Origin of the sequence: Marinobacter sp. LQ44 (assembly GCF_001447155.2) — a bacterium.
GTDB lineage: Bacteria > Pseudomonadota > Gammaproteobacteria > Pseudomonadales > Oleiphilaceae > Marinobacter.
In genome coordinates, this window is sequence record NZ_CP014754.1 from 1,886,328 (window position 1) to 2,001,670 (window position 115,343).

Below are 115,343 nucleotides of genomic sequence, written 5' to 3' on the forward strand. Positions count from 1 at the left end.
AGCGGAGCCTTACTCCGCTGCACGCTCTCGGCTGCGGCAATAAGCGCTCGTCGCCCAGACTCCGGGTCTTCGGCCATCCAGTCAGACAGCCATTTGAAGAACTGCATACACTCCTGAAACGCGGATTTCGATTGGGGAGGGCTGATATAGGTCGGTAATTCCGGTGCCCGAAAAATCAGCGTAAAGGCCTTATACAATTCGGTGTTAGCTAGCTCTGATTTCGGTCTCAACGAAAAACTCAACCGAATGCCAAGCTTTCGAGTCGGTGAGGGTGTTCCGGTCATGCCAGTAGAGCTGTTCATCAGCAACGCCGAGCGCTCATACCACTGCTGCACGATCGGCAAATCCAGATCCAACTGGGCCGCCGTTTTCTCCAATGCCACAGGCAGGGGCTCATGAAGCTGCGCCTGCGTCCGAATGAAAACCTGGCACGAAACCCGATACGGCAGCAGCGGATTGATGTCTTCGGCCACCCGGTTAACAACGGGTGGCAATTCCTTCTTTTTATCGCTGATTTTCGGAAGCGCCATCAGGCCTTTCGCAGGTATTCGAGCCACAGCTGCCAATATTATTCCGGGTGTCACTCGGTCCTTTAGCTGTGAACGGTGCCGGAATCGTTCAAGTGCACCTGACGTTTTGTCTAGAAGCGCTTGCTGCTGTGCAATCGTGTAAGACCGATCATCGCTAAGCAAGTACTGGCGAAGTGCGAGATCCAGCAGGTGGGTGTAGCTTTTTAGGGTCACCCTTTCACTCGAATGGCCCATCCACTGAGCCAGCTGAGAAAGCGGCCGCCAGGCGTTAGCGACTCCAGCATTCACCGTGTTGCCTGAGCCGTGCACGGCTGGCATGAGTTCTACGTCATTCGACCGAACCCAAGTTTCCGGCAAGAGGTCAAAAGGTTTGCGCTCCAGCAATCGCAGCAAGGTCAGCGTTGCAAAACTGTGTCTCAGATGGTGAAAACGTATATTTTCATCACCCGACACGGATCTGAGTAGGGCCGTCAGCCCATCAAACGCCCATTTTTCCTGGATTCGAAAGGTTCCGCTGACTGGATCTTCGAACAAGGCGTCACGCGCCTCATCGTTGGCGCGCCGCAACTTGCGCCCATTCACAAACCCGGTCAACCACTCCAGTTCATCTCCGGTTAAAAGCAAGCGTAAAGGAAGTCGGCGGATTGCCGCGTCCGACTTTACGCCGGCAATTTTGGTGGGGCGTACGAGCAGCTCGGGATCGTTAACGGTAGGATCCCCGAGGCCATGGAAATCTCCGTATTGCCGGGCCCAACACTCGGTTCGCCGAAGCCCACAACGGAACCCCATAATCAACAGGGCCAGCTGTATTCCCGCCAGCTCATCGTCGGCACGAGCCAACAAAAAGCTCTTTGCCCGGTGATACTCCAGAGGCGTCAGTATTGCCGCGTCGACGCCATAGCCTGAGCCCTCCTCCATTGGGATACGAGGCATTCCGTAATATCGGTGAAGAAATTCGTGCCACTCGGATAATGTCTGTCTGAGTGCTCCACCGTTACCGGGAAAGCCGCTCACCACCGTCTCATAGATCGATTGCCACTCATCCGAGTCCAGGCTTTCAGGGTTCGGAATGTCAGTTGCATAGGGCAGCAAAAGTTCCAGGTGTTGAAGATTGCGAATCTTTTGCTGCAAGGCCAGTGACACACTCTCGTCGGTTCTCAGAAGCGCTCGAACGTAGTGACACATCAACTGCACCAGAATGGAGCACCCCTTCTCTTCTGCAATTTTGTCGAGCGTTTTGAACACCTCCGCTTTCGTTGCCAATACATCCCTCCGTTGCCTTTCCGTCCTGGCCCCCTGGGCGGTCAACGCTTCAGATGCCAGGAACCGCACCCGCTTCATCAGACGTTTGAAAAATGGTTTTTGGTCGGTCAACGGGAATTCAGGAATGATGAGAGCCGGAGAGCCGACCATCTCGTTCTCACGTTCGGCCTGAGATGCTTGCAGTGCAGGTTGGACCACCGTCCCACCGGTCAACAATCGCATCCAGTTAGACAATGGCAAAGAAGCGCCCAGGTCAGGTGTTCGGGCGTAGTGAACCAGGAAACCTGGCGCGACCATGACCAGGTTTGCCTCGGCAACCGCAAAAACATGCAACGGCCGGTTCAAGGTAATCCGGTTTGCCTCAATGAGCCCACCGACAAAGCGCGTCAGCAGTTCCTCATCCGGAGACGCCTTACCTTTTACCTCATTTACCTCTGGCCAATTGCTGCCCCAGCGCAGGTACCAGCGTCGAAGCAGCAGTTCGGTGATAGGCGCCAGAATGACCCTACGGCAGGTGTCGGTTGAGGGACGGGTACGCCCGCCAAGCGAGGTCGATTCCAATTCCAGCCATGTGTAATCACCGGCGCTACCGGCACCCTGCCGGATCGCCTCACTCAGCCGGTTGAACCATCGACGCGCGGTAACGCCACTATGAAAAACCAGGCTGTACAGTAACTCACCAGCATCCCTCGCCATGGCCTCTTCGGCTGGCAGCTCAGGAGCGGCACTCTCCAGGCTGGCCAGGAACGCATCATTTATACGGTCGTAGTCGGCCAATCGGGCTCCCATGTCAGGGGTGGTGAACGAGGAAAACATCTGGACGCTCTGCACAGGCATCGGGACAGGCAGCTGCCAATTCCGGGTTTTCACCCCTTCATCCAGCAGCTTCACGAGATAATGCTGCCTGTCTTTGACCGCACGACCTTCAACGGTTTGACAGGTCTTGTCGACCAGCTGGGCAACCTCTTCGGCTGTCATCGTCAATCCTCGCTGGCCGCTTGCCAGCTCCGGGTGGTGCTCTCGCAAATAATCCCGGACCGCCTCCAGGTGGCCGAGTTTCTCGGCGTTTCGATTATTGGCCCGGTACTCGGAGCCCACTGAGGGTCCTTGGTTTGCCGCTGAAAGCCTCTTCTTCAACGCATCAATTGGTTTATTTAATGGCTCAAACACTGCTTTATCATCACGCATCGAGACCTGCCTCCACCCCGAACCCCAACTCATCCAACAACGCCGCTGTTGCCGGCACAATCCGATTCTTCATCTCGAAAAGATCGAGCGATGAGAACTTGGCGAGAGGCTCAGTCCCCACGCCCCAGTGCCCCATGAAGACGTCGACCAGATAACCTGGAACCCCCTGGTCACGCAGGAAGCCTCTCAGGGTGTGCCGGTTGACGTTCAGGGGCCACGGAAACGTCCATTGAATTTCATCCGCCAATCGTTTTGGGGTCGCGAACTCTGACTGGAGTTTCGCATCAAGAAAAACGAAGAAGGTTTCAATGGGAGCTTCGACGCCTACCTCATTCAGGCGCAGCTTCATGTGCTGCCGGTGCGTCTCATAGCGGCGAAGCTGATCGATAACGACCTCCGGCAGGTAAACCAGGCGAGAGTGGCCGAGATTGTCATCCACTTTGTCAGCAATAATTACGAATCCCCGGCGCTCGTTGAACTCGTATGGATGGGCGATCGGATCGCGAACGGCCCGAAAACCGGTCGACCACATAACCTGCAGGATGGCGTACGCTGTAAACAGATTATGAAATCTTCGGATGTTGGCCCTGGAGTAGGCCGTTTTACGGTATTCGGCAATCTGCGCTCGCAGTCGGCTAACCACGTCTCGCATGACCTCCAGACGCACGCAAAATGGAGAACCCACTCTCGGCAAACCGAAATCGAGGTTGGCGGGAGCCATCGACGGCGACGAGAGCCCCAGGTTCACCAGCCAGGTATTCACGACATCGACATAATCCGCCGCCAACGTCTCAACCGCCCGGGTGTGGTAGTAGAGGTTTGCCGATTGCCCGGTGGGTAGCGTGCGCCCGGTCACCAGGCTCGCATCCACCGTATCCGTGGTTTGATGAATCAACCCCTCAAACACGCAGGTCTGAATTCGTTTCAGGGTAATCCTCGAACCAGTGCTCTTATTGAGTTTTTTGATCTCAATCGCAATCTCCTCAGCCACAGACTCAGTTGAAAGATTTTTCGCGAAAAGAATCCCGTCCTTCTTTCGAGCCCGCCTTGCAACCGGTTCTACCCGCGGCCTGAGTATTTGCCAAAAAACATCCGGAATCGGACCGATAAACAGCTTATTTGTGACCTCCATATGAGGCGCCCATTTTTTCGCTAATTTTCGACGCTCCGGAGGCTCCGCAACAAAGCCTGCCCAAGCTTGATCGTCTCTGACGAGGTAGATACATCCCGGTTTATTTGTTGTCACATTATCCGGTACTTGAGAGCGGTTCTGGACGACCACAGTTTCCGATATAGATTCCAGAGAGCGCCCGGTGAGGAGGATCAACAGGACATGTAGGCGCGTATTTTCAGAGCCCATCTTGTTCTCAAACAGGGCTTTCAAAACCAGCCCTCGCTCATAGTCGTTGAGGCTTTCCCAACGACCTGGTAGAAAACTGTTTGCACGCCGGTATGCTGCGCGCTTCGGTTGCTGTTTTCTGAGTCCGATGGAGGGGGTTTCACCACGCTCGGTATTCAGGGCGGCTCCGCGCTGTGAGATCAGAACGCTCTCATTCATCAATTCCTCTGGCGCATTGCCAGCGCGCCGGTACTGCGTATGCACACGCTCCGACTGCTTCGGCAGCGTAATGTGGACCGTACGCCCCTGAACACCTTCCACCTCAGAATCAACATCGTTGTCCAAAGGGGTCCATTTACCGGTTTTCTGTATTTCCCGGCGTTGTGACTTTTGTTTGTCGGATTGGTAAGTAACGAATTTCCCTTCACCAAGATAAGATTTGAAAAATCCATGAAGTTCTTTGAGGTAACGTGTGTCCTGCCCTTCAAATTGCCGTTGATCCAGGTGCTCATTGACTCGGGCAAAGTGTCGCTCAAATTTTTCTATATCGTTTAGAGGCTTTGGCACTTTCACCAAAGCTGAGTCCGATAGGAACCTTAACGCCCGCCAAGCATCAGCAAGCCGCCGGTCAAACCCCTCCTTTTCGGAAGGAACTAATTCTTTTCGCCAAACGGCGGCAGTGTTAATGACATACGCTGAAACCTGCAGTCTAATTTCAGAGCACTCCGGTTTCCTCGCGAGTTTGTACAGCCCCGCATGCTGCGGAGATTCACCGACAATTCCCCGGGGTCCCCGGCGGTTGGGGGCAAGTTCCTCATACTTCGTTTCTACTGAACCGCAACCCAACCATTCCAGAAATGCGTCCGCACCGTCGATCGGCTGCGAAATTTCTTCAAATGCCTTCACCAAGCGTGGTAGCAGACTTACGATGCTATCCATCCCGAGCCAGTCTGATCGAGGCTGCACAAGTTCGATCAGGAGAGCCTCGGGGTTATTGGGGTCAAATTTCAATGCCATCACGCGACCTCCGCGTCGTTGAGGGGAAGACGCATCTGAGCCTTCGCCGTTAGATAACCCGTGAGATATTTCTCCAGGTTCTTGAGGTGCCGCCGCTCGGCTTTGCTGTCAGGGTTACCGTCGTCACACTGTTGAGATGTGTCCTGAACTTTGTGGAGCAGACTTTCAGCGTTGGGTGAGAACGGCGCTAACTGTCCGATGGTGTCGAGTGACAACGCCGAAATAGCGGCCCAGGCATTCTTCGGATTGGAAAACTGTTTGAGGAGACTGTCGCTATGGAGATCATTCAGCCACTCGATACAAGAAGCGGTGAGCGTCGCGCAGAGCTGTAGACGTAACCCCGACTCTCTTTCTTCAGCAGCCTGTTGCCACATAACCGTGAAATGAGCTTTGACCGCGTCGAGGATTTTCGATGCTGGGGCATCGTCAGCTACATCATCGGGTTGCACAGTTCCATCGTTATCCTGTCCCAACAGTTCTACCTGGCGTAGGGCATCGCTCAGGTAGTCAGGGACAGCTGGCGACGAGCTCTGGAGGCCTGGCTGTTCAGAGCCGGAGGCTAGTAGGTGTTCAAAAATTGAGCGGGTGCGGGGGTCCAGAAATACAGGCTTGATATCGGCACTTGAGGTTCTAGCCCCCGCCTCAGCAACACCCGCTTCCAAGTCGGGGTGATCAACCTCACTCAGCGCGTCATGATGGTCAACTTCAGGCTCCTCGCTCTCGTCCGGCCGAAGTAAGTGCCGTGCCAGTCCGGGAACGAGAACCGGTTCCTCATCCTGGATTTTGAGCTTGCGGCTGATGCCGGCGAACTCCTCCAGCCCCACTCGAGTGTTGAGAGAAGGTGAGATCCAACGGCGCTCCTCATCCGAAAGACTGGCCCAGAGTCGAAGGAAAGCATTTTGCGAGCCCAGCCCGAAAAGCAACGCTGCCAGTAATCGCGAAACCTGCTGACTTTCAGCTTCTCGGTGCTTCCACACGAGAACCTGAACCTTGTTATCCGGAGCGAATACTTTCAGGAGTGCAGCTACGTGCGCGTTTCCGACGACACGGTAATCGCCATTCCTGGTCTTGCAAACCGAAACAGGATAGTGACTGGCCACAGCTAGAAGCGCGTCTTCAGTGAGGAGTTCTGGCCTACGTAGTCCAGAGTAGGAGCCGAGGATCACGTCCTCAACCTCGGTATCTAACCGTTCAAGTCTTAGTTGCGCAACGCGTAAAAATTTTAGGGTTCGCTTAGTTCCGGTCACGTTCTGCTCCTAACTGAATTCAATCGACATCAGGGGCGTTCGACCTTTGCCCCTCAAAAATCCTTTTTTAGGAGTATCACTGCCCCAGAAAGTGCGCAAGCACGCAGGCCGTCAAAAAACCGAGCCTTTTCAGCAAGTTAGGTAGGCTTAACGCCTACCATGTAACCATAAATGACCACCGAATCATAAAATATTATATGTAAGTAACTGATTTTTATGATTATGTTTTACCCAAGAAAAAACCGTTTATTTCACCAAGCTGGGAAGGAACTGGAACAGGCATTGGCGTCGTACTGGAAAATGCGTACGAAAAAGCCCGCTTTTAATCTCGACTTTGGAGCAAAACAAAGGCGAAGTGACCGCAAAGGCAGCTCTCCCGTCCAGCAAAATCGAGCAAGAAATCAGAAAAATCATCGTTTGTGAGGAGTCGCCCTCAAGCGCCAATAACTCCGGTAAACTAGATCTACGAATCAAGAAAAGTGAAACTCTAGGTGAGCTGAATATCCGCTTTTAAGATGCCAAGCCGAGTGCCCGGGCGAGAAAAATGCGTGACGACACAATCCTGGTTGTCGACCTTGAGGCGACCTGTTGGGAAGACCAGACGACACCCGCAGGTGATGCTCAGAGTGTCCACAACATGGAGATCATTGAAGTCGGTGGTGCCCTCGCCACTCGGAAAGGAAACCTGGTGGATGTCCGCTCGTTTCTGGTCAGACCAACCCGGAATCCTGTGCTGAGCGACTTCTGCATGGAGCTTACCGGGATCACCCAGTCGATGGTTGATGCCGCGCCCACGCTCCCCGAGACGATTGAGGCCATGAATGCCTGGCTGGGTGATCTGCCGGACGATTTCATCTGGTGCAGCTGGGGCAACTACGACAGATTGCATCTGGAAGCCCAAAGCCTGCTGGACGGGGCGCAGCCAGCTATCCTGGCCCGCCCTCATCTGAACCTGAAACGTATCTGGCGCCGCACCACCGGCCAGAAGAGGAAGAATGGTTTTGCCAACGCGCTAGCCTTTCACGGATTGGACTTTGAGGGCCATCACCATCGTGGTGTGGACGATGCGCGAAATATGGCCCGAGTCCTCCCGTATATGGATTGGTCTTTGGAACCCGAGTTGCTGACGCCACCGGAGGTGCCAGTATGAAACTGGTCTGTATTTCCGACACTCACAGTCTGCACCATCGCATACCGGATATTCCAGATGGCGATGTCTTGATCCATGCCGGTGACTGCCTGGGCCAGGGCACGCTGGAAAACATAGAAGAGCTCAATGAATGGCTCGGAACGCTGCCGCATCGGTATAAGATTGTGATTGCCGGTAATCACGACTGGGCCTTCCAGGAAACGCCGGAATTGGCACGGCAGGCACTAACGAATGCCATTTACCTGGAAGACAGCGGCGTGGAGATTGAGGGTATTCGGTTCTGGGGTTCACCCTGGACGCCCACCTTTATGGATTGGGCATTTATGCTGGAGCGTGGCCAGCAGTTGCACAAAAAATGGCAGCTTATACCGGGCGATACCGATGTGCTCATTACCCACGGCCCACCCAAAGGTATCGGCGATGAGGCAATCCTTGGATTCAAATGCCAGAATGTTGGCTGCATTGACTTGCTTGACCGAATCCAGCAACTCTCACTCAAAGCGCACATTTTTGGCCATATCCACGAAGGCTATGGGGAGTACCAGAAGGGGCAAACGACGTTGATCAATGCCAGCACCTGCACCGCTCGGTATGAGCCACGGAACGCGCCGATTGTGATAGAAGTTTGAAGCGGTCAAATTTGACCGGGGAGTCGAAATGACCGCAGAAGAGCTGATAACGCAACTACAAAAGTCCCCGCCGGAGACGCCAGTGCTGGTCGAGGGCTACGAAACCGGATTTGATGAAATTGTCGAGCTCACCCCCGAAGAAGTTGTTCGCTACCGGCATGCTCAGGAGTGGGATGGCGAATACCAGGCGCTAGACAGATTCTCCAATCCAGAATCCGGAGTGCTGCAAGCCGCGGTGATCCGGGGACGTAGAGGCCATCGAAGGTAAGGCCATGAAGGATAAGAAATCGTACAGCTTGAGTGACCTGGTGGCACAGTGTGACCCCGACGCGCCCATGCCAGAGACGCTCCGAGAGTGGGATCAGGCTGCGCCGGTTGGCTTGGAACAGGTCGTTATGGGTGACCAAGTGGATATTCGGGAGGCGGTGCTGGTTTTTGGCGAAAAACTGGCTGGCCGGTTCGATGCAGTTCAGCTGATCCTGTTTGGTAGCCGGGCCCGTGGTGATTATCACGACGAAAGCGATGCCGATGTAGCCGTTGTTTTGGCCGGACAGCCTGGGGATTTTGTGGACACCAAGCTGGAGATGGCGGGCCTGGCGTTTGAAGTGCTTTTGGATACCGGCGTGTTGATTCAGGCCTTGCCGGTCTGGGAGCGTGAATGGGCCAACCCGCAGGGCTACTCCAACCCAGAACTACTCGAAAACATTGTCAGGGACGGCATTGTGCTTTGGCGTGCCGGATAACTGCGCCGCAAACCTCGCATACTGATACTGTCGTAAAAATTAACCACCTCGCTGTACTTGCGCCACTCTTTCCAGCACACGATGAGCCGGCATCAACGGCACCTGACCGGTTCTCGCCAGAACATCAATCCAGATCTGGTTCCCGCGCTGAATGATCTCAGCAGTCCCGATGTGGCCTGACACCACGGCCGTGATACCCGAAATGGTTTGATTTTTTCCTTGGGCCCGGTTCCAGGGCCAGGTGCATTCAATGGCAAAACGCTCGGAGAAGGGTGTGTCCTGAACGGTTCGCCAATCATCGAAGGGGCTTTGAGCATGTACCAGCCCGAGCTGTCCGCTCTCGCACTCCAGCGTCATGGTGAGCGGCAACTGGTAGCGACACTGGGTTGCCAAATTTTTGTAAGAGGTTTCATCCAGAGTCGCAGCCCAGCCACCGCCCATCCCCCGGTGCTTGTATCGGTTGCGGTTATCCTCAGCGCCGGCGATAAACATCAGCTCATGGTTACCTATCACGCTGTATACCCAGTCGGTGTCCAGAACCCACTCCAGGAGAGCCCGGGATTCTGGGCCACGATCAATGGTGTCTCCCGGCAGAAACAGACGATCAGCCGCTTTGTTGAATCCAGCACCCGACAACGCGGTTTGCAGAGCCTCGAACTCGCCATGCAGGTCACCACAAACCCAGTCCACCCCGACAGGATTGGTCGCAAAAAAGCGGTGTGGAGTCAGTCGCATGCTCATCGAATCGTCACTCCTACGCCTAATCGTTCACCCACCGTCAACCTCCGGCAGAACCACCACGACCCGCCCATCGACATTCAAAGCCTGACCCTCACCCAGAGAAATCAGCCAGGGCCAGCCCCACCGAGTATGGCCGAACACGGTGAGCCCTTGAAATCCGGTTTCGAGCGACAGCGCTACCCCAGGATCACCCCGACGATCCGCCCGTTCCGGGTCGGTTGGGCCTTGATGGAGTAGCAGGATATCCGGGACTTGATCGGTCACCGACTCTAGTGCGGTCAGGAAATCGTCCTCGGTTCGCCGTTGGTTGCGATTCGGATTGCCCGCGATACCGCTGACGCCACCGATGTTCAGGTTGCCCAACACCCCAACCACCTCGCCATCCAGGAGGGTGGTGTTGTCTGGAAGCGCCTCGGGGTACTCCATCTGGTCGTGGTTCCCCAGGACGCCGACAACTTCGGGCGTGACCTCAGAAAACGCCTGGAACACCTCATCTACCGTTCCAGTACCGCCCCTTTTGTGGCAGTCGGGATAGTCGTACAGGTCGCCGCAAAGAAACACCGCGTCGGGAGCCGGAATGACACCTTCCCGAGACAATGCCGAAAGTGCCTCAGCCACAGGTACGCCGAGCAGCCGATTCTGACTGCCGGCTTCTCGCCCCTGGAGATCAGAGGTCAGCACAAGACTCTTCACATGACTCGGAAGGCCGGTGGCATAGGCTCGATAAAACGGCAGGCGATTATGCAGAGGCACACCGGCAGAGCCGCTGGTGCGGTGCGGCAAGGTGAAAAAGGGGTTCAGGTCGATCCGGGTGATCCTTAGCATGGAAAGCCTCTCGAACTGGCTCCGTATTTCCTACCACTCAAACAAAAAAGGTGACCAAACTGACCGCCCAAAATCTTGGTCGACGGGGGCTGGTTACCCCGCCCGCTTTGCATCAAAGTAGCGTCGAGTTTCCATGAGGTGCTTCATGGAGCCTTGCGCCATAAAGTCTAGGGCTGACGCTCCAAGGAAGGGAGGCTCACTGGTTTCCAGTCGAACCCGACGATTGGCGCGTTCGGCCGTTGGATACATGATCCTCAGGGATTCGTAGATGCCCAGGATGTAGCTGATGCGCTCCAGGGTATCCTGCGAGAGCGTTACGTGTGGCAACGTCTCATACTTGGCCAGCGTGCTCCGGGACACACCGCCGAGCAACTGCATCATCTCTATCTGGGTGCAGTCCCATTCGCGACAGATACCAAAAAAGCCTTTGAGAGCCACATGCCCTCTAGTTTTTTCGTCATCGAGGGCCATTATGTTCGTCCATCCTTGGGCTGCTCTCGATCTTCCACAAAGTCGTCACTGACGCCTTCAGAGTCGAACCACTCGTCCCAAACCGGATCGGTTGGTCGCTCGTAGCCTTTGACTGTCCCCTTTAGGCGTTCCAGAGGTGTAAGCTCCTGAGGGAGCGGCTCGGCCAGCTCGTCAGCATGGGCGGTGTGGGCATCTAGGCCGTCCAGGAGTTCTTTTTCGGTTGGGCGTTTGGTCTTCATGGCACACTCTCCGCAATCACAAGCAGGCCAACTCCGGGGCAGTGGGCTGCAGATAGTATGACTTTACCACCCGAACGAAGCGAGCTACATAGCCGCACTCGCCCAGTGGGGGCAGCCATTCGTCGGGGCCTTTGGCTCCCTTGCTCAGGCTCGCCTTGACCGGCAAAAGATTAACCGGATCATTGGCTATGGACCGGCGCTTCTGGCCAAGCCATTCTCTGGCTCCGCGATCCCAAACCCAGGCCAGCGGCACAACATGTTTTGTGCCCTCAAGGAACAAGCTTTTGGTACACGGTATGGTCGCAAAGCGAACATTCAGGCGGATAGACCAGCACTCACCTTTGGAGAAATTCAGCCTCTTTTTTGGCATGTCCGCAGTAATGGGGTAGAACCCATGATCTAACCTGAAAGTATCAGTTTTGCCGTTGCCAACTACAGTGCTGTTTTCGTCGTTATTCCGGCGCCCGGTATACGAGCGGGCTGAACAGACACGGCAACAGCTTTTGTGTAAGGTAACCGACGATTGGACACAGAACGAGCCGTGATTAAGCCCCCAGTAATATAAGTGGTCGATCAAATTGCTAGCCAACCTTGTGTATATCGCGTTCGCACTTGTCCTCCTTTTCGTTGGGGCAGAGGGCCTTGTCAGGGGCAGTTCATCACTGGCACTGCGGGCGGGTCTCAATCGCCTGATGGTGGGCTTGACCATCGTTGCATTTGGAACCAGCTCACCGGAACTGGTGGTAAGCGTGGAAGCTGCGCTTTCCAACCAGGGAGATATCTCGGTGGGCAATGTGGTGGGCTCAAATATTTTCAATATTGCTGTGATTCTTGGAATAACAGCATTGGTGTGCCCTATTCCGGTTCACCGCCAGGTTATCAAGATAGACGCTCCTGTCGCCCTGGGAGTCGCCCTCCTGTTGGTTTTGCTACTACTGAACCAAACTCTCAGCCGCCTTGAGGGCGTGCTTCTGTTTTCAGGAATTGTCGCCTACACATGGATGAGCGTCATTTTGGCCCGCAGAGAACCTCCCCCCGCCAGTGCGGATGAGGAAAACATTCTGGCAGTCAATACATCACGTCATTGGTGTGTCGATATTGCTCTGATCCTGGTTGGGCTGGCGATTCTTGTGGCTGGCTCCCGCCTACTGGTTGAGAATTCTGTGGCATTGGCGGTCAGTTTCGGAATCAGTGAAGCGGTGATCGGTCTGACGATTGTCGCGGCGGGGACCAGCATGCCGGAATTGGCAACCTCGCTGGTTGCAGCTTTCCGAAAGCAGCCTGACATCGCAATAGGCAATATCGTTGGCTCCAATATATTCAACGTCCTTGGAATACTGGGGGTGGCGTCGATTGTTTCGCCTATAGAAGCACCCGGGATTTCGACTCTGGATTACGGAGTGATGATTCTCTTTACGGTTTTGCTGATCCCGCTTCTGTATACAGGGCGCATGCTGCACCGGGTAGAGGGTGCTGTGCTGCTGGCGCTGTATTTCGGTTATCTTTTTCTCCTCTGGCCCGACTGATGGCCGAACAGGTGACTACGGATCGACGGCATGCCTAAAACAAGTTGAATCGCGTCACGGTGGACTTTCATTGGAGCTGAGCGTGTAAATCAGTTTTATCCACAGCAGGATAAGCCAGCCCCGGTGACCATCTACCTCTTAGAGTACGATCTTGCTGAAAAATCGTTCAATCCACTTTAACCGGGTCGTCGGCAAGGGAAAGTCGGCCCCGACTGAGCAATGGGAATATTGAGTTATTAAAAGGTGCGAGCCCTCGGCCTACATTTAAGGAGATAGAGAAGACCGGCGGTCGCAAAGCGGACATTCAATCATATTGGAGCAGATTCACTTTTTGGCTTTCTTTCTAGTAGTCAGCGTGCTGCTGCTGTTATGACACTGATCCAGCCAGCAAAGCTGAACGGGCATGATCCCTATGCCTACCTGAAGGGTGTGCTGACTCGACTGCCGACGCAGAAGAACACTGCCATCGTCGAGCTATTGCCCCACAACTGGAAGCCGACTATTTCCGACAAGGTATGGTGGCTTGACGCTGACGCTACTCCATCCTCCAACCCTGCCAGGCAACTTCTTCAACCGGCCACATAAACTCGTTGACTTCGGTTAGTCCGCGTTTCAAGATTCATTCGACATTTTGAGATAGCAGCATGACCAACGACAATCACCCTCTCCCTCGCGGACGGTTCCAAGTGCCTCTTGTAGTGCTTTCACTACTGGCATTGCTGCTTGTCTTTATCTCCTCAATTACCCACCAGCAAGCCTCAGCTACTAAGGCCAACCATGGTTTTATCGGAACCGTGGATCATCTGGTTGTTGCGAGTCATAACGAGTCCATCAGGGTACTAGGTGGCAATTCTGAGAACGATGCCGCAGTGGGTGGTGATCCGGACCTTTCCGACTGGTGGCCTGCCAGTCCGATGGTGCTAGGCGTCGGTCTTTGCCGCAGTAACTGCATCATCACCGCAGGAGCGGGACATCCCCCTGCATCTCCTCGTTTTTTAATCCCGCTTCTTCGCGCACCCCCTCTGGCGTAGTCCTCCGCTTTATCATGGCTGTGCATCTGGGCAGTCATACCGGTTAGTGAAGTTTTCTTCGAGGATTACCCATGAAATCGTTGCATACACGGGCCGTCGTTTACGGCCTGGTGATTGTGCTCGGGTTGTTGAGTGCGTTGCCGAACCTTCTTTCCCCTACAATGTCCGGGAAGCTCCCGGATTGGTACCAGCAGAATACGGTCTCCCTGGGGCTTGACCTTCAAGGTGGCTCACACCTGCTTCTGGAAGCGGATATCCAGGAACTGTTTGCCAGCGAGCACGAAGCGATGGCCGGCGAGTTGACCAACTCCCTGCGTGAAGCGGACATTCGATACGGGCGCATCCAGATGACTGATAGAGGCATCGAGCTACCGGTGCGCCAGCCCGAACGGGTGTCTGAAGCAGCCAGCCTTGCTCGAAAACTGGCAACGGATACTCCGGATGGCACGCGTCGGTTCGACGTTGATATCAACGGCGGACGGCTGGTGCTGACGCTGACCGAGTCCTGGCGTGCAGGTATTTCCCGAGATGCGGTGGAGCGAAGCCTGGAGGTAGTCAGACGGCGACTGGATGAAACCGGACTGGTGGAGCCCAGCATCACTCGCCAGGGTAGTGACGGCATTCTGGTACAAATGCCGGGCGTCGCCGACCCGAGCGAGATTCGTGAATTGCTCGGTACCACCGCGAAAATGACGTTTCACTGGGCAGCCCGGGCAACGGCGGAGGAAGATATCGCAACCATTATTCTGCCGGGTGCCTACGAAGACAGAGACTACAAACTGGAAGAACGGGTTGCCATAGCAGGCGAGCACATCCGTGACGCACGCATGGCTTTCAATCCGGATACCAACGAGCCGGTGGTCAATTTCAAACTGGATGACAAGGGTGCCCGGCTGTTTGGGGATATGACCCGGAACAACATTGGCCGGCCCCTAGCCATTGTACTGGATGGTGAAGTGATTACAGCGCCGGTAATCCGCAGCGCCATTGGCGCTAGTGGAGAGATCAGCGGTGGATTTACCACAACAGAAGCCAGTAACCTGGCTCTGCTACTGCGAGCTGGTGCCTTGCCCGTGCCCCTGTATGTGGTCGAGGAACGTACCGTGGGCCCTGACTTGGGCAGTGACGCCATCGCCATGGGGCTGACCACCGGTTTGCTGGGCGCAGCCATGGTGATTGCCTTCATGATCGGGCTTTATGGACGTTGGGGACTAATTGCCTGTGTCGGGTTGACGGTGAATATTGGGCTGGTGTTCGGGATATTGAGCTTGCTGGGGGCTACCCTGACTCTGCCAGGTATTGCTGGAATTATCCTCACCATTGGCATGGCGGTGGATGCCAATATTCTGATTAACGAGCGTATCCGTGAAGAATCCCGCCAGGGCAAGCCTGCCTGGATGGCCCTCCGAGAGGGGTTCGGCAAGGCCTACAGAACGATTCTGGATTCCAACTTCACGACACTGATCGCGGTCAGCCTGTTGTTCCTGTTTGGCAGCGGGCCGGTCCGGGGCTTTGCCGTCACAATCGGCATAGGCCTGGTAACGTCGTTGTTTACGGCAATAGCGGTCACCCGCCTGATCATGGAGTGGCGCATCCGGGGCCGTGCACGGGAACCGTTAGTGATTTCTGGCATAGCCCTGCTTGACCGCCTGAGTGAGCGGGGCGTGAACTTCATGCGCGGTCGCGTGATCGGTCTCATGGTATCGGCGGTGTTCTCCATTGCGGCAATCGCTCTGTTTGTGCAGCCGGGACTGAAATACGGCGTCGATTTTACCGGCGGTACGGTAGTGGAGGTACAGGCCCAGGGAGTCACTGTTGATAAGTTGAGAACCACGCTTCAGGCGAAAGACCTAGAGGACGCCGCCATTCAGGAAGCAGGCGCGGATGGGCGCTTCCTTATTCGCCTGCCAGCAGAGCAAGGAGTACCGGGGGCGACCGCGGAGCAAGTGGCATTGCTCAAAACCGCTGTTACCTCTGTCGAGCCAACGGCGGAATTCCCGAAAGTGGATATGGTAGGGCCTAAAGTCAGCGGTGGCTTTAGTGATGCCACCATTCTGGCTATTCTGTTGGCCGGTGTTGGTATGTTGGCGTACCTATGGTTCCGATTCGAGTCCCATTTCGCCTGGGCCGCCACACTGACCATTGCGCTGGATCTCACCAAAACCATCGGTTTCTTCGCCCTCGCCGGCGTGGAGTTCAACCTGACGGCAGTTGCGGCACTGCTCGCGCTTATGGGATATTCGGTCAACGATAAGGTGGTAGTGTTTGACCGCATCCGGGAAAACATCCGCAAGACGCCGGACCGCCCCATGCTGGAACTGCTGAACGATAGTATTTCATCGACGCTTACCCGCACTGTGTTTACCTCGGTAACGACCTTTCTGGCGCTGCTACCCATGGGCATTGCGGGTGGAGCCGCCGTTGCGAGTTTTGCCTTGCCCATGCTGTTCGGAATTGTAATTGGCACCAGCTCCTCGGTCTTTATCGCGTCGCCAATCCTTTATTATCTGGGGCAGCGACGGTCGAGGAAAGGGCTTGCTCAGTTGCGGCCGACTGCCGAGGAAATTCGCAAGGAACTGGAACTCATACCCTAGGGAGGTTACTGATGCCAGGGCAGACGCGTTTACAAAGGGGGATGATGAATGTTCGCCATTGTTTAGGTGCCCCTGGTCGCAAAGCGAACGTTCAGATGGTGCGATAACGCCGGCGCACACTAAGCGTTCGGTGATCCCAAATTGATTCGATGACCACCATCGGGCCAATTAAACCCAGTCAGTAACTTGTAGGTACTCCTCGCACCTTTTGACTGAGAGCGGCTTAGCATATAGATAGCCTTGTCCCGCATCACAGCCAAGGATTCGGAGATGGTTTTCTTGCTCTTTGGTCTCAATTCCCTCGGCCAGTACATCGAGTCCTAGGCTATGTCCCATCTGAATAATCGCTTTGGCAATTGCTCCACTTTCCTGGTCGTTAGGTAAGCCCCGGGTGAATGACTGGTCACTGTGGCCATCACAGCTGGGCTGGGCGATTCTGTATCTCCTGCTCTACAGCAGAGCTTGTGGGAGGGCCAGAATCCCCCTGCAGCTGGATATGCTCAGTCACGAGGCTCGACACATAGAAATCTCAGAGATGAGAATGAGTTGCATCCCATCTCGCTTACACTTACCCGGAGAGAGCTTTAGATAGCTTGGCTTGCCGGGTGGGAAGATTGACCGTTTCAGCTGCGATCATCCGGTCTCCGGAAAAGAGCCAGAATTCACAGGCATTGTCACTCTCTGTGGGACGCCGCTGAATTCGGTCGTATCCAGTGGCGATTCCAATACACTGGACTTTCATGCCGTTGAGATCTGACCAAAAACGAGGAGGAGAGGCAGGCGGAGACGGTTTACCACAAATATGAGCCGCCGCAATTTGTGCTTGAAGCATGGCATTGTGAATAGTTTCTATTCGGATGGGTGTATTGGTGGAAACGTTGACGGCTTTAGCGCAATCTCCGATCGCAAATATGTCAGGGTCAGAGCTACGCATGCCGCTGTCTACTATAATACCACCGTCGCAATCCAGGTTTGCGTCTTGCGCAAGTTCAGCATTGGGGATGGCTCCTATACCGATAACAACGACGTCTGCGGGTTTCGTAGTGCCGTCGGACAAACGGATACCGGAAACTCGGTCTCCCTCAGTGAGAATCTGGTTGACGCTAGCATTGAAGTAGAACATTACGCCGGCGGAGGCCATGCGGTTTCTGACAAAATTACTTGTTAATGGTGACGCTACTCGACACATCGCTCGGCTGTTGGCCTCAAACACAGAGACTTGTTTTCCCTGTAGATTGGCAGCGGAGGCGACTTCAAGCCCGATAACACCCGCGCCGAGAATGGCCACCTTCTCGCATTCCGGGGCTAACAGGGCATTACGTAATGCGGCGGAGTGGTCAAGATTCCTGAGATAGAAAACATTTTTTGCGCTCTCACCAGGTAAATCAATAGGACGTGGCCTCGCTCCTGTTGCCAAAATCAGCGTGTCGTATTTAATTTTCCTGCCGCCTTGAATCACTACTTGCTTTGCCGATCGTTCAAGCGCTATTACTTTACCGCCTTGTTCAAATTCAACTTTGTTGTCCCGAAAGAAATTAGGAGAACGGATCGGAGTTGGCGAGGGCAACTCATCTGAGGTCAAATAGGCTTTGGACAACGGGGGACGCTGGTAAGGCAGCGTGTTTTCCTCGCCCAAAATGGTAATCGTTCCGTCGAATCCATTCTGGCGGAGAGCCTCTGCGGCGGTCAGGCTGGCTATTCCAGCGCCAATGATAACTATTTTTTGCATATTCGCTCGATTCCTCTTTTGTTTTTGTAGCACTATAAAAGTCCGCGCAGTCGAGCTTCAGTGACTGCCTGAACCCGGTTGGTTACTTTAAGTTCGCTGAAAATCTTCTTCATATGCCATTTGACGGTATCCTCCGTCACGAGAAGCCGTTCAGCGATCTCTCTGTTGGTCATTCCGTTGCTTACGCATTTCAACAGAGAAATCTGCTTTATCGTGATAGTTGAGTGGGCATTGCCGGGCACAGGTGGCACGCTGGAGTCTTCTATTCTGACATCGGGATCCTTCGTAGCTTTAGCTTCAGAGTCGTCTGGCAGATCGTTAAAAAGATCCTGAGCAAGGGGGCTAAGAGAAAGTAGCGCTTCTTTGATCCAGAGCCGTGTGAAGTGACAGTTCAAATGTTCCGAAAGTAGGTTTGCATCAAGAATCATGCGCTTCGCCGATTTTGATGAGCCGAGGGCAAACGCTGCCAGGGCCTGACAATAGTGGGCGGCGATCCTGGTTCTAGCGTCTGAAATTGCGCTGGCGCTTTGTAGTGCTTGTTTGGCATATTTTTCGGCGACACCAAACTGTTTCCCAAGCCGTAGTCTATACATTGAGGTTACCAGGGCCATACGTGCTTGAATGGCCTGGTTTTGATTTGGCAGGAACGTCAGCTCACATTCATCGGGGAGTATGGGTGGACCCAATTCCTCGTTGTTCAGGAGAGTAAACTCAGCTAACTGAACTTTAGTCAGGATATTTAGACGAGAGAGCTCTCGCTCGCAGGAGGCTAAGCGGGATTGTTCCAACAAGGCCATGGCTCTATCTCGGAACCCTTGGTGGTACAGAAAACGGCTGTAGGCCTGTGTACACCCCCACAGAATATCTGTAACGCCATAGTTCAAAGCGAAATCGAACGAAGCCTGTGCAGATTCCTGGGTAACCAGGTGATGGTTCTGTTCGTGCAGGATTTGTAACTCAAGGGTGCCAAACATTTTATTTAAAAAAGTTTTTGGCACCTGAATCTTTTCTGCTGTTTTATTCGCCTGGATCAACACACTCATTGCTCGGGCGATGTCACCCTTGAACAGTTCAGCCTGAATTTCTGCAGTTTTAAGCCAGATAAAAGCGTAATGTTGATTGGATGACTGGATGGCCACAGCCGCTCGATGGGACAATCGCTCCAACTCTTCAAAATGGCGTCCACTGGAGGCAATGAATGCCTGGCAAGTAAGTGCTGCGCCTTTGCCAACCATGTTACGGTCGCCAAAGGCGTCTATCCATTTTTGACAGAGAACCTGACTCTCCAGTAATTCATCCTGTGTAGCTTTGCCTATCGCATTAACCAATTCCCGCCATCCTTCCTCATCAAGATTGCTCGCCCCCCTGGAGCTCGGATGAAGCGAACTAGCCAGTATTTCGTCTGCTTGACGAGCTTGTTGGCTGAAATACAAAATCCACGCGTAACCTATGCTCAAGGCGGCAATTTTTTTTATCGTGCGAGCCGGTACTTTTCCAAACCAGGTGCGAAGTACTTCGATTTCACCCTGTCTGAGTGCCACGTCCAGGATAATGCTGTCACTTACGACGCGAGCCCATCGATGGTCACTGGCTTCCAGAGCTGCATTGATTGAATGGAGGTACTCTCCCCTACGCCAATGCCAGAACGCGACCCGTTTCAGTACATACGAGCGACGTTCTCGTTGGGTGGTGTTAAATAAACTACGCAAATACTCTCGCAGCACAGGGTGCATATCCATACGATCAGCAGAAGTCCCGGTGGGAGCTAAAAGAGCATAATGTTCGTTAAGAAACGTAATTTCCCGGTCGGCCTCTTCTGTCTTATAGACATAGCCATAGCATTCAGCGCTGATTACTTCGAGCATCGCTGCATTGCAAAGAAAGGTCCTCGTACTATTGGGTAACGCAGTTAAGAGGTTGTCCCTGAAATACGAGCGAGTTTCCGGCCAAGTCGCTGCGGGGAGATTTGGGTTTGGGGTTCGGCACATAAGCCTGACAAGTGCTGGCCATCCACCGGTCGCTTTTATGATGTTGCTGGCTTCGGGGCCACCCATACCAGATAATTCACTAACCTCCTCTTCTGTAAATACAAGTTCATCAGCACCATACGTTACAACACCCGCCATCATAGACAAACGTGGCAACGCCCCGACGCGACTCGGTGCAATGAAAAATTTCACATTGCTCGGTGTTTCACAGATTAAATCCTCAATCAAATCCGCGGTATGTTTAGCCTCGCCAACCCCATCAAGGCAAATTCTTATCGTCTTTTTTGCATTACACAGTGCGTTTCGAAGAACTTCGATGGTGTCGATGTCACTTTTTATCATGCGCCAGGATTCAACTCCTTCGAGTTGATATAAAACTAACGCTGCAAACAAACTGCCATTAACGTCACATGAGTCAGGGCACGACCGGGTATTGATATAAACGGCGCTCTCACGTTCCAGTTCGCGAGTGTTTGCTGCCAAGGCCACTTGTACAGATTTTCCATAGCCTGGCGGGGCCCGATACAGAACTACCTTTGATTCAGGCGTAGCAGAAGGCCTCAGGCAATAGCGGTCTAAACACCCTTGAGTAATGAAATACTGACGAGCCCACATCCTTTCAGACATCCTCCGACACCAGTCTTCCAAGCTATGGCGGGTCATGACAATCCGATCTCCTGCTTCGTCTCCCCGAAACGCGAGGGCGCTATGGGGTGAAAGCATATTGATAGATGTCTAGTGCGAAAACTACCCCTTAGAGTAGTTGTTTGATCTCCGGTTCTGGCCAAACCTGTTCATGCCTACAACTTGTCCGTTCACCTGAGGGACTCGGTGTTCGCACAATGTAGAAAAATGATCAAGCTGAAAAACAATAAGGTGATCCTAATGTCAATGTCAGAAAATGTCTTAACAACAGAGTCTCTTCAGAGAGACCCTGATGCCGAAGGTTATGTGGACAGAAAACGCCACCTGTGGGTCCTTTCTGTGCTGTGGCCAGCGACGCCTCTTATTGGCCTTTATTTGGTATCCCAGACTGGATGGAGCATTTGGTACGGATTGGTGTTGATCCTTTGGTATGGCGCAGTTCCCTTGATTGATGCCATGTTTGGAGAGGATTTTTCAAACCCCCCTGAGTCGGCTGTGCCTCGGCTTGAACAGGATCGTTACTATCGGGTACTGACCTACTTGACGGTTCCTATTCACTATGCCGCCTTGATTGTCAGTGCCTGGTGGGTATCCACGCAACCAATGAGTGTTTTCGAGTTTCTGGCATTGGCCCTTTCCCTGGGAATCGTGAATGGCCTGGCTCTGAACACAGGCCACGAACTTGGCCATAAAAAAGAAACGTTTGACCGTTGGATGGCGAAGCTTGTCCTCGCCGTGGTCGGATATGGTCATTTCTTCATTGAGCACAATAAGGGGCATCACCGTGATGTGGCTACGCCGATGGACCCGGCGACATCCCGCATGGGTGAGTCCATTTACTCATTCTCACTGCGTGAAATTCCCGGTGCTTTCAAGCGGGCATGGGATTTAGAGGAACAGCGCCTCAGTCGTTGTGGAAAAAGTGTCTGGAGCCTGGAGAACGAAGTTCTTCAGCCTATGATTTTGACCGCTGTGCTTTATGCGGGATTGCTGGCGTTTTTTGGCCCGTTAATGCTGATCTTTTTGCCCATTCAAATGGCCTTTGGCTGGTGGCAGCTGACCAGCGCCAACTACATTGAGCATTACGGATTGCTGCGCGAGAAGATGTCGGATGGACGTTATGAGCGTCAACAACCGCACCACTCATGGAACTCAAACCATATTATGTCGAACCTGATTCTGTTTCATTTGCAACGACATTCCGACCATCACGCCCATCCTACAAGGTCCTATCAATCGCTTCGCGACTTCAAAGACCTGCCTTCCTTACCATCGGGATATCCCGGGATGTTCCTGGCCGCAATGTTTCCCTCATGGTTTCGTTCGATAATGGACCACCGGGTGCTGGATTGGGCTAAAGGAGATCTCGATAAGATTCAGATTCAACCCGGCAAGCGTGAATTCTATGAGCGTAAATTTGGTGGGACTGATTCTGAATCAGTCGATACCGCCGCGGCTAAATGATCGGCTAATCGGAACTTATATACCTCGTTTACTTTATTTACGTTGCAGAAAAAGAGCCTCTGACGTGCACCTGAAAGAGGGTGCGCGTCGGGCGCTACCAAAACAAAGACAATAATATCGTTTGAAAGGTGCTCTAGATGGCTAAATATCAATGCCCTGATTGTGGTTATGTATACGACGAAGTGGTTGGTGATCCGCACGAAGGCTTTCCTGCAGGAACGACATGGGAAAAAATTCCTGAAGACTGGTCCTGTCCAGACTGTGCCGTCAGGGATAAGGTTGACTTCGTTGCGCTTCAAGAAGCGAACCCGGAACTTTCGGTGTCCGCAACCAATACAGCGGTCCGCCCTGCCAGCCAAGCTAAGACCGAGGGAGCATCGCAGAAAGCAACGGGCGCATCTACTCCTTCAGCTAAAAATAAAACAAAGCCCAAAGCGAAACCCAAGCCTAACTCTTCAAAATCGCCGAAAGACTCGACTCAAAAAGATACCTATCGGAAGTGGGTCTGCATCACTTGCGGCCATATCTACGATGAAGCTCTCGGAGATGAAGCCGAAGGCTTCCCTGCCGGCACTCGTTTTGAAGATATTCCAGACGATTGGTGCTGTCCGGACTGTGGTGCCACAAAAGAGGACTATGTCCTCTATGAAGACTAGTAATCCGATTGAAAATAACAACAGTCTCGTTCGGCAAGAGGTGATTTTATAATGCAGATTGCTAGTCTGGCGGAGGTTGGGGTGACCAATGTGTCAACCAGCGATACGATTGATTCAACGTTCGCGGCCCTACAGCGGGCACAACTTGCGCGTCGCGGAAGCTTTACCTTGGAGGCTCGAATAGCGCAGCTCGACCAGCTGCGGGATTCAATTAAACGCCACGAATCAAACATCATTGCGGCTTGCGCGGCGGACTTTCGAAAACCCGCTCCAGAAGTCAAATTAACTGAACTCCTGCCGGTGCTTCAGGAAATTCGACACACTAAAAAACACTTGCGTAAATGGATGCGTCCGAAGCGAGTGGCTGCATCCGTTGGTGTTCTGGGCACGAAATCTTATGTTCGGCCAGAACCAAAGGGAGTGTGCCTGATTATTGCACCGTGGAATTATCCGCTCAATCTTGCGCTCGGGCCTCTCGTCTCAGCGTTGGCTGCAGGGAACGGAGCCATCATTAAACCCTCGGAAATGACACCACATACCTCAAAGGTGATTGCCAACATTGTCGCCGAAACCTTCCCTCCCGATCTGGTTTCCGTGATTGAGGGTGATGCCGCGGTAGCGCAGAAACTGTTGGCCTTACCCTTCGACCACATATTCTTCACGGGCAGTCCTGCGGTAGGCAAGGTGGTCATGGAGGCTGCCGCCACGAACCTTTCCTCAGTGACGCTGGAATTGGGGGGTAAGTCCCCGACCATTGTTGGCCCAGATGCCAACATAAAGAGGGCTGCAAGAAACATTGTCTGGGGTAAGTTTGCCAATAATGGACAGACCTGTATCGCCCCAGATCATGTTTTTGTGCACGTTAATATCGCAGATCAATTCAATGAAGCACTTAAAACGGAAATTGGGCGAGTCTATGGAAAAACACCAGAAGCCCAGAAATCGACCGCCGACTATTGCCGGATTGTAAATCGACGTCATTTCCAGCGAGTTTCAAACCTGATAGATGATGCCAAAAACAAAGGTGCAAGAGTCTTTGAGGGCGGTGTTACAGATGCTGAAGAGAATTTTATTGCTCCGACGTTGATTTCAAATGTATCCAGCGACATGGATATTTCACGTGAGGAGTTATTCGGCCCGATCTTACCCGTTATTGAATTCGACGATATTGATCTGGTTATCAAGAAAATCAACGATAACCCTAAACCGCTTGCGCTTTACATATTCGACAAAAACGAGTCTTTTGCCACGGATATTATCGAGCGAACGAGCTCCGGCGCTGTAGGAGTCAACCTTACAGTTGTGCATTTTCTACATCCGGGTCTGCCGTTTGGTGGAGTTAATAATTCCGGGATAGGGGCGGCACACGGTGAATACGGTTTCCGCGCTTTTTCGCATGAAAAGGCGTTGATGGAGGATAAACATTCTCTTATGCATCTTCTTTTTCCACCCTATACAGCCTGGGTCCGGCGTCTTATAGAGGCTGCTGTTCGTATTCTGGGCTGAGCATAATCAAATAATAAGAGAGTTATTATGTACGATTACATTATTGTCGGTGCGGGATCGGCGGGCTGTGTATTGGCCAATCGGCTTACGGCGGACTCTTCAAAGCGAGTAGCGTTGCTAGAAGCGGGCCCAAAGGATAAAAATCCACTCATACATATGCCTATAGGTATAGCACTCCTTTCCAATAGTAAAAAGCTGAATTGGGCTCTTGAAACCGAACCTCAAGAACATCTAAAGGAGCGCCGCCTGTTTTGGCCTCGTGGGAAAACACTTGGCGGGTCCTCTTCTATCAACGCCATGGTCTATATCAGAGGTCACAAAGCCGATTATGACCACTGGGGTCAAGTTGCCGGGACAGACCTCTGGGGATGGGATCGCGCTTTAAAATTGTTTCGTCGACTGGAAGATAATAAACGTTTTGGCGCAGATTCTTACCATGGGGAGGGCGGTGAGCTCACCGTAAGTGAACTCAAATCAGTCAATCCGTTGAGTCGAGATTTTGTTCGAGCGGCACCTCATGTAGAGCTCCCGATAAACACGGACTTTAATGGAGAGACGCAAGAGGGATTGGGACTCTACCAGGTGACACAAAAAAATGGTCGCCGTTGGAGTTCAGCGCAGGCATTTCTGCGTGTCGCGGAGAACCGGCCTAATCTTGATGTGCTAACGGACGCGCGGGTAACCCGGGTGGTAATGGACGGTAAGCGGGCAGTCGGCGTGACACTGAACCAGGGGGGCGAATATCGCCAGCTTAGACTCAATAACGGCGGTGAAGTCATATTGTCTGGTGGTGCGGTTAATTCACCACAACTACTTATGCTTTCGGGAATCGGTGATAGCGAAGAGCTTGGAAAACACGGGATCCCCCTTGTGCATCATCTCCCTGAGGTCGGCCAGAATCTGGTTGATCATTTGGATATTACGATCATGCACGCGGCGAACTCACGTTTGCCCATTGGCGTTGCTCCCAGTTTCCTGTTTCGGGGCGTGAGCGCATTATTCTCATATATCTTTGCGCGACGTGGATTTCTTACCAGTAATGTTGCCGAGTCCGGAGGCTTTGTTAAATCCGAGCGCTCGTGCGAACGGCCAAATGTGCAATTCCACTTTTTGCCAACTTACCTGAAGGATCATGGACGAAAAGTGATGGCCGGGTATGGGTACACCTTGCATATTTGCGATCTAATGCCCAGAAGCCGCGGTTTTATAGGTCTCAAAAGCCCTGACCCATTGGCCGACCCGTTGATTCAACCCAATTATCTCAGTAACCCCGAAGACATCAAAACAATGATCTCGGCCGTTAAATTTGGACGACGGATACTCGGGGCACCAACAATGGCTTTACATAGTAAACGAGAAATTAAGCCCGGAAACTCGGTGTCTTCGGACGGTCAGATTGCGGACTTTATCCGGGAAAATGCAGAGACTATTTACCACCCCGTTGGCACTTGTCGTATGGGCGCGGATCCGGATTCAGTCGTTGATCCGGAATTAAAAGTCAGAGGGATTGAAGGGCTAAGAGTTGTCGATGCCTCGATAATGCCCAGTTTGGTTGCCGGTAACACCAACGCACCCACCATGATGATTGCCGAAAATGCAGCCGACATCCTCTTGGGAAATGTTTAGGTTCAAACCCGGATTATGCCTTCTACATTGGACCTTAATGACGCCAGATACTCGCGTCAACCAACTACAAAAACGACAGGAGATAAACGTGCTTGGCCAAATGATGAACATGGAGCTCACCGTGAATTCCTTGATCGACCATGCTGCTCGCTACCATGGAGACGCTGAGATTGTGTCGATAGGAACGGATGGAAATCCCAGTCGATCTGACTGGGCAACTGTTTCGGAGCGGTCGCGACAACTTGCGTCAGCGCTTCGAACGGCAGGCTATGTCCAGGGGGATCGGTGCGCGACCATTTGTTGGAATAACGTGGGGCACCTGGAATGTTACCTTGGCATCTCTGGTGGCGGGATGGTGTGTCACACCATTAACCCGCGACTGTTTCCAGAACAACTCGTTTACGTTATCAACAATGCTCAAGACAAAGTCATATTCTTTGACAAAACGTTCCTTACCATTGTTTCAAATATCCGAGACCGACTGGAGACGGTTGAGAAATTTGTATTGATGTCCGAACCGGACGAAGAAATTGCAGCGCAATTTCCAGGCTTGTTGTTTTATGAAGAGTTTCTCCAGCGAGGAACGCCTAACGCGAATTGGCCTGAAATCGCCGAAAACCAGGCCTCAAGCCTCTGCTATACATCGGGCACCACCGGAAATCCCAAAGGGGTGCTCTATTCACACCGCTCCACCGTTCTGCACGCGCTGGTAGCTGCTCAACCCGACGCACTGAATTTATCGGCACGGGACGTGGTGATGCCGGTTGTTCCTATGTTTCACGTAAATGCGTGGGGGGTACCCTACATTACGGCGATGGTTGGAGCCAAACTGGTGTTGCCTGGTCCTGGCCTGGATGGGCAAAGTTTGGTCAAGCTGATCGATTCAGAAAGCGTAACGATTGCGCTGGGTGTGCCTACGATTTGGCAGGGACTTCTCTCGGCTTTGGACGAGCTTGGCTCCTCGGCACAGTCGCTTAAACGGACGGTGATAGGGGGTAGCGCTTGTCCGCCCTCAATGATGTCGGAGTTTCGTGGTAAGTATGGCGTAGAAGTTGTCCATGCATGGGGAATGACAGAAACATCACCGATCGGGACCGTCAACGCACTGCTGTCGAAACACAATACTCTTTCGGAGGAAGGAAGAAACAAAATCCGTGAAAGCCAGGGACGGCCTCCCTACGGGGTGCAGCTCAAAATTGTAGGAGAAGACGGTCATCAACTGCCCGAAGATGGCATTGCTCAGGGAAATCTCCGCATCCGTGGTCATTGGGTGGTAGCCGATTACTTCGGTGTTGAACCAAATCAGACTCTTGAGGAAGACGGTTGGTTCGAGACAGGTGATGTTGCTTCGATCAATGATGATGGATTTATGACAATACGTGACCGCTCAAAAGATATTATTAAATCTGGTGGTGAATGGATATCTACAGTCGAATTGGAGGGAATCGCAATGGGCCATTCTGCCATCAATGAAGCTGCCGTAGTGGCGGCCTCCCATGATAAATGGGACGAACGACCGATCCTGTTGGCAGTAAAAATACCCGACGCAAATATTACTGAGGAGGAACTTCTTGCTCATTATCAAGGGAAAGTCGCCAAGTGGCAGATCCCGGATCGCGCGATCTTTGTGGAAGGATTGCCACGCAATGCCACTGGGAAAGTATTAAAAAACAAGCTGCGTTCTGAGTATGGGGAAGTATTAGTCAATAAACCGGCAAGCTAGCTTCAATGAGTGGCATTTGTGTTACGAAAAATTGCAGTTTTACCTAAAGCCAATTTGTTTTAATACCAAAAAGGATAATAAAAAATGAAACCTAAAATAATTAGTAAAGTCTCGTTAGTGGCGTTCCTTTTACTTTCACTTGCTGCGAGCCTGGCCAACGCTCAATCTGAGCCGGTTTACAGTAGAGGCGACTGGGTGGTTGGGCTGAATGCCACTAGAGTTCTAACCGATGAAGATTTGCGATCAGCCTCTGTGGGGAGTGCCCCCGTTCCAAATTCCAACCTGTCTATTAACAACGATACGACCGTATCATTCGACGTGTCGTATTTTCTGAGTAATCAGCTGGCATTTAACATTTTTGGCGGCATTCCCGCTAGTGCGGACCTCCAGGGCGAAGAGTCTCTCTCCGGTCTTTTTCTTGGTCAAACAGATTATGGTCCGGTAATTCTTTCGCTTCAGTATCATGTTTTGACGGGTAGCAACTTCTCTCCGTACTTTGGAGCGGGTGTAGGACGGATTCTCTTTTTAGATGAGAAGGATCGCGCACTAACCGACTTCGACGTCGAAGATACATGGGCCCCTGCGGTTCAGGCTGGTTTTCGCTGGAGGATACACAATAACTGGTCGGCAAATTTTGACGTTAGATATGCACCCTTCGAGGCGGATATCACCGGTAACCTGGGCCCGGCCCCTGTTCAGGCAAAAGTGGAAGTGGACCCCACTATCGTGAGCATCGGTGTTGCATATCGCTTTTAAATGCCAAGTATACCAACCGTCTGCATTTGCTGGTCGCTTTCAGCAACCTGCTGATTGATAAAAAACCTGCAGCGTAAGACCAATGCGCCCCTTTTCCGCCAAGATTGCGGAAAAGGGGCAAAAACCAGCGGTTATTCAGATCTTCCTTAGGTATATAGCCCCAGCCTTATGCATCATTTAAAGGTCTCGTATCGTTTAGTCGAGTAGTATATAGCCATCAGGACCGGCACGTCCTTACTATAGAAAACCTTTTCAGTAGTCCCGCAAGTTTCATTTAATCGAGCAAGTGTCTTAACATTAATACCGCTCGTAACTATCGGTTCTTGATGTCCACCATCAATAAGCCGGAATCTTACTGTGTTTGATTTACACACCGCTTGAAGCTTGCAGTCTGAAAAGCCCTGTCTTGGCTGCCACCACCCATCCGCATGAAAAAGCATATGCTCAGATGAACCAAAACAAGAGGTCGACACCGAATGGGCGATGTTGCTTATGAAGGATTGAGTGATCGGAACCTCTACCCATAATGGCCGATAGAGACTTCGCTTTTTCTTTGTGGGTAAAATCAAGTTCATATTTTCGTCGGTAATTGCAAGGTGAGGTTATTAGTGGGACATATAGAGAATTATTTCACCTACATGGACTCCCCCTGCGGTCAAGCAACGCCATTTGAATCCGAAGCGGTTTGAGACTGCGGCTCTACATTCGGCCTCTTTGTGGGCGTTTTTGCCCGGGCCAGGATGATGATGCGTGTGAGCGGGGACCTTATTCGTTAGTCGGCTTCGCTGAGCCGCAGAAATAAACAGGTTCTCCCACTCTCGGTCTGACCGTTCCGTCATCGCTTGCCGTTGCAAGACTCTTCTGGCAGGCTTGTTCTGCCTGTCGTTGGTGCTCGGTTTTAGCCCTCCACAGGCTGTGTCTTAAACTCGGTTTGATTCATGAGTAGTGCCCATATAATCCGGGCGTTCTTGGCCGCCATCGCAACGGCGGCCCGCTTGTATCCACGTCGTTCCACCAGGTCTTTGGCCCAGTCACTGAGTCGATCATTCTTATCCGGTAATTTTGCAATCACTGCCCGGGTGCCATGGATCAGCAGCGTTCGCAGGTATTTGTCCCCGCGCTTGGTGATTCGGCCAAGTCGCACCTTGCCACCGGTCGAGTATTGTCGGGGCACCAGACCCAACCATGCGGCAAAGTGTCGCCCACTTTTGAACTGTCTGGGGTCAGGCGCACTGGCCAGCAGGGCTGTTGCGGTCTGTGGTCCGATACCCGGTATGGCCATAAGGCGCTTGGCCTGCTCATCGCTCCGGGCCATCGCTTCGACCTCCCGATCGTAAGCCAGGATTTCTTCATCGAGCTGTCGAATGCGTTGGTTGATGTTGTTGATTAAGCGGCGAGCGAGCATGGGTAAGTCGTTTTCGGCATCCTCCAGGATTTCGGGAACCCGGCGCCGTGCGGCGTAACGGCCCTGGGGAATGATCAGTCCGAACTCGGCCAGCAGCCCACGAATCTGATTGATCTGCGCGGTGCGTTCTTTGGTCAGTCCACGGCGAATACGATGCAGGCACAGTACGGCTTGCTGGTCTTCGGTCTTGATTGGAACAAACCGCATATTCGGCCGACCTACTGCCTCACAGATGGCCTCGGCATCGTTGTCGTCGTTCTTGCTGCTCTTGCGATAGGGCGCGACAAACCGGGGTGCAATGATTCGGACATCGTGGCCGAGTTTGGTCATTTCCCGAGCCCAATGGTGGGCACCCGAGCAGGCTTCCATGCCAATCAGGCAGGGTGGGAGCTGAGCGATATAAGGCAACAGCTTGGGCCGGTTCAGTCGTTTGCGAACCACGACCTTGCCGTGTTGATCGGTGCCATGAATACTGAACACAGTTTTCGCCAGATCGATGCCAATGGTTGTAACATTCATGATGACTCCTCCTGCTTTTGATTGAAGATGTCAGACACCTTCAATGTGGCACATCGATGCCGTGGGAGCAGGGGGAGTCCATATCATTCGCTATGGTGCTCTCGGTTTACCAGAGCAACAGTAATGTGTCTGGCTACGGGAAATTCCGCCGGTTGTGGCTCACGCATCCTTTGCGCTCACTGAAAGCTGTCGGTCGTAGGATATGATATCCATAGGCCGTATGAGTTGTGCATTGCTTTCGCAATTTTGGGCAAACTAAGGGCACAGCTCTACTCGGTCGTCAATTTCAATTTATGGACTGACCGCTCACCAAGGACTTCAGTTCAATATCCGGATCCTTCAACATTTCAGGATTGACCTGCCTGCGTTGTTGAACGAGGGTCTTGCCGACCATAAAAGCGATGGGCAGGTTGACCGCATCAACAGCAATGACACAGCCATCGCGGAGATAGAACACCGCAAATCCCTTGTCTTCCGGGCTTCCGCGCAGCACACGCTGATCATGATATTGCGACAACCCCACCATCTGCAGACGCACGTCATACTGGTTCGACCAGAACCATGGAGCGCTATTATAGGGTTTCTTCTCGCCCATCAGGGTTGCCGCCACTGTCCGGGCCTGATCAACCGCGTTGGCGACAGATTCAAGGCGCTGCATCTTCTCGAAGAAAAGATTCCGGTGGCGGGTACAGTCGCCGATCGCCAGGATGGCTGGATCTTCTGTGCGGGTAAACTCGTCAACAATAATGCCGTCATCACAGGGCAGGCCGGCGGCCTCAGCCAGCGCGGTTTCCGGCACAACACCCACTGAAACGAGCACGATGTCGGCCGGTACAGTGCCGCCGCTCGCCAATGTCACGCCAGCCACATGCCCCTGATCGCTAGCTTCGAAACCGGTTACCGCCGTGTTCAGGCGTAGATCCACGCCAGCGTTACTGTGTTTGGTGTAAAAAAACTCCGACATTTCCGGGCCTGTTACACGCTGCATAAGACGCTCGGCCGCTTCCAGTACCGTGACATCAACGCTTTTTTTGGTAGCGCTGGCTGCCACTTCAAGGCCAATGTAACCACCACCCACGATGACCAAGCGTTTCCCCGGAACCAGTTGTTCACGCAGGGCATCCGAGTCAGCTATGTCATGTAGGTAATGAATGCCCTTCAAGTCAGCCCCGGGTGCGTTCAGGCGTCGAACGTGGGACCCCGTGGCCAGGACCAGTCGATCGTATTTCAATGTGCTCTGGTCCGACAAACTGATGGTCTTGTTGTCCCGATCAATTTGTTCGGCACGTACACCGAGCCGCAACTGATGGCCGGCGTTCTCGTACACCGAGCGCGGCTTGAGGTACAGCGACTCCTGATCCACCTCGCCTGCCAGGTAGTTCTTGGACAGGGGCGGCCGCTGATAGGGTGGATGTGGCTCTTCGCCCACCAGGACCACCTCATGTTGATATTTCTTTTGCAGCAAGGTTGTCAGGAGCGCACCTGCTGCGTGCCCGCCGCCAACGATGACTGTCGTCTCTTTCTGTTGGTTTGCCATAGCCTGTCTCTTTCTACTGTTCTTTGGAATCAGATTGATCAGAAGTCCAGATGCCAACTGAGCCCTGTGACGCCCGCGCGCGCGGAGCTCAGCCGACCATCTCCCCGGCATCCTCAAGTATCATCGCGGCACCTTTCTCGCCGATTATGGTCGCCGGCTGATTGGTGTTTCCGCCGACCAGCGTCGGCATGATGGAGACATCGATCACCCGCAGGCACTGCAGGCCATGCACGCGCAGGCGCGGGTCGACCACTGCCATCGGATCGACACCCATCTTGCAGGTGCCAACCGGGTGATAAGCCGATTCACCGCTGCGCCTCACCCATTCGGCGAGGTCGTCGTCATTCTGCAGCGCCGGCCCGGGCGAGACCTCAGCCTCGTGGTGCGGTGCAAAGGCAGGCTGCGCCAGGATTTTGCGCACCAGATATACCCCGCGCACCAGTCGCTCGACATCGGCGGAATCCGCCATGTAGTTGGGGTCGATCAGCGGCGCTGCAAACGGGTCGGCACTGTGCAGGCCAACGCGCCCGCGCGACGACGGCCTGAGCCCGTAGATCATCACCGCGTAGCCATAACCGCTCATTGCGGTCTTCAGGTCCCGCCCGTGATCGTCGTACAGCATTGGCGCGAAGTGCAGTTGCAGGTCGGGTATCGGCTCTTCGGGCCGGGAGCGGATGAATCCGCCGGCCTCGGCGCCGTTACTCGACAGCACGCCCCGTCGACCACTCAGGTATTGCAGCAGGGCCCACAGGCCCTTGAGCCAGTAGCTCGGATGCATCGAGATGCCCTGGCGGCTGCGCGCGCTGACGCGCACGAACACGTCGATATGGTCCTGCAGATTCTGCCCGATGCCTTCCAGCGCATGGCGCACGTCAATGCCATGTCTGGACAGTTCCTCCCGTGGACCGATCCCGGATAGCATCAGCAGTTGCGGCGAGTTGAACGCGCCGCCGCAGAGCACAACTTCGCGCCCGGCACGAACCTGCGTCAGCCCTGCTGCAACGCGGTATTCGACACCGGTGGCGCGTGTGCCTTCGAGTAGCACCCGGGTGACTTGCGCGTTGCTGCGGACAGTCAGGTTGGAACGCGCCGTGGCGGGTTCGAGATAGGCCCGCGCGTTGCTACAGCGTGTGCCGTCTTTCTGGTAGGCGTAGTAGAAGCCTGCGCCCTCCTGCTCACTGCCGTTGAAATCTGTATTGAGCCGGTACTTTGCCTGGGTTGCCGCCTCGACAAACGCCGTGCTCAGCGGATTAGTATAGCGGCGCGCGGCCACATTGAGGGGACCACCCTGGCCATGAAAATCTGCCTCACCCGGCGTACATTTCGGCTCGAAATGTTCAGATCGGCGGAAGTAGGGCAGTACCTCGGCGTATGACCACCCGTTGCACCCCAGCCTTGCCCACTCGTCGTAGTCCCGGGCATGCCCGCGGATGTAGACCTGCGCGTTCATGGCGCTGGAACCACCGAGCATCTTGCCCCGCGGCTGGAACAGTGCCCGGTCGTACATATGCCGTTGCGGTTCGGTATTGAACTGCCAGTTGTAACGGCGGCTGAACATCAGCTGCAGGAAACCCAGCGGCATGTTCACGAAAGGGTTGCGCCGGCTCTCCGGGCCGGCTTCGAGCAGCAGCACTGAATAGCGACCGCTCTGCGACAGGCGGTTGGCGACGGCACATCCGGCCGAGCCCGCGCCAACCACCACATAATCAAATTGCTCGGTCGTCATCCTGATCAGCCGGCTTTTTTGCCTTTCGGCGTCAGTTTGACCATCACCTCCGAATAGCCCCGCACGAAGTTGGACTGCACCCGCTTGGGCTCTTCGACGACTTCGATGTTGTCGAAGCGTTTGAGAATTTCTTCCCAGAGGATGCGCAGTTGCAGTTCCGCCAGACGGTTGCCCATGCAACGGTGCACACCGTAGCCAAACGACATATGGTTTCGCGCGTCCTTGCGATCGATAATGAACTGATCGGGGTTCTCGAACTTGCGCTCGTCCCGGTTGCCCGAGGCGTACCACATCACAACGCGATCACCCTTTTTGATGGTCTGGCCACCCAGCTCAACATCCTGCTTGGCGATTCGGCGCATATAGGCCAGCGGCGTTTGCCAGCGGATGATTTCCGAGACCATGTTCGGAATCAATTCCGGCTTTGCCTTCAGTTTTTTGAATTCTTTCGGGAACTCATTCATGGCCACCAGGCCACCACTCATCGAGTTGCGAGTGGTGTCATTGCCGCCAACGATGAGCAGCGTCAAATTACCGATAAACTCCATCGGGCGATTGATAAGGTCTTTCGTTTCATCGTTGCTCTGCAAAAGGCTGATCAAATCGAAACCGGGCTCCTCGCCTGCCGCGCGGCGCGCCTCCTTGTCCCGCCAAAGCCTGGAGAAGGACCAGGCCATGTCTGCCGCATCGTCAAACATGATCTCTTCATCAGCGTACTCGCCGCCGGTGGCCGATGCTGCACCGGCCATTCGATCCGACCACTCAACCAGCTTGTGACGTTCCTCGTAAGGAAAATCCAGAAGGGTCGCCAGCATGCGGCCGGTGAGTTCCTTGGATACAACAGGCACCCAGTTAAAGGGCTTGTCCAGAGGCAGGCTGTCAAGCACATCGCCGGTGCGTGATCGGATCAGCCCCTCCATCTCCTTCAGGTTCTTCGGCGCCACCACGCCCTGCACCGAGCTGCGCTGCACATCGTGTTTTGGCGGATCCATTGCAATGAACATTTCTACCGACAGCCCCTCGGGAGGGTCACCCAGAATGATTTGCGGCTCGGCGGAAAACAGGTCGTGACTCTTATCCACGAACAGGATGTCTTCAAAGCGAGTTACCGACCAGAAGGGGCCGAAGGGACTATTCTTCTGGTAATGGACCGGAGCCTCATCACGCAACCGTTTGAAATAGGCGCGCCACTGATCCTGCCGATATAAAAACGGATTGCTGACATCGATGTCCTCAAGGGCCAGCGTGTTAACGTCCGGGATGGCTGATTCAACAAATTCGGGCACGGGCCGGCGTGGGCCGAAGGCCTTCTTCTTGGCGCCCATTAACAGTTTCAGCCCCTGGATCTGCCTGTGCATCGGCACCACCCTGGAGGTAGCATTAATCACTCGGGACTGAATGTCGTCAAATGTTTTGGACAGTGTTGGCATGCGTCCTCCTATGTTCACATCTGGAACTCGGGTAAATGCACGGTCATGCCGTCCATTTCATCAGTAATGACCACCTGGCAGCCCAGGCGCGAAGTGCTTGCCCGCTCCGGGGTCATTGACAGCATTTGCTCTTCCTCACCACCAGGCGTACCTGTCTTTCTGAACCAATCGTCCGAGACGATCACGTGGCAGGTACCACAGGCACACTCTCCCCCACAATCCCCGTCAATACCGGGAATCAGATTGTCAACGGCGATTTGCATTACCGAGGAACCAGCTTTGAATTCAGCAACATGTTCAGTTTGATCATGTTCTATAAAAGTAATCTTGCCCATTATTGTTCTCCTGCCAGTAGTGTTCAGTAATAGATATTGTCTGTCTGACGACACTCCTGTCAGGTCATTTCTTGACAAGCTGAGGTCATTTAAAGACAAAATGACGATCATTTAGGACGGGGAAGATCGATGATGACGACGCAGAAGACGGGTGATTTGCAAAAATCCGGTCCCGGTATTCCATCGAATTACTCACGGCTCATTGCACGTGAGCTCGATTTAACAGCCAAACAACTGCCACGTCTGCTGCTCGGCACCGGGCTTGGTGTGACGCAATTCCTGAGCGAGGAAAGCCTGCTTACCGCAGCGCAGCAGGTGCGGATTCTGCGCAACGCACTGGATTTGTCCGGCCAGCCGGAATTAGGGTTATGGCTAGGCAAGCGACTGACCCCGGCAACCCATGGTGCGATGGGATTCGTGGCCTACAGCAGCCCCGACTTTCTCACTGCGCTGCAAGCGATTCATACTTTTCTGCCCACGCGCGCGAGCTTCATCCAACTGCATTTGCGGCAAGTCAACGAGCGCCTGGAATGTATTCTGGACTACCAGGAGTCGCTGGACGATGACATACAGCGGTGCCTGTCGGATGCGATGGTTAAGGCCCTTTTTGAATTTGGCGAGTTTATAATTGGTCGCCCTTTGCATGAGGCTGAAATATGCTTCGCTCATCCTGAACCCCCGTATCAGGCAATGTATGCCGATTTTTTGCCCGGGCAGATTCGCTTTGATTGCGACCAGTTAAAACTTACGTTGCCGATGTCGTTGTGTCAGGAACCGAATGCCTCCGCCAATCACGAAAACTATCGTCTGGCCTTGCAACAGTGTGAATCGATGCTTGCGCAACTTCAGTCGGATAAACCGAGCTATCAGACCCAGCTGAAGATGATGATGTTGTCCCGACCGCCCGGAACGCTCAGTGAAGACGAAGCAGCAGCCTCGTTGTTCATGAGCAAACGCACCCTGGCACGCAAACTCAAACAGGAACGCAGCGGTTTTCGGAAAGTTCGCGACGAGATTCTGTCCCAGCAGACAGCGACCTACTTGCGTGACAGCCAGCTGTCAATCGAGGCCATTGCCGCGTTGATGAACTATCACGACAGTGCCAATTTCAGACGCGCCTTCAAGCGCTGGTTTGACCAGTCGCCTGAGCAGTTCAGGCAAAATGTCAGATCACAAACCGTGCATCCGCATGATTAGCGATCATAAACAGAGGCTACTTGCTTGCGTTTGTGAAGCCAGAACCTATGCCTGCCCCCCTTTATTGATCACACCGTCCATAGCGATCTGCCAGATCAAGTCGCCAATGGTGTCGAGTGAATGAGCCCCGTTCGGGTCGAACCAGGTTGCAACCCAGTTGAGCGCCCCAAGGCCGATCAGGCGAAGCAGGCGGCCATCAATATTCTTGCGGACCACGCCCTGCGCAATCATTGTTTCGAGGATACCGGCCCACAGGGACTCGTACTGGTCACGCAGTTCGATGATTTCCTCGCGAGCCTCCGGGCCCAGCGCCCGCCATTCAAACAGCAGCACGTAAACCGCGTCCGAATCGACCAACAGGGCTCGCAGATGCGCGTTGATACAAAGACGTAAACGCTCAACCGGGTCATCCGAACTGGCGTAAGCCGACTCGACCTCTGCGGTAACCAGGTCCACCCCCCGGCGCATCAGCTCGACAAGCAGCGCTTCCTTGCTGTTGTAACGATAATACAGACTTCCGGGCAGCATATTGCAGGCCTCGGCAATCTCCTTGAGCGACGTCCTTTCAAAGCCTTTCTCACGAAAAAGCCTGGCTGCGTTAGACAAAACGTCGCCCTGGTCGCCCAGTTTGCTTGGAGGAGCCATCTGTCTGTTAACCATCGCTTAAGTATCTCCTCAGCAAGCCAGTTCGTTATTCATCAGAGCGGCCACCACCTGACTTGTTACACTGATCGTACGCCATTGCACGGGTGGCGTGCCATTTGCCTCAACAGATTCTTGACTTTTGGTTGGTTAACCAACCAAAATCCAGCAACAATGTTATTCGGAAGAAACTGACATGGCAATGACATATGACAATCAGCTGTTTCCCGCCACTTCCGCCCCTGTGCGAAATGCAAACCGGGGTGGGCAGATCTGATGACGGAGTCGAACAGAGCTCAGCACAGTGACGCTGTGACGACGGCGTGGCAGTTCACCGAACAGGTTCCCCACGGCAGGGATCTGGGTATGCAGGTTGTCTCTGTGAACGGAAACCAGGTCTGCATGCGCCTGACCCCACAGCCGTGGATGTTCGCCGAAGAGGATACAAAAGAAATCTGCACCAGCGTGCTCTACTCGCTGGCCGACTCCGCCGGAGGCTTGGCGGTATTCGCGGGGGCCCTGGAGTTGATGCCCATTGCCACGCTGGATCTGCGCATGGATTATCTGCGGCCCGCCATCGGCGACCGTGCCCTCTTGGCGGTGGCCACCTGTCGTCATTTAACGGACGAGGTCGCGTTCATCCATTGCGACATCCTCAGCGAGAGCGATAGTGCACTGTTAGCGACGGCAAACGCCACCTTCATGCGCAACACCCAGGGCCAGCGATTCCAGGCCGGTGGACGAAAAAAGGAGGGCGCATGAGCACGACTGGCGATTCGGCACAACCCATCTCAGGCCCTACCGAAAGCGGGAAAGAATGTTCCGACTGGCAGGCTCTGCTGGAGCGCATTCCCTACGCACGGCACCTTGGGCTTGAGGTTCAACGCGACGATGTAGGTCTAGTGGTTCATATGCCGTGTCGTGAAGCGCTCATTGGCAACTTTATGCTACCCGCCCTCCATGGCGGCGTGCTTGGCGCCCTGATCGAACTCACCGCGCGGGTCGCTGCGCAAAGCCAGGATACCGACAAACGTTGCCCACGCATTCTCGACAGCCACATTAACTACCTCCGTTCCGCGCAGGCCCGATCGACGTTCGCCAGCGCCGAAATTGTTCGACAAGGCAGGCGGAGCAGCCTGGTCCGGGTGACCTGCTGGCAGGGCGATAAGCGCAAACCGATCGCCAGCGGTCAGGTTCAGTTGTTGCTCCCGACAGTGGCGGCCAAAGAAGCAGATCTTCATGAACAATAAGCACAACAACCCTGAACGCGACCAATTCCAGGCGCCGGATGGCGCGGAGATCGCACTGTGGCGCTGGCCGCAATCCAAAGCGCGCCCCACGGTGCACTGGGCGCATGCAACGGGTTTCCATGGCCGCCTGTACCGCCCCCTCCTTGATGGGCTTGCCACGGACGTCAATGTCCTGGCCTGGGACATGCGGGGGCACGGGGCCAGCGCCGGTGCGGCGAACTTTTCGACATTCCGGGGCTGGGAAACCTACTATCGCGACATGACCGCTCTGCTGGGTAGCCTGGACGAGCCGGTCTGGCTCGCCGGCCATTCTATCGGTGCCACCACCAGCATCATGGCCGCTGCCCGACGGCCAGACAAAGTGCTGGGCCTGATTCTGGCGGAACCGGTGATCATGGATCCGGGGCAGGGCCTGAAGTTGTGGCTGGCCAAGCTGCTACGCCAGTCACATCGGTTGTCACTGGCCGCCGGAGCCGCACGTCGGCGCCGGGTATTCGACTCGCACGCTGCTGCGCTGGACAACTATCGGGGCCGCGGTGGCTTCAAGACCTGGCCCGATGCATGGCTGGAGGCCTACATCCAACACGCTTTTCTGCCGCAGGACGATCAAGTTCGCCTGGCGTGTGCGCCGGAGTGGGAGAGCACCACCTTTGCCCATACCGAACACAACCCCTGGCCCGGTATTCGTCAGTTGCGGTGCCCGGTTATCGCGCTGGCGGCGGAACGCGGGTCAACCTTCTCGCCGGCGGCGCAAAAACGTCTGCAGACCTTGTTGCCCTCGGCTGACGTGAGGGTTCTTGAGGGTACGACTCATTTTCTGCCCATGGAACAGAAGGAAGCCGTTCGCGATGCCATCCTGCAACTTGCTTTGTCCAGACACCGCGAGAACTGATACCCACACCTTGATTTTGCCAATCGGGACACCTGCCATGCGCTGTATGCTGACACTGTTTATCTCGCTGCTCATTCTGTCTGGTTGTCAGCAGTCTTCGGAACCGCCCCCAGAGGCCCGCGCCCCTATCCCCTGGGTAAAAACAGTTGAACTAAAGGACGCCGGCCCAACAACGCACAGATTTTCAGGAACCCTGCGAGGCCGCCACGAAGTTCCTCAGGCCTTTCAGATCGCCGGTCGGATTCAACATCGTTACATTGATGCCGGTCAACGCGTGGAAAAAGGCGACTTACTGTTCAAACTCGATACACGAGACCTTGTAGCAACGGCGGAGGGAGCCGCCGCGGATCTGAAGCGTGCAGAAGCGGCCCTGGCAATTACCACCAATGAGCTCCAGCGCCAACAGCAACTTGTGGGGCGTCAGTTTGTCAGCGAACAAACCCTGCAACGCCTTGAATTGGCAGAGCGTGAGGCGCGCAGCCAGGTGCAAACGGCTTCTGCACGCAATCAGCAGGCTCAGAATGCCCTGGGGTATGCGGAACTGAAAGCCGCCCATGCAGGCGTGGTCACTGAGGTCATCGTTGAACCCGGCCAGGTTGTGGGTGTCGGTCAAACCCTTGCCGTTCTGGCCGAAGATCAATCGCTGGAAGTCGAGGTTTTTTTGCCAGAGGGCAGTAGCCCGCCCAGGCGCGGTTATGTTCCTTTACCCAATGGCGAACAGCTTGCTGTGAGCCTGAGAGAGATTGCCGGGGCTGCCGACCCGGCAAGCCGGAGCTGGCGTGCCCGATACAGCCTGGAGGGGCCCTACCCCTCATCTTTAACCCTGGGTTCGGTGGTGAGTGTCCAGTTAGCACAGAAGCAAACCGCGCCCAGCCATCGCGTACCGCTGGGTGCCCTCGATGAGAGAGGGCAAACGCCGCAGGTCTGGTTGGTCTCCGATGGCACGGTGAAGCCCCTTGCGGTCGAGGTGATCGATCTGGGTGAAGAGTATGCGCAGATCAAGGCCGATATCAACGCGGGAACGCCCATCGTCGCGTTGGGGACACACCTGCTCACGCCTGGCATGGCGGTGCGGGAGCTGGCTCAATGAGCTTACCGAATCTTTCCGCGCTGGCAGTGCGCGAGCGTTCGGTCACCCTCTTTTTTCTTTTGCTGTCCGTTGTTGCCGGTTTCTACGCGTTCTCCTCCCTTGGTAGGGCGGAAGACCCTGCGTTCACCGTCCGGGCGATGGTGGTTTCTGTCGTCTGGCCAGGAGCAACCCCTGAGGTGCTGCAGAATCAGGTCGTGGATCGTCTGGAAAAGCGAGTTCAGGAGGTGGCGTATACCGATACCATTGAAACAACCATCCGGCCCGGGCAGGCCGCCATGGTTATCCGATTCCAGGATTCTACGCCCAGCGAAAAAGTGCCGGACCTCTTCTATCAAGTCCGCAAACGCATGCTCGATGAGAGGCCCAATCTGCCCCGGGGTGTGATCGGCCCCATCGTCAACGATGATTTCGCGGATGTGTATTTCTCCCTGCTGGCGCTGACGGCACCCGGGATGCCAATGCGTGAACTGACCCGAGAGGCAGAATCGATACGGGATCGCTTGCAACGGCTGCCCGGCTTGCAAAAAGCACAGCTCCTGGCGGAGCGTCCTGAGCGGGTGTATCTCGAATTTGATCAGGACCGGCTCAACAACCTCGGTTTGTCGGCAGAAGAGGTGTTGCAGGCGATAGAGGCCAACAACCGTCTTCAGCCTCTTGGCTTTGTTGATCTTGCCGGCCCGCGGGTTTATGTCCGCAGCAACATCGACCTGTCTGACCTTGAGCGCCTCACCTCAGTACCTCTGCGTATCGGAGACCAGCTTATCACCGTGTCTGATCTGGCCGAGGTGCGTTTAGGTTATGAAGATCCTTTGAGCTACATCGTCCGCTCCAACGGTGAGGATGCGATCCTGTTAGGTGTCGTCATGCGCGCGGGTGAAAATGGCCTGGAGTTTGGTGAGCGGCTGCGCGAGTTTGTCAGTGCCGAACAGGGCAGGCTGCCGCTGGGAATGTCAATACAGACCCTGACCGATCAGGCGGAAGCCATCACTCAGGCGGTTGATCTTTTTCAGGTCAAGTTTCTGGTTGCGTTGGTCGTGGTGATGGGGGTTAGCATACTGGCGATCGGTCTGCGCGCGGGTTTGGTGGTGGGCATTGCGATTCCTGTGACCCTCGGCCTGACTTTCTTGTTGATGAAAATGGCGGGCATAAACCTGGACCGCATCACCCTGGGTGCGTTGATTATCGCACTGGGTCTGTTAGTGGACGATGCGATCATCGCCATTGAAATGATGATTGTGAAGATGGAGAGCGGCTGGGACCGGGTACGGGCAGCCAGTCATGCCTGGAGCGTAACAGCCGCGCCCATGCTGTTTGGAACGCTGGTGACGGTGGCCGGATTTGTTCCCATCGGATTTGCCCAGTCCGGAGTGGGAGAATACACCGGCAACATCTTCTGGGTGCTCGCTTTTTCGTTGTTGATTTCCTGGGTGGTGGCGGTAACTTTTACGCCTTATCTGGGCGTCAAGCTCTTGCCCGATTACACCGGGCATACGGGCCAGGACCTCTACCAAAGCGCGTTTTATCAGCGGTTGCGTAGAGTGATCACAGCGTGTGTACAGTACCGGAAAACCGTCGTTTTTATCACAGTGGGTTTGCTGGCGATCAGTGCTTTCGGGATGGCAACCCAGGTGCAGAAGCAATTTTTCCCCAGTTCTGATCGCCCCGAAGTTCTGATCAGTGTCTACGCTCCGCAGGGGAGCGCTATTGCCACCACGGATCAAAGTGTCAGACGCCTGGAAGCGATTCTGATGGACATGCCGGAGGTGAAAAGCCTTTCCGCTTACATCGGTGCCGGTGCACCCCGATTCTTCGTATCGGCCAACCCCGAGCAGCCGGACCCGGCATTTGCCAAGTTGATTGCCATTGGGCAGGACGTTGAAGGGCGCGATCGCATCATCTCGGCGCTGGAAACCAGAATCGCGGCGGGTGAATTTCCGGAGGCACGAGTGCGGGTGACGCGTTTGCTGTACGGTCCCCCGGTGGTCTGGCCGGTCAGTTTTCGTGTGCTGGGTCCGGAATCCGATCAACTCAGAGAGATCGCGCACCAGATCCGCACTCTCATGACCGGGCATCCGAATATCGTCATGCCGCATCTCGAATGGGATGAGCGTGTGCCCACTCTCTATCTTGATATGGACCCGGAAAACCTGGGTTGGATGGGCCTGACCCCGGCGGAAGTTGCCCGGCAACTGCAGTTCCAACTCCGCGGAGTGGCCGTCACCGAACTGCGCCAGGGCATAAGGAGCGTTCAACTGGTGGCGCGTAATGCCCGTGGCGAAGTGATCATGCCGGAAGATCTTGAGATCAAAACCCGCGACGGCCGCAAACTTTCCGTACAGCAACTGGGCAAGTGGCAGGTTCGTTACGAGGACCCCGTCATAAAGCGTTACAACCGTGACCCCTTCCTGGCCGTTCAGGCCGATGTAGAAGGTGCCCAGCCACCGGATGTTACCAAGGAGATATGGAGTGCGATGACGGGCCTGCGCGAACAGTTGCCGGAGGGTTACCGTATTGAAATCGGCGGTACGGTGGAACAATCAGCCAAAGCCAATGCTTCAATCCAGACATTACAACCGGTGATGTTGGCGTTGATGCTGATCTTTATCATGCTTCAGATGCGTTCCTTTATCGGCACATTGACTGTTCTTGCCACCGCGCCACTGGGTCTGATCGGGGCTGTGCTGGCTTTGCTGCTGTTTAATCAACCCTTTGGCTTTACCGCGCTGCTGGGGCTGATTGGCCTGGGCGGCATCCTGATGCGAAATACCATGATTCTGACGCAGCAGGTGCAGGACAACTTCAAAGCAAGGATGGCTGCCCGGGAAGCCGTTGTCGAGGCGGCAGTCCAGCGTGCCCGACCCGTGGTACTCACCGCCCTGGCGGCCGTTCTGGCGTTTGTTCCTCTGACCTTTGACCTGTTCTGGGGGCCGCTGGCTTATGTCCTTATCGGTGGCGTGGCGGTCGGCACTCTGATCACGCTATTGTTTGTGCCGGCGCTTTATGCTCTTTGGTTTCGCTTACAGATGGAAGATTGAGGTAGGTTTGAATGAGCGCCAATTTTGTTAGCAATTACATTTCACTTAAGTCTTCCAGGAAGGTGATTGAGTTCTGAAATAACCCTTAGACACGACCTGTTTTGCCGCCAACACCAGAACCGGTAAAGTCAGGTGTTGAAGCAGCCAGGAGAGTCGTCGAAGTGGCCAGTAGGCACGGACGTCTAAGTTTTGACAGCATTAACGGTTTTTCCAGCATAGCGGCTGCGCCGTCGGGGCGCAGCACGATGTGAAGGTTGGGTTGGGTTGGGTCGGTTTTGGAATCAGGACTCGGTAGAGTTTCGGTACCCGGCCATCATTGCCATCATCCAGCCCGGGTACTCCTCGGGCAGGCGGCTGACTTCATCCAGGGCTATCAGTTCATCGTCGGACAAGCGGATTTGGGCCGCGCGGATATTGTCCCTGAGCTGCTCGGGCCGCTTGGCGCCAACGATGATGCTGGTCACAGGCTTCTGGTGTAGCAGCCATGACAGGGCAATCTGTGCCACATTGACCGGTTCGCCGTCGATCTGTTTGCCATCGGCAATCTCCCGCATAACCTTGATGACTTCGCTGCCCCGCTCGCGGTTGACGGGTGGAAAGTCAAACTTGGCGCGCCGGTTTTCTTCGGAAACGTCCGGCCCCTCGTATTTACCGGACAGGTAACCCCCGGCCAGTGGGCTCCACACCATCAGACCAACGTTCTCAGATTTCAGCATCGGAATAATATCCCGCTCCAGATCGCGACCTACGAGGGTGTAGTAGGCTTGCATGGATATGATCGGGCACAGGTTGCGGGCCCGGGTGATGCCGATGGCTTTCATCACTTGCCAGGCGGCCCAGTTGGACAGGCCCACGTAACGCACATGGCCTTGCTGCACCAGGGTGTTCAGTGCCTCCAGAGTTTCCTCGATCGGCGTGGCCGGGTCAAAACCGTGGATCTGGTACAGGTCAATATAATCCGTTTGCAGGCGCGCCAGGCTCGCCTTGCATTCGCTCATTATATGGCCGCGGGAAGCACCACGGGCATTGGGGCTTGCGCCCATGGGGCCGAGCACCTTGGTCGCCAGCACCACATCTTCGCGGCGAACGCCGAGATTCTTCAGGGACTGGCCGACGATGCGCTCACTGGCGCCGAAACCATAGATGTTGGCGGTATCGATAAAGTTGACCCCCGCCTCCAGGGCGATCTTCACGAGTTCGTCGGCCTGTTCCTGCTGCAACTGGCCGATCAGGCCCCAGATGTCCTCATCGCCGCCGAAGGTCATGGTGCCCAGGCACAGTTCGGATACGAACAGCCCCGAGTTGCCCAGCGACTTGTAGCCTGGACGATTGTCTCCATCGAACAGTGGTAAACTCTCAGTTGCCATGTTGCACCTCATCATGCTTTTCGGTTGGTGTTCCAGAATTCACTGTAAATACTGCCGGTTTCGGTTTGTTTGCACTCGCTTGTGTTACTGGGTGAAGATGGCCTTGTAGAAACGCATGGTGCCATCCCAGGAACGGCTGGCAGCCTCTTCATCATAACCAACCGGCATGCCGAACTCCTCGGCGATCTTGTCGGCGCCTGGGTTGGTGAATGAGTGCAGTACTCCGGGAAAGCTCACCAGTGTCAGGTCGACTTCGGCATCCTGCATCTCCTTGACCAGGCCCGCGACCTGATCCGAGGGGACCAGCTTGTCGGCACCGCCGGTGTACACCTGGATCCTGGCTTTCACGGACTCGGGTTCAGCCGTGAGGGGGCTGCCGAGCGCGCCGTGGAAGCTGACAACGCCGTCCAGATCGACGCCCATGCGCGCCATGTTGAGAACCACGGCGCCGCCAAAACAATAACCCTGTGCCGCAATTCGGGACGCATCAACACTTTCGTGGTTCTTCAGGATGTCCATCGCCTTCATGAAGCGCGCCTTGACCTGACTCATGTCCCGAGTGGCTTCCTGCATGAACTTCTGGGCGGTATCGGGATGGTCGGCTTGTTTGCCAGAGCCATACATATCCAGCGCAAACGCCGTATAGCCGGCCGAGGCAAGTCGTTCTGCCTGATTCCGGGCAAATTCATTGTGCCCCCACCATTCATGGACCACCAGAACCCCCGGACGCTTTTGCCCGAATTCATCATCCCAGGCCATGTAGCCGGTGAAGGTCTCGTCGCCGACTTGATACTCGATGGTTCTGGTTTGCGTTTCTGCCAGTACCTGCGTACTTGCAACAGTGAGTGACAGCGTGGCTGCTGCCAGTGCTGTTTTCAGGGTGCTCATCATCTGTTTGCTCCTTTTCGCTCGTTATGAGTCAATTTGCGTAGCGATTCTGTACATCAAAGCGCGATTCCTGTCCCGTCGTTACTGGCAGCGGGCGCGCAGCAGTCGCGTTGCGGCATCAAACACGGCGAGGTCTTCTTCGGTGCGCGCGGCAAGGTGGGCCCCTTCCAGCATCGCCAGGGTCGCCTGCGCTTCATCGGCGGGACCCAGGATGGCCGAGACGGATCCATCCCTTTGTCCCAGTTCAAACGTTGCCGTAATCCACTGCAGAACCATTGCGCGAACGGCGCCGACTCTGGCAATAACGGTGTCGGACAGGCTTTCGCGGCAGGTCGAAAAGGCAACGCACAGACACACGGTCTGGCCATCATGCAACGCCCCGCGGTACAGGGCAATGAGTGCCTTGAGGCGCGCGCCAGCGCTGGCATGGGCTGCGTCTATCTCGGTCAGACCCTGCTGCAGACTGGTCTGATAGCGCTCGATCAAGGCTTCGGAGAGCTTCGCCTTGGTGGGGAAATGATAATGGATCGAGGCCTTTCGAATGCCGATGGCCTCGGCCAGATCCGCGTAGCTGAACCCGTCAAAGCCCCGTGACCGGACGGTGTGCTCGGCAAGATCCATCAGGGCTGTTCTGGTATCACGGTTCATGGTTGTTCACCTGTCTGCCTTTTCAATCCCGCTATTGCCGGGCTTATACCCTCGGTGCCCCGGCAAATCGCAGGTGCCCCGTTTTCATCCAGATCTTGGCGCCGTCGTCCCCGGCCGTCACGGACAACCTGTGTCCTTCAGGGAGGCGCAGCCAGTCATGCCTGGCCAGCACCTCGCCATCCCTGATAGCCGAACCTTCGACCACCAGCAGTTCGATTCCGCCGGGCGCCTCAGAGGTCAGTGTCGCCCCCGCATCGAGCTGGCTGTAGGTCACGATCTCACGATCGTCCTCATGCAGCTTTGCGGTGGCAACGCCGCCCACTGGGGCGCCCAGCTCGGCCTCCATATTCTTGCTGAACTGGGTGCGGTCGGCCAGGTCGAACTGCCACAGTTTCACAAATATCGTACAGCCCGTTTCAGAGCCCGGAATATGTGACGTGGTTGGGGGGTTGCGCACGTAGGTGCCAGCAGGGAAGTCACCGTGCTCGTCCTGGAACACGCCATCGAGTACGATGAATTCTTCTCCACCGGTATGGGTATGCGCCGAGAAATGACTGCCCGGCGCATAACGCACGATGGTCGTGGCGCGGGCAACTTCGTCCCCGATCCGGTCCAGCATGCGCCGCTCCACCCCTTTCATGGGCGAGGGCTGCCATTCAATCTGGTCGGAATGCATAACCACCGGTTTGGAGAAATCTGCATTAATCTCCATGATATTCCTCCCTTTTGTGCCCTTCATGTTTTCAGCGCTTGCATTAAATCCGAAGGTTTCGGATTACCCGGCAATTGAAGGACGGGCTGCGACTTTTGCGCGCCAGGCCTGGAGATTGGTCAGAGACTCGGGAATGTCAACCTTCGCGAAATCCGCAAACCCCAGGCCGGCAAAGGCGGTGATGTCTGCGACCGAGAAGCTGTCGCCTGCGAGAAACTCGTTGTCCGCCAGAACGCTGTCAAGGTAGGCCATGGTTGCGCTGGCAATTTCTTTCTGTTTATTACCCCACTCAGCGCATTGCCAGGTTTCCAGATCCGGACCAAGCCCCGGGGTCGCGTGGTGGAAATAGGCACCCACGGCGTTCATCAGACCGTTTTCTGCCCGCAGATTCATCATTGCGATACGGGCACGCTCCGCTGGGGTTGTACCCATAAGGGACGGACCATCAAAGACGCCGTCGATATATTCGGTGATGGCATTGCACTGGGCGATGCAGGTGCCGTCGTCAAGTTCCAGCATGGGCACGGTGGCATCCGGGTTTTTCGTCTTGAACGCCTCGGAACGGTGCTCGCCGCCCATGACATCGACCGGGACGAATTCCACCTGGTTTGTTGCGCCTTTTTCTGCCAGAGCGATGCGAACGCGGAGCGGGTTCGGGAAGCCTTCGATATCGTAGATTTTCATTGATTGCCTCTGTTGGTCATTAAACATGCGCCAATTAATCTACCTATTAGTAGGTAGATGTGCAAGAGGCAATTTGATTGTTCTGCTTTTCTTTGCGCTGTTGACAAGACATTCCAAACGCCAAGAACAGCCCGGGCCTTCTTGCAGTACATAGCCAAACCAAAAAGCCAGCTTCTCAGTTAGACGATTTGATAAATATCGAAGTGTTTTTGTTGAAAGAAGCGTGTGCGAAAGAGCAGCCGTGAATGTTCGCTTATGTTTAACAGCAGGAACAAGCGCCACCACATCCCGTAAGCAACGGTCAAAACCGACCTTTCTATATTGCCCAAGAAACTGACAGTGTTCCAAAGCTGAAGTTGTCTTTATGGCGCTCGTCTTCGCTGGTCGAGGCACGCAATGTGACCGCGGCCAGCAGGTGATCCCACTGCCAGGTAGCACCCAGACCAAGCTGACCAATCAGCGGCCCTTTGTCGAAACGGTAAGCCCCGGCATTGTCATCGATGTAGGAATAGCCTACATACTCCAGCCCCAGCCCCACATATACTGACCAGCTACTGCCTGAATCCTTGAACGAGCCCGGCAAAGCGATGGTTGAGGATGTACCAGCGTAGTCCGGCACAAAATTTATAGGAAGGTGTCTGCCAAGCTGCCAGACCAACCCGGTTTTAGCGGAAGTCCGAAAACTCGACAGTAGTCCGGATCCAACCACCGACACACGCTGTTCAATGTTGCCGCCCTGCCCGAGTTGCAGGAGTTTTCGGCCATGCGCAGCCTGTATGCCACCCACCACATCGGTTCCAAGCTGATTCCCCCACCCTTGCGGCTTGTCGCTTCCAGTGGCTTCGTGCACCCATTTCTGAACCGACTCGGCACCGCTTTCGGGCCCAATAACGCCAATGTGAGCACCAAAGCCGGTAATCGTATCGGCGTTCCAGCTCCAGAGAGTGCCGCTGAGCGACAGGTGGCCGGCATAGGGAATGTCGTCGAACTGCGGACCTTCAACCGTAATATCTTCAGGCGTAACCATGAATTGCCGCAAACTCAGGCTTACCGCCTGCTTTGAATCAGCAGTTCCAATACCTGGCAGAAAGCGCAGCTCATCACGCAGAATCCGGGCAAATCTTGCCGACTTTCCATCGTTCTCGTCAGCGGTGTCCGTCAGATACGAAAAGCGTACCCCGTTTGTATAGCCGCGATCGGTTCCGGTAAGCAGGTCGTTATCCCAGGACAGGTTCACGACTTCAGCCTTCAGGCTGGTTGGGAAAACACTAATGACGAAAAACAGCAGGAGGGCACATCCGCAGCGACAACTCAAATCCAGTCTCTCCGGTTGATACAAGAGTTAACAAGCATGGCCTATGTCGAGTCATACCGTTACAACGGCCACTCAATCAGATGTGCAGACTAAGTCGCTTTCCCTCGCTTTTCTAGCTCCCTCCCATCGACGCAGTCAGCTTTCCGGATTAACGTGCCGCCGGACGAGATAAGAACACCCGATTACTTGGAAAAGTTCAGCTGTAGTCAATCGACCTGACAGGTACTGGCTCTTTAGCTATTGGTAGTCTGAACGCTACACTAATCGCCCCGAGTGTCAGCTATGTGGTTGCCGAATCCCCCCGTTACTCTTGATAACCTCTGATGCGGCCAACCTTGACTGTTAACGAGTGCCGATGGGTGATACTCTCTCGCAAAATATAGCTTTCTACAGGCGGACTCTCGGACTACCCCGCTCGACAACTGTCCAATTTCGGACAGTTAAAACCAGACATTTTTTCTGAGCTTGAAGTTCGCATAGTAAACTGTGAAACTGGAAAATAAGCAGTTGGAGCAGCGGTCATTCTGTCCTGTTAGAGCCATCTCTAACCTGACAAGTGTGTGCCCAAACCTGGGATAAATCGTGTAACTAGCGGTGTTAAAAGAATTTTTTTGAGCTTCCGCCCGACCTGCAAGTTACTGACGAACAACGATTTAGACCCACCGACCTCACTCCAAACCGCCCCCAATCGGCGCCCTCCGGAGGCAGAGGTCAGAGGTTCGAATCCTCTCGGGCGCGCCATATTTTTCAAGGGCTTACGTGAAAACGTAGGCCCTTTTTATTTGTCTGTGCCCAAATTGTGTCCATGGTATGTCCGAGCAGATTCGGGAGCAATGATGCTCACTAGCTGTTAACTCGGCTTTCAAGGTACCGGATTGAATCGATAATGTCCTCAAAGCTCGGAGGTGTTGAGTACATCATTCCCGCTTCCACCGTTTTCTCATAGTCACCCCGCAAACCCTCCAGAGTGTCTGTCTCTGGCAATAGTTTCAGTCGTCCATCCAGACATTCGTCATAGTTCGCGTAGCCCGTATGAAAGAAAACTTTCTTATGGCGGACAACCTCCTCAAACAGCTCCCGGTTTTTGACCGCTGATTGGCCGGCAGGATGCCCTGCAAGCATGACCAAGTCGTACCAATGCCTGGAAAGCCTTTCAGCACTCTCCCTAAGCTTGCCCCTGTTGCATTCGACATGTACGAGTGCGTAAACCGCTGAAGGTTGCCACCCATTCCACGTGAAGCCTGCCACCCGGACCGGAGCAAGGCTGCCACCCATCGGAGCGTAGCGACGCGGGGTTTCTCTTCTTACTCCGAAATCTCAGTGTCCGTCAACTTTGCTTGCCGTTTTCGCATGGATTCGCCTCGGAGATTGATCTTGTAGGCGTTATGAACGAGCCGGTCCAGGATGGCGTCGGCCAGAGTGGCGTCACCGATTACACCATGCCATTCCTCGATGGGTAATTGGCTCGTGGCGATGGTGGAGCGCCTGCCATGCCGGTCTTCCAGTACCTCCAGCAAGTCTCGCCGATTTTCGGCGCTCAGCTTCATCAGTCCCCAGTCATCCAGGATCAGGACGTCGACTTTGGCCAGGTTGGTCAGGAGTTTGGCGTACTGGCCATCGCCCTTGGCAATGGTCAGCTCCCGTAGCAGCCGGGTCAGGCGCACATACTGTGCGGTGTAGCCTTCCCGGCAGGCCCTGTGTGCCAAGGCACAGGCCAACCAGGTTTTGCCAACCCCGGTGGGACCGGTGATGAGCACGTTCAGGTGCTCTTTTACCCATTGGCAGCCGGCCAGTGACTGCACCAGCCCTTTATCCAGGCCCCGTGAGTTCCGGTAATCGATGTCTTCGAGGATGGCATTGTGCCGCAGCCTGGCACGGCGCAACCGGCTGGTCATGCGCCGGTTATCTCGCTCGGTCATTTCCCGGTCCACGAGTAGCCCGAGGCGCTCCTCGAAGCTCAGATCGGTGATGTCGGGGGTGGCTGACTGATCCGCCAGGGCGGCGGCCATGCCGGTCAGCTTGAGGGCGTGGAGCTTATCCAGTGTGGGATGTTTTAGCATGTCAGATTCCTTCAGTGGTAGTAGGCAGGGCCGCGGATGTTGTCGTGTGTGTCGGGCAAGGCCAGTTCCTGTTGTTCTTCCAGAGGCTGCTGATCCAGACGGTGTTTGAGGATGGATTCGATGCTCTTGTAACGGCAACTGCCCAGCATCAGGGCACGCTGGCAGGCGGCTTCCAGCCGCGACTCACCGTAGCTCTGCCCCAGCCGTAGTATGCCCAGACAGGAGCGATAGGCCTGTTGCGGGTGCTTGCGGGCTCCGAGGGCCGTGCGGATGAGCTTCTCGGTAGCCGGGCCGGTCTTGGCCGCCCAGGCGATCAGACGTTCTGGTGACCAGTCACCAGCGTGGCGATGAGACTCAGGCATGTGAGCGGCGATGGTGGTGTGTCGTCCCTTCTGGTCGGAGCGCCGGTGACTGGCGATCCGGTTGCCCCGGTAAAAGCATTCGATGGTGTTGTGGGTAATCCGGACTTCTACCTCTTTCTTGATCAGGGTGTAGGGCACCGAGTAGTAATGTCCGTCGATGGCCACATGGTAGTCGATGTGCACCCGGGCCTTCTTCCACTCCGCGTAAACATACGGCTCTGCGGGCAATGGCTGTAGAACGGGTTTATCCAACTGCTCGAAGTGGTCGCGCCGACAGCCGGGCAACTTGCGGAAGGGCCGGCTGTTGAGTCGCTCCAGCAGCTCGCGGATGGTGGCGTTGAGTTGCCCCAGTGAGAAGTGCTGACGATGGCGCAACGCCGCCAGGATCCAGCGTTCGACGATCAGTACTCCACCTTCCACCTTGGCCTTGTCGCGGGGCTTACGGGCCCGTGTGGGGACAACGGCCACGCCATAATGGGCGGCCATGTCCTGATAGGTTGGATTTAGATCCGGCTCGTAGCGGTGAGCCTTGGTAACGCCGGAGCGGAGGTTGTCCGGATTATGTTCCCTATCCCATTATGTTCCGTTCACTTTGGAAGACCTTGAATCCATAGGGAGGATCCCGTGTAAAAGGACACATAACGACAGATGCCGTTTGGGCGCATGATTTCCTTTCCTACATCCAGAAAGGAGATTGTCATGTTAGAACATTACTTCGTTAAGCCCGATACCATCGATGCGATCCGCGCTTCCTGGATCGCGGAACCGATTGAGCAGTACGTTGCGTGGTTAGCCGGGCACGGATACAGGCCCAGGGTAATCTTGCGGCGAGTCCCACTCCTGAGGCAGTTTGGCGAGTTTGCTCGCGATCATGGTGCCACGCAGTGGAGCGAGCTTCCGACTCATGTCGAGCCTTATGTAAAGCACTGGGTAAAGGTTCACGCCAAGAACGCATACCAGGCAAAGCGATGGGTGGCTAATGATGCTCGTACACCGATCGAGCAATTGCTGTCCCTGATGTTGCCCGATTTCCGCGGAACAGGTCGGAGACGGACCAGTCAAGATCCCTTCCTGGTTCAGGCACCGGGGTTCTTTGTTTATCTGCGTGAAGAACGGGGCCTGCGCGAGCTGTCTCTCCGGCACTATGGCCATTATCTGCATAACCTGGAAGCCTACCTGGCGCGAATCAACCTGCTGCATTTGTCCGAGCTCACTCCAGCCATACTCAGTGCATTTGTGGTGGAGAGCGGTCGCCGATTGAGCCCGCATTCTATGACGGGGCTGTGCAGCTCCTTGCGAGTCTTCCTGCGCTACCTGTACCGCGAGCAGCTGATCAATCGCGATCTCGGCGCTACCGTAGAGTCCCCGCGTCGGTATCAGCTGGCCGATCTCCCGCGTTCGATCTCCTGGGACGACGTCCGGCGCATGCTAGATGTTGTTGATCGGCGCAGTGCTCTGGGCAAGCGCGACTATGCCATTCTACTTTTGCTCGTCACGTATGGACTGCGCGGCCATGAGGTGGCCGGATTGACACTGGAGAATATTGACTGGAAGAGAGAACGCCTGTTGGTGCCGCAGCGCAAGGCGGGACACACCACTGCGTACCCTCTCTCTTCAGTGGTAGGCGAAGCTATTCTCGACTACTTAAAAAATGCACGCCCACACGTCGAGGAGCGAAGGCTGTTTTTCCGGGTTCTGGCGCCCGTCCGACCTGTGACGGCGGTTACTGTGTCCAGCCGCGCGACGCACTACCTGCGCAAAGCGGGTATTAATGTCCGTCGCCCAGGTTCGCACACCTTGCGCCACACTTGCGTACAGCGATTGGTCGATGCCGAGTTCAACTTCAAGGTCATCGGCGATTACGTTGGTCATGCATCGCCAAGTTCCACCCGCATCTATACCAAGGTGGACGTGGAAACCCTGCGCATGGTGGCGCTGGGCCACGAGGAGGTGCTGCCATGACCGCCTCCTTCCACAGCGTACTGGGCAAGGATTTTTCGGCTTACTTGAGTTACAAGCGCGCGCTGGGCCGAAAATTTGATACTGAAGAGCTCGCCTTGCAATTATTCGATCGCTTTTTGGTCGAGGAACGGGTGAGTGATGCGGCGTTAGTGCAACCGGCGTTGATTGAGGCCTTTCTCGCTTCGCGGCCACGCACTCGCCCACGCAGCTATAACCACCTCTTGGGGGTGCTCCGCTGCTTTTTTGCCTGGCAGGTGGCCCAGGAGCGGCTAGCGCATTCTCCGGTTCGTGCTCACCCTCAGCCGGTGACTTCCCAGCTTAAACCCTTCCTGTTCGAACCGGCTCAGGTGGAAGACATCCTGACGTTGGCGTCACAGCTTCCGGACAATTCCCGGGCACCCTGTCGTGGCATGGTCTACCGAACAATCTTCTCGCTGATGTACGGTTTGGGCCTGCGTGTCGGCGAGATTGTGCATCTTCGGTATCGCGACGTCGATTGCCAGCGCAGCCTTCTGGTGATCGACAAGAGCAAGTTTGGCAAGACGCGTTTGGTCCCCTTTGGCCCGCGCATGGCGCAACAGATCGCTGTCTATCTACAGTTTGGCGTTGATCGGTATGGGCCATGGCAGCCGGATGATCCGGTATTTTCTTTCAGCTTTTTCCCAGAGCGCAAGCCAATGCGTATTGAGACGGTCAGTCAGACATTTCACCACTTGATACTGAAGATGGATCCGTACGTGCCACCTGGCGTACGCCAACCTCATCTGCACTGCCTGCGCCATTCCTTCGCGGTCGCAACTCTGCTCCGCTGGTATCGCACCGGCGTGGATCCCAATCAACGGCTCTTTCATCTATCAACCTTCATGGGCCATGCCGACCCGGCATCGACTGCCTGGTATCTGACCATCACCGAAGCACTGCTCCGGGAGGCGAGCCAACGGTTCGAGCGATTCGCCGATCCCCGCAGAGAGGAGGAGCTATCATGACGGATCAATTGGGGCGTCTCGTCTTTGCCTTCGTAGAGGATCACCTTAAATGCCAACGGGGGCTGCGCCCGGCCAGTATCCGAAGTTATAAGGAGAGCCTGCGCCTGTTCTTGCAATTCGCTGCAAAGGATAAGCATTGCCGGATCACCCGCTTGGAACTGGCTGATCTCACTGGCGAGCGAGTGCGCCATTTTTTGCAACACCTTGAACAGGAACGTGGTAATGGGGTTAGAACCCGAAACCAGCGCCTGGCGGCGCTGCATACCTTCTTCGAGTATCTTGCCGGCCGTGAGCCCTGCGTGCTCGGGGAAGCACAGCAAATTGCTTCCATTCCCGTCAAACGCTGGCAACCGGGCGAGACTCTGTATCTCGAACGCGACGAGATTAATGCTCTGTTCGCTGCCTTGCCCACCGACCACCCTCAGGCTCTGCGCGACCAAGCCTTGCTTCGCTTCCTTTATAACACCGGAGCACGCGTACAGGAGGTAGCGGATCTGCGCGCAACGCACCTGGAACTCGGTTCTGAGCCCCGAGTACGGCTGCATGGTAAAGGTGACAAATGGCGTACCTGTCCTTTGTGGACGCGAACGGCGGGTCTGATGCAGGACTTACTGGAGCAAAATCGGCAACGACGCCACTCCAATGACGCTGTCTTCCTAGCCCGCAACAGTGCGCCGCTGACCAGATTTGGTATCTACAAGATCGTGCGGCGTCATACCGTCAAGGTGGTGAAGAAAAGCGCAGATGGCACAGTGCGGCACATCTCACCCCATGTCTTACGCCACACGACGGCCGTGCATTTGCTTGAAGCAGGTGTCGAGGTCAACGTCATCCGCGCCTGGCTTGGACACGTCAGTTTGGAGACCACCAACCGATACGCCGAGATCACCCTCCGAATGAAAGTGGACGCGCTCCGCACCTGTGAGCCTATTTGGGATTCTCCGGCGGAGTCCCACCGAAAGCCAGTATGGCGATCCAATTCCGAGCTGCTGCAATGGCTGGAATCCCTGTGATCGTTATGTGCCCCAGTGCAAGGGGGCCTCCCTATGGTTTCAAGGTCTTCCAAAGTGAACGAAACATAATGGGATAGGGAACATAATCCGGATTATGTGCCGGGACACATAATCCGGCACCACCAGTTCCGGCACGCCGCCCAGGAACTCGAAGGCCCGGATATGGGAGCCAATCCAGTCTGGCAGCGACTGGCTCCAGGTGGCTTCGGCATAGGTGTAGTTGGACGCGCCCATAACGGCCACAAAGACTTGCGCCTCGTGGATTTCTCCAGTGGTGCGATCAATAATGGGCACGGTCTGGCCCGCATAGTCCACGAACAGCTTCTCACCGGCCCGATGGTCCTGGCGCATCACCAGATCCAGCTTGCCCCGCCAGGCCCGGTAGTGCTCGCAGAACCAGCTGTACTGATAGCCATCGGGGTTGGCTTGCCGATATTCCTGCCAGAGCAGGAACAGTGTGACGTTCTTGCCCCGGAGCTCATCGTGGATCCGCTGCCAGTCCGGAATGCCTCGGGCCTGTGCCGGCAGATCCGGTGGTGGCGGGAACAGCCGTTGCTCCAGTTGGGCCTCGTCCAAGTCCGCTGGCAACGGCCAGCTCAAACCGGCCTCAGCTGTGCGGCGCAGGTATTCGCTCACGGTCGGGCGGCTGACGCCGCAGGCCGCCGCAACCTGACGATTGCTCAGCCCTCGCTCCCACTTGAGGCGAAGGACTTCTTTGATTTTACGCATGGATAACCTCTTCGCTGGCATCTGGCCCTCTCCGGATGAAAAGGAGCAGAGTACCGTTAGTTATCCCGCGCCGGACGTTTTGATGGGGAAATCAGGCAGCCTGCCGGGGTGGCAGCTTTGCCGTGGAATCAGTGGCAGCTTTCGCGTGGAATGGGTGGCAGGCTTCGTCTGGAATCAGTGGCAACCTTGGTCTGGAATACGCATGTACGAGCGTGGCTTTCTCCCAGAACGTCCGTTCCGGAGATAGAACCACGACCTCACTGCTCGGATAGACCAGGCCTTGCGTTAGCTCGGCGATGTACGGGGAGACCGTATGAATTTCGTTGGGATCGATAACGTTCCTGCCACCCAGCTCAATGAGTACCTGGGAACGGATGTATTCGCCAGTGCCCTCTACAACCGATGGGTAAGTGACCCAGATCTTTTCACCGCCATCGTCCAACTCAACGGTATGCTGCTCAGCCGTTGGCAATTTGGCCAGCTCACTTTCGAGGTATGGAACGACCACTTCGCTCGCATAGGCCAGGACATAACTTTTCAGTCGGTCACTGAACTGCTTGGTTTTGGTCCGACTCACTCCCTCCGCGAAAGGATCAAAGCCCTCCTCGAAGGCCCGGTAATCCAGCGTGACATCTACGTCCTCGGAAAAGCGATCAATCACACCGTAAACCTTGGAGAGCGATGTACCTCCCTTGAAAGCCATAGGATGTGCGCCGGGCATGGAGAATAGAGCCTGCAAGGTCCAGCAGACCCATATATCCTTCTCCAGCACCGAAGCCCCGCGAGCCAGTTGAGGCGCAACAGTTTGAAGGATATCGCTTTGTTCTTCTGCGGACAGTTCGAGAAACACCTGCTCAGCCATGGACACGCCCTGTCTCATATTGCCTGAACGCCTCGCTCATCCACGCCGGCATACGTGAGGAAAGCAGCGTCTCGAACTCTTCTTCGCTCAGTCCTTCCTGGATCCGCTTCACTACCTCGGTGCTGATATTGTTTTTACCCAGATACCAAAGCGCGGAAAGGGCCAAACCCGGCTTCTTGCCTGCATGCTGAAGCTTCCTCTGACTGCTGGTGTGCATGAGCTTCACCTTAAGGTTTCCGATGCGAATTTCACGGGTAGGTCCATTGGTGTAGTAGACCGGTGTCGTTGGCATCTGAGTACTAAGCTTGAAGCGGCGAGCCGCTTCCGCCCCATGGACCTGAACGGTCTCTCCATGATCTCTCGCGATCACCTCGACCACGCGCGAAACATCCGGCACAACATTGCCGACAAACCGGTTTTGTTTGGGACGGACGAAAACACCCCGTGCGACCCGCTGGATAGCGCCTCCTTCCACGAGCCTGGACAGGGCTTTGTCGACAGCAGCACGCGATCCCAACCTCAGGAAACGGCTGTTGGTAAACGGTTCGCCTTGCGGAACTTTGGCGATCTGGCGCTGAACAGACTCTGTAACGGACATGGCATTCACCTCTAAACGATTGTCAGAAAAACTACCACTTTTTCTGACATAGTTCAAGATATGATCGGCCCTTGCCTAAAACGACTGCGACACGACATGCGCATTAGCTTGATTGAATCACGATATCTTGCTGCATACTTCGCCCACGCGTGAACTATGAACCTGCCCTTGAAGAGGGACGGGTATTTAGTAGCGCATGTGAAAGTGAGTCCAAACAGGAAACAGCCAGGCCCTCATGCCTTCAAACAGGCCACCGTTGAACGACCGGATATCCCGAACCATCTGGATCGTGGGCTTGCAGTAGAATCTCTCAGGACATGAGCAAAAACATTCACCAATGCACGACAAAGATGCTTCAACATTCACCAGTGGATGAAATTGCCACCATGAGCAATAGAGACTAAAATCATCCAACAATGAATGATAAGTCCATCTCATGCGCCATAGGTGAATGGAATGCCCCGAAAAAAAGTCCGGAATTACAGCCTATATACCAAAGAAGCCTGCCGCCTGCTGGGCATACTCATTAGAAACGCACGAAAAGAAAAGCGCATGACCATTGAAGAATTGGCCGAGCGGGCAAGCACCTCCCCTAATTTTGTCCGCCGTGTCGAGAAGGGGGGCCTAACAGGTGAAATCGGGGTGGCATTCGAACTCGCGTTTATCGTTGGAGTGCCGCTTTTCCAGCCTGAGAATACTGGCACTCCAAACCCGAAGTATCTGAACTACAAGATCAGTGAAGCCCTTCAAAAAGAGGCACTTCTTCCCCAATCCGCCCGAAAGCCCAGAGAGACCGTGAAAGATGACTTCTAAGGCCCCACGGGACGAACTCTACGTTTGGATATGGCTGCCCGGCGAAGTCGACCCCGTAGCGGCTGGCCGGATCTATCGGACTAAACAGGGCAACCTCTATTTCAATTATGGCAACAGCTATTTGCAAAATCAGAAGGCAATCTCTCTGAACCCAGACGAATTGCCCTTGCGAAAAGGCTCACACCGCCCAGTGAACGATATGATCATGCCAAGTTGCCTCAGAGATGGCTCACCGGACGCTTGGGGCCGCAGGGTCATTATTCACCGGATGATGGGGAGTAATGTCGACACGGCTGAATTGGATGAGCTGACCTACTTAATTGAATCCGGCAGTGATCGAATCGGCGCTCTGGATTTCCAGGAGTCTCCACATACGTACGTAGCGCGAGAGACTGACAACGCGTCGATCGCAGAACTCCTCGAGGCTTCTGATCGTGTGCAAAAAGGCCTCCCTTTAACACCAGAGCTGGACCGGGCACTGAACCACGGAACGTCGATTGGCGGTGCCCGCCCGAAAGCTTTGGTGCAAGATGGCAAGAAGAAGTGCGTCGCCAAGTTTTCATCAACCACGGACACCCAGAATGTCGTGAAGGCCGAATATGTGGCAATGCGTCTGGCGGAGCTCGCCGGAATCAACGTCGCTCCGGTGCGGATGGAGTCTGCGGCTGGTCGGGATGTGCTGCTGGTTGAACGTTTCGACCGCTTCCCAAAAGGTGATCAGTTTCAACGAAAGCTCATGCTCTCTGCCCTGACACTTTTTCAGTTGGACGAGATGTACGCACGCTATGCCAGTTACGAGGAGCTTACGGACCTGATTCGCCAGAAGTTCCGCAACCCAACGCAAACCCTGCAGGAACTGTATCGCCGGATGGTTTTCAATGTGCTTTGCGGCAATACCGACGACCATGCTCGAAACCACGCAGCGTTCTACGACGGCAACGCGCTAGAACTCACGCCTGCTTACGACATCTGTCCTCAAAATCGATCGACAGGCATTGCAAGTCAGGCCATGGCACTCGTTGACGGCCAGAATCAAAGCACATTGGCCCTATGCAAAAAGGCGGCTCACAAGTTCAATCTAACCGAGGTTCAGGCCAATGAGGACATTGAATCATTGCAAGAGACGATCAGAACCTACTGGGACCAAGCTTGTGAAGAAGCAAAAATGACCGACATGGAAAAGAAATTCTTCTGGAAGAGGCAGTTCCTGAATCCCTCCATATACGAGGGATAAGGTCGTACCAACGAGCGGCTTCAGCCCAGTGCAGCCCGCTGATTGTCACCAACCACTCTTCACGCATTATAAACCACCCGCCCCAACTCACTGATATCATACCCCCCCAACGCCTCTGCCCGCTGGCCAAAGCGCTCGCAGCGAGCGAACGCCAGCAAGCGCTGCATGGCCGGCTCAAAGTAGTGGCGCCGGCGCATGGCCAGGTCGAAATGCTCCTGCTGCAAAGGGATAAACGCCAAGCCCTGGCGGCGCGCTGCCGCTTCGATACCCAGACCAATATCCGCTTCGCCCTGGCGAATGGCCAGGGCAAGATCGTCCTCGCTGAGTGACGGGTGAACAGCCCATCTGAGTTGTTTCGCGTCAATACGGTGGCGAGCGAGTAGGCTCTGCAGCAAATGACTGACTCCGGCATCGGGCTGGCGATGGGCAACCCGGATGCCGGGGCGGGCGATGTCCTCTAGCCGTACCAATTGGTGAGGGTTGTCGGCGGCCAGCAGAAGCCCCTGCTGACGTTTTGCCCACCGGATCAACACCAGGTCGCGCATGCCGCTCAGACCGAGGGTGGCCGGGTCGTTGTAACACTGGCTTTCTTCGTGCCAGATATGCATGCCGGCGAGCATGGCGCGCCCATCCACCAGTCTCTGCACGCCATCACCGCTCCCCTGGCAGAGCAAAGCCAGTTCCGCGCCGCTTTCCTTCACCGCCCATTCCAGCAGCGGGTCCTGGCTGCCCGCCAGAACGGGCGGGATCGGTGTGCTGACGGCATCGTCACCCTCCAGGTGGTTCATCAACCAAAGATCCAGCCGCTGGCGCGGGAAGAGAAGCTTGCCTGTCACCCGTACACAGGGAATCACGCCCTGGCTGACCAGGTCGTAAACCTTGCGCTCTTTGAGCCGCAAATACTCGGCGGCCTCAGCGGTGGTGAGATAAGCAGGAAGGGGCATCATTTTCTCCAGCGGCGCAGGGAAAGCACAGGACTGTTTCAGGCTGCATGAATTCCGGAAGGCTGTGCAAAGCGTAGTTAAAAACGCCACGATGCTCAAATAATAAGGAGACGCAGCAGTGGAAAATAATGCGTTCTATGTGGCGTTGTCGTTGCTGTTAAGCCTCGACGCCTCGCTAATCCAGATCGTCGCGCTCTCGCTACAGGTGTCGCTTCTGGCCGTGCTGATTGCAGCGGTGCTGGGGTTTCCGCTTGGCGCTGCAGTGGCGCTGTGGCGCTTCCCGGGTCGCGGCGCCGTGGTCGTGGTGCTGAACGCACTCATGGGACTCCCGCCGGTGGTGGCCGGGCTGATGGTGTATTTGCTGCTCTCCCGCGCCGGGCCGCTCGGTGAATGGGGGCTTCTGTTTACACCCGGCGCCATGGTGATCGCCCAAGTGGTGCTGGTGCTGCCCATCCTGGCTGCGCTGTCGCGCCAGAAGGTGGAAGAGATGCTGGGCGAGTACCGGGAACAGTTCGTGTCTCTCGGTATGTCCCGCGCTCGCATGATGCCCACCCTGCTTTGGGATGCCCGTTTTGCGCTTTTGACGGTCCTGCTCGCCGGGTTTGGCCGGGCCAGTGCCGAAGTAGGTGCGGTGATGATGGTTGGCGGCAATATTGATGGGGTCACCCGGGTCATGACCACCGCCATCGTGCTGGAAACTGGCAAAGGTAATCTGCCCTTGGCGCTCGGGCTCGGCATTGTGCTTTTGACGCTGGTCATGCTGATTAACGCCGGCGCCTATCTTGTGGGTGAACTGAGCAGGAGGCGGACAGGATGACATCACTGAACGCACCCTTCTTCTCCAGATCCGTTCTGCTTCCACCACCGGCCCTGTCCTTCCAGGGTGTCGCCTTCCATCATGAGGAAAACACATTGCTGGGCCCCTGTTCCTTCACCCTGGACGGCCCCGGCCCTACCCTGGTGATGGGCCCCAACGGCGCCGGCAAAAGCCTCCTGCTACGCCTGGCTCATGGGCTGCTGTCGCCCACCCAGGGCCGGATTATCTGGTCGGATGAGGGCATTCCCCGCCAGGCCATGGTGTTCCAGCAACCGGTGCTTCTGCGCCGCTCTGCGGTGGCCAATATCCGGCACGCTTTGGCGGTCAACAACGTCCCCCGTCGGGCACGGGCGAAACTGGCACTGGATGCCCTTGAACGCTTCGGCCTGTCGGCCTGCGCACACACACCCGCACGGGTGCTTTCGGGTGGACAACAACAACGCCTTGCGTTGGCGCGGGCCTGGGTGCTCTCGCCGCAGGTGCTGTTTCTTGACGAGCCCACCTCGGCGCTTGACCCGGCCGCGATTAAGGCCGTAGAGGCCGCCGTGCTGGATTTTCACCAGCGAGGCACACGCATTGTGATGACCACCCACGATTTACATCAGGCCCGTCGGCTCGCCGGTGACGTTCTGTTCCTGTCTGGGGGAAAAGTGCGCGAACACACGGCGGCTGGCACTTTCTTCAGCAACCCCGTATCCCCCGAGGCGCAGGCGTTCGTTACTGGAGAACTGGTGGAATAACTCCGCCTCAGGACTTCGACATCAAGTAACCGGAAAATCACTCCCAACGCACGGAAGGAAAAACAAGATGAAAAAGACCCTGAATCTGCTGTTTGCAAGTGTGATGGCGATGGGCATATCGCTCGGTGCGCACGCCGAGGGATACATCATTCTCGCTTCCACCACCTCGACGGAAAACTCGGGGCTGTTCGACTCTATTCTGCCCAAATTCAAAAGCGCCAGCGGCATCGACGTGCGGGTTGTGGCCGTGGGCACCGGGCAGGCCTTCGAGCTTGCCCGCCGCGGCGACGCCGACAGTCTTCTGGTGCACGACACCAACGGCGAAAAGCGATTTATTGACAACGGACATGCCACCGGGCGGGCGGATGTGATGTACAACGACTTTGTACTGATTGGTCCAGCAAACGACCCCGCCAATGTCCGCAACGCTGGAACCGCCGCCGAGGCCTTCGCGGCCATCGCCAATGCCCGGGCCCCGTTCACATCACGGGGAGATGACAGTGGCACCAACCGCGCCGAGTTGCGCCTTTGGGAAAACGCCGGTGTTGAGCCCGATGGCGACTGGTACCGGGAGCTCGGCAGCGGCATGGGGCCAACACTTAACACGGCTGCGGCCATGGACGCCTACGTGATGTCGGATCGCGCCACCTGGGTGGCGTTCGGCAACCGTCAGAACCTGACCCTGCTTTTTGAAGGCGACGACGTGTTGTTCAACCAGTACGGCAGCTTGTTGCTCTCGGAACAGAAGCACCCCCACCTCAAACACGATCTGGCCCGTCAGTGGCATAACTGGCTGATTTCCGAAGCGGGTCAGCAAGCGATTGCTGACTTTAAAGTCAATGAACAACAGCTGTTTTTCCCGAATGCCAAATAGGCTAATCTCTGGCTATGTCCGTACATAATGCGGTATGCGGAATCCCTGAGAGAGCCAGAATAATAATGACCATTGATGCCATACTTCCAGACCCGAAAGACCCTCGACTGTCCCGGGCAGTCGAGGGTGTTGATGAAACCGGCCACCCGAAAGCCATCAGCGTTATTGAAGAACGCCCCCTGACCATTTACCTGAACAGCCAGGAAATCGTCACCGCCATGACCATTGGCGATCACCCGGAATACCTGGCCCTCGGTTTCCTGTTGAATCAGGGCATGCTGAAAGAGACAGATCAGGTCACCGGGATTGATTTCGACGAAGAGCTGGAAGTCGTCGTGGTGCGCACCGCCGGTGTCACCGATGTCGAGGACAAGCTGGAAAAGAAAACCCGCACCTCCGGCTGTGCGGTCGGCACAGTGTTTGGTGACATGATGGCAGGGCTGGACGGGCTTTCGCTGCCAGACACCCCGGTACACACCAGTACCTTTTACGATCTCTCCTACCAGATCAACCACACCCCAAGCCTGTATATGGAAACCGGCGCCATCCATGGCACCGCGCTGTGCCAGGGCCGCGAGATTCTGGCGTACATGGAGGATGTCGGGCGTCACAACGCGGTCGACAAGATTGCCGGGTGGATGCATCAGAACAAGGTTTCCGCAGCCGACAAGGTGCTCTACACCACCGGCCGTTTAACCTCCGAAATGGTGATCAAAACGTCCCTGATGGGCATCCCAACCCTGATCAGCCGGTCCGGTTTCACCGCCTGGGGCGTGGATATTGCCCGGCAGGTAGGGCTGACCCTGATCGGCCGGATGCGGGGCAAGAAGTTCACCTGTCTCAGTGGCCAGCACCGCCTGGTGTTTGACCAAGACCTGTCTCAGGTACCCGATGAGGATAAGAAAATGCGTCGTAAAGGGGCTGAGCATGACTGAGTGCGCCGTGATTCTGGCCGGGGGCCAGGCCAACCGTATGGGTGGTGGCGATAAAGGCCGGTTGATGCTGGGGGACCATTCCCTGATTCATCGGGTTATCGAGCGGATAACACTGCAGGTAGACGCCGTGGTACTGAATGCCAATGGCGACCTGTCCCGGTTCGATGATCTGAGGTTGCCGGTGGTCGCCGACTCCATACCCGACTATGCCGGCCCCCTGGCTGGCATTCTGGCGGGCATGGACTGGGCGGCGGAACAGGGCCATGAGTGGCTGATCAGCGTTGCGGCGGACACGCCCTCCTTCCCTCTCGACATGGTCGAACGATTGTCTGAAAGCGATAGCCCGGTGGTTCTGGCAGCCACCCCGGACCCGGAACGTGGGCGGATTCCCCAGCCCACGTTTGGCCGCTGGCAGGTGGCGTTGCGCCATGACCTGCGGGCCGCCCTGAACGACGGCGTGCGCAAGATTCGCCAGTGGACGCTGGCCAAGGGTGAAACCCTGGTGATGTTCGAGGAGGCCGACTTCTTCAACATCAATACACCGGAAGACCTGGCTTGGGCGGAGCAGCATCTGACGTGAACGTGATAGGTATCGTAGGCTGGAAGAATTCGGGCAAGACCACCCTGGCCAGCGCCGTGATTCACGAGTTGTCCAGCAGAGGTTTTACCGTTAACGCCATCAAACATGCCCACCACCTGGTGGACATAGACCAACCCGGAACCGACAGCTACAGGCACCGGGAGGCTGGCGCTCAGGAAGTCATCCTCGCGGGCGGCCAACGCTTTGCCATCATGCATGAACTCCGGGGCGCCCGCGAGCCAACGCTGGACGAGTTGCTGGCCAGGCTGGGCCCTTGTGACTGGGTCGTGGTTGAGGGATTCAAAACCCACGCCCATGCCAAAGTTGAAGTTCACCGGCAGGAAAGCTCCCACGCCCCCCTGTACCCGCAGGACCCAAGCATTGTGGCGGTGGCGGCAGACTATGCCGCGGATTTCCCGGGCCCGGTCTTCGACATCAACGATGTCACCGGCATCACTGACTTTATTCTGAAGCGTGAACAACCATGAGCAACGCCGCCAATAACGGGAGCCCCACGAAACCGCTCCGCAACGACTGCTTTGCCCTGCCTCCCGGGGTGAACTGGACGCCGGTGGACGAAGCGCTGGCGCGACTGCGTTCCCGCCTGCACCCGGTGGTGGGCGTGGATCAAGACATCCCGTTGGCTCAGCTCAACGGCCGGATACTGGCCAAGGATGTCTGCGCCCCCAGAGCCCACCCCCCAAGCAGTAACTCTGCCGTCGATGGCTATGCGCTGGCAGGACCTTTGACCGAGGTGCCATGTGTAATGCCGCTTGTCGAGGGCCGCAGCGCGGCCGGTGAACCTTACACGGGGCAGGTTCCCGAGGGGTACGCCATCCGCATACTGACCGGCGCGGTGATGCCGGCAGGCACTGACACCGTGGTGCTGGAAGAAGACTGCGAGGTCATCGATGGCCAGCTCCACCTGAACGGCACGTTAAAGGCGGGCGCCAACCGGCGCAAAGCCGGCGAGGATATTCAGGTACAGGATTGCATTCTGACCGCTGGTACCCGGCTGACACCTACCCAGATTTCGGTACTCGCCAGCGTCGGCATCGAGTCGGTGGATGTTTACCAGCGGCTGCGTGTTGGCGTGTTGTCGACGGGAGACGAAGTAAAGCCCGTCGGCGCTCCGGTCACCGACTGGCAGATTTACGACGCCAACCGCCCGATGCTCAGCGCCATGGTGACGCAATTGGGCTATGAACTGGTCGACCTGGGCCATGCGCTGGACCGGGCTGAGGACGTTAAAGCCGCACTGGAGCGCGGTGCGGACCAATGCGACCTGATCCTCACCAGCGGCGGCGTTTCCGCCGGGGATGAAGACCATGTGTCGAAAACCCTGAAAGCCCACGGTGACATCAGCAACTGGCGCATTGCCATCAAACCGGGCCGCCCCCTGGCGCTGGCCATGTTCCAGGGCACACCGGTGGTGGGTCTACCGGGCAACCCGGTGGCCGCCTGGGTGTGTGCGCTACGCTTTGCTACCCCGGCGATGGCGCTGCTGGCAGGGGGCGAATGGTTCGAACCCACCAGTTATCTTATTCCAGCCAGCTTTTCCAAAAACAAAAAGCCGGGGCGCAGTGAGATGTTACGGGCCCGGGTGCGTAACGGGCAGGTTGAAGTGTTTGGCTCCGAAGGCTCCGGGCGGGTGACAGGCCTGGCCTGGTCCGAAGGCCTGGTGGAGCTGGACGAGAGCGCCCGGCAAATCGAGCCGGGAACGCCGGTGCGCTTTATGCCTTATGGCAGCTTTGGGCTGTAATCACTCAACGCTGCCGTGCACGGCGAAGGCTTCCAGTGAGGCATCCTGCGGGGCCCGGGAACGGTAGGTTTCCTCAACCCCCAGTTCGGTCAGGGTTCGGCTCACCATCAACAGGGTATTGTCCTCGAAGTCCTCACACATGCTGCGCATCTGGTCGATTTCTTCGCAAGCCACGGGGTAGGCCGCGTCTATGTCTGGCGCCCCGTATTGCTCGACAAAGGTTTGCGCCAAGGTCCGGCGCAACCGCTCCAGTTCGGTTTCGGTAATGTCACACACACCCACGAAACTGGCTCGACCACCGGATTCGATGCTGTACCAACCATTACTGAAGGCCTGCCGGGCTTTGCCCTTCAGCTCCGCTTCGGTCCAGTTGGAGAACTCGAATCCGCCCGAAATAGCCCATTCGCCGCTCGGCGCCGGATTCTCGAACACATTGTCATCAGACACATCCAGTCGCAGGGTTCGGGCCAGTTTCATAGGTGCTCCGCGAATTCAATCAGGCTTACGGTTTCCGTCATCACATCTTCCCGTAACAACATCCGGCCTTTGTCATCGAGGCCAACGAAGAGTCCCGGCCTCGGGTAGTCAATCTGCATGCCAAGGGTGTCGCAACGTGGCCGCCAGTCGGCATGTATGCGCTCAAACCCGCTGTCGAGAAAGTAGGTCAGCCAGAGCAATGTGTGCTTGGACCAGCTTTCCAGCAGCGACATGGGGGTGATATCCACACAGCCTTCCTCACACAGGCAGGTTTCGTCCGGATTATCACCGGGCTCGTTACCAGCCATGGTGAACGGCACATGAATCCCGATCACCAGCCAGTTCGGGTACGCCTTCGGATCAGACACGTCCGCGGCAAAGCGAACACCACCGCACACGGCGCCATTGACCTTGATACGATCCGGCCACTGGAAATGCACCGGCACCTCTGGCGGCGCCAGCGCACCCAGGCTCTCAGCCAAGCCGATCTGAGCCACGTAGACAGCCTGAATGGCCTCTTCCAGGGGCGTTTCCGGCGCCAACACAAGCGCGGCACGCAAGGTATCCTCCCCTTGCGTGTAAAAAATGGTGCCGGAATCGACCCCGGCGATGGCACGGCTGATGGCTTTATCAAAAGGGTCGGTATGCCTGGGCACCACCTCGCCCGTCAGCAGTGGCGGGAACTGGGGAGATTGGTTCATAACACAGCCCGGGCATACACATCAGAGGCAACAATTTCGTCGGCGATTCGCTGGAATGCCCTGGCCTGGGGGCTTTCCGGCTTCGACACCACAATCGGCACGCCGCCGTCGGATCCGACCCGGATATCCAGGTCCAGCGGGATTTCGCCCAGGAAAGGCGCCCCAAGCTTTTTCGCTTCCGCCCTGGCGCCGCCAGAACCGAAGGGATGATGCTCCTTGCCGCAACCGTCGCAGACAAACGACGCCATGTTCTCGATCAACCCGAACAGGGGCACCTCCATACGGTTGAACATGTCGATGCCCTTGCGCGCGTCCATCAGGGCAATGTCCTGGGGTGTCGACACCACGACGGCGCCAGCCACGAAGAACTTCTGGCTCAGCGTCATCTGGACATCGCCGGTGCCCGGGGGCAGGTCCACCAGCAACACGTCCAGCCTGCCCCAGTCCACCTGATTCATCATCTGTTCCAGGGCACCCATCAGCATCGGCCCACGCCACACGATTGCTTCGTCTTCGGTAGTCATCAGGCCCAGCGACATCAGTGTTACGCCATGATTGCGCAAGGGCAGAATGGTGTGCCCGTCCGGGCTGGACGGGCGGCCGGAAACCCCCAGCATACGGGGCTGGCTGGGCCCGTAGACATCCGCATCAAGCAGCCCTACTTTGAGGCCTTTTGAGGCCAGCGCCACTGCCAGGTTGGAGGCAACTGTCGACTTGCCAACACCGCCCTTGCCCGAGGCAATGGCAATAATCCGGCTGATGCCCCGTGGATTCTTGTCTTGTGGCCGGGGCGCATCGGTGCCGATCAGATTACTTTTGTCGGCGTTAACGTATTGAACCATACAATGTCCCGATCAGATTTAGTGGTCGCGATAGTCATCACTGGTGCGAACCCGGGGGCGCTCGCCGCTGGCCATGGGCGCACTGTCACCATGGAACTGGGCCTTCACCCGGCAATCGTCACACATCTTGATGAGCTGGACGTTGTCAGACTTGGTGTACATCCAGTGTTGGTTTTCCAGCTTTTCAACAATCCGGTTAATGGTGCTGGCAACACCAAAGGGTTTACCACACTGGATACATTCGAAGGGATCTTCACCGTGCAGGGCGCGGGCGCTCAGTGCCGCCTTGGACAGGTCCAGTTGTGGCTTCAGAGTGATGGCGGTTTCCGGGCAGGTGCTCTCGCAGACACCGCACTGCACGCAGGCGTTTTCGGTGAACTGAACTTCCGGCCTGTCCGGGTGATCGCCAAGCGCACCGGTCGGGCACAGGGATACACAGGCAAGGCACAACGTGCACTTGTCTGAATCAATGTCGATGGCGCCGTAGGGCGCGCCCGCCGGCAGGGGGATGGGCACCTCAATTTTGTCTGCCATCGCGGTGACGGCAACTCTGGTGATATCCCGGCGGCCACCCACCAGCAACACAGGTTCACTCAGGCGACCGGCATTGTCACCGGCTTCACCGAGATGTTCCGCGGCAATGACCCGAATACGGCTGGGGGAATTGTGGGTGCCCACCAGCATGGCCTGGGCCAGTTCCACTTCAGCGGCGACAGCCCGACGATCCGGTTCGCTGTCGGCCAGCATCAACACTTCGGCATAGCCCGCACCAAAGGCCGCCAGTATCTCTGCATGGCCTATGCGGTCAATCTGTTCCAGGCCAAACGGAATCAGGTCATCCGCCAGCCCGTCGTGGTACCTGGCCAGGTAGGCAATGGCCTCGGCGCCCGCACCCAGGGAATGAAATACCAGCCGTGGTGCCTCGCCCGCGTGCTCCCGGTAGGTCCTGGCCATCACGTCGAGCGCTTTGGTAATGGACTCAAAGGGGGTTTCGTTCATGGTAATGGCGGAGGTCGGGCAAACCGCCGCACAAGTCCCGCAACCGGCACAGATATCGGAATCGATCTGAATGTGATCGCCGGCTGAAAATATCGCCTCCGTGGAGCAGACGTCCAGGCAACGGGTACAACCGGGCTGGTTCGCCCGCGAGTGGGCGCACAGGGATTCTTCCAGCCGGAAATACACGGTTTTCTCAAACTCACCCACCCGCTCTCTGGCGGTCAGGGCAATGCGCTCCAGCTCACCGCTTTTGGCAGGATCCGCCCAGAAGTAGCCGTTGCGCTTCTGGTAGTGGGGAAATGCCGGGGCACCGCCCCGCAAATCAATGAAAATGTCGCACTCACTGCGGGCCGTGGTCTTGGCGTCGCCATAAGCCGGTGCCCCCCGGCCCGCAGGATTCAGCATCTGCAGCTGGGAAAATTCCAGTTTGAAGTTACCGAGTGCGCCCTTAGCCGCGGTCAGTTTACCCCTGGCCACGTCGTACCTGGCGGAGGGCAACTGTATAGGGCCCGCATCGCTCACAACGCAGGTAACGCCAAGCTCATCCTGCACCAGTTCCGCCATCCGGATGGCCTGGTCGGTTGGGCCAACGATACAGCATACGCCACTGGACTGGATGAGCTTTGCCGGCGCCATGGCTGCCGGCAGCTGCGCCCCGGCCATCAACGCGGCCTGCTTGGCATGCAGGCGTTTGGGATCGGCATCCGGCGCGCTCCAGCCGGCACGGTCCCGGATATCGATGGTGCTCAACGGTGCGGACTGGCCCACTTCCGCTTGCACATCCTCTCCCAGGCGCTCGAATAACGCCGCTTGCTGGCCGCAGGCAATGAGCACTTCACCAGCACCGCTCAGGTGTTCGGCAGCCGTAGCCATGTCCTTGCCACACAACTCATCCACAACAATCACCTGCCCGGCCGCCGAAGCCGCTTTCAGCGCCTCGGGACTGACGGCCTGCGTTTTTTCGCAGGTGCATAACAGAAGGGTTTTAGTTGGCGTCATCAGGAAAATTACTCTTTTAGTTATTTTTGTACGTATTGATTTCAACCGTGGCTCTTCGAGCATGCCACAGCTGTTTGGCCTTGGACAATCGGATAATTGGATAATTGCCTGAGCTCTGCTAGCTTCAAGAGACAATAAGAAAGAGAAACATCATGAGCAGTCGTACGGATAGTTGGAAACGAGAATTGCCGGTCGGCGCGGTGGTTCGGCGTACCCCCGGAATCACCCGGTGGGCCCGGCATATCTGGACACCGGTTGCGGTTATACCTGGTGCACCGGAGGCATTCTGGAAAGAAATGGTCCGGGAGGGCGAGGTGGTGGATTACCACGCCGGCACCGTGACCATGGAGCTGTTTCGTGCTGATGTGGAAGGTTACCTCGTTTCCCTCAACATGGCCGTCCCCTCTGTTTGGGTCGTGTTGGACAGAGATACCACCGGTCAGTCCCCGGCGGGATGGGTCGTCACCACCATCACCGCCAGCGCCCATGAAGCCCTCGATACCCTGGACAGCGGCGAAAGCATCGTCGAACCCGTTCCGATCCCAGAGTCACTGGCGGCCTGGATCAAAGAATTTATTGATATGCACTTCGTCGATGAGCCCTTCAAGAAACGCCGCCGAGACCGGGTTGACGTAGATGCCGTCGAAGAGGGCAAAGGCGACCCCCGTATTCGTCAGGAGAGCGACGTTTACCGGGCTCCGACAAACATCAAAAAACCGAATGTGCAGTGATGACTGAATCACGTTTGCAAAGATGGTCGCGCAAGAAAGCCGAAGCCAGCAAGCAGGCTGGCCCCACCACCCCCTTACCTGTTGAGAATGAGCCCCCCGCCGAAGAGCAGGAGCTCGCAATTAACCAGGCGCTGCCTGAGCACGAAGTGCTCGAAAAATACGGCTTGCCGGATCCGGACACCATCACACTCGGCACTGACATCACCGGGTTCATGCGCAAGGAGATCCCCGAATTGTTGCGCCGCAAGGCACTGCGCGCACTCTGGAAATCCAACCCAGTCCTGGCGGTGCTGGATGGCCTAAACGACTACGACGAGGACTACACAGACGCGGCAACCGCAGGCGAAGCCGTCAAGACGTTGTACAAAGTCGGCCAGGGCATGTTCGACAAAACGGCGACAAAGACCGAACCAACAATAGAACACGCAGAACCGCAGACCGGCGAGCCGGAACCAGTCAACACCCGGGAAACTTCGCCACCGGAGGGGTCTTCGGAACCAGAGCCAGCCATTGACTCTTCAAGCCAGCCCAGGCAACCACCATCGCTGTCGGACGCGCAGGATGAAGAGGCAGAACCGGCCCCACGTTACCGGCCAAGAATGAGGTTTGATTAAACACCACCACAAACCGGACATGTCTCGAGACTGGTTGCGCCATCGCCCTTTCGGGACTATAAATCTAGATAGCACAAAATTTGAACAACAACATGAAGGAACGTGATTTGGCCAACACTGCTGAAAGCCTTTGTCCTCGCTCGATCAGTGAAGAGGATCGAGCCAGAGCCCAGATTTACCAGCTACTGGGCACCCTGTTGAGCAACCCACCGTCAAGTGAGTTGCTGAAGGGGCTGGCGACTCTCAAGGGCGACGACACCCTCATTGGGTCTGCCTCGAAGAACCTTGCCGCCCTAGCCCAACGCACCTCGGCCACCGACGCGGAGCGAGAGTATAACAATCTGTTCGTGGGCCTTGGCCGTGGAGAGCTGCTGCCTTACGCCAGCTATTACCTGACCGGGTTCCTGAACGAAAAGCCTCTTGCGAACCTTCGCAGTGATTTGATGGCAAGGGGCATCCGTGCCCGTGCCGACGTCAAAGAGCCGGAAGATCACATGGGCACGCTGTGTGAAACCATGGCGGGCATTATCACCGGCGAATTTGAGTGCGACAGCGACCTGCCGTCGCAAAAAGCGTTTTTTGACGCCCACATGGCAAAGTGGGCGCGATTGTTTTTTACCGATCTGGAGCAAGCGCAAAGTGCCATCTTCTACGCCCCCGTGGGCTCGCTTGGTAAAGCATTCATGGCCGTAGAAGCAGACGCCTTTGCAATCCAGTAACCGGGATCAGCTCGATCCCCTGAACCAGGTGGAGATGTTGTATGAACGACCGTAATAAAGAAAACAGCCGCCGACATTTTTTGCGGATGGCCGTTGCCGCTGCCCCCGCTGCAGTTGCAATGACGGTAGCACCGAACGCCGCAGCCGAGGTCGTTAAAGACGTACCGAAAAGCAGCGGCCTGCGCGACACAGAACATACGCGCAAGTATTTCGAATCGGCTCGCTTTTGACCGGAGCCAGGCCGTTCAAGATTGCGTGATGCTCTTGGATGACCCTGCCCCCGGTAAAACGAGAACAATAAAAGAGAGAGGTATTGGACATGTTAAGGAAGAAAACCAACGGGGTAGCGAAAGGCCCCCGGGCGGGTTCTTTACTTTCATCCCTCGCTGCAACCACCATGGACCGACGGGGCTTTTTGACCGCCTCCGGAGTTGCCGTGGGCGGGCTGGCTGCGTTGTCGTTACCAACCACACGGGTACAGGCCTCAACGCCATCGACTGAAGGCGGAAACGTCGTTCGCAGAAAATCCGTGTGTACCCACTGCTCGGTAGGCTGCACGGTGGAAGCGGAGGTTCAGAACGGCACCTGGATTGGTCAGGAGCCTGGATGGGACAGCCCCTTCAACATGGGCGCCCACTGCGCCAAAGGCGCTTCGGTACGGGAGCATGCCCACGGTGAGCGCCGTCTGAAGTCACCCATGAAAATGGTGAACGGTCAGTGGCAGAAGATCTCCTGGGACGACGCCATCAACGAGATTGGCGACAAGATGCTCCAGATTCGCGACGAGAGCGGCCCGGATTCCGTCTATTGGCTCGGCAGCGCGAAGTTCAACAACGAGCAGGCCTATTTGTTCCGGAAGTTTGCCGCTTACTGGGGCACCAACAACGTCGACCACCAGGCCAGGATCTGTCACTCCACCACCGTTGCCGGTGTAGCCAATACCTGGGGCTACGGGGCGATGACCAACTCCTACAACGACATCCACAATTCCAAGGCCATCTTCCTGATAGGGGGCAACCCGGCCGAAGCACACCCGGTATCGCTGCTGCACATTCTTAAAGCCAAGGAAGAAAACAACGCACCACTGATTGTCTGCGATCCACGCTTCACCCGAACGGCCGCTCATGCCGACGAGTTCGTGCGCTTCCGCCCAGGCTCAGACGTCGCGCTGATCTGGGGCATTCTCTGGCACATATTCGAAAATAAATGGGAAGACAAAGAGTTTATCCGCACCCGCGTTTATGGCATGGAGCAGATTCGCGAAGAGGTTAAACGCTGGAACCCCGAGGAGGTAGAGCGAGTAACCGGTGCACCCGGAGCGCAACTGGAGCGGGTTGCCCGTACCTTGGTCAACAATCGCCCGGGCACGGTGATCTGGTGCATGGGTGGTACCCAGCATACCAACGGCAACAACAACACCCGTGCCTACTGCGTACTGCAACTGGCTCTGGGCAATATGGGCGTAGCCGGCGGCGGCACCAACATTTTCCGCGGCCACGACAACGTACAGGGCGCAACCGATCTGGGCGTACTGGCCGATACCCTGCCCGGCTACTACGGCCTGACCGCCGGTTCCTGGGCCCATTGGGCACGGGTCTGGGAAGAGGACATGGACTGGCTGAAGGGTCGTTTTGCCACTTGGGACAAAGATGGCAAATCCCGGGCCATGATGAATGAAAAGGGTATCCCGGTATCCCGTTGGATTGACGGCGTTCTGGAAGCCAAGGAGAACCTTGAGCAACCCGACAACACCCGGGCCATGGTGCTGTGGGGCCACGCGCCCAACTCGCAGACCCGGATGCTGGAAATGAAAGAGGCCATGGAAAAGCTCGACCTGCTGGTTGTGGTTGACCCCTTCCCGACGGTGTCAGCGGTACTCCATGATCGTAAAGAAGGCGCTTACCTGCTACCCGCCACCACCCAGTTCGAAACCACGGGTTCGGTGACCGCCTCGAACCGTTCTCTGCAGTGGCGTGAAAAAGTGATTGAGCCTCTGTTCGATTCAAAGGTCGACCACGAAATCATGAAGCTCCTTGCGGACAAGTTTGGCTTCACCGATCGCATGTTCCGCAATATCGCCATTGAGGGCAACGAGCCACTGATTGAGGACATCACCCGCGAGTTCAACCGTGGCATGTGGACCATTGGCTACACCGGCCAGTCGCCAGAGCGCCTGAAAAAACACATGCAGTATCAGCACCACTTCGACAAGACCACCTTGCGCGCAGTGGGCGGACCCTGTGATGGAGACACCTACGGTTTGCCCTGGCCCTGCTGGGGCACAGCGGAGATGAACCACCCGGGAACCCACGTGCTGTATGACATGTCGGTGCCGGTTTCCAAGGGCGGCCTCACCTTCCGGGCGCGATTCGGGGTGGAACACAACGGTCAGAACATTCTGGCAGACGGTGTCTACTCCAAAGACTCCGAAATCAAGGATGGTTACCCGGAATTCACCATGCAAATGCTGATGGATCTGGGCTGGGACAGCGATCTGACCGCAGAGGAACGGGCTGCCATCGAAGCTGTTGGCGGACCAACCGCGAACTGGAAAACGGACCTGTCAGGCGGTATCCAGCGGGTGGCCATCAAGCACGAATGCGCGCCCTTCGGTAATGCCAAGGCCCGCACCATCGTCTGGAACTTCCCGGACCCCGTGCCACTGCACCGCGAACCGCTGTACACCAACCGTCGCGACCTGGTGGAAGACTACCCAACTTACGCCGACAAGACCTTCTGGCGTGTGCCGACCATGTACGAGTCGATTCAGAAGAACGACTTCAGCAAGGACTTCCCCATCATTCTGACTTCTGGCCGACTGGTGGAATACGAAGGTGGCGGCGACGAAACCCGGTCAAACCCCTGGCTGGCAGAACTCCAGCAAGACATGTTCATAGAGGTGAATCCACGCGACGCCAATAACTTGAACATTCGCGATGGCAGGGATGTCTGGGTGTCTGGCCCGGAGGGCGCGCGCATCAAGGTAAAAGCAATGGTTACCGAAAGGGTTGGCGAAGGCGTGGCCTTCATGCCGTTCCACTTCGGCGGTCACCTGCAAGGCGAGGATCGTCGGCATAAATACCCTGAGGGTGCCGATCCGATCGTGTTGGGTGAATCCACAAACACCGTTCAGACATACGGGTACGACTCGGTCACGCAGATGCAAGAGACCAAGTGCACCCTGTGTGCCATCGAACCAGCATAACAAGAGGTGTAGACCATGGCACTTGAAGGACAAGCAAGAGCAAAATTCCTTTGTGACGCCGAGCGCTGCATCGAATGTAATGCTTGCGTGACAGCCTGTAAGAACGAGCACGAAGTCCCCTGGGGCATTAACCGCCGCCGCGTGGTCACCATCGAGGATGGTAAACCCGGTGAGCGGTCTATCTCGGTAGCCTGCATGCACTGTTCAGACGCGCCCTGTATGGCCGTTTGCCCAACAGACTGCTTCTACCAGACCGCAGACGGCATCGTGCTGCACTCCAAAGACCTGTGCATCGGGTGTGGCTACTGCTTTTACGCCTGCCCCTTCGGCGCGCCCCAGTTCCCCCAGGCGGGCAACTTTGGCAGCCGGGGCAAGATGGACAAGTGTACGTTCTGTGCAGGTGGTCCTGAGGAAGACCATTCAACCACGGAGTTCAACAAGTACGGTCGCAACCGTATTGCAGAGGGCAAGCTGCCGCTCTGTGCGGAAATGTGCTCAACCAAAGCCCTGTTGGCCGGTGATGGCAACACGGTTTCGGACATCTATCGCCAGCGAGTGGTGAACCGCGGTTTCGGTTCCGGCGCCTGGGGATGGGGCACAGCTTACGAGAAGAAGGGCGCTTAAGCCCGCCGGACAATTCCGGGGCCCCAGGGCCCCGGAACTGATTGCGGCGACGTCTTCTTTTGGTCCATTCCGCTGGAGCACTCTGATGAAAACAACACTATTGGGTGCCGCCCTGCTTGCAATGGCGACACTGCTTTTCAACCCTGCCTGGGCGGATAATGCTCCGGCGGTTGATCGAACCGCGACCGGGGGCGCGCAAACCCTCGAAGATATCATGGCTCGCCAGCAACAGCTGAAAATGGACGAGTCGTTCCGGTCTGAAAACCTCGGCAACCCGGCCAACGCCAAGCCGATCACGGAGCAACTGGGCACCCGGGGCGGCGTGTCAGACTCCGATGTCTGGCGGGGCATCCGCTACAACCAGAGCGATATCAAAACCCAGGCCAGGGGCCCCGGGGCCGATGTGCTGATTCAGGACGGCGGCATGCCCTGGTACAAGCTCCGGGAAGGCCCCATGATCACTTACGGCGGTGGCGCCCTTCTGGGCATCATTCTGCTGCTGGTGGTGTTCTACTTTGTTCGCGGCAAGATCATGATTGACGGCGGCCCCTCCGGCACCAAAATCGAACGATTCAAAGCCATCGAACGCTTTGGTCACTGGCTGCTGGCGGGTTCGTTTATCGCCCTGGCCCTGACCGGCCTGATCACCCTGATGGGGCGAAGTTTCCTGATTCCGGTCATCGGTCACGAGGCCTATTCAACCCTCGCCGTGGGCTCCAAGTGGTTGCACAACAACATTGCCTGGGCCTTTATGCTGGGCCTGATAATGACCTTCTGCATGTGGGTAGCGCACAACATACCCAACAAGCTGGACTGGCAGTGGATCAAGGCGGGCGGCGGCATCTTCACCAAGTCCCACCCCTCCTCGAAGAAGTTCAATGCCGGCCAGAAGGTCATTTTCTGGACGGTGATGCTGCTGGGTGTCTCTGTGTCCCTGTCAGGCCTGTCGCTGCTGTTCCCGTTTGAAATGCCCATGTTCGCCGGCACCTTCAGCGTCATCAATAGCGTTATCGGTACCGACCTCCCGACCGCGCTGACACCCCATGAAGAAATGCAATACGCCAATATCTGGCACTCAATCGTTGCCTTCGCGATGATGGTGGCCATCATCGCCCATATCTACATCGGCTCGGTTGGCATGGAAGGCGCGTTTGATGCCATGGGCAACGGCCAGGTTGACCGTGAATGGGCCCGCCAGCATCACGACCTGTGGGTGGAAGAGGTTGAAGCGAAACAAGGCAAAGGGGGTTCATCATGAAAGTTATGGCAGCCGCGTTTGTCGTGGCCCTGGTCATTGCTTTTTGTGCGCCGGTGGTACTGAACCAGTTTGGCTGGTCCTCTGCGGAACAAGGCAGCTCCACGAGTGTGCGCCTTGACTGACGAGACAGAGGTATACCAGATCGACGCTGTCGGTCTGGTATGCCCGCTTCCGGTTTTGCGTTTCAAAAAACGCACGCAGAACCTGCCCAGTGGGACCCGGGTGGAATTCCTGGCGGATGATGTCAGCGGCCGTCGCGATTTACAGGCGCTGTGCGAGATCACGGGCCACAGGATTGAATCGGTCCACGAGGAAGATAACGGTGTGATCCGTTATCGCATTTGCCTCGCCTGAGACCAAGCCCACCGCGTCGGCCCCGGCGATCACGCTTGTGATAGGAGTTCACAAAACTCAAACAGAATCCCGAGCTGATTCCCAATATGGTGTCCGAGATCATCCGCTGGCAAACACCCCTGGCCTACATGCGCCGAGCGGCCAAACCGGACGTAACACTCAACGGCCAGACCATCAAACAGGGTGACAAGGTGGTGATGTGGTACGCCTCAGGCAACCGGTACGAACGAGCCTTCGAGCAAGACCCGGACCAGTTCATTATTGATCGGAAAAACGTGCGTAAGCATCTTTCCTTCGGTTTCGGCGTGCACCGCTGCATGGGTAACCGCCTGGCAGAATTGCAGCTCAGGATCTTATGGGAGGAGATACTGAAGGAGGGTTAACACCGGATGGGCATCACCTGTTAAACTGCTTTCGGAGCATGCCCGCAGGGCGTGCAGTACGCAATCAGGTTTAAAGCTTGTCGGAACGGTTTCAGGGCGAGCGGGGTTTATTGAACGATGGCAAAGCAACAGGCATTCACTCCAACTCACAAGGTGCTGCTTGGCATCACCGTGCTCATGGTGCTGATTGCCAGCTTCTGGTCCACGCAAAGCTCATCCGCGAAGATACCCGCCCTTCCGGTTGAGCCCCTGGTTACCCCTACAGATCCCTCTGCCAGCGCTGAGACGCTGCCCGATACGCTTGCCGAATCCCGTTCAGACACCCGCACCCAGCACCACGAAGTTCAGCCCGGCGATACCCTGAGCAGTATTTTCAGCCGCCACGGGGCGCCCACGTCTGATCTGTACAAAATCATGGAAACGGATGTGGAATACCTGGCCCTGGAAACCCTGCAACCCGGCACCCAGCTGCGGCTGACCTTTGACGATCAGGACAGGTTCACCGAGCTTGCCCTTGTGCTTGATTCCGCCCGAACCGTTTTCTATACCCGCACCGACGATGACCAGTTCGAATACCGACGGATGGAAGCAGACACTCATTGGGTGTCTGAAGTGCTGAGGGGTTCCATTGAAGGCAGCTTCTACGTTTCTGCGGTAAAAGCAGGGCTCACCGCGCACCAGATCGCCTCGGTCAACCAGTTGCTTGAACACCGCCTGAATTTCCGGCGGGATTTACGTGCCGGCGACCAGTTTGCCGTCATCATCAGCCATGAAATGACCGATGATCAAAGCACCGGTAAAACCCGGGTTGAAGCGGTTTCGCTGAAGCGGGGGAGTCGCACACACACCGCGTTCCGGTTTGAGGACGGCAATTACTACGACCAAAACGGAAAAAGTGTGCTGCCCGCGTTTCGCCGCTGGCCCACGCAAACCTCCTATCGGGTCAGCTCCCACTTCAACCCGAGGCGGAAACATCCGGTAACCGGTCGTATCTCTCCGCACAACGGCGTTGATCTGGCCACCCCCATTGGCACCCCCATTTTCAGTACCGGCGATGGCATCGTGCAGCGAGTAGGTAACCATCCTTTCGCAGGCAAGTACATCGACATCGACCACGGCAACGCTTACAAAACCCGCTACCTGCATCTGCACAAGATTCTGGTCAAGAAAGGACAGTCCATTCAGCGGGGTGAGAGAATTGCGCTGTCTGGCAACACCGGGCGCAGCACCGGCCCTCACCTGCATTTTGAGCTGCATGTGAATGGACGGCCGGTGAATCCTCTGAAAGCAGATATACCTACTGCAGCGGACATCCCCAGTGAACACGCCAAAGCGTTCAAAGAGGACGCTTCCTACAAACTCGCTGTTATGGAGCGGGCGGGTAGTCGTTCGAATCTGATGTTGGCGGGTGCTCGGGTTTCGTTTGACTGAACCCGACCTTTCAGCACGGGTAACCATCAACCGCTTATAGCCCAGGGATACTAGCTATGCCCGAAAGCCTGGCCTGGTTTCCAGACAACCTCAGCCTGCCGGAGTCCGTCTTACCACTGCTGATCAGCACCACGCTCCTGATCCTTGGTGTGATTGCCCTCAGGGTTGTCATCGCAGGGGTTATCCGGCGCAACGTGGCGTCTTCTGAACTGCGCGGCCGGCTTTTGGTCAATTCCCGAAACGCACTGGTGTTACTGGCGGTGTTCGGCCTGGTCTTTATCTGGGGCGAGCAGCTTCGCTCCCTGGCCCTGTCGATTGTCGCCATCGCGGTAGCGTTTGTGGTGGCCACCAAGGAACTGATTCTTTGTGTGTCCGGCTCCATTATCAAAGGCGGTGCCGGCTCATTCAGCATTGGCGATCGTATTCAGGTAAAGGACTTTCGGGGTGATGTGATCGACCAGACCCTGCTGACCACCACGCTGCTGGAAGTTGGGCCCGGCAAGGCCAGCCATCAGCGCACCGGGCGGATGATCGTGTTGCCCAATGCGTTGTTTGTATCGGAGCCAGTCACCAATGAGAGCTTCACCGACCACTGGGATTTCCATGTCTTTACTGTGCCTTTCAAACGCGAAGATAACTGGCCAGCGGCCCGGGAGGCCCTGTTAAATGCCGCAAACCACCACTGCGAGCCGTACCTGGATACTGCCCGCAAGTACATGAGCAAAGTGGGTACGGCCCGAGGACTGGAGGTGCCCTCTGTCGATCCCAGGGTCACGATCCAGGCTCCAGCCGCCGGAGAGATTCATCTAACCGTCCGATTACCCACCCGCACTGGGCAACGCAGTTATATCGAGCAGGCCATTCTGTCAGAGGTTTTTCTGAACAATGATTTTTCTGCCAAGGAAGCAGAGCCCGAAACAAGCAAACCCTCGAAGGAATAGTTCAAACTTCCAGTTGTCAAAAATAGTCGAACCTTGTCGTTTTGATCTGCTTTCAGTGGTCGCATCTGCTGGTCAGACCCTCGCAACTAACTTCATACCCCGCTCGCATCCCCCCAGATAGCCGGCGCCAAAGAGGTTATAGTGATTCAGGTAATGGTAGAGGTTATAGATCTCGCGTTTGGTGGTATAGACCTCTGAGCGAGGATAAACACTGTCATAAGCGCTATAAAAGGCCGCACCAAAGCCGCCAAACATTTCCGTCATGGCAATGTCCGCTTCCCGGTCACCCTGGTACACCGCAGGGTCAATTAACCAAGGGCCGTCGTAATCGAACAACACGTTGCCATTCCACAAATCACCGTGCAGAAGGCTGGGGTGCTCGCAATGGCTGTCCAGCCAGCGGGTAAGCGCAGCGCTACTTTGGTCAAGAACGCGTTGAAATCTTTCTCGAATAACCGGATCAGCAATCCAGCTGGTGCTGATCGACCTCAGCCACTTGCGGAATTCTCAAATGCTCCACACCAACCTGCACCAACGCTTCGCGAAGGCTTTCGAGCCCCTCCGCCTCGCGGGTTAATGCATCAGAAAATCCGGTGGTGTTGGTTTTGACAAACATATCGGTGCCCTATTGCTGCTGGCGCAGCAAGGCATTCACGGTAAAGGTATACGGCGCGTCTACGCCCAGTTGCTCACACCGGCGCAGCACGGCCCCGGCGATGCTGTCCAGCTCCAGCGGGCGGCCTTTTTCCTTGTCCACCAGCATGGAGGTTTTGATGGCGTTGAAGTTGCTGATCAGCTCGAACATGTCATCCAGGTCCTTCTGGGTCAGGTTTACGCCATCCGCTTCAGACGCCTTCACGGTTTCCGCCATCATGCCGTACACCACCTTACCGAACTCAGGGTGATGAGTCAGGCTGCGGGTATCCAGATGAGTGAGCGCTGACAACGGATTCACTCCATTGTTGATAACCAGCTTGCGCCAGAGTTCATACCGGATGTTTTCGGTCACAGTGGTGGGAATACCGGCTTCGTTAAAAGCAACTTCCAGAACCTTGAGAAGATCCGCACGCGGGTCGACTTTCGGTTGTTGTGCGGGCCAGGCGCCCATCACGATCTGGGCCACGCCTTCGGCAAACACCTTACCGGGTTCAGTTATATGGCCGCCAATGCGCACGGCAAGGCCACCGAGCACACGCGCCTCACCCACGACTTCGGCAATCAAGGGTTCGTTATCAACGCCATTCTGCAATGACAGCACCGGTGCGGAACCGGCACTCAGCCAGTCGCAAAGTTCGGTCATGACGGCACCGGTCGCCGTGGATTTTAGAGCAATGGCAACCAGATCAAAATCATTCGGATGATAATCCCGAATGAGCGTCTGATGATCACAGGCAGGAAGACCATGCCGGAGCACCTGCCCTTCATAATCAACGGTCAGGCCATCCGCTTTCAGTGCCTGAAGGTGATTGCCGCGAGCCGTCAGTACAACCTGGTGGCCAGCTTCAGCCAGCCTTGCGGCGTAGTAGCCTCCGATACCGCCGGCACCGATCATCAGAATCTTTAATGCAGCCACTGCAACCTCGATACGTCAGGATGTTGGTCAGAGAGAGTTCAGGGACAGCTGCCCAGAGTATATCAGGCCCGCAGCGCCGTCAGCTCGTCAGCACCTCCGCTGCAGAAAGGGCGCATTCGATATCCTCATCCTCACTGCCACCAGATACCCCAATGCCGCCCACCAGAACGCCCTCCCAGTACAGCGGTACGCCGCCGCCAATCACGGTGAAGTCGCCGGCCTGGTTCAGGCCATCCAGCACCCGGGCAGGGGCTGAAGCCAGCACGTTTTCAAGATCTACCGTGTTGAGGCCCATACCTGCCGCCGTGATGGCTTTTTTCTGCGACAGCTCGGAAGACACGAGAAAGGAGCCCGCCATTTTAAGGAAGGCCAACTGACGCCCTGAGGCATCGACAACCGACACCGTCGCCTTGATGCCCAGCCCACTCGCTTTGTTGACGGCCGCCTGAAGCAGGCTTAACGACGCTTGCTCAGTCAAAGAAAACGAGGGTTGTACGAGTGTGAATTGCTGGTTGTTATCCATGGTTGCTATCTCATCCAGCCGAAACCCGACAGCATCTGTGCCGCATTGTTCATGCCACTGCTGAACATCCGTTGCGGGAACTGCGAGCCCCCCAGACTAAACGCGGCATTGAGCAGGCAAACCGTCGGGTCATCCAGGCGATTGGTTTGGGCGGAGCCCGCAGCATCACCCTTGAACGACATCACGGCCCCCCACTGCTGATCCTGTGCCCAGGCACTGAGCAACTCCCTCAAATGCCGGTCGTGCAGGGAAACACCGTCTGCCTCTCTATGGCAAGCCTTGTCATCGAGGCAGATCACAAGGACATCCTGTTCCCGAAGCACCTCCAGACACCGCCCGACTCGCCGGTATTCAAGCTCACTCATACCGGTATTAAGGATGAGTTCCGTTAACTCCCCCGGCTCCTCTGCCAGAAGCACCCGGAACAACTGGTGCCTGCTCGATACGTCCCGTGAATGCACTTCCGGCTCAAAACCCTGGTCTGAGAGCAACGCCTTTATCCTGCCCGCGGTGGAACCGTTGCCTTTAAGCTGCAGGATTTCCGGGGCATTTTGGCCGGCACTGGAGCTGATCACCACCACGCTTTTGTACTGTTTGCCCCAGATCATCCGTGCAGGCCCTGAGCCGGCCTGTTCCCGGGACTGGATGTTGTCCGCATCGCAGGAGACAAATAACACTGGAAGTTTGCTCATGTGCCTTCTCCTTAAAATCCGCAATCATCGCCGGGGCTTATCGCCCCAGCTTTTTCGCCGACTGCCCGCCGATGCCGAAATGTTGCTTGGGCATCTCGTTGAGAATGACACGCACACTTTCGACCGGCGCTCCGAGGGAACGGACAATGGCGTCGGTTACCTCGTGGATCAGCATCTCCTTTTGCTCGTCGGTACGACCTTCCAGGATGTTGATTTGAGCAACGGGCATAGAGCCTCCTTATTCGAACCGGGCCGTGACAGTACCCAGGCCCTGGTAGCGAACGCTGATGTTGTCACCGGCTTCCACGGCGATCGCCGCAGTGATGCCACCGGTCATGATGAAGGTACCAGCCGGGATGTGTTCGCCCCGTTCGGCCAGCAGGTTAGCCAGCATGGCGACGCTGGAGGCCGGGTGGCCCAGAACCGCAGCACCGGCGCCAACATCGACGATCTCACCGTTCTTCTCGACTACTACCCCGAGAGTTTTCAGGTCCAGGTCGGCCACGTTGGCCATGGTGCCACCGGTGATGAAACGGCTGGAGGAGGCGTTATCGGCCACCACGCTCACCAGGTCAAACTTGAAGTTCTCGTAGCGAGAGTCGATCACTTCCACCGCCGGGATCACGAAATCCGTCGCCGCCAGTACGTCACCGATATGACAACCCGGGCCGTGCAATGGCGCCTTGGTCACAAAGGCGATCTCGGCTTCGATTTTCGGGTGGATCAGCTCTTTGGTTTTGACCACACCGCCGTCCGGTGCGCTGAAGTAATCCGCCAGGAAGCCGTAGATGGGGGTTTCCACACCCATCTGAGCCATCTTGGCCCAGGAGGTCAGGCCCATCTTCATGCCAACTACCTTGTTACCACGAGCTTCCTTACGACGGCGGATTTCCCACTGCACGTCGTAGGCGTCTTCAAAGGTCATATCCGGGTAATCGTTGGTGACCTTGGTGATGTCGTGGGCTTTCAGTTCGGCATTTTCTACGTGCTCGGCCAGGGCCAGCATCTGTTCATTAGTCAGGGTCTTGCTCATGCCTTTTGCTCCTCTTGCGCCTTCAGCAGGTCCAGCGCCACGTCCACGATCATGTCTTCCTGGCCACCCACCATCCGGCGCTTGCCCAGTTCAACGAGAATATCCACGGTCTTCAGGCCATACTTCTGCGCCGCCACTTCGGAATGGCGCAGGAAGCTGGAGTACACTCCGGCATAGCCCAGGGCCAATGTTTCGCGGTCGACGCGAACCGGGCGGTCCTGCAGCGGGCGTACGATGTCGTCGGCCGCGTCCATCAGGGCGTACACGTCAGTACCGTGGTTCCAGCCCAGCTTGTCGAAGGCAGCAATGCACACTTCCAGCGGCGCGTTGCCGGCACCAGCGCCCATGCCGGAGAGGCTGGCATCGATGCGGTCACAGCCTTCTTCCACCGCCACCATGGAATTGGCCACACCCAGGGCCAGGTTGTGGTGGGCGTGGATACCGGTTTGGGTTTCCGGCTTCAGAACGTCTTTTAGGGCCCGGAAGCGGTCACGAATGTCGTTCATGTTCATGGCACCGCCGGAGTCGACCACGTACAGACAAGTAGCGCCGTAGTCTTCCATCAGTTTTGCCTGTTCAGCCAACCCTTGCGGGGTTTGCATGTGGCTCATCATCAGGAAGCCGACGGTATCCATGCCGAGCTTTCTGGCGTGTTCGATGTGCTGTTTGGAGACATCCGCTTCGGTGCAATGGGTGGCGACACGCACGATTCTGGCGCCGGCCTTGTAGGCGTTGTCCAGGTCGTGGACGGTGCCAATACCCGGCAGCAGCAGGGTGGCGATCTGGGAATGGGTGACCACTTCGGCCACCGCCTCGATCCACTCCAGGTCGGTGTGGGCACCGAAGCCGTAGTTGAAGCTGGAGCCTTGCAGGCCGTCGCCGTGGGCGACTTCGATGGAATCGACTTTCGCCTTGTCCAGGGCCCGTGCGATGTCCTGCACATTCTTGATGCTGTACTGGTGACGGATGGCGTGGCTGCCGTCGCGCAGGGTCACGTCGGAGATGTAGAGTTTCTTGCCAGGGTTAACAGTCATGGTTCAATCTCCTCAGTTGATCAGTGACTCGGCAATGCGCTCGGCGGTGCCCAGGGCAGCGGAGGTCATGATGTCGAGGTTGCCGGCGTAGGCCGGGAGGTAATGGGCGGCGCCTTCGACTTCCAGGAAGATGGAGGTTTTCAGGCCACTGAAACGACCCAGGCCTGGGACGTTCATGGGCTGGTCTTCCGGGATCACGTCAAACTGCACTTTCTGCTTGAGGCGGTAGCCGGGCACGTAGGAAGACACGGCTTGCACCATTTCTTCTACAGACGCTTCCACTTCCGCCTGGTCGGCGGCGTCGGACAGTACGTACACGGTGTCGCGCATCAGCAGCGGCGGCTCGGCCGGGTTCAGGATGATGATGGCTTTGCCCTTCTGGGCGCCGCCGACCACTTCGATGGCCTTGGAGGTGGTTTCGGTGAACTCGTCGATGTTGGCGCGGGTGCCGGGGCCGGCGGACTTCGATGAAATCGACGCCACGATTTCGGCGTAGTGCACCTTGGCCACGCGGGAGACGGCAGCCACCATGGGAATCGTCGCCTGGCCACCGCAGGTGACCATGTTGACGTTACCTTCCTGCAGGTTCTGCTCCAGGTTCACCACCGGGACGCAGTAGGGGCCGATGGCCGCCGGCGTCAGGTCGATGATCTTCAGGCTTTCCTTGTGGCCCCGCAGGAACACTTCGTTGTGCATGTGAGCACCGGCGGAGGTGGCATCAAACACGATGTCGATGTCGGCAAATTCCGGCATTTTCACCAGTCCGTCCACGCCTTCGTGGGTGGTGGCGACGCCCATGCGGTTGGCGCGGGCCAGACCGTCGGATTCCGGGTCGATGCCGACCATGGCGCCCATCTCGATATTCTTCCCGTTACGCAGAATCTTGATCATCAGGTCGGTGCCAATGTTGCCCGAACCGATGATGGCGGCTTTCAGTTTCTTGCTCATAATCTTGTCCTCTTTCGGTCCGGATCAGACGAAGCGCACAGACGCGCTGCCAATCCCGCCAATGTCCACACGCATGGTGTCACCGGCTTTCACCGGCTCCAGCGGTACCAGGGAGCCTGACAGGATGACTTCACCTGCCTTCAGGGAAATGCCGAACTCACCCAGGGTGTTGGCCAGCCAGGCCACGCAGTTCACCGGAGAGCTCAATGCAGCGGCGCCGGCACCGGTGCTGATGATGGAACCGTTCTTTTCCACCACCATTCCGCAGGTCACCAGGTCAACATCCCGGGGGGAGACGGCGTTGTCACCGAGCACAAACAGGCCACAGGAGGCGTTATCGGCGATGGTGTCCTGAATGGCGATCTTCCAGTCCTGAATTCGGGAATCGACGATTTCGAAACAGGGCATGACGCATTCGGTGGCCGCCAGCACATCGGCGTTGGTCACGCCTGGGCCGGTCAGGTCTTTCTTCAGAATGAAGGCGATTTCGCCTTCGGCACGTGGGGCAATCAGGCGGTCGCTGATAGGCACCACTTCACCGCTGTTGAACACCATGTCGTCGGTCAGGTAACCGAAATCCGGCTGGTGTACATTCAGCATGTTCATCACTGCCTTGCTGGTGACGCCGATCTTCTTGCCGATGATCCGGGCACCGGCCTGTTGCCGGCGCTCGAGCATGCGCAGTGAGATGTGGTAGGCATCGTCAATGCTAATGTCTTCGCCACGGCTGGTCAGCGGCGAAACGGCTTCCCGCTTGACCATCGCCTCATAGAGTTCGTCGCCGAACTGCTGGATTTTCTGCTTATCCATTACTTGTCTCCGGCAGCGGCCTGATCCGCTTCGTTCAGGAAATCGTTGACCAACCGGGCGAACCGGTCGGCGTGTTCAATCTGGGTCCAGTGGCCGCAGCGGCCGAACACGTGCAACTGGGCACGGTCAATCAGGTCCGCCAGCTTGTAGGAGGCCTCCAGGGGAATCACTTCGTCTTCGCGACCGTGGATGATCAGGGTCTCGTGATTGAGGGCCCGGATGTCGTCTTCGTTGCTGGCCAGGTTGTCCACCCAGCGCTGGCGCGGAGCCGGAAACATGGCGGCAAAGGATTCCTGGAAACCGGGGCGAATGCTGGCCTGGTAACGCATTTCTGCCAGTTCGTCGGTCAACAGCCCCTTGTTGAAGGCAAATACATCCATCAACCGGCGCATGGTTTCCAGCGAGGGCTGGTAACCCCAGACTTCGTCCAGGCCCTTGGTGATCGGGAAGCTGACACCGACAGACCCCATCAACACCAGCCGGCGTACCCGTTGCGGGTGCTCAATAGCCAAGGCCAGGGCAAGGCCACCGCCAAAGGAATTACCCACCAGGTCCACCTGTTCCAGGCCCAGTTCATCCAGCACACCGATGGCATGTTTCACCCAGCGCTCACGGTTGTAGATCTGGTCTTCCGGGCGCTCGCTGTAGCCGAAGCCCAGCATGTCCGGCGCGATCACCCGGCGATGCTTGGCCAGCTCGGGGATTACCAGGCGCCAGTTGGCCCAGGCGGTCACGCCGGGGCCGGAGCCGTGGATCATCATCAGCGGAAATCCGCCTTTGCCATGATCGTGCAGGTTGGTCCGGTAGCCGGCGGCGGTAATCTCGCGCCCGATTTCAGGGCTGTCTACAGGTGCGTTCATGGCTGCCTCACAGTTTGATACAGACGTTCTTCATTTCGGTGTAGAACTCCAGGGAGTGCACACCGCCCTCGCGGCCGATACCGGACTGCTTGCTGCCACCAAACGGCGTGCGCAGGTCCCGCAGGAACCAGCTGTTCACCCAGATGATGCCGGCTTCAATCTGTCCTGCTACCCGGTGGGCGCGGCTGACGTTTTCGGTCCAGATCGCAGACGCCAGGCCGTAGGGCAGGCTGTTGGCCAGCTCGATGGCTTCTTCTTCGCTGTCGAACGGGCGAATGTGGCAGCAGGGGCCGAAGATTTCGTCGGTAACCACCGCCGAATCGTCCGGCAAGCCGGTCCAGATCGTGGGCTGCACCCAGGCACCGCCGGCGTACTCTTCCGGCATGTCGGGTACACCGCCACCGGTCACCACCGTGGCGCCGTCGTCCACGGCTTTCTGGTAGTAGGACAGCACTTTTTCACGGTGCTTCAGGCTGACCAGCGGGCCGAAATTGGCCTTGTCGTCATCGGGCGGTCCGATACGCAGCTTTTCCGCTTCCGCTTTCAGGCGTGCCACAAACTCGTCAAAGATGGAACGTTCCACATAGACTCGTTCGGTGCCCAGGCACACCTGGCCACAGTTGACGAACGCAGAGCGCATGGTGCCTTCGATGGCCTTGTCCATATCGCAGTCTGCGAACACCAGGCCGGCGTTCTTGCCACCCAGTTCCAGGGAGATATCCCGGATGCCCTTGGCGGCCGCTTTCATGATCACTTCGCCGGTGCCGGTTTCACCGGTGAAGGTGAAGCCGTCTACGTCCGGGTGGGCCGTGAGGAAGGCGCCGGCGGAATCGCCACCGAAGCCGTGCACCACGTTGTAAACGCCATCCGGCACGCCGGCTTCCTTCATCACTTCGCCCAGCAGAGCGGTGGTGGTCGGGGTTTCTTCCGACGGCTTGACCACCACGGTGTTACCACAGGCCAGCGCAGGACCCACTTTCCAGGTCATCAGCAGCAACGGCAGGTTCCAGGGACTGATCACACCAATCACACCCTTGGGACGGCGCACGGCGTAGTTCAGCGCACCGCTGCCATCAGGTGTGGCCATTTCAAAGGATTCCGCCGGCACGTTCTTGACCATGTCGGCGAAGACTTTGAAGTTGGCCGCACCCCGGGGAATGTCGATGTGGCTGGCCATGGACTTGGGCTTGCCGGTGTCCAGGCACTCCGCCTCCAGAAACTCGTCAAAGCGCTCGTTAATGCCGTCGGCTACCTTGTGCAGAATCCGGGTGCGCTCGTCCAGGGTCATCTTGCCCCAGGGGCCTTTTAAAGCGGCTCTGGCCGCTTTGACGGCCGCATCCACTTCATCGCGGCCAGCCTCGTGAACCTTGGCGATCACCTTACCGTTCACCGGGTTGACGTTGTCAAACAGCTTTCCGTTGGCAGAGCCGACGTATTGGCCGTTGATGTAGTGTTTGATCTCTTTCATTGCTGCCTAGTCCTGTAAAGTTGAATCCTGTTTGGTCGTTCTCAGATCAGGTCAACACCGTCAAGAAACGCTCATTCAGTACCCGGTCGTGATAGAAAATGGCCTTACCGAGCTGCTCGGCCTGCCAGGTCACGGGTTTGTGATCCGGGTAGAAGTAGTCACCGCCACAGAACACTTCGTTGCGGTTGCCAGACGGGTCGAAGAAGTAAATGGTCTTGCCGTGGGTCAGGCCATGACGGGTCGGTCCGATATCAATGGAAGTGTCGGTCATGGAGATCAGGTCGGCTGCCCGTAGCACGTCCTCCCAGGTTTCCAGGAAGAAAGACGCGTGGTGGAACTTGCCCTTCTCTTCATGGTGAATGAAGGCAATGTCGTGCTCCTTCATAGACACGGTCAGGAACTGGGCAATCCGGGTGCCTTCGGGGTCCAGTACCTGCTCGGCCAGGTCGAAGCCCAGAACATTTACGAAGATGTCGTAAACGGCGGCAAGCTCCGGCCCATAAAACAGGCAATGATCGAAACGCACGGCCTTCATGCCTTGCAAACCGCGGGGCCAGGCTTCCGGGTTAACGCTGGAAACGCCCCACTTGCCGGTGTACTTCTTGTCGGCATAGAGCTCGAAGGCATGGCCGGAGGGCACGGTGAACCGCACACGGCGACCGCAGTCTTTCAGCTCTTCCGGCGGTACCTGTTCTACCTCAACGCCATAAGCCACCAGGTCTTTTTCCAGCTGAACCAGGGTGTCTTCATCCAGTACCTTGAAGCCCATAAAATCGCAGCCAGGCTCATCTGCTTCACGCAGCACCAGGGAGAACTTGTCCACCTCGGTCCAGGCTTTCAGGTACACCCGGCCCTGGTCGTCACGATCGGTTTCGATCATGCCCAGCAGCTCGGTGTAGTGTTTGACGGCTTCGCCCATATCGAGAACCCGGATCTGTACGTGGCCGGGACGCATTACACCTTTTTTCATGACAGTCACCTCAACGGTTTTGTTGTTGTTTGCTTCGCAAGTGCCGCCTCCGGCAGAGGCACACACTCGATGGTCAAGTCGGTCAGCGGGTAGATCCGGCAAGCCAGGACTTCCCCTTTTTCAACGGCTTCGGGCGGGGCATGCACCTTGCTCATCTTGCCGCACTCGAAATCCCCCTCCAGAACCCGGATTTTGCAAAAACCGCAGCCACCACCCCGGCAGCCCACGGGCACACACTTCACTCCCAGTTGCTCCATCGCCTTGAGCACACTCTGGCCGTCCTGGCAGGTAAAGTGGTCTCCCGTTGTGCGGTTGAACACCTGGAACCCGGCCATACCACCTCCCGGTCAGATCTTCTTGAACAGGGCTGAACGCTGGGTGTCTTCCGCACCGTCGGCCGCTGTCAGGAATTTCTCCATGAAGATGTCCCGCTCGAACAACCGGCCTTGCATCAGGGCAGTGATCGCGGCATCAATCATCGGAGGTGGGCCACACAGGTAAGCCTTGTTACCGGAAAACCGGCTATCAAAGTGCTCCTTGGCGGCATCGTGCACATAGCCCCGGAAGCCCGGCCAGTCGGCGTCATCTTCGGCCTGGCTCAGGGCCGGCACGTAGGTGAAGTTGTCGTGGTCACGATCCAGTGCTTCAAACAGTTCGCGGTTGTAAAGTTCGGCGAGGTTGCGGGCGCCCTGGAACAACACGATCTTGCGTTCGTCGTCCTGCTCCAGCAGGTCGAGAATCATCGACTGCGGGCTGGAAAGCCCTGACCCACCCGCGATGAAGATCAGGTCGCCAGGCTGGGAGCTGCGCACGAAGAACTGGCCGTAGGGGCCGGACAGGTTCAGCTCATCGCCTGCTTTCAACTGCTCGTGGATGTAGGTGGTTGCAGCGCCACCCTCAACCAGGCGGATGTGCAGTTCCACTTCATCGGGTTTGCCCGGCGGATTTGCCAGGGAGAATGCACGGGCACCCTCAACTCCGGGCACTTCGATGTTGATGTACTGGCCGGCCTGGAAGGTCATCGGGCGGTCCAGTTTCAGGTGCAGACCCTTGATGGTGGGCGACAGGTCAACAATATCCGTTACTGTCGCAACATAGTCCTCCACCGGGTAGCCCTCGAAGTCCGGGTCGACATCAATGTCGGCTTCAATGGTGACGTCGCTCTCCACGGTGGCGCAGCAGGCCAGCACCTTGCCTTCGTCCCGCTCAACATCCATCAGGGCAAAGGGTGAGGCGTCGCCAATCTCAACGTCGCCTTCCAGCACCTGAACCTTGCAGGTGGCGCAGGTGCCGTGGCCGCAAGCGAAGGGCAACCACACACCCTGGCGAAGGGCCGCCTGGAGGATGGTCTGGCCATCCTCGACTTCAATCTGCTCGCCAATCGGCTCGATAGTAACGGTATGACTCATCGCTCTGCCCTCAGTATCCGGCGTTCGCCATGCCTTTCAGGCCCGGCGTGGTAACCGTCAGCATGCTTTTGTGATCAATGCCCTGGTCTTTCAGGGTGGCATCCGCATTCGGGGTGAACGGCTCATCGTTCAGCAGCCATTCAGCATTTAGGAAGTCCGCTTTTGCAGATTCCGGGTGTGCTGCGGTGGCCGGCTTGAGGATCTCCTCCACCAGGGCACGGAAGGTCATATCCGGCTGCACCAGCAACGCAAACGGCGCGCAGAACAGCAGGTGGTCGGGCCAGTAGACATACAGCAGCTGCATGCCGTGAAAGTTTTCGACCTTGTCTTTCGGTTCAAACTTGTAGTCGTAAAGTGCGTTTACACTCATGATGGTCACCTTGTTGTTTTTGTGGGTGTGTCGCCCGGCGCCATTGGCCTCCGGGTGACTCCCGAGTCAATATCAGGCGGCGTCCTGGTTTTCGTCCGCAGGCTTCTGGCCCTTGATGGTCATCCAGTGCTTGTGGTCCGGAGACCCGAGGTACTCGAAATTGTCCTCGCCGATGTTGATGTGGTAGTACTTCTGCACCACGGTCTCGACATCGCCACCTTCACAGTTGCCCTGATAAATCTGGTGCACCGGCAACCAGGCCTGCACGTACTTCTCAGGCTCGTGCTTGAAGATGTCGCAGCAGGCTTCGGAGCAGAAGTGATAGCGCTCGCCCTCATGCACCAGCTGGCGATGGCTCAGCTTCGTGGGCGCCCCCATTTCGGTGAACAGGGTGGGCACCTGGCACACCTGGCACAGTTGCGGCAGGGTGTTGTTGTAGAAGCGACGGCCAGCGGCAGCCTCTTTCGCCAGGTACTCGTAGCGCGGGCGGTAGTACTTGTCGAAAGACTCCGGGTACTTCTCGGACATCCAGTCCATCTCTTCCTTCTCCGGAATCCAGGTGTGGAAGTTGGTGGCCTGGCTGTACTGGTAGAAGGTGGTCCACAGCTGGTGACTCAGGTGATGCTTGGCATCGTTGGCCACGTCCTGGTACTTGGGCGGGCGAATGCCGTAACGCTCAAGATCCTTGAACAGGGCGCCACCGTTCTGCTCGTAATACACTTCCCAGGCCTCGGCCCAGCTCATCACCTTGTTCGGCAGCATGTAGTCCATCATCATGCTGACCAGGCTGAGCAGGCGGAAACCACGCCAGAACCACTTGTCTATCCAGCGCTGAACAATGGGCACGTTGTCTTCGTGCTGTTCCAGGATGAACTTGATTACCTCCAGGCCCAGGGTCATGTGACGGGCTTCGTCAGACTGTGCAGAGAAGCCGAACGTCACGGTAGCCATGTCGCCGTTATAGGCGGCACCCGACATGAACGGTACAAACAGCAGGTTGGTCAGCACGTACTCGAACGAGAACGAGATGGCGGTCAGGAACTCGAACGGGCCGGCGGTGCGGGCATCGTCAAAGAACGACTTGGGTACGGACAGGAACCACACCCGGTCGTGCATGTGCGGGGCATCGTGCAGGCCGTTGAAGTGCTTGTTGTAGTGGCTCATGGCGTGCTGCTGGGTCTGGGAATGACGCAGCTCGTCGATCGCCTGCATCTGGCAGGCCACCCGGGCACCGGCACCACTGAACTGGCGGCCAACCTTCGCATACCCCTGGAACGCAGCGTGCTCGAGCGGAGAAACACCGCTGAGGAACAGTTTCAGGGCGTTCACGTAGCGGGCATCGGAAATGTTCTGATGGCCGTTGTTCTGGGCAAAGGCGTCGAAGATGGCATACAGCTTCTTCTCTTTCTCGGCCTGGTACTTCCAGTAGGCGTCCATGGTCAGACGGAACGGATCTTCCCACTGGGACCAATCGACAATCTTGATGCCTTCAAACCGCTCGTCCGGATAGATGTCTTCCATCTTCTGGTAAGTCGGCTCCCAGGCCATATCCCGGGTCAGGTACTGGTATTTGTCTTTAAGGTTCAGCTTTTTGTTTTTAACAACCATGGTGATTCTCCCGATTATTTCCACTCAAGGATGAAGTGGTCATCGTCTTCGTCGACGTTGCCGCCAATACTGATGACATCGATAAGCATTTCCTGAACGTCCCAGTCACGCCCGAGTTTCTCTTCCATGGTTTCCCGGTTGATCACCAGGCGCTTCTCGGCCTGGATCCGGATCATGGCCGGCTGGTGCTGCAGCTCTGCCTCCGGGTTATCTTCCATCACGGCTTCCGCCAGATAACGGGCGTTGTCGTTGTCCTGAAATACAATGAATACGAGCTGGCTCATGCGGATACTCCCTGGCTCTGCAGACCGACTTTCTTCAGGCGGGTAGACAGTTCCGCCCGGGCTTCGTCCAGTGCTTCAACGCCAACCGAGGCCTCTGCCAGTGGTTTAAGCGCGCTGTAAACCTGGGGCTCCCAGTGGTCGACCCACTGCTGGAGCTGTGCAATGTTGGCGTCGCTTTCACCGGCCACGGCTTTCATCATGGCGTTGGTCCAGCGCAGGGTGTCCTTGTACCAGTCACGCATGAACTCGGTGAGCATGGAGACGTCCTCGGCACCCTGGCTTTCCAGCCACTCATCCATCTTGTGATAGACCAGCGGGAACATCAGGCCGTCCATCAGGATGTTCTGCAGCAGGGTCAGCTCGAACCAGTCCTGCACCACCAGTGAGTCTTCCACCAGCTTGCGCAGGGGCTGCCACAGCTCGTCGTCCATCCAGTAGCCCTTGGATTCGTCCAGGGCGGTGCCGGTGCTGCCATCAATCATCAAGGCTATGCGGGACAGATACTGGCCAATCCCAAGGCGGTCCATGGCCTGATAAATGTGCATCTGGGACACAGTTGTTGCAGTGGCCTCACCGGCAATCTTGCTGTTGTTCATGTTGGCGCCCAGTTCCACATGGCGCAGGGGCACCATCAGGCGCAGCAACAGCTTCTGGGTTTCTTCCGGCAGGCGGGTCAGCAGGTTGCGCTTGTCACAGAAGCCGTAGCTGGTTTCAGCCTGTTCCTGCATCTTGGCGCGGTTACCCACATAGGCACCGTAGTAGAACTGACGGGGGTCAGACACCGCATACCAGTCTTCCATCCGGATCGCGGTGCGGCGCTCGTCATTGAGCTCGTAGTTTGCATCCCACTGCGGGCGATAATGGAAGTTGGTTTTCGCTTCCAGGTCGTAGCTGGCTTCCTGGTAACGGGTAGCCGGCTTCTCGCCAAAACGACGGGCGATGTGGCTGTAGGTCTGGCGAATAGGTTCCACCGAGGTGGTTTTGATTTCGATACTCATATCAACCTTTCCGTTTTGTTTTTGTGGATCAGATTGTGGGTGTTGCTTGTTTGGCTCAATAACGCTGGCCGCGCTCTCCGAAGCGCCACTTGACCATGTCTTCGTCGATCTCGCGGATCATGTCCGAATTCATATGGACCACGTTGTTGTGCTTGCAGAAGATCTCGAAGGCTTCCCGTGGCAGCACAAGCTCGACGAACAGCTCCGGATAACCAATCGCAAAATCGAATTCCACGAATTTGTCACCTGGCTCGCTGCGGACCCGGATATAGCGGGTCATTTCGTTAAAGGTCTTGGCTTCTGGCTGGTTCGTCATAGTGAGCCCCGTTTATGTTTGTGGTCGGCTTGCAGTGTACTGAGCAACGGCTGTGCCACTTCGGAGACGACCACCACGAGAAAGTATGTAGACCAATGTTTTTGATAGGTTTTTCAGGATCAAACGAACGCTTCAAGCGGTTAAAACGAGCTCCGAACTTCGGCTCGAGAGGGGTTCTTTTTTCACCAAATGATCAAAACCAAGGGTGATCTGACCAAATGCTCAGACCAAGGCCCAATTCAACGATCACCTCCATTTTTTTACTATTTGGTTGATTTTTGACCTTGATCAGGTGTTAGATGATCAATTAACGAGCTCCGAATGAGCTGTTCCCCGCCTACAACTATAAAAGGGGTCTCCGACCATGGCTGTCAGTTACAAGCCACAACTGAACTACACCGATTTCAAGGATCTGACGGAGCAGATTCATTTCCAAAGCTCGGAAGGCAAGATCTGGTTTGGCGAGCAGCGGATGCTGCTGATGAACCTCACCTCTCTGGGTGCGTTTCGCCGTGAGATCGTCAACAGCATGGGCGCAGAGAGAGCCAAGGGGTTCTTTCTGCGGCTGGGTTATCTGTCTGGTCTGAAAGATGCCGAGCTGGCCCGCAAACTTCGCCCGCATTGCAGTGAGCTGGACATTTTCCTGGCAGGCCCCCAGTTACACTCGCTCAAAGGCATGGTCAAGGTGATCCCGCTGGAAATCGATCTGGACCAGGAAACCGGCGATTTCTATGGCCGCCTTGAATGGATTGACTCCTGGGAAGTGGAAATCTGCAAAACCGAACTGGGGCAAATGAGCGAGCCGGCCTGCTGGGTTTTGCTGGGGTACGCCTGCGCCTATACATCGTCATTCATGGGGCGGGAAATTATCTTCCGGGAGGTGAGTTGTCGGGGTTGTGGCGACGAGAAATGCATTATTGAAGGCAAACCGGCAGAGGAATGGCCGGATGCAAAAGAATTTTCCCGCCACTTCAAAGCAGACCCGATCATTGAAGAGCTCTACGACCTGCAGGAGCAACTGAACTCCCTGCGCAGTACCCTGCAGCGACAGCAGGGCCAGTACTACGGCATCGGCCAGTCGGCTTCCTATAACAAAGTGTGCAAGATGATCGACAAGGCAGCCCAGGGCAAGGTGTCTGTGCTGCTGCTCGGTGAAACCGGCGTTGGTAAGGAGGTCATCGCCAAGAGTGTTCACCTCCGCAGCGAGCGGGCTGACGGCCCGTTCATCGCCGTCAACTGCGCTGCCATTCCGCCAGACCTGATTGAAGCCGAGCTGTTCGGGGTGGAAAAAGGCGCCTATACCGGCGCCAACCAGGCCCGTGAGGGTCGCTTCGAACGCGCCCACGGCGGCACGATTTTTCTGGACGAAGTGATTGAACTGACCCCTCGGGCCCAGGCAACCCTGTTAAGGGTTCTGCAGGAGGGCGAGTTGGAGCGGGTGGGCGACAACCGTACCCGCAAGGTGAATGTCCGGGTGATTGCCGCGACTAATGAAAGCCTTGAGCAAGCGGTCGAGCAAGGCCGGTTCCGGGCCGATCTGTTCTATCGCCTCAACGTGTTCCCGGTACAGATTCCGGCCTTGCGGGATCGCCTGGAAGACCTGCCTCTGCTGGTGGGGCACTTTCTTGAAAAGTTTCACGCCCAGTACGAGAAGCGCACGCTTGGCCTCTCCGACAAGGCATTGTCGCTGTGCATGAGCTACCACTGGCCGGGCAATATCCGGGAACTGGAGAATGTGATTGAGCGGGGGGTGATCCTGACCGACAACAACGAAACCATCAGTCAGGATGCCCTGTTTGTGACTCCGCCCGCGACGGACAAACAGCCAGGTGAGCGTATTGATGAAGAAGGCAATATGCGGTCCGGCCCACCGGAAGGCGGCACGAGCAGCTGGTCAGATACGATTCTGGGGGCTGGAATAAGCCTGGATGAGGTAGAGGAAACCCTGATGCGCCAAGCCATGGAGCAAGCCAATCAGAACGTCTCCAAAGCCGCCCGACTGCTGGGCCTCACTCGCCCCGCCCTAGCTTACCGCCTGAAGAAATCCGGCATTCTTGTTGAAAGCTGACCAGCAACCTGACTCTTGCAGCAACAGGGATGTTGCAGCACTTGACCGCCGCCTTACGAAATGGACAACCCGCCAGATCACTTGATCATTTGATTAAAATCAAACCCTGAAAATCCTCCTCTGCTGTTCGATCAAACCACTCGACGCTTTCCATTTATATCAATTATTCAACAACTTAATTAATCAATATCCCAAATGGCACAGCCGTTGCTGATGGCATTGTCAGTCGCTTTTCACAACAACAAAGACGGTGACAAAACAATGCAAAACGCTTTCCTGCGCTCAACGCGCAAAACGGCGGTGGCTGTCGCAGTAGTCGGCGCATCGTCGCTTATCCTGACCGGGTGCGAAGCACCGCTGAATCTGGAATCCGTCAGGGCGGTTTCAGAGCAACCCTCAAAACGCACAGATTTCTACCAGGCCATGGCCAGCAACCACCAGGTGATTGTGGTGTCTGGCAATGATGGGGTTCTCCTGGCCAGTGATGACCAAGGCGATACCTGGAAGCGGCTACCGGTCGGCGCCGCCCGCAGTTTCCTGGCCATGGATGTGTGCCCAGATAACTCCTTTGTCGCGCTGGCCTTCGACAACCACATCTGGCACGGCACAGCCGATGCGTCCGAGTGGACAGCCCACGCCATGCCCAGCCAGGAGCAGATGATGACCGCGGCCTGCGGGCCCGATGGTAGCTGGCTCGCCGCAGGCAGCTTTACCACCGTTCAGTTCAGCACCGATCAAGGCGAAAGCTGGGACGAAACCTCCCTCTACGAAGACGCCATTATCAACAATCTCCAGTTTGTCAGTGACGAGCAGGTGATCGCCACCGGCGAATACGGGCTGGTTCTGCGCAGCGACGACAGTGGCATGAACTGGGAAATCGCCGGCCGTGTTCCGGACGAGTTCTACATTCACGCCAGTTACTTCGCATCTGAGTCTGAAGGCTGGGTAGGTGGCCTGAACGGCTTCATCTATCACACCACGGACGGCGGTGAGAGCTGGAATCAGGTGCCGGCCGAAACCTCCGCACCGGTGTTTGGCTTCATTGCGGGTGCAGGTGCCGTCTACGCCCTGGCCGATAACGCCACGGTACTGAAACTGGGCGATGCCGGCTGGAGAAAGATCTCGGAATCCAGCCAACCACTCTACCTGAGAGCCGGGCTGGCTCTGCCAGACCATCGCCTGTTGGTGGCCGGTGGCCGGGGCCTGCTCTTCGACCTTGAACTCCCCACGGCCCTTGCCGCCAGTAAAGACTGAGGATTCCCACCATGTCCCAACTGCATCGTTTCACGCATTTGCTGCACCTGTTGGAAGTGTGGATCTTCAACAATCCACGCAAGGTGTTGTCGTTAATTGCCATTCTCACCCTGATGTTTGCCCTGCGCATTCCGGGGCTCAAGATTTTCACCGATTTCGCGGACCTGTTGCCGCAACAGCACCCCTACATTGAGCTGCACAACAGCATCAAAGACAGCTTTGGCGGCGCCAACGTGCTGGTGGTTGGTGTTGAATTCGAAGAAGGGGACATTTTCACCAACGAGAACCTGGCGCGGATTGATCGCATTACCCAAGCGGTGGACAGCCTGCCGGGGGTCAACCACAACCTGGTGTCCAGCGTTACCCACCGCAATTCCCGGAAGGTGTGGCTGACGGAAGTCGGCAGCATCAACTCCGAGCCTTACTACGATTCCACCCGGGGCCTGTACTCACCGGAGGCTCTTGAAGCCATGCGTGCGGATGTGGCTGCCAACCCGCGGGTTTACGGCCCCCTGGTGTCACCGGACCTGAAGATGGCCCTGGTGAAAGCCCAGCTGATTGAAGGCCAACTGGACTACGAAACAACCTTCGCCCAACTCCAGCAGCTTCGGGCCAATGAAGCCGCCGAAGGCGTCAATATCTACGCCACCGGCCAACCAGTCTTGGTGGGCTGGGCCTATACCTACATGGATCAGATCCTGCAGATCTTCATTTTCACCGTGCTGACCATGCTGGCCCTTCTGATCTTCCATTTCCGTAAAGCGTACGGTGTGCTCATCCCCCTTGGAGGCGTTCTGGTCTCAACGATTTGGGGGCTTGGGATTATCAGCCTGCTGGGCTACAACCTTGACCCCCTTGGGCTGGTAATCCCCTTTTTGATCGCCGCACGGGCCATGAGCCACGGGGTGCAGCTGGTCGAGCGCTACTACGCCGAAACCCTGGTATTGGGCAGCGGCCCGAAGGCAGCCAAAGCTACCTTCGACAGCCTGTTCCGCCCCGGCTCACTGGGCGTGGTGTCAGATGCCATCGGCCTGTCCCTGATTGCCATTGGCTCGATTCCCCTGAACACCCACCTGGGCATTTACGCGTCCCTGTGGGCGATCACCGTGGTGTTCACGGTGTTGATTGGTGTGCCGCTGCTGCTCTCCATTCTGCCCACCCCGAAAAATCCGGAAATCCGGGAAACCGCATTGCGTCACATTGGTTCCACCTGCTCCCGTACGGTCACCAAACCGGGGGCGGCACGGTTGATACTGGCGTTCGCCGCGGTCGCCATGCTCGGTGGTTTGCTGGCGTCTTCCAATGTGCAGATTGGTGATTCCGAACCAGGCTCTCCAATTCTGTATCCGGACCACGATTACAACCTCTCTTCGAGAATCGTTAACGACCGCTTTCCGGGTTCCGAGGAACTCTACATAGTTGCCGAAACCAGCGAGAACGGCGGTCTGAAGCGGCCGGAAGTGCTGGCGGCACTGTCTGATCTGCAAGCTCACATGCTGCTGGACCCGGAAGTAGGCGGCACCAAAGGCCTGCCAGACCTGATCAAGCAGGTTAACCGCCTGATGCACAACGATGACCCCCGCTGGTACCAGATTCCCCACGATGCCGGCTACGTGGGCGGCCTGATGTTCACCTACATGGCTTCCAGCCCGATTCCCGGTGCCCTGGACGAGTTCAACGATACCGACGACCGTGTTGCCAACCTGGTGTTCTATTACAAGGACCGCCAGGGCGAAACCATTCGCCGCGCCATTCACATGGCCAAAGAGTGGATTGCCGAGAACGGCGACAGCGTGGAAGGCCTGACCATCCGCCTCGCCGGTGGCACCCTGGGTGTGGCCGCCGCCATGAACGAGTCCGCGTTCGAAACCAACGTGATCGTACTGCCACTGGTGTTCCTGCTGATTTTCATCTTCGTGATGCTGTTCTACACCTCCTGGCACGCCGGGCTGATGATGCTGCTGTCGATGCTGTTCGCCACCACGCTGACCTACGCCTACATGGGCATCAAGGGGCTCAGCATTGATATCAACACGGTACCGGTGATTGCCGTTGGCATTGGTGTGGGTATCGATTACTCCATCTACATGATGGATCGCATCCGGGAAGAAATGGCCAAGTGCCAGGATCTGCGAGAGGCCGTGCGTCGGGCCATTTCCACCACCGGTATGGCCATCAGCTTCACCGCGCTGACCCTGATGGCGGGCATCGTGATGTGGGTGATCTTCTCTGACCTGCGTTTCCAGTCCGATGCCGCGTTATTGCTGTGCGTAATGATCATCATCAACGGTCTTGCCGCAATGCTTCTGGTGCCCTCATGGGTGCTGGTCTTCAAGCCACGCTTTATCACCGACGTCTATGCCGACGAAGACGGCATTCTGCATTCGGATCATAGAAAACCGAAATCAACTCCGGCTGCTGCTCCCGCCAGGAAGCAGGAGGACGGATTTGTGCCAGGAGAACCGTACCGGGCGTAAACCGGTACGAAACTCCAAAAAAACCTGTAACGAGGACAAGCCATGCAAATAAAAACAAAAGGCCTGAGGCTCTGGTGCTACACCCTTGCGGGTGGTGCCTGCCTGGCGCTGCTACCAATGACATCCACCGTGGCCGCGGAAGACACCCGCTTTAACGGCTACGTGGAGAACGCAACCTACGGGCGGGAGGGCGTTGGCCTTTCCAAGTTCCGTAACACCCTTCAGTTAGAGGCTCAGAAGCGCGCTGGCGACGTGGGCATCTTCAGTAACGTGCGTTTCAACGCCATCCTGCGGGGTAGTTACGATGGTGTTTATGATCTGAATGATGACGAGTATGGCCGTAATGCCGGCGGGCCGATTCAATTACAGGATCTTGCCCAGGGCTCCGTGCCCCATGGCAGCGGTGTTGGCAGTCCTGCCAGCGCGATTCCCTTGCCCCCAGGAAACACCTTCGGCTTTGACACCACCCAAAACCCGAACGACGGCATGGTGGTTCTGGGCGAACACCTGCACGGGCAGGACAACGGCGTAGCCTTTGGTGTTCCCGTCCGGCCCTGCGACAAGGACGACCGTGGCTGTATCCAGGGCTATCTGGATAAAGATTCAAATGAGATGAGGTTCCAGGAATTCAACGACCGGGCCGACTTCATCCGTGAACTCTACGCCGATTTCGACATTAACTTCTCCAACGGTAATATCCTGAGTACTCGTGTGGGTAAACAGCAGGTGATCTGGGGCCGAACCGACCTGTTCCGGGTGCTCGATGTGATCAACCCGGTCGACTTCTCCCGCAACAACATCTACGACGAACTGGAAGATATCCGGATTCCGATGTGGATGGTTCGTACCGACTACCGCATGGGGCCCACCGAAGTCTTCGACGGCCTGGCGTTTGATGATCTGAACTTCCAGGTGGTCTGGAACTTCGACAAGTTCCGGCCCCATGACATTGGCCAGTGTGGCCAGCCAAATGTGATTCTGGATGCCGGCTGCTTTTTCCGGGGCATGAATAACCTCTGGGAGAATGGTGGCACCGTGGCCAACTTCGCGGGCGCCACTCCTGACGGGGGGCTGGCAACAGACTTCGGCCCTGGCCAGATCGGTATCCGCAAGGCGCACATGCCCAGCTGGAGCCTGTCCAACACCCAGCTTGGTCTGAAGATGGAAGGGGTTTACGGCGATCTTGGCTTCTCGCTGAATGCGCTGACCTACCGTTCACAGCTGCCCTCGCTCCGTGGAGGCATACCCGCCCAGAACGGGTTCACAGGTGAAACCGGCGTTTGGCCGAGCCTGATTGCGTTCGACATTCACTTCCCGCGGGTCAACCTGGTGGGCGGTTCCCTCGATTACTACTCACAAGGCATCGATACCGTATTCCGGGTCGAAACCGCCTATACCTCCGGTGAGGAGTTCGCCAACACCCTCCGTGAACGGCTCTACTCCGAATCCGATGTTCTGCGTTACGTGATCGGTGCCGACAAGAACATCTTCATCCCGGCGCTGAACGAAAGCCAGGCGTTCCTGTTCTCAGGCCAGATCTTTGGTCAGCACATTCTGGATCACGAACGTGAGCAGCGCACCTACGGCGAGGCCGGTATCCCCGACTGGGAACACAACTGGACCGCGACACTGCTGATCAAGGGCTTCTACATGAATGGCCGGCTCAGCCCCCAGCTCATCACCGCCCACGATTTCCGTGCCCAGGCCACCGCCCTGGCACCGTCGGTTGAATGGCTGGTGACCGATCGCTTCAAGCTCACCGCCGGCGGCAACTTCAAGGTGGGCACGGGTGCCCGCAAGTTTGACGACTGCCGCTCCTGTAACCCCTGGGATCCGTTCACACAAACCCCGGGCGTTGTCGGACACCAACCGGGTGAATCCGCAGGTCTCTCCGGCTATGAACCCCTCGGTCGCTTCCAGTCTGGCCCCATCGGCATGGCCCAGAAAGAAGACGAAATTCAGCTGACCGCCCGTTACAGCTTCTGATTACAAGAGGACAGAACCATGAGAACCCTAACCAAACCAACGCTGCTTTCCCGGTGCCTGGCCGCCGGCCTGGCCACCGGCATGCTGGCCTCACTGGCCCATGCCAGTGACGACGTTATCGAGAACTCTTTTTTCCCATATAACGATTCGGTGCCTACGAAAGAGGGCCTGAACACCGGCCTGGTGATCGACCAGTCTAACGTGGCCGAATTCAAAGATGTGATTGACCCGGCCTTCTACACGTTTATCGAGAATGGCTGGACTTCCATCACCGTGGGTGACACCACCTCCTTTGGCCTGAACGAAGGCTACATCGAGGCCACCCGCGCCGCCCTTGGCCAGGTATCGCTGGGTGACCAGGTGGGTGAGATCAACGGCTGGCAAGCCGGCCGCCCGTTCCCGGAAGAGCCGGATGCCAACGACCCGCGCGCTGGCGAGAAGTTGGCGTGGAACTACAAGTACGGTTACAACTGGGGCGACAGCGCCGCCATTTACCCGTTCTACTGGAAGTACCGGGACATGAACTCCGGCAAGCTGGAGCGCACCATCAAGTTCAACTTCCACTTCCTGAACTTCAAGGGTCGGGTAAACCAGGAACCGACGCCGGAAATCACCCCCAACCCGTCTGACCTGTTCCGTGCCATCTACGTGCAGGTACTGGACCCGGCCGATGTGCGCAACACCCAGTTGCTGATTCACCGCGCCGCAGATGACCTCAAGCGCGACAACTCCTGGCTGTACCTGGGCTTCCAGCGCCGGGTTCGTCGCCTGGCCACCGGCCAGGTAACCGATGCCTTCCTCGGCTCAGACCTGATGATCGAGGACTTTGAGGGCTACAACGGCCGAATTTCAGACATGAACTGGACCTACAAAGGCACCCGGAACATGCTGATGCCGTTCTACAACCACAACGACCTGGAACTGGATACCGAGACCCACCAGGACAGCGATGGCTACCAGGTTGTGGCCTTCGGCGGCCAGGGTGGCTGCTTCCCAAACATCACCTGGCAGCTGCGCAAGGTCTACGAAGTGGAATCGGTGCCGGTGGATGACAGCCACCCGCTGTCGCGCCGGGTTCACTACATGGACGCCCAGACCTTCACTATCCCGCGCACGGTGTCTTATGACCGCAAGGGCAGCATGTGGAAAACCTTCACCATTGGTCAGGCGCATCCGGACCATCACCTGCCCAAGAACAAGGGCAGCGGCGTGTCCATCGATGACAGCTTCAGCATGATTGATGTTCAGGCCAGCCACTGCACCACCGGCCAGTTCAAGGGCCAGGTTGACCCGGAGATGTCACCGCCACAAATGTTCAACGTGCAACACATGCGCGCAACAGGCAGCTGATCGGCAAGTCGTAGTTGCTCTCCTTTGGGCCCGCTGTGCGGGCCCCTTTTTCATTTCGGAGGATGAAAAAAGATGTCCCGATATGAACCATTGCCAGGGAACGCGCAGGACCAGGATCAACTTCTGGTACTGACCGATGACAAAGGCAGAATCACTTACGCAAGCAGTGCTTTTTGCCGGCTGAGCGGCTTTGATGAAGACACGCTGAAAGCCGAAGGGTTCAGCCAGCTTCGACACCCGAACATGCCCAAAGGCCCACTGAATGATCTGTGGGAAACCCTGGGACGGAATGACTCCTGGATGGGTATGATCCGGAACCGCAACGCCCGTGGCAACGATCTCTGGCTCGATGCCTTTGTCACCCCAATCTCGGACGAGCACGGTCAGGTTGTCGAATACCAAGCCATTTACCAGGTACCGGACAACGCTACAGTCCTGCGAACCCAGCAGGTTTACCAGGCCCGCGCCAAGGGCAAGCAACCGCTGGCACTGAGACTTCCCAGGCTGGCGCCAGCCACCCAGCAATGGCTGCTGGCAACGCTGTGCTGCAGCCCCGTTTTGATTGCCGGGCTACTGACACAACCCATAGTTTTCGCCGCTTTGTTTACCCTCACCAGCGCGCTGGGTTTTGTTGCATTTTTCCTGCTGAACCGACCTCTTCAGGCGCTGGCCCGGCACTGCCAGGGCATTGTTGACCACCCCATCAAACAACTGGTGTACACCGGCCAGGCCGGCACCGTCGGGCAGATCAAGTTGGCCATGCGACTGGTGGAAACACGACTGAACGTGATGATCGCCCGGGTGCGGGACAGCGGCGGCCAGATAGAAGGCTATGTGGGCCAGGCCAATACACTGCTGCAGGCCAGCACCCAGGCATCCGAACAGCAGCTTTCCGGGTTGAGTACCGTGGCGGCCTCGGTGGAAGAGTTCAGTGCCACCATACGGGAGGTGTCTGAAAGCACCCAGCAGGCGGCTCAGCTGAGCGCTCGCAATCGGGAATCCGGTAACGACAGCGCCCGTTCTGCAGCGGCGGCCCAGGACAGTATCCGCACCCTGGCCCGGGAGCTGGATGAAGCTGGCGAGATTGTCCAGGAACTGGACCAGAACAGTCAGGCCATCGGGCGTATACTGGATGTGATCAATGCCATCGCAGAACAAACCAACCTGCTGGCGCTGAATGCGGCGATTGAAGCCGCCAGGGCAGGTGAAAACGGGCGAGGGTTTGCAGTGGTTGCCGACGAGGTTCGATCCCTGGCCAAACGAACCCAGCAATCCACCGATGAAGTTCGCGAGATGATCAGCGCCCTGCAGGAAGGGTCTGCCCGGGTGGTGGAGTCCATGGAAAAAGGCAAGCGCCAGTCGGCGGCCAGTGTTGAACAGGTATCCGCCAGCGCCGAAGCGCTTCAGGCCATTGTCGCCGGCATTAACGAAAGCGATGGCCTGAACCAGCAAATTGCTGCGGCCACCGAGCAGCAGAGCCAGACCGTCAGCCAGCTAAGCCAGGAGATCCACACCATTCACCAGCTCGCCAGCCAGACCTGCCACCAGCTGGCAGATACGGTAAACGCCGGCGAATCCGTTGGCCACCATGTGTTCCGCCAGAAATTCCTGATCAAACACCTGATGCCCGCCGGTGCCAGCAATGCCCGGCGCGTAAGTCTCAAGGAGAAGGTATCATGACAGAGCAGATCAACCAGGACGTCCATGCTCCCCTCACGGTGGTGGTGTCCCGCCGGGTAAAGAAAGGCCAGGAGTCCGCCTTCGAGCAACTCAGCAGCCAGATGACAGAACGGGCCGCCAGCTTTCCGGGCTACCTGGGGGCCACCATGTTCCGCCCCTCGTCTGCGGAAGACCCGGAATACCGGATTGTCTTCAAGTTCCGCGATAGGGACACCCTGACAGCCTGGGAGGAGTCCCCGGAAAGGGCCGAGTTGCTTGAGCAGATTGAAGCCTTACTGGCCAAGCCCAGCGAACGGGAAGTGACGTCTGGCATCGTGACCTGGTTTACCCTGCCCGGGCAGAACCCGGTCAAACCGCCACCCAAGTGGAAGATGACGTTCGTTAGCTGGCTGGCACTGTATCCCGCCGTTACCCTAGTATTCCTGATCTTCGGAGATTTGCTTGCACAGATCCCGCTGCTGCTCCGCACCATGGCCGTTACTATCGTGGTCATGTTGCTGATGAGTTATGTGCTGATGCCACGAATGACCCGCTGGTTTGCCTTCTGGCTGTTCCCGAAGAAGAACCAGGATGTCCGTTAACGGCGAGAAGGATCTTACCCGGCAATGACCAATCTGCCTGTTAACCGGTCTCAGTGCCTTGCGTTGGCCCTGATTCCGTTATTGTCTGCAGCGTTGCTGTTCAGTCCGGCAGCCGGTTGGTTCGATGGCCCGCAACGGCTCTCGGCGCTGCTGGTGATGGCCGGGCTTGTGCTGTTTGCCACCGGTGCGGTGCCAGAGTTTGTTACCGCCCTGCTGGTGCTGACCCTGGCCATGCTGTTGTCGCTGGCACCCGCCGACGTGGTGTTTTCAGGACTCACCTCGACCGCCTGCTGGCTGATTGTTTCCGGACTGGTGATCGGCATTGCCATCTCGGAAACCGGCCTGGCCCAACGGGTGTCCGACCTGTTTACCCGGCACCTGGATGCCAGCTACACCCGGTTGATCGCCGGCATCGTGGTGATCGGTATTCTGCTGGGCTTTGTGATGCCCTCCTCGGTGGGGCGCATTGTGCTGTTTATTCCCATCGCGCTGACCATCGCCCACAGCTGTGGCTTTGAGCATGGCAGCAATGGCCAGAAAGCCGCTGGCCTGGCGGCGGCCTTTGGCAGCCATCTGCCCACCTTTGCCATTCTGCCCGCCAATGTCCCGAACATGATCATGATTGGCTCTGCCGAGAAGATTCATGGCTGGAGCCCGATGTTCGGGGAATACCTGTTGCTGCACTTCCCGGTGCTCGGCATCCTCAAGGCCATCATGCTGGTGGTTGTGCTGGTGCGATTGTACCCGGACAGCCCGAAACCGGTTCCGAAAGCCGGCCCCCGACAGCCTTTCGATGCCACGGAATCGCGGCTGATGCTGATCATTCTGGTGACGCTCGGGTTCTGGCTGACCGACACCTGGCACCAGATCTCGGCCGCATGGATTGGTCTGGCGGCCGCGACCTTGTTGCTGATGCCCGGCATTGGCATGATCTCCACCCAGAGTTTCAACCAGAAGGTGAACATCAGTTCGATTCTGGTGGTGGCCGGCCTGCTGGGCATTGCCGGGCTGATCAACCATCAGAACATCAGCGGTATTCTGGGTGGGCATGTGCTGGCCTGGCTGCCGCTGGAACCGGGGCGGGATTTCGCCAACTTCCTCACCCTGTCACTGGCCGCGACAGCAACCGGGATGGTAACCACTCTGGCCGGCATTCCGGCAACCCTCACGCCCCTGGCCGGCCCCATGAGCGAAATGACCGGCTTCAGCCTGGAAGCGGTGCTGATGACCCAGGTTCTGGGCTTCTCCACCATCATCTTCACCTACCAGTCCGTACCGTTGATGATGGCCATGCCCCTGGCCGGCATTCCCATGCGCCATGCCGCCCGGTTGTGCCTGATACTGGCCACCCTAACCATCGTGATTCTGTTTCCGCTGGATTACCTGTGGTGGAAGTGGCTGGGGTGGATCTGAGGCGACAGCGCGCCCCAGCCCCGGTTCTGGTTGTCCCTACAGGTGGTTCATCAGTGCCCGCAACTGGGCGTTGTCGGGGTATCGTTGCAACAAGGCTTGGGTCACTTGCCTGGCTCTGTCCTTCTGGTCTAACTGGAACAGTGCAACCGCGTACCGGTAGCCAAACAACCACTGGCCGGGCGTCAGCTCATAGGCCCGTTCCAGATCAGCCAGCGCCGCGGCGTAGTCTTGCAGGCGAATGCGGATCAGCCCCCGCAAGTGAATCAGCTGGGGTTCGTCAGGGCTGTGTTCCAGGGTTTGATCAATGGCCCGGACCGCCTCCAGGTTGCGGTCTCCGGAACGGAGAATATCGGTCAGCAGGATGGCGGCGGGCACATAGCCCCGGTCTTTGGCCAGTGCACGTTTGAGTTGTTGCTCAGCCTTGTAGACATAATCCCCGGCCATCAGGTATCGGGCTTTCAGCACACTGCCCGCGGGCAGGTCTGACTGCATATCAACATAGTACTCGTATTCCCGCTTGACCCCGGCCCAGCGTTCGGAGTCCGGCAGGCTGCCGCTCCACACCATGGATTCAAAGGCCGCCAGCCTGACCGCCAAAGAATCATCAGCCAACCCCTGCTCGGCAAGGCTCCGGACCCGGCCCGTCTCGCCATGCCTGAGCACACGATAGGCGCTCTCGCGGATCACCGCATGATCGCTCTGGGCCAGACGCGCCACCACCGACATGTGCCGGGCCACGAGGGCGTCCCCGTGCTGTTCCAGCAGCGTTGCCCGGCGAATGGCAGGCTCGCCCTCATCGGCCAGATAGGCCAGAACCTCTGCCAGGTTACGTTGCTGAACGTGATGCCAGGTGTCCGGCTGGTAAAGATCCGGATACCAGCTCCCGACGGTGTCCATCGACCAGGCACGATCCCGGTCTGTGTGGCACGCCAGGCAAACATCAGGGCTGCCGGATGCCTTCGACACATCTGGCCGGGGCACCATGAAACTGTGCTCCCGCCGGTCATCGATTCCCATAAACGTGGCTTCGGGCATGTGGCAGCTTACGCACTGCGCACCTTCGCTGTTGCGGGGGTGATGGTGGTGATCCGGGGTATCATAGTCACCGGCGTTGTGGCACTGGGCACAGACACCGTTGCCTTCAATCTTGAGCTTGCCGGTATGGGGGTTATGGCAGTCGCTACAGACCACACCAGCCTGGAACATCTTGCTTTGTTCAAAGGAGCCCAGCACAAACACCTCTTCCCGGACTCGCCCATCAGAGTAATACAGCGGCTGGTCCAGCCGGCTCAGGCTGAACTGGTCGTGTACCTGGCCACCGGCGGAATCCGTCAGGCTGGTGCGCAGGGAATGGCACTGGCCGCAGGTGGCCACCTGTTTGGAACCAGGCTTGGCCCCTTTCAGGCGAGGTGGCTGTTTTCCTTCACTCACCAGCCAGGCCCCCACCGCAGCCAGTTGCACACCGGCGGCCAGGGAGTCTCCGCTTTGCTGCGCAGAGGCATGGTCCAGAGCCGCATCATGGCAAGCGGTGCAACTCACGGCCACGTGCTGCCACTCGGTGTGGTATCGGTCTTCCACCGGGTCGTAGTTACGCTCCAGCCCGGTGGAATGGCAATCGGCGCATTGGTTGTTCCAGTTCTGGTAGATGCCGGTCCAGTGCATGGCATCACCGGGCCGGTTCTGCCCCGGTTCATCCAACCGGAACCAGCGCTGACCGCCGTCGGACTTGCTGCGGGTATCCCAGGCAATGTTGAAAGCCTGAAGGCGGCCATCGCCAATATCAATCAGGTACTGTTGCAGCGGGTAAACCCCGAAGGTGTAGCGGACGGTCCACTGGCGTTTTTCGTCACCCTCCCGGGTGTGAATAACGAATTGCCCGTCTTTCTCCAGGAATTGAACGGCGAGCTCTGAGTCTTGATAGCGGGCGCCGGAGAAATCACCGGCCACCGCCTCCGGGCTGGCTTCCGCCATGGCGACGGCGTGCTGGGAGCGGGACCATTCGGCCACTTCCCCTTCATGGCAATCCACACAAACAGAAGGGTCGGCCACAGCGGTACCGCCGGTCAGCACCAGCAGACCGATGGCTAATAGCCTCCAGCCTCGCTTCATCATATCGTTCAATTCCATGTTACTTCAGCACCCATTTCACCAGATCATAAACCCGAATTCCCGGAATATCCTGCGACCACCCCTGTAAGCCCACGACTTGCAAAGGCTGGCCCAACTTTCGGGATGTGGCCTGCCGCTTGCTTGATTTATGATAAAGATCGCTAAGATCCCATTGGCTGAACACACAAAAACAACGACTCCGCCATGAACGAAAAACAGGTTCCATTCCGATACAACGTGGGTGTGCGCTCTCCCGATTTTGAGGAGGCAAAGGCCTTTATCAATGCCCACATTGAAGACCGCGAGGTTGCCCCTCTGTCTCACAACGGCCGGGCCGAGAACCTGCTAACCTTGCAGCCCGTGGGCAGCAGCTCGCTGTTCGGCGCCATGTGGTCCGAGAAGGTTCACATTCAGTCCGAAACCCAGCAGACCTTTCACGCGGTTCTGGTGCTGTCGGGCAACATCTATTGCAAATCCCTGGATACCAACGTGCCAGCCGACAGCCTGGTGTTGACAGCGCCGGGCAAGCAGGCAGACCTGGTCTGGGAAAAAGGCACCCGGGCCGTGGTGATGAGCCTGGCGCGCCAGAAACTGATCGACACCCTGGGTGTTCCGGACCTCAGCTTTCTCAGGGAAACCAACGCCTTTATCCCCGGCAATCATCAAGACGCCCTGGTGTTGAGAAACGCCATTACCTGCCTGGCGCAACAACACGAAATCTGTCAGGGGCGGATCGACCCGGCGGTTCAGTCCCAGTGGGAAGGCTTGCTGCTGGCACAATTTGCCAACCAGTTGCACCGTGAGGGCCTGGAAAACCCGTCGATACTCCCGGGCCGGATTCGTCTGGCAACGGAATGGATACTGGCGCATATTCGCGAACCCATCTCGGTGTGCGATCTGCTGCGGATCACCGGCGCCAGCCGGCGGTCCCTGGAATCCGGGTTTCGTACCTACCTCAACACCACGCCGGCAAAGTTTATTCTGTGCCACAAACTCAAGGGCGTTCGGGAGTTACTCCGAACCAGCCCCGACATCAACATCGGCGATGCGGCGTTTTCCTACGGATTCAACCACCTGAGTCACTTTACCCGCCAATACCACGAAGCCTTTGGCGAGCTGCCTTCGGAAACCCGACGGCAGTGCCGGGCATCCCGGGTTGTGGTCAGTAAAAAGGCCCGGCTCGATTCGGTTTAATGCCGAATCTCCCCGGGCAAGACGCTTTCAGAGTCAGAAGGTTAGGTTAAAGCCAATGGCGTAATTGGTATCGGTCAAGAGCGCCCCTTGCGGGCTGACAACCGGTTTATCGAACTGCCCGGTCTCTGCCCACACCTTCACCTGAGGGGTGATTCGCTGCTCGAGCTTCAGGGTGTAGACGGAGTTGTCCGCCGCCGAGTAATCGTGATCCTTTTCCTTGTAGCCCACCGCTATGCCAGCACCGCCTTCGGTGATGTACTGAGCAGAGACACCGTAGGAATCAAAATCGGCCTTGCCTTCCGGGTCCAGTGGGTATGGCGCATTCCGGTTGTTTTCCCAGACCGCACCCAGGGCCAAGGAACCCAACTGATAGCTCAGACCAGCCGCGGTGATCAGGTAATCATCCGTGGCAAATGGCGGTAGCTGTTCTTGCACTAGCTGGGTAGTGCCAATGGCAAACCCAAGATTGTCACCCTTGTGCACCAGCCGGACCGAGCGGCCGTCGGCGTCTTTGCCGTTGCTGTCGTTCAGGGTAATGGCTGCAAACACAAGCTTGGTCTTCATAAACCAGGGGGTATGGTAGGCAAAGGTACCTGAGGTCCGGTCCGGCTGGGCGAAGATGCCATCGGGCCGTGGGTCCGCCCGGGACACGTTGTACTCATAGTGGTTGATTGGCCCGTAGATATCCGACCATTGGCCACTGGTGCCCCGGGGCGCCGCCACAAACAACCCATAGCGGGTTGGCAGCCAGAACTTGGCCTCTTTCACATGCACATCGGCTTCACCATCACGGCCGGTGGTGGGGTCATCCGCACTGTTGGCGGCCCAGGCAAGGTCCACCTCAACGGCGTAGTTCAGGTTCAGGCCTTGATCGATGGCCGCTTTGCCTTGCAACCCGAGTTCAAGTTCAAACGCTTCTGCTTCCGCGTCCTTTCCTTCGATCTTCAGGGCACCGGCATTCAGGTTCCCGTAGAAGTTCGGTTTATCCAGCTCGACCGCGAGGGCCGGGGTGGCGGCGACTGCGCATATCGCAGCCGCCAGAAGTGTCTGTTTCAGTTTCATGGCGTATCTCCTGCTTTCTGACATGGGGTCGGGTTACTCAACACACTTGCCGTACAGGCAGGTGGTGAAGCTGTATCCAACTCTCCGCATGTCGGCCGGGTCAGCTGCGATCACGCCATTGCGCTTGACGTACTTGTCCCACTCAGCCAGCAGTTGCTTCAGCTTTTCAGGTTCCTTGCTGGACAGGTCCGTGGTTTCAGTAGGATCAACTGCCAGATTGAAAAGCTGCCACTGGCCCGGGCCATAAGGTGGCTCCATCAGTCGAATTTTCCAGTCACCCATGCGCACCGCAGAACGGCCATAGAGCTCCCATCCAACAACCCGGTTTTCCGGCGCGTTACCGTTCAGGCCGGGCACCATCGAAATGCCTTGAACCTCGAACACTTCCCGGCCCTTGTAAGGGCTGGTAGGAACATCGATACCCGCCAGTTCCAGGAACGTCGGCATGATGTCCATCACATGGAAAAACTCGTGGTTGATTTCGCCGTTGGCGTCTTTGCCCGGCAGGCTGAGGATAGCCGGCACCAGGAAACCGCCCTGGGTTGGGTAGCCTTTCCACATCGGCCAGGGCGTGGCACTCACCTGCCCCCACTGGGCGCCATACCAGATGTAGGAGTCACGACGGCCCATGTTTTCGAAGCTGTTGTCGTACTCAGAGGCAATCCATTCCTTGTTGCGGGGCAACACTTCCGGGCTATTGCCATCTGCGCCGTTATCGGACATGAACATAACCACGGTATTGTCGAGCTTGCCTGCTTTTTCCAGATGGGCGATAACCCGGCCGATGTTCTCGTCCATGTTGTCGACCATGGCGGCGTAGATCTCCATCTTTCGGGCTTCGATCTTGCGCTGCTCATCGGTCAGCTCATCCCAGGTCGGCAGCTGGTCGAAAGGGACGTTGGCCGCCAGTTCATACCCTACCAGCCCCATGTCTTTCATCTTGCCAAGGCGCTGCTGGCGAATGGCCTCATAGCCCTCGTCGTAACGACCCTCGTATTTCCTGATGTAGGAATCCGGCGCCTGTAGGGGCCAATGGGGTGCCGTGAACGACAACACGTGGAAGAACGGCTTGTCGCCGGCCGCGTTAACGTATTCGATGGCTTTGTCGGCGTAGAAGTCGGAGGAGAAGAAGCCATTGGGTGCCTCTACCTGCTTGCCGTTCTCCAGGTAGATGGCTTTCGGATCGACACCGATAATCGCCCGGCCATCGTCAAAGTGGCTGGCGCCGCCCTGAACCAGCACCCAGGATTCGTCGAACCCACGCGCATTGGGGCTCAGCGCTTCAGTCCGGCCAAGATGCCATTTACCGGTGGTGGATGTGTGGTACCCGTTATCCCGCAGCACCTCAGGCAGAGTTACCACCAGATCATTCAGGTGGCCCTCATAGCCTGGCTGCCCTTTCTGTTCCGGCGTCAGCAGCTCGGCCATGTTGCCGATACCGGCGCGGTGATTATCGGTGCCGGAAAACAGCATGGACCGGGTTGGGGAGCAGGTTGGTGCGGTATGGAAGTTGGTCATCCGGATGCCTTCGTTGGCCAGGGCATCCAGGCTCGGGGTTTCAATCTCGCCCCCGAAGGCGCCGATGTCTGAATAGCCCAGGTCATCGGCGATAATCAGCAGGAAGTTGGGTTTTTCAGCCTGGTTGGCCGATGCCAGCGTAGACGCTGCCACCAACCCCAAAGCCAGCCCCAACCGACGAAGCAGCGTGTTGTTTTTGTACATGCTATGCCCTCAATCAGTTCGTTGTTGTGCCACCAGTGTGTGGTCAACTTCATTCTGCTGAGGGTTTATGGGTAGGGGTTATCCCGTATGCGCACGGGTTGTCATAAATGCGCAACATTCTCTGAGACGCAAAATACCCGATTACAATATATAGTGGTGATAGTCGTCCGCCTTGTACGAGGAGTCTTCATGGAACTGCCCGCCTACCTGAAAGTCATGGCCGACAAGGGCGCCTCTGACCTTTTCTTTTCTACCGGTTCACCGGTGATGATGAAGGTCGAGGGCAAAACCGGCCCGATCACCCAGAACCCCCTGGCCTCGGGCGCGGTCCGGCAACTGGCCTATTCGGTGATGAACGACAAGCAGCGGGCCGAGTTCGAGAAGAACCTGGAACTGGACATGGCAGTCGGGGTAAACGAGGTTGGGCGCTTCCGGGTAAATGTGTTCTGGCAACGCGGCGAAGTCAGCATGGTGGTGCGCCATCTGCGCAACGACATTCCCTCTATTGAAAGTCTTGGCCTGCCATCGGTGCTGAAAGAGCTGATTATGGAACCTCGCGGATTGATACTGGTGGTTGGCTCCACCGGCTCCGGTAAATCCACCACCCTGGCCTCGATGATTGACCACCGCAACGGCAACCAGTCTGGCCACATTCTGACGGTGGAAGATCCGATCGAGTACACCCACAACCACAGGCAAAGTGT

105 protein-coding genes and 4 pseudogenes (2 of these 109 cut by a window edge) are annotated in these 115,343 nt (G+C 56.8%); 53 read left to right on the forward strand and 56 right to left on the reverse strand.

The features are described from left to right. The 3 genes from ASQ50_RS08805 to ASQ50_RS08815 all read right to left on the reverse strand — a co-directional run. Positions 1-2,891 carry the 5' portion of a hypothetical protein gene (locus ASQ50_RS08805; RefSeq protein ID WP_156509992.1) on the reverse strand. The gene continues 382 nt to the left of window position 1, outside the view, so 2,891 of the gene's 3,273 nt are visible here — the first part of the coding sequence; the start codon lies at positions 2,889-2,891; the stop codon falls past the left edge of the window. A gap of 82 nt (positions 2,892-2,973) precedes the next feature. Then, the gene (locus tag ASQ50_RS08810; protein WP_058091257.1) at positions 2,974-5,337 is read right to left on the reverse strand and encodes a hypothetical protein; all 2,364 of its coding nucleotides are present in this window, start codon (positions 5,335-5,337) and stop codon (positions 2,974-2,976) included. After that, positions 5,337-6,584 carry a hypothetical protein gene (locus ASQ50_RS08815; protein ID WP_035232415.1) on the reverse strand — a complete coding sequence of 416 codons (1,248 nt, stop codon included), beginning with the start codon at positions 6,582-6,584 and terminating at the stop codon, positions 5,337-5,339. Before ASQ50_RS08815 ends, ASQ50_RS08810 begins: the two co-directional genes overlap by 1 nt. A 544-nt stretch (positions 6,585-7,128) precedes the next feature. Between ASQ50_RS08815 and ASQ50_RS08820 the strand changes: the two genes are divergently transcribed. The 4 genes from ASQ50_RS08820 to ASQ50_RS08835 are packed head-to-tail and all read left to right on the forward strand — an operon-like array spanning position 7,129 to position 9,106. Further along, on the forward strand, positions 7,129-7,734 hold the full coding sequence (locus tag ASQ50_RS08820) for a 3'-5' exonuclease (RefSeq protein ID WP_058091256.1): 606 nt from the start codon (positions 7,129-7,131) through the stop codon (positions 7,732-7,734). After that, a complete protein-coding gene (locus tag ASQ50_RS08825; RefSeq protein ID WP_058091255.1) occupies positions 7,731-8,363 on the forward strand; it encodes a metallophosphatase domain-containing protein in 633 nt (210 codons plus the stop codon). The genes ASQ50_RS08820 and ASQ50_RS08825 overlap by 4 nt, the downstream gene beginning before the upstream one ends. A gap of 28 nt (positions 8,364-8,391) precedes the next feature. Next, complete coding sequence (locus ASQ50_RS08830; RefSeq protein WP_058091254.1) at positions 8,392-8,631, forward strand: hypothetical protein; 240 nt, start codon at positions 8,392-8,394, stop codon at positions 8,629-8,631. 4 nt (positions 8,632-8,635) lie between these two features. Further along, the gene (locus ASQ50_RS08835) at positions 8,636-9,106 is read left to right on the forward strand and encodes a nucleotidyltransferase domain-containing protein (RefSeq protein ID WP_082780611.1); all 471 of its coding nucleotides are present in this window, start codon (positions 8,636-8,638) and stop codon (positions 9,104-9,106) included. Between the two features lie 39 nt (positions 9,107-9,145). Here the strand turns inward: ASQ50_RS08835 and ASQ50_RS08840 are convergent, their stop codons facing one another. The 4 genes from ASQ50_RS08840 to ASQ50_RS08855 form a co-directional block, all read right to left on the reverse strand. Continuing rightward, positions 9,146-9,847 (reverse strand): metallophosphoesterase, encoded by a 702-nt coding sequence (locus ASQ50_RS08840; protein ID WP_058091253.1) that lies wholly within the window; start codon positions 9,845-9,847, stop codon positions 9,146-9,148. Between the two features lie 27 nt (positions 9,848-9,874). Continuing rightward, a complete protein-coding gene (locus ASQ50_RS08845; RefSeq protein ID WP_058091252.1) occupies positions 9,875-10,672 on the reverse strand; it encodes a metallophosphoesterase family protein in 798 nt (265 codons plus the stop codon). Between the two features lie 93 nt (positions 10,673-10,765). After that, on the reverse strand, positions 10,766-11,143 hold the full coding sequence (locus tag ASQ50_RS08850; protein ID WP_058091251.1) for an antitoxin Xre-like helix-turn-helix domain-containing protein: 378 nt from the start codon (positions 11,141-11,143) through the stop codon (positions 10,766-10,768). Continuing rightward, positions 11,143-11,382, reverse strand: coding sequence for a hypothetical protein (locus ASQ50_RS08855; protein WP_022990735.1), 240 nt, complete (start codon positions 11,380-11,382; stop codon positions 11,143-11,145). Before ASQ50_RS08855 ends, ASQ50_RS08850 begins: the two co-directional genes overlap by 1 nt. A 593-nt stretch (positions 11,383-11,975) precedes the next feature. Between ASQ50_RS08855 and ASQ50_RS08865 the strand changes: the two genes are divergently transcribed. The 3 genes and pseudogenes from ASQ50_RS08865 (at position 11,976) to secD (ending at position 16,533) form a co-directional block, all read left to right on the forward strand. Next, complete coding sequence (locus ASQ50_RS08865) at positions 11,976-12,908, forward strand: calcium/sodium antiporter (RefSeq protein WP_197463860.1); 933 nt, start codon at positions 11,976-11,978, stop codon at positions 12,906-12,908. Positions 12,909-13,241: 333 nt separating this feature from the next. Beyond that, positions 13,242-13,493 (forward strand): annotated as a pseudogene (locus ASQ50_RS20465) (transposase domain-containing protein); the annotation flags it as partial. Positions 13,494-14,010: 517 nt separating this feature from the next. After that, entirely contained in the window at positions 14,011-16,533 is a 2,523-nt protein-coding gene (secD, locus tag ASQ50_RS08870) for a protein translocase subunit SecD (RefSeq protein ID WP_058091248.1), read from the forward strand. 168 nt (positions 16,534-16,701) lie between these two features. On the opposite strand, the gene ASQ50_RS20470 is transcribed toward secD, so the two are convergent. The 3 genes from ASQ50_RS20470 to ASQ50_RS08880 form a co-directional block, all read right to left on the reverse strand. Beyond that, the gene (locus ASQ50_RS20470) at positions 16,702-16,968 is read right to left on the reverse strand and encodes an EAL domain-containing protein (protein ID WP_081496573.1); all 267 of its coding nucleotides are present in this window, start codon (positions 16,966-16,968) and stop codon (positions 16,702-16,704) included. Between the two features lie 133 nt (positions 16,969-17,101). Next, a complete protein-coding gene (locus ASQ50_RS08875; RefSeq protein ID WP_041654924.1) occupies positions 17,102-18,262 on the reverse strand; it encodes an NAD(P)/FAD-dependent oxidoreductase in 1,161 nt (386 codons plus the stop codon). Positions 18,263-18,294: 32 nt separating this feature from the next. Beyond that, positions 18,295-20,913, reverse strand: a complete 2,619-nt coding sequence (locus ASQ50_RS08880) for a helix-turn-helix transcriptional regulator (RefSeq protein ID WP_058091247.1) — start codon at positions 20,911-20,913, stop codon at positions 18,295-18,297. A 222-nt stretch (positions 20,914-21,135) separates the two neighbouring features. Between ASQ50_RS08880 and ASQ50_RS08885 the strand changes: the two genes are divergently transcribed. From ASQ50_RS08885 to ASQ50_RS08910, 6 genes are all read left to right on the forward strand, one after another. Then, positions 21,136-22,359 (forward strand): alkane 1-monooxygenase, encoded by a 1,224-nt coding sequence (locus tag ASQ50_RS08885; protein ID WP_197463861.1) that lies wholly within the window; start codon positions 21,136-21,138, stop codon positions 22,357-22,359. Between the two features lie 137 nt (positions 22,360-22,496). Then, positions 22,497-23,015, forward strand: coding sequence for a rubredoxin (locus ASQ50_RS21795; RefSeq protein ID WP_011783984.1), 519 nt, complete (start codon positions 22,497-22,499; stop codon positions 23,013-23,015). 51 nt (positions 23,016-23,066) lie between these two features. Then, the gene (locus ASQ50_RS08895; RefSeq protein ID WP_058091245.1) at positions 23,067-24,521 is read left to right on the forward strand and encodes an aldehyde dehydrogenase family protein; all 1,455 of its coding nucleotides are present in this window, start codon (positions 23,067-23,069) and stop codon (positions 24,519-24,521) included. Between the two features lie 27 nt (positions 24,522-24,548). Continuing rightward, a complete protein-coding gene (locus tag ASQ50_RS08900; protein WP_058091244.1) occupies positions 24,549-26,147 on the forward strand; it encodes a GMC family oxidoreductase in 1,599 nt (532 codons plus the stop codon). A 100-nt stretch (positions 26,148-26,247) separates the two neighbouring features. Then, positions 26,248-27,870 carry a long-chain fatty acid--CoA ligase gene (locus tag ASQ50_RS08905; protein ID WP_412535742.1) on the forward strand — a complete coding sequence of 541 codons (1,623 nt, stop codon included), beginning with the start codon at positions 26,248-26,250 and terminating at the stop codon, positions 27,868-27,870. Positions 27,871-27,954: 84 nt separating this feature from the next. Then, entirely contained in the window at positions 27,955-28,626 is a 672-nt protein-coding gene (locus tag ASQ50_RS08910) for an OmpW/AlkL family protein (protein ID WP_058091243.1), read from the forward strand. Between the two features lie 898 nt (positions 28,627-29,524). Here ASQ50_RS08910 and ASQ50_RS08915 read toward each other — a convergent pair. From ASQ50_RS08915 to ASQ50_RS08935, 5 genes are all read right to left on the reverse strand, one after another. After that, positions 29,525-30,550 (reverse strand): IS110 family transposase, encoded by a 1,026-nt coding sequence (locus ASQ50_RS08915; protein ID WP_008170306.1) that lies wholly within the window; start codon positions 30,548-30,550, stop codon positions 29,525-29,527. A gap of 286 nt (positions 30,551-30,836) precedes the next feature. Continuing rightward, positions 30,837-32,087 (reverse strand): NAD(P)/FAD-dependent oxidoreductase, encoded by a 1,251-nt coding sequence (locus ASQ50_RS08920; RefSeq protein ID WP_041654915.1) that lies wholly within the window; start codon positions 32,085-32,087, stop codon positions 30,837-30,839. An 88-nt stretch (positions 32,088-32,175) separates the two neighbouring features. Beyond that, the gene (locus ASQ50_RS08925) at positions 32,176-33,813 is read right to left on the reverse strand and encodes a GMC family oxidoreductase (protein WP_058091242.1); all 1,638 of its coding nucleotides are present in this window, start codon (positions 33,811-33,813) and stop codon (positions 32,176-32,178) included. Between the two features lie 5 nt (positions 33,814-33,818). Continuing rightward, positions 33,819-35,243 carry a cytochrome P450 gene (locus ASQ50_RS08930; protein ID WP_058091241.1) on the reverse strand — a complete coding sequence of 475 codons (1,425 nt, stop codon included), beginning with the start codon at positions 35,241-35,243 and terminating at the stop codon, positions 33,819-33,821. 14 nt (positions 35,244-35,257) lie between these two features. Beyond that, positions 35,258-35,578, reverse strand: coding sequence for a 2Fe-2S iron-sulfur cluster-binding protein (locus tag ASQ50_RS08935; protein ID WP_008170311.1), 321 nt, complete (start codon positions 35,576-35,578; stop codon positions 35,258-35,260). A 129-nt stretch (positions 35,579-35,707) separates the two neighbouring features. On the opposite strand from ASQ50_RS08935, the gene ASQ50_RS08940 reads away from it, so the two are divergent. Further along, the gene (locus ASQ50_RS08940; RefSeq protein WP_014422290.1) at positions 35,708-36,775 is read left to right on the forward strand and encodes an AraC family transcriptional regulator; all 1,068 of its coding nucleotides are present in this window, start codon (positions 35,708-35,710) and stop codon (positions 36,773-36,775) included. 45 nt (positions 36,776-36,820) lie between these two features. Here the strand turns inward: ASQ50_RS08940 and ASQ50_RS08945 are convergent, their stop codons facing one another. Continuing rightward, the gene (locus ASQ50_RS08945; RefSeq protein ID WP_014422289.1) at positions 36,821-37,435 is read right to left on the reverse strand and encodes a TetR/AcrR family transcriptional regulator; all 615 of its coding nucleotides are present in this window, start codon (positions 37,433-37,435) and stop codon (positions 36,821-36,823) included. A gap of 258 nt (positions 37,436-37,693) precedes the next feature. Here ASQ50_RS08945 and ASQ50_RS08950 point away from each other — a divergent pair, with 258 nt between their 5' ends. Genes ASQ50_RS08950 through ASQ50_RS08970 form a run of 5 tightly spaced genes read left to right on the forward strand, consistent with a single transcriptional unit; the run spans position 37,694 to position 43,684 of the window. Further along, on the forward strand, positions 37,694-38,179 hold the full coding sequence (locus ASQ50_RS08950) for a PaaI family thioesterase (RefSeq protein ID WP_014422288.1): 486 nt from the start codon (positions 37,694-37,696) through the stop codon (positions 38,177-38,179). Then, positions 38,176-38,667 carry a PaaI family thioesterase gene (locus tag ASQ50_RS08955; protein WP_014422287.1) on the forward strand — a complete coding sequence of 164 codons (492 nt, stop codon included), beginning with the start codon at positions 38,176-38,178 and terminating at the stop codon, positions 38,665-38,667. Before ASQ50_RS08950 ends, ASQ50_RS08955 begins: the two co-directional genes overlap by 4 nt. Then, positions 38,657-39,559, forward strand: coding sequence for an alpha/beta fold hydrolase (locus ASQ50_RS08960; RefSeq protein ID WP_014422286.1), 903 nt, complete (start codon positions 38,657-38,659; stop codon positions 39,557-39,559). Before ASQ50_RS08955 ends, ASQ50_RS08960 begins: the two co-directional genes overlap by 11 nt. Positions 39,560-39,605: 46 nt before the next feature. Beyond that, entirely contained in the window at positions 39,606-40,649 is a 1,044-nt protein-coding gene (locus ASQ50_RS08965; protein WP_227510245.1) for an efflux RND transporter periplasmic adaptor subunit, read from the forward strand. Continuing rightward, entirely contained in the window at positions 40,646-43,684 is a 3,039-nt protein-coding gene (locus ASQ50_RS08970) for an efflux RND transporter permease subunit (protein ID WP_058091239.1), read from the forward strand. The genes ASQ50_RS08965 and ASQ50_RS08970 overlap by 4 nt, the downstream gene beginning before the upstream one ends. Positions 43,685-43,965: 281 nt before the next feature. On the opposite strand, the gene ASQ50_RS08975 is transcribed toward ASQ50_RS08970, so the two are convergent. From ASQ50_RS08975 to ASQ50_RS09015, 9 genes and pseudogenes are all read right to left on the reverse strand, one after another. After that, positions 43,966-45,051 carry an aldo/keto reductase gene (locus ASQ50_RS08975; protein WP_058091238.1) on the reverse strand — a complete coding sequence of 362 codons (1,086 nt, stop codon included), beginning with the start codon at positions 45,049-45,051 and terminating at the stop codon, positions 43,966-43,968. A gap of 84 nt (positions 45,052-45,135) precedes the next feature. After that, the gene (locus ASQ50_RS08980; protein WP_008170335.1) at positions 45,136-45,942 is read right to left on the reverse strand and encodes a dienelactone hydrolase family protein; all 807 of its coding nucleotides are present in this window, start codon (positions 45,940-45,942) and stop codon (positions 45,136-45,138) included. 78 nt (positions 45,943-46,020) lie between these two features. Then, positions 46,021-46,587, reverse strand: coding sequence for a TetR/AcrR family transcriptional regulator (locus ASQ50_RS08985; protein ID WP_008170337.1), 567 nt, complete (start codon positions 46,585-46,587; stop codon positions 46,021-46,023). A 43-nt stretch (positions 46,588-46,630) separates the two neighbouring features. Then, on the reverse strand, positions 46,631-47,299 hold the full coding sequence (locus ASQ50_RS08990; RefSeq protein ID WP_008170339.1) for a cupin domain-containing protein: 669 nt from the start codon (positions 47,297-47,299) through the stop codon (positions 46,631-46,633). A 63-nt stretch (positions 47,300-47,362) separates the two neighbouring features. Continuing rightward, the gene (locus ASQ50_RS08995; RefSeq protein WP_041654905.1) at positions 47,363-47,983 is read right to left on the reverse strand and encodes a glutathione S-transferase family protein; all 621 of its coding nucleotides are present in this window, start codon (positions 47,981-47,983) and stop codon (positions 47,363-47,365) included. A gap of 316 nt (positions 47,984-48,299) precedes the next feature. Then, the gene (locus tag ASQ50_RS09000) at positions 48,300-49,298 is read right to left on the reverse strand and encodes a lipid A deacylase LpxR family protein (RefSeq protein ID WP_058091237.1); all 999 of its coding nucleotides are present in this window, start codon (positions 49,296-49,298) and stop codon (positions 48,300-48,302) included. A gap of 843 nt (positions 49,299-50,141) precedes the next feature. Further along, positions 50,142-50,573: a nucleotidyl transferase AbiEii/AbiGii toxin family protein gene (locus ASQ50_RS09005; RefSeq protein ID WP_156509993.1), complete on the reverse strand. Its 432-nt coding sequence runs from the start codon at positions 50,571-50,573 to the stop codon at positions 50,142-50,144. Positions 50,574-50,602: 29 nt separating this feature from the next. Further along, positions 50,603-51,358 (reverse strand): IS21-like element ISSpu5 family helper ATPase IstB, encoded by a 756-nt coding sequence (istB, locus tag ASQ50_RS09010; protein ID WP_058092926.1) that lies wholly within the window; start codon positions 51,356-51,358, stop codon positions 50,603-50,605. Between the two features lie 11 nt (positions 51,359-51,369). After that, positions 51,370-52,278 (reverse strand): annotated as a pseudogene (locus ASQ50_RS09015) (Mu transposase domain-containing protein); the annotation flags it as partial. A gap of 141 nt (positions 52,279-52,419) precedes the next feature. On the opposite strand from ASQ50_RS09015, the gene ASQ50_RS09020 reads away from it, so the two are divergent. Genes ASQ50_RS09020 through ASQ50_RS09030 form a run of 3 tightly spaced genes read left to right on the forward strand, consistent with a single transcriptional unit; the run spans position 52,420 to position 55,681 of the window. Beyond that, positions 52,420-53,682 (forward strand): site-specific integrase, encoded by a 1,263-nt coding sequence (locus ASQ50_RS09020; protein WP_068351350.1) that lies wholly within the window; start codon positions 52,420-52,422, stop codon positions 53,680-53,682. After that, positions 53,679-54,668, forward strand: coding sequence for a tyrosine-type recombinase/integrase (locus ASQ50_RS09025; protein WP_058092802.1), 990 nt, complete (start codon positions 53,679-53,681; stop codon positions 54,666-54,668). Before ASQ50_RS09020 ends, ASQ50_RS09025 begins: the two co-directional genes overlap by 4 nt. After that, positions 54,665-55,681 (forward strand): tyrosine-type recombinase/integrase, encoded by a 1,017-nt coding sequence (locus tag ASQ50_RS09030; RefSeq protein ID WP_058092803.1) that lies wholly within the window; start codon positions 54,665-54,667, stop codon positions 55,679-55,681. Before ASQ50_RS09025 ends, ASQ50_RS09030 begins: the two co-directional genes overlap by 4 nt. A gap of 111 nt (positions 55,682-55,792) precedes the next feature. Here the strand turns inward: ASQ50_RS09030 and istA are convergent. From istA to ASQ50_RS09045, 3 genes and pseudogenes are all read right to left on the reverse strand, one after another. Then, positions 55,793-56,431: pseudogene (gene istA, locus ASQ50_RS09035) on the reverse strand (IS21 family transposase); the annotation flags it as partial. Between the two features lie 70 nt (positions 56,432-56,501). Continuing rightward, positions 56,502-57,290 (reverse strand): nucleotidyl transferase AbiEii/AbiGii toxin family protein, encoded by a 789-nt coding sequence (locus ASQ50_RS09040; protein WP_227513286.1) that lies wholly within the window; start codon positions 57,288-57,290, stop codon positions 56,502-56,504. Next, a complete protein-coding gene (locus ASQ50_RS09045; protein ID WP_058092937.1) occupies positions 57,265-57,870 on the reverse strand; it encodes a DUF6088 family protein in 606 nt (201 codons plus the stop codon). The genes ASQ50_RS09040 and ASQ50_RS09045 overlap by 26 nt, the downstream gene beginning before the upstream one ends. A 456-nt stretch (positions 57,871-58,326) precedes the next feature. Between ASQ50_RS09045 and ASQ50_RS09050 the strand changes: the two genes are divergently transcribed. Together ASQ50_RS09050 and ASQ50_RS09055 are read left to right on the forward strand one after the other, a co-directional pair. After that, positions 58,327-58,683, forward strand: a complete 357-nt coding sequence (locus ASQ50_RS09050; RefSeq protein WP_058092938.1) for a helix-turn-helix domain-containing protein — start codon at positions 58,327-58,329, stop codon at positions 58,681-58,683. Continuing rightward, on the forward strand, positions 58,673-59,917 hold the full coding sequence (locus ASQ50_RS09055; protein WP_058092939.1) for a type II toxin-antitoxin system HipA family toxin: 1,245 nt from the start codon (positions 58,673-58,675) through the stop codon (positions 59,915-59,917). Before ASQ50_RS09050 ends, ASQ50_RS09055 begins: the two co-directional genes overlap by 11 nt. Positions 59,918-59,976: 59 nt before the next feature. Here the strand turns inward: ASQ50_RS09055 and ASQ50_RS09060 are convergent, their stop codons facing one another. Continuing rightward, positions 59,977-60,861 carry a helix-turn-helix transcriptional regulator gene (locus tag ASQ50_RS09060; RefSeq protein ID WP_058092940.1) on the reverse strand — a complete coding sequence of 295 codons (885 nt, stop codon included), beginning with the start codon at positions 60,859-60,861 and terminating at the stop codon, positions 59,977-59,979. Positions 60,862-60,979: 118 nt separating this feature from the next. Between ASQ50_RS09060 and ASQ50_RS09065 the strand changes: the two genes are divergently transcribed. The 7 genes from ASQ50_RS09065 to ASQ50_RS09095 all read left to right on the forward strand — a co-directional run bounded on the left by ASQ50_RS09065 (position 60,980) and on the right by ASQ50_RS09095 (position 66,569). Then, positions 60,980-61,678 carry an ABC transporter permease gene (locus ASQ50_RS09065; RefSeq protein WP_058092941.1) on the forward strand — a complete coding sequence of 233 codons (699 nt, stop codon included), beginning with the start codon at positions 60,980-60,982 and terminating at the stop codon, positions 61,676-61,678. Beyond that, positions 61,675-62,418, forward strand: a complete 744-nt coding sequence (locus tag ASQ50_RS09070) for an ATP-binding cassette domain-containing protein (protein ID WP_058092942.1) — start codon at positions 61,675-61,677, stop codon at positions 62,416-62,418. The genes ASQ50_RS09065 and ASQ50_RS09070 overlap by 4 nt, the downstream gene beginning before the upstream one ends. Before the next feature lie 67 nt (positions 62,419-62,485). Next, positions 62,486-63,292 carry a substrate-binding domain-containing protein gene (locus tag ASQ50_RS09075; RefSeq protein WP_058092943.1) on the forward strand — a complete coding sequence of 269 codons (807 nt, stop codon included), beginning with the start codon at positions 62,486-62,488 and terminating at the stop codon, positions 63,290-63,292. A 65-nt stretch (positions 63,293-63,357) separates the two neighbouring features. Continuing rightward, positions 63,358-64,227, forward strand: a complete 870-nt coding sequence (locus ASQ50_RS09080; protein ID WP_058092944.1) for a formate dehydrogenase accessory sulfurtransferase FdhD — start codon at positions 63,358-63,360, stop codon at positions 64,225-64,227. Then, on the forward strand, positions 64,220-64,807 hold the full coding sequence (gene mobA / locus ASQ50_RS09085; RefSeq protein WP_058092945.1) for a molybdenum cofactor guanylyltransferase MobA: 588 nt from the start codon (positions 64,220-64,222) through the stop codon (positions 64,805-64,807). Before ASQ50_RS09080 ends, mobA begins: the two co-directional genes overlap by 8 nt. Then, entirely contained in the window at positions 64,804-65,295 is a 492-nt protein-coding gene (gene mobB, locus ASQ50_RS09090; RefSeq protein WP_058092946.1) for a molybdopterin-guanine dinucleotide biosynthesis protein B, read from the forward strand. Before mobA ends, mobB begins: the two co-directional genes overlap by 4 nt. Next, complete coding sequence (locus ASQ50_RS09095) at positions 65,292-66,569, forward strand: molybdopterin-binding protein (RefSeq protein ID WP_058092947.1); 1,278 nt, start codon at positions 65,292-65,294, stop codon at positions 66,567-66,569. The genes mobB and ASQ50_RS09095 overlap by 4 nt, the downstream gene beginning before the upstream one ends. Here ASQ50_RS09095 and ASQ50_RS09100 read toward each other — a convergent pair whose 3' ends face one another. The 4 genes from ASQ50_RS09100 to ASQ50_RS09115 are packed head-to-tail and all read right to left on the reverse strand — an operon-like array spanning position 66,570 to position 70,587. Continuing rightward, positions 66,570-67,046, reverse strand: coding sequence for a DUF6505 family protein (locus tag ASQ50_RS09100; protein WP_058092948.1), 477 nt, complete (start codon positions 67,044-67,046; stop codon positions 66,570-66,572). After that, positions 67,043-67,747: a biotin/lipoate--protein ligase family protein gene (locus tag ASQ50_RS09105; RefSeq protein WP_058092949.1), complete on the reverse strand. Its 705-nt coding sequence runs from the start codon at positions 67,745-67,747 to the stop codon at positions 67,043-67,045. The genes ASQ50_RS09100 and ASQ50_RS09105 overlap by 4 nt, the downstream gene beginning before the upstream one ends. Then, positions 67,744-68,589, reverse strand: coding sequence for an Mrp/NBP35 family ATP-binding protein (locus ASQ50_RS09110; protein WP_076657196.1), 846 nt, complete (start codon positions 68,587-68,589; stop codon positions 67,744-67,746). The genes ASQ50_RS09105 and ASQ50_RS09110 overlap by 4 nt, the downstream gene beginning before the upstream one ends. A gap of 18 nt (positions 68,590-68,607) precedes the next feature. Beyond that, the gene (locus tag ASQ50_RS09115) at positions 68,608-70,587 is read right to left on the reverse strand and encodes a 4Fe-4S binding protein (RefSeq protein ID WP_058092950.1); all 1,980 of its coding nucleotides are present in this window, start codon (positions 70,585-70,587) and stop codon (positions 68,608-68,610) included. 152 nt (positions 70,588-70,739) lie between these two features. On the opposite strand from ASQ50_RS09115, the gene ASQ50_RS09120 reads away from it, so the two are divergent. From ASQ50_RS09120 to ASQ50_RS09170, 12 genes and pseudogenes are all read left to right on the forward strand, one after another. Continuing rightward, positions 70,740-71,318 (forward strand): DUF3305 domain-containing protein, encoded by a 579-nt coding sequence (locus tag ASQ50_RS09120; protein WP_058092951.1) that lies wholly within the window; start codon positions 70,740-70,742, stop codon positions 71,316-71,318. After that, on the forward strand, positions 71,318-71,932 hold the full coding sequence (locus ASQ50_RS09125; RefSeq protein ID WP_058092952.1) for a DUF3306 domain-containing protein: 615 nt from the start codon (positions 71,318-71,320) through the stop codon (positions 71,930-71,932). The genes ASQ50_RS09120 and ASQ50_RS09125 overlap by 1 nt, the downstream gene beginning before the upstream one ends. Before the next feature lie 92 nt (positions 71,933-72,024). Continuing rightward, complete coding sequence (locus ASQ50_RS09130) at positions 72,025-72,651, forward strand: molecular chaperone (protein ID WP_227513287.1); 627 nt, start codon at positions 72,025-72,027, stop codon at positions 72,649-72,651. Between the two features lie 41 nt (positions 72,652-72,692). Continuing rightward, complete coding sequence (locus tag ASQ50_RS09135) at positions 72,693-72,881, forward strand: twin-arginine translocation signal domain-containing protein (protein WP_058092954.1); 189 nt, start codon at positions 72,693-72,695, stop codon at positions 72,879-72,881. A gap of 89 nt (positions 72,882-72,970) precedes the next feature. Then, a complete protein-coding gene (locus ASQ50_RS09140; RefSeq protein ID WP_058092955.1) occupies positions 72,971-75,856 on the forward strand; it encodes a formate dehydrogenase subunit alpha in 2,886 nt (961 codons plus the stop codon). A gap of 15 nt (positions 75,857-75,871) precedes the next feature. Beyond that, positions 75,872-76,480: a formate dehydrogenase FDH3 subunit beta gene (gene fdh3B, locus ASQ50_RS09145; RefSeq protein WP_058092956.1), complete on the forward strand. Its 609-nt coding sequence runs from the start codon at positions 75,872-75,874 to the stop codon at positions 76,478-76,480. Positions 76,481-76,565: 85 nt separating this feature from the next. After that, the gene (locus ASQ50_RS09150) at positions 76,566-77,738 is read left to right on the forward strand and encodes a formate dehydrogenase subunit gamma (RefSeq protein ID WP_058092957.1); all 1,173 of its coding nucleotides are present in this window, start codon (positions 76,566-76,568) and stop codon (positions 77,736-77,738) included. Next, positions 77,735-77,860 (forward strand): hypothetical protein, encoded by a 126-nt coding sequence (locus tag ASQ50_RS21630; protein WP_264754036.1) that lies wholly within the window; start codon positions 77,735-77,737, stop codon positions 77,858-77,860. The genes ASQ50_RS09150 and ASQ50_RS21630 overlap by 4 nt, the downstream gene beginning before the upstream one ends. Beyond that, a complete protein-coding gene (locus ASQ50_RS09155) occupies positions 77,844-78,092 on the forward strand; it encodes a sulfurtransferase TusA family protein (protein ID WP_230715760.1) in 249 nt (82 codons plus the stop codon). Before ASQ50_RS21630 ends, ASQ50_RS09155 begins: the two co-directional genes overlap by 17 nt. A gap of 44 nt (positions 78,093-78,136) precedes the next feature. After that, positions 78,137-78,463, forward strand: a pseudogene (locus ASQ50_RS09160) (cytochrome P450); the annotation flags it as partial. 129 nt (positions 78,464-78,592) lie between these two features. Further along, positions 78,593-79,906 (forward strand): peptidoglycan DD-metalloendopeptidase family protein, encoded by a 1,314-nt coding sequence (locus tag ASQ50_RS09165; RefSeq protein WP_082888463.1) that lies wholly within the window; start codon positions 78,593-78,595, stop codon positions 79,904-79,906. A 56-nt stretch (positions 79,907-79,962) separates the two neighbouring features. After that, positions 79,963-80,847, forward strand: a complete 885-nt coding sequence (locus ASQ50_RS09170) for a mechanosensitive ion channel family protein (protein ID WP_058092960.1) — start codon at positions 79,963-79,965, stop codon at positions 80,845-80,847. A 72-nt stretch (positions 80,848-80,919) separates the two neighbouring features. On the opposite strand, the gene ASQ50_RS09175 is transcribed toward ASQ50_RS09170, so the two are convergent. From ASQ50_RS09175 to ASQ50_RS09265, 20 genes are all read right to left on the reverse strand, one after another. Next, positions 80,920-81,339, reverse strand: a complete 420-nt coding sequence (locus tag ASQ50_RS09175) for a fructosamine kinase family protein (protein ID WP_082888464.1) — start codon at positions 81,337-81,339, stop codon at positions 80,920-80,922. Beyond that, positions 81,308-81,463: a hypothetical protein gene (locus tag ASQ50_RS21425; protein ID WP_227513288.1), complete on the reverse strand. Its 156-nt coding sequence runs from the start codon at positions 81,461-81,463 to the stop codon at positions 81,308-81,310. The genes ASQ50_RS09175 and ASQ50_RS21425 overlap by 32 nt, the downstream gene beginning before the upstream one ends. Positions 81,464-81,472: 9 nt before the next feature. Next, a complete protein-coding gene (locus tag ASQ50_RS09180; protein ID WP_227513289.1) occupies positions 81,473-82,420 on the reverse strand; it encodes a ketopantoate reductase family protein in 948 nt (315 codons plus the stop codon). Positions 82,421-82,499: 79 nt separating this feature from the next. Continuing rightward, positions 82,500-82,943 carry a GlcG/HbpS family heme-binding protein gene (locus ASQ50_RS09185; RefSeq protein ID WP_058092962.1) on the reverse strand — a complete coding sequence of 148 codons (444 nt, stop codon included), beginning with the start codon at positions 82,941-82,943 and terminating at the stop codon, positions 82,500-82,502. A gap of 5 nt (positions 82,944-82,948) precedes the next feature. Next, a complete protein-coding gene (locus ASQ50_RS09190) occupies positions 82,949-83,635 on the reverse strand; it encodes a hypothetical protein (RefSeq protein WP_058092963.1) in 687 nt (228 codons plus the stop codon). 37 nt (positions 83,636-83,672) lie between these two features. Then, positions 83,673-83,864 carry a 2-hydroxymuconate tautomerase gene (locus ASQ50_RS09195; protein ID WP_027951160.1) on the reverse strand — a complete coding sequence of 64 codons (192 nt, stop codon included), beginning with the start codon at positions 83,862-83,864 and terminating at the stop codon, positions 83,673-83,675. Positions 83,865-83,873: 9 nt separating this feature from the next. Next, complete coding sequence (gene dmpH / locus ASQ50_RS09200; protein WP_058092964.1) at positions 83,874-84,668, reverse strand: 2-oxo-3-hexenedioate decarboxylase; 795 nt, start codon at positions 84,666-84,668, stop codon at positions 83,874-83,876. Beyond that, positions 84,665-85,702 carry a 4-hydroxy-2-oxovalerate aldolase gene (dmpG, locus tag ASQ50_RS09205; RefSeq protein ID WP_058092965.1) on the reverse strand — a complete coding sequence of 346 codons (1,038 nt, stop codon included), beginning with the start codon at positions 85,700-85,702 and terminating at the stop codon, positions 84,665-84,667. Before dmpG ends, dmpH begins: the two co-directional genes overlap by 4 nt. A 12-nt stretch (positions 85,703-85,714) precedes the next feature. Next, positions 85,715-86,650, reverse strand: a complete 936-nt coding sequence (locus tag ASQ50_RS09210) for an acetaldehyde dehydrogenase (acetylating) (protein WP_058092966.1) — start codon at positions 86,648-86,650, stop codon at positions 85,715-85,717. A gap of 24 nt (positions 86,651-86,674) precedes the next feature. Next, complete coding sequence (gene dmpE / locus ASQ50_RS09215) at positions 86,675-87,460, reverse strand: 2-oxopent-4-enoate hydratase (RefSeq protein WP_058092967.1); 786 nt, start codon at positions 87,458-87,460, stop codon at positions 86,675-86,677. Further along, positions 87,460-88,320, reverse strand: coding sequence for an alpha/beta fold hydrolase (locus ASQ50_RS09220; RefSeq protein ID WP_058092968.1), 861 nt, complete (start codon positions 88,318-88,320; stop codon positions 87,460-87,462). The genes dmpE and ASQ50_RS09220 overlap by 1 nt, the downstream gene beginning before the upstream one ends. Positions 88,321-88,327: 7 nt before the next feature. Next, entirely contained in the window at positions 88,328-89,788 is a 1,461-nt protein-coding gene (locus ASQ50_RS09225) for a 2-hydroxymuconic semialdehyde dehydrogenase (RefSeq protein ID WP_058092969.1), read from the reverse strand. Between the two features lie 46 nt (positions 89,789-89,834). After that, entirely contained in the window at positions 89,835-90,758 is a 924-nt protein-coding gene (locus ASQ50_RS09230; protein WP_058092970.1) for a catechol 2,3-dioxygenase, read from the reverse strand. Between the two features lie 5 nt (positions 90,759-90,763). Next, positions 90,764-91,093, reverse strand: coding sequence for a 2Fe-2S iron-sulfur cluster-binding protein (locus ASQ50_RS09235; protein ID WP_058092971.1), 330 nt, complete (start codon positions 91,091-91,093; stop codon positions 90,764-90,766). A gap of 12 nt (positions 91,094-91,105) precedes the next feature. Next, complete coding sequence (locus ASQ50_RS09240) at positions 91,106-92,167, reverse strand: NADH:ubiquinone reductase (Na(+)-transporting) subunit F (protein WP_058092972.1); 1,062 nt, start codon at positions 92,165-92,167, stop codon at positions 91,106-91,108. 10 nt (positions 92,168-92,177) lie between these two features. Continuing rightward, a complete protein-coding gene (locus tag ASQ50_RS09245; protein WP_058092973.1) occupies positions 92,178-92,537 on the reverse strand; it encodes a phenol hydroxylase subunit P4 in 360 nt (119 codons plus the stop codon). 72 nt (positions 92,538-92,609) lie between these two features. Continuing rightward, a complete protein-coding gene (locus ASQ50_RS09250) occupies positions 92,610-94,145 on the reverse strand; it encodes an aromatic/alkene/methane monooxygenase hydroxylase/oxygenase subunit alpha (protein WP_058092974.1) in 1,536 nt (511 codons plus the stop codon). Positions 94,146-94,159: 14 nt separating this feature from the next. After that, complete coding sequence (locus tag ASQ50_RS09255) at positions 94,160-94,429, reverse strand: MmoB/DmpM family protein (RefSeq protein ID WP_046617734.1); 270 nt, start codon at positions 94,427-94,429, stop codon at positions 94,160-94,162. Next, positions 94,426-95,427: an aromatic/alkene monooxygenase hydroxylase subunit beta gene (locus ASQ50_RS09260; protein ID WP_058092975.1), complete on the reverse strand. Its 1,002-nt coding sequence runs from the start codon at positions 95,425-95,427 to the stop codon at positions 94,426-94,428. Before ASQ50_RS09260 ends, ASQ50_RS09255 begins: the two co-directional genes overlap by 4 nt. A 55-nt stretch (positions 95,428-95,482) precedes the next feature. Then, positions 95,483-95,743, reverse strand: coding sequence for a phenol hydroxylase subunit (locus ASQ50_RS09265; protein WP_058092976.1), 261 nt, complete (start codon positions 95,741-95,743; stop codon positions 95,483-95,485). Positions 95,744-96,107: 364 nt separating this feature from the next. On the opposite strand from ASQ50_RS09265, the gene ASQ50_RS09270 reads away from it, so the two are divergent. The 8 genes from ASQ50_RS09270 (at position 96,108) to ASQ50_RS09305 (ending at position 108,552) form a co-directional block, all read left to right on the forward strand. Further along, positions 96,108-97,811: a sigma-54-dependent Fis family transcriptional regulator gene (locus ASQ50_RS09270; protein WP_058092977.1), complete on the forward strand. Its 1,704-nt coding sequence runs from the start codon at positions 96,108-96,110 to the stop codon at positions 97,809-97,811. Between the two features lie 261 nt (positions 97,812-98,072). Further along, complete coding sequence (locus tag ASQ50_RS09275; RefSeq protein WP_058093046.1) at positions 98,073-99,065, forward strand: YCF48-related protein; 993 nt, start codon at positions 98,073-98,075, stop codon at positions 99,063-99,065. An 11-nt stretch (positions 99,066-99,076) separates the two neighbouring features. Then, positions 99,077-101,542 carry an efflux RND transporter permease subunit gene (locus tag ASQ50_RS09280; protein ID WP_058092978.1) on the forward strand — a complete coding sequence of 822 codons (2,466 nt, stop codon included), beginning with the start codon at positions 99,077-99,079 and terminating at the stop codon, positions 101,540-101,542. Between the two features lie 42 nt (positions 101,543-101,584). Continuing rightward, positions 101,585-103,528, forward strand: coding sequence for a DUF1302 family protein (locus ASQ50_RS09285; RefSeq protein WP_058092979.1), 1,944 nt, complete (start codon positions 101,585-101,587; stop codon positions 103,526-103,528). A gap of 18 nt (positions 103,529-103,546) precedes the next feature. Continuing rightward, a complete protein-coding gene (locus tag ASQ50_RS09290) occupies positions 103,547-104,878 on the forward strand; it encodes a DUF1329 domain-containing protein (RefSeq protein ID WP_058092980.1) in 1,332 nt (443 codons plus the stop codon). Positions 104,879-104,950: 72 nt separating this feature from the next. Then, positions 104,951-106,558: a PAS domain-containing methyl-accepting chemotaxis protein gene (locus ASQ50_RS09295; RefSeq protein WP_058092981.1), complete on the forward strand. Its 1,608-nt coding sequence runs from the start codon at positions 104,951-104,953 to the stop codon at positions 106,556-106,558. After that, positions 106,555-107,139 (forward strand): antibiotic biosynthesis monooxygenase, encoded by a 585-nt coding sequence (locus ASQ50_RS09300; protein ID WP_058092982.1) that lies wholly within the window; start codon positions 106,555-106,557, stop codon positions 107,137-107,139. Before ASQ50_RS09295 ends, ASQ50_RS09300 begins: the two co-directional genes overlap by 4 nt. Positions 107,140-107,163: 24 nt before the next feature. After that, positions 107,164-108,552 carry an SLC13 family permease gene (locus ASQ50_RS09305; RefSeq protein WP_058092983.1) on the forward strand — a complete coding sequence of 463 codons (1,389 nt, stop codon included), beginning with the start codon at positions 107,164-107,166 and terminating at the stop codon, positions 108,550-108,552. Between the two features lie 36 nt (positions 108,553-108,588). On the opposite strand, the gene ASQ50_RS09310 is transcribed toward ASQ50_RS09305, so the two are convergent. Next, positions 108,589-110,679, reverse strand: coding sequence for a tetratricopeptide repeat protein (locus tag ASQ50_RS09310; protein WP_082888465.1), 2,091 nt, complete (start codon positions 110,677-110,679; stop codon positions 108,589-108,591). Positions 110,680-110,865: 186 nt separating this feature from the next. Here ASQ50_RS09310 and ASQ50_RS09315 point away from each other — a divergent pair, with 186 nt between their 5' ends. Then, a complete protein-coding gene (locus tag ASQ50_RS09315) occupies positions 110,866-111,855 on the forward strand; it encodes a helix-turn-helix domain-containing protein (RefSeq protein ID WP_058092985.1) in 990 nt (329 codons plus the stop codon). Between the two features lie 33 nt (positions 111,856-111,888). Here the strand turns inward: ASQ50_RS09315 and ASQ50_RS09320 are convergent, their stop codons facing one another. Then, the gene (locus tag ASQ50_RS09320) at positions 111,889-112,917 is read right to left on the reverse strand and encodes a porin (RefSeq protein WP_058092986.1); all 1,029 of its coding nucleotides are present in this window, start codon (positions 112,915-112,917) and stop codon (positions 111,889-111,891) included. Positions 112,918-112,950: 33 nt separating this feature from the next. Beyond that, positions 112,951-114,639 (reverse strand): arylsulfatase, encoded by a 1,689-nt coding sequence (locus ASQ50_RS09325; protein WP_058092987.1) that lies wholly within the window; start codon positions 114,637-114,639, stop codon positions 112,951-112,953. Positions 114,640-114,828: 189 nt separating this feature from the next. Here ASQ50_RS09325 and ASQ50_RS09330 point away from each other — a divergent pair, with 189 nt between their 5' ends. Beyond that, positions 114,829-115,343, forward strand: the 5' end (the start) of a protein-coding gene (locus tag ASQ50_RS09330; protein WP_058092988.1) for a PilT/PilU family type 4a pilus ATPase. It continues 589 nt past the right edge of the window; the window shows 515 of its 1,104 coding nt (coding positions 1-515); it begins with the start codon at positions 114,829-114,831; the stop codon falls past the right edge of the window.

Bases quoted from the DNA above. Each gene is read 5' to 3' on its own strand.
- ASQ50_RS08810 (WP_058091257.1), bottom strand. From the start codon at position 5,337: ATGGCATTGAAATTTGACCCCAATAACCCCGAGGCTCTCCTGATCGAA.
- ASQ50_RS08820 (WP_058091256.1), top strand. From the start codon at position 7,129: ATGCGTGACGACACAATCCTGGTTGTCGACCTTGAGGCGACCTGTTGG.
- ASQ50_RS08825 (WP_058091255.1), top strand. From the start codon at position 7,731: ATGAAACTGGTCTGTATTTCCGACACTCACAGTCTGCACCATCGCATA.
- ASQ50_RS08830 (WP_058091254.1), top strand. From the start codon at position 8,392: ATGACCGCAGAAGAGCTGATAACGCAACTACAAAAGTCCCCGCCGGAG.
- ASQ50_RS08835 (WP_082780611.1), top strand. From the start codon at position 8,636: ATGAAGGATAAGAAATCGTACAGCTTGAGTGACCTGGTGGCACAGTGT.
- ASQ50_RS08840 (WP_058091253.1), bottom strand. From the start codon at position 9,847: ATGAGCATGCGACTGACTCCACACCGCTTTTTTGCGACCAATCCTGTC.
- ASQ50_RS08845 (WP_058091252.1), bottom strand. From the start codon at position 10,672: ATGCTAAGGATCACCCGGATCGACCTGAACCCCTTTTTCACCTTGCCG.
- ASQ50_RS08850 (WP_058091251.1), bottom strand. From the start codon at position 11,143: ATGGCCCTCGATGACGAAAAAACTAGAGGGCATGTGGCTCTCAAAGGC.
- ASQ50_RS08855 (WP_022990735.1), bottom strand. From the start codon at position 11,382: ATGAAGACCAAACGCCCAACCGAAAAAGAACTCCTGGACGGCCTAGAT.
- secD (WP_058091248.1), top strand. From the start codon at position 14,011: ATGAAATCGTTGCATACACGGGCCGTCGTTTACGGCCTGGTGATTGTG.
- ASQ50_RS08875 (WP_041654924.1), bottom strand. From the start codon at position 18,262: ATGCAAAAAATAGTTATCATTGGCGCTGGAATAGCCAGCCTGACCGCC.
- ASQ50_RS08880 (WP_058091247.1), bottom strand. From the start codon at position 20,913: ATGACCCGCCATAGCTTGGAAGACTGGTGTCGGAGGATGTCTGAAAGG.
- ASQ50_RS08885 (WP_197463861.1), top strand. From the start codon at position 21,136: ATGTCAATGTCAGAAAATGTCTTAACAACAGAGTCTCTTCAGAGAGAC.
- ASQ50_RS21795 (WP_011783984.1), top strand. From the start codon at position 22,497: ATGGCTAAATATCAATGCCCTGATTGTGGTTATGTATACGACGAAGTG.
- ASQ50_RS08895 (WP_058091245.1), top strand. From the start codon at position 23,067: ATGCAGATTGCTAGTCTGGCGGAGGTTGGGGTGACCAATGTGTCAACC.
- ASQ50_RS08900 (WP_058091244.1), top strand. From the start codon at position 24,549: ATGTACGATTACATTATTGTCGGTGCGGGATCGGCGGGCTGTGTATTG.
- ASQ50_RS08905 (WP_412535742.1), top strand. From the start codon at position 26,248: ATGATGAACATGGAGCTCACCGTGAATTCCTTGATCGACCATGCTGCT.
- ASQ50_RS08910 (WP_058091243.1), top strand. From the start codon at position 27,955: ATGAAACCTAAAATAATTAGTAAAGTCTCGTTAGTGGCGTTCCTTTTA.
- ASQ50_RS08915 (WP_008170306.1), bottom strand. From the start codon at position 30,550: ATGAATGTTACAACCATTGGCATCGATCTGGCGAAAACTGTGTTCAGT.
- ASQ50_RS08920 (WP_041654915.1), bottom strand. From the start codon at position 32,087: ATGGCAAACCAACAGAAAGAGACGACAGTCATCGTTGGCGGCGGGCAC.
- ASQ50_RS08925 (WP_058091242.1), bottom strand. From the start codon at position 33,813: ATGACGACCGAGCAATTTGATTATGTGGTGGTTGGCGCGGGCTCGGCC.
- ASQ50_RS08930 (WP_058091241.1), bottom strand. From the start codon at position 35,243: ATGCCAACACTGTCCAAAACATTTGACGACATTCAGTCCCGAGTGATT.
- ASQ50_RS08935 (WP_008170311.1), bottom strand. From the start codon at position 35,578: ATGGGCAAGATTACTTTTATAGAACATGATCAAACTGAACATGTTGCT.
- ASQ50_RS08940 (WP_014422290.1), top strand. From the start codon at position 35,708: ATGATGACGACGCAGAAGACGGGTGATTTGCAAAAATCCGGTCCCGGT.
- ASQ50_RS08945 (WP_014422289.1), bottom strand. From the start codon at position 37,435: ATGGTTAACAGACAGATGGCTCCTCCAAGCAAACTGGGCGACCAGGGC.
- ASQ50_RS08950 (WP_014422288.1), top strand. From the start codon at position 37,694: ATGACGGAGTCGAACAGAGCTCAGCACAGTGACGCTGTGACGACGGCG.
- ASQ50_RS08955 (WP_014422287.1), top strand. From the start codon at position 38,176: ATGAGCACGACTGGCGATTCGGCACAACCCATCTCAGGCCCTACCGAA.
- ASQ50_RS08960 (WP_014422286.1), top strand. From the start codon at position 38,657: ATGAACAATAAGCACAACAACCCTGAACGCGACCAATTCCAGGCGCCG.
- ASQ50_RS08965 (WP_227510245.1), top strand. From the start codon at position 39,606: ATGCTGACACTGTTTATCTCGCTGCTCATTCTGTCTGGTTGTCAGCAG.
- ASQ50_RS08970 (WP_058091239.1), top strand. From the start codon at position 40,646: ATGAGCTTACCGAATCTTTCCGCGCTGGCAGTGCGCGAGCGTTCGGTC.
- ASQ50_RS08975 (WP_058091238.1), bottom strand. From the start codon at position 45,051: ATGGCAACTGAGAGTTTACCACTGTTCGATGGAGACAATCGTCCAGGC.
- ASQ50_RS08980 (WP_008170335.1), bottom strand. From the start codon at position 45,942: ATGATGAGCACCCTGAAAACAGCACTGGCAGCAGCCACGCTGTCACTC.
- ASQ50_RS08985 (WP_008170337.1), bottom strand. From the start codon at position 46,587: ATGAACCGTGATACCAGAACAGCCCTGATGGATCTTGCCGAGCACACC.
- ASQ50_RS08990 (WP_008170339.1), bottom strand. From the start codon at position 47,299: ATGGAGATTAATGCAGATTTCTCCAAACCGGTGGTTATGCATTCCGAC.
- ASQ50_RS08995 (WP_041654905.1), bottom strand. From the start codon at position 47,983: ATGAAAATCTACGATATCGAAGGCTTCCCGAACCCGCTCCGCGTTCGC.
- ASQ50_RS09005 (WP_156509993.1), bottom strand. From the start codon at position 50,573: ATGGGTGGCAGCCTTGCTCCGGTCCGGGTGGCAGGCTTCACGTGGAAT.
- istB (WP_058092926.1), bottom strand. From the start codon at position 51,358: ATGCTAAAACATCCCACACTGGATAAGCTCCACGCCCTCAAGCTGACC.
- ASQ50_RS09020 (WP_068351350.1), top strand. From the start codon at position 52,420: ATGTTAGAACATTACTTCGTTAAGCCCGATACCATCGATGCGATCCGC.
- ASQ50_RS09025 (WP_058092802.1), top strand. From the start codon at position 53,679: ATGACCGCCTCCTTCCACAGCGTACTGGGCAAGGATTTTTCGGCTTAC.
- ASQ50_RS09030 (WP_058092803.1), top strand. From the start codon at position 54,665: ATGACGGATCAATTGGGGCGTCTCGTCTTTGCCTTCGTAGAGGATCAC.
- ASQ50_RS09040 (WP_227513286.1), bottom strand. From the start codon at position 57,290: ATGAGACAGGGCGTGTCCATGGCTGAGCAGGTGTTTCTCGAACTGTCC.
- ASQ50_RS09045 (WP_058092937.1), bottom strand. From the start codon at position 57,870: ATGTCCGTTACAGAGTCTGTTCAGCGCCAGATCGCCAAAGTTCCGCAA.
- ASQ50_RS09050 (WP_058092938.1), top strand. From the start codon at position 58,327: ATGCCCCGAAAAAAAGTCCGGAATTACAGCCTATATACCAAAGAAGCC.
- ASQ50_RS09055 (WP_058092939.1), top strand. From the start codon at position 58,673: ATGACTTCTAAGGCCCCACGGGACGAACTCTACGTTTGGATATGGCTG.
- ASQ50_RS09060 (WP_058092940.1), bottom strand. From the start codon at position 60,861: ATGCCCCTTCCTGCTTATCTCACCACCGCTGAGGCCGCCGAGTATTTG.
- ASQ50_RS09070 (WP_058092942.1), top strand. From the start codon at position 61,675: ATGACATCACTGAACGCACCCTTCTTCTCCAGATCCGTTCTGCTTCCA.
- ASQ50_RS09075 (WP_058092943.1), top strand. From the start codon at position 62,486: ATGAAAAAGACCCTGAATCTGCTGTTTGCAAGTGTGATGGCGATGGGC.
- ASQ50_RS09080 (WP_058092944.1), top strand. From the start codon at position 63,358: ATGACCATTGATGCCATACTTCCAGACCCGAAAGACCCTCGACTGTCC.
- mobA (WP_058092945.1), top strand. From the start codon at position 64,220: ATGACTGAGTGCGCCGTGATTCTGGCCGGGGGCCAGGCCAACCGTATG.
- ASQ50_RS09095 (WP_058092947.1), top strand. From the start codon at position 65,292: ATGAGCAACGCCGCCAATAACGGGAGCCCCACGAAACCGCTCCGCAAC.
- ASQ50_RS09100 (WP_058092948.1), bottom strand. From the start codon at position 67,046: ATGAAACTGGCCCGAACCCTGCGACTGGATGTGTCTGATGACAATGTG.
- ASQ50_RS09105 (WP_058092949.1), bottom strand. From the start codon at position 67,747: ATGAACCAATCTCCCCAGTTCCCGCCACTGCTGACGGGCGAGGTGGTG.
- ASQ50_RS09110 (WP_076657196.1), bottom strand. From the start codon at position 68,589: ATGGTTCAATACGTTAACGCCGACAAAAGTAATCTGATCGGCACCGAT.
- ASQ50_RS09115 (WP_058092950.1), bottom strand. From the start codon at position 70,587: ATGACGCCAACTAAAACCCTTCTGTTATGCACCTGCGAAAAAACGCAG.
- ASQ50_RS09120 (WP_058092951.1), top strand. From the start codon at position 70,740: ATGAGCAGTCGTACGGATAGTTGGAAACGAGAATTGCCGGTCGGCGCG.
- ASQ50_RS09125 (WP_058092952.1), top strand. From the start codon at position 71,318: ATGACTGAATCACGTTTGCAAAGATGGTCGCGCAAGAAAGCCGAAGCC.
- ASQ50_RS09130 (WP_227513287.1), top strand. From the start codon at position 72,025: ATGAAGGAACGTGATTTGGCCAACACTGCTGAAAGCCTTTGTCCTCGC.
- ASQ50_RS09135 (WP_058092954.1), top strand. From the start codon at position 72,693: ATGAACGACCGTAATAAAGAAAACAGCCGCCGACATTTTTTGCGGATG.
- ASQ50_RS09140 (WP_058092955.1), top strand. From the start codon at position 72,971: ATGTTAAGGAAGAAAACCAACGGGGTAGCGAAAGGCCCCCGGGCGGGT.
- fdh3B (WP_058092956.1), top strand. From the start codon at position 75,872: ATGGCACTTGAAGGACAAGCAAGAGCAAAATTCCTTTGTGACGCCGAG.
- ASQ50_RS09150 (WP_058092957.1), top strand. From the start codon at position 76,566: ATGAAAACAACACTATTGGGTGCCGCCCTGCTTGCAATGGCGACACTG.
- ASQ50_RS21630 (WP_264754036.1), top strand. From the start codon at position 77,735: ATGAAAGTTATGGCAGCCGCGTTTGTCGTGGCCCTGGTCATTGCTTTT.
- ASQ50_RS09165 (WP_082888463.1), top strand. From the start codon at position 78,593: ATGGCAAAGCAACAGGCATTCACTCCAACTCACAAGGTGCTGCTTGGC.
- ASQ50_RS09170 (WP_058092960.1), top strand. From the start codon at position 79,963: ATGCCCGAAAGCCTGGCCTGGTTTCCAGACAACCTCAGCCTGCCGGAG.
- ASQ50_RS21425 (WP_227513288.1), bottom strand. From the start codon at position 81,463: ATGTTTGTCAAAACCAACACCACCGGATTTTCTGATGCATTAACCCGC.
- ASQ50_RS09185 (WP_058092962.1), bottom strand. From the start codon at position 82,943: ATGGATAACAACCAGCAATTCACACTCGTACAACCCTCGTTTTCTTTG.
- ASQ50_RS09190 (WP_058092963.1), bottom strand. From the start codon at position 83,635: ATGAGCAAACTTCCAGTGTTATTTGTCTCCTGCGATGCGGACAACATC.
- ASQ50_RS09195 (WP_027951160.1), bottom strand. From the start codon at position 83,864: ATGCCCGTTGCTCAAATCAACATCCTGGAAGGTCGTACCGACGAGCAA.
- dmpH (WP_058092964.1), bottom strand. From the start codon at position 84,668: ATGAGCAAGACCCTGACTAATGAACAGATGCTGGCCCTGGCCGAGCAC.
- dmpG (WP_058092965.1), bottom strand. From the start codon at position 85,702: ATGACTGTTAACCCTGGCAAGAAACTCTACATCTCCGACGTGACCCTG.
- ASQ50_RS09210 (WP_058092966.1), bottom strand. From the start codon at position 86,650: ATGAGCAAGAAACTGAAAGCCGCCATCATCGGTTCGGGCAACATTGGC.
- dmpE (WP_058092967.1), bottom strand. From the start codon at position 87,460: ATGGATAAGCAGAAAATCCAGCAGTTCGGCGACGAACTCTATGAGGCG.
- ASQ50_RS09220 (WP_058092968.1), bottom strand. From the start codon at position 88,320: ATGAACGCACCTGTAGACAGCCCTGAAATCGGGCGCGAGATTACCGCC.
- ASQ50_RS09225 (WP_058092969.1), bottom strand. From the start codon at position 89,788: ATGAAAGAGATCAAACACTACATCAACGGCCAATACGTCGGCTCTGCC.
- ASQ50_RS09230 (WP_058092970.1), bottom strand. From the start codon at position 90,758: ATGAAAAAAGGTGTAATGCGTCCCGGCCACGTACAGATCCGGGTTCTC.
- ASQ50_RS09235 (WP_058092971.1), bottom strand. From the start codon at position 91,093: ATGGCCGGGTTCCAGGTGTTCAACCGCACAACGGGAGACCACTTTACC.
- ASQ50_RS09240 (WP_058092972.1), bottom strand. From the start codon at position 92,167: ATGAGTCATACCGTTACTATCGAGCCGATTGGCGAGCAGATTGAAGTC.
- ASQ50_RS09245 (WP_058092973.1), bottom strand. From the start codon at position 92,537: ATGAGTGTAAACGCACTTTACGACTACAAGTTTGAACCGAAAGACAAG.
- ASQ50_RS09250 (WP_058092974.1), bottom strand. From the start codon at position 94,145: ATGGTTGTTAAAAACAAAAAGCTGAACCTTAAAGACAAATACCAGTAC.
- ASQ50_RS09255 (WP_046617734.1), bottom strand. From the start codon at position 94,429: ATGAGCCAGCTCGTATTCATTGTATTTCAGGACAACGACAACGCCCGT.
- ASQ50_RS09260 (WP_058092975.1), bottom strand. From the start codon at position 95,427: ATGAGTATCGAAATCAAAACCACCTCGGTGGAACCTATTCGCCAGACC.
- ASQ50_RS09265 (WP_058092976.1), bottom strand. From the start codon at position 95,743: ATGACGAACCAGCCAGAAGCCAAGACCTTTAACGAAATGACCCGCTAT.
- ASQ50_RS09270 (WP_058092977.1), top strand. From the start codon at position 96,108: ATGGCTGTCAGTTACAAGCCACAACTGAACTACACCGATTTCAAGGAT.
- ASQ50_RS09275 (WP_058093046.1), top strand. From the start codon at position 98,073: ATGCAAAACGCTTTCCTGCGCTCAACGCGCAAAACGGCGGTGGCTGTC.
- ASQ50_RS09280 (WP_058092978.1), top strand. From the start codon at position 99,077: ATGTCCCAACTGCATCGTTTCACGCATTTGCTGCACCTGTTGGAAGTG.
- ASQ50_RS09285 (WP_058092979.1), top strand. From the start codon at position 101,585: ATGCAAATAAAAACAAAAGGCCTGAGGCTCTGGTGCTACACCCTTGCG.
- ASQ50_RS09290 (WP_058092980.1), top strand. From the start codon at position 103,547: ATGAGAACCCTAACCAAACCAACGCTGCTTTCCCGGTGCCTGGCCGCC.
- ASQ50_RS09295 (WP_058092981.1), top strand. From the start codon at position 104,951: ATGTCCCGATATGAACCATTGCCAGGGAACGCGCAGGACCAGGATCAA.
- ASQ50_RS09300 (WP_058092982.1), top strand. From the start codon at position 106,555: ATGACAGAGCAGATCAACCAGGACGTCCATGCTCCCCTCACGGTGGTG.
- ASQ50_RS09305 (WP_058092983.1), top strand. From the start codon at position 107,164: ATGACCAATCTGCCTGTTAACCGGTCTCAGTGCCTTGCGTTGGCCCTG.
- ASQ50_RS09310 (WP_082888465.1), bottom strand. From the start codon at position 110,679: ATGGAATTGAACGATATGATGAAGCGAGGCTGGAGGCTATTAGCCATC.
- ASQ50_RS09315 (WP_058092985.1), top strand. From the start codon at position 110,866: ATGAACGAAAAACAGGTTCCATTCCGATACAACGTGGGTGTGCGCTCT.
- ASQ50_RS09320 (WP_058092986.1), bottom strand. From the start codon at position 112,917: ATGAAACTGAAACAGACACTTCTGGCGGCTGCGATATGCGCAGTCGCC.
- ASQ50_RS09325 (WP_058092987.1), bottom strand. From the start codon at position 114,639: ATGTACAAAAACAACACGCTGCTTCGTCGGTTGGGGCTGGCTTTGGGG.